The 114484-nt window shown below is 70.6% G+C and carries 107 protein-coding genes and 3 pseudogenes (1 of these 110 cut by a window edge); 64 read left to right on the top strand and 46 right to left on the bottom strand.

The window, feature by feature from the left end; genetic code table 11:
- Positions 1-146 precede the first annotated feature (146 nt).
- The 3 genes from FB453_RS35175 (at position 147) to FB453_RS30380 (ending at position 1725) form a co-directional block, all read left to right on the top strand.
- Complete coding sequence (locus FB453_RS35175; protein WP_486480526.1) at positions 147-677, top strand: hypothetical protein; 531 nt, start codon at positions 147-149, stop codon at positions 675-677.
- Between the two features lie 117 nt (positions 678-794).
- Positions 795-1115, top strand: coding sequence for a hypothetical protein (locus FB453_RS30375; protein ID WP_145795699.1), 321 nt, complete (start codon positions 795-797; stop codon positions 1113-1115).
- Between the two features lie 208 nt (positions 1116-1323).
- Positions 1324-1725, top strand: coding sequence for a hypothetical protein (locus FB453_RS30380; RefSeq protein ID WP_145795701.1), 402 nt, complete (start codon positions 1324-1326; stop codon positions 1723-1725).
- Here FB453_RS30380 and FB453_RS30385 read toward each other — a convergent pair.
- Both FB453_RS30385 and FB453_RS30390 read right to left on the bottom strand, forming a co-directional pair.
- A complete protein-coding gene (locus FB453_RS30385) occupies positions 1722-2165 on the bottom strand; it encodes a GIY-YIG nuclease family protein (protein ID WP_145795703.1) in 444 nt (147 codons plus the stop codon). The two genes, FB453_RS30380 and FB453_RS30385, sit on opposite strands and share 4 nt — an antisense overlap.
- A gap of 306 nt (positions 2166-2471) precedes the next feature.
- Positions 2472-2930: a pentapeptide repeat-containing protein gene (locus FB453_RS30390; RefSeq protein ID WP_186718641.1), complete on the bottom strand. Its 459-nt coding sequence runs from the start codon at positions 2928-2930 to the stop codon at positions 2472-2474.
- Positions 2931-3014: 84 nt separating this feature from the next.
- Between FB453_RS30390 and FB453_RS30395 the strand changes: the two genes are divergently transcribed.
- Positions 3015-3281: a hypothetical protein gene (locus tag FB453_RS30395; RefSeq protein WP_186718643.1), complete on the top strand. Its 267-nt coding sequence runs from the start codon at positions 3015-3017 to the stop codon at positions 3279-3281.
- A 480-nt stretch (positions 3282-3761) separates the two neighbouring features.
- Here the strand turns inward: FB453_RS30395 and FB453_RS30400 are convergent, their stop codons facing one another.
- A complete protein-coding gene (locus FB453_RS30400; RefSeq protein ID WP_145795711.1) occupies positions 3762-4265 on the bottom strand; it encodes a YfbM family protein in 504 nt (167 codons plus the stop codon).
- Positions 4266-4649: 384 nt separating this feature from the next.
- Positions 4650-5336 (bottom strand): GNAT family N-acetyltransferase, encoded by a 687-nt coding sequence (locus tag FB453_RS30405; RefSeq protein ID WP_145795713.1) that lies wholly within the window; start codon positions 5334-5336, stop codon positions 4650-4652.
- Between the two features lie 290 nt (positions 5337-5626).
- Here FB453_RS30405 and FB453_RS30410 point away from each other — a divergent pair, with 290 nt between their 5' ends.
- Positions 5627-6703, top strand: coding sequence for a cellulose binding domain-containing protein (locus FB453_RS30410; protein ID WP_186718645.1), 1077 nt, complete (start codon positions 5627-5629; stop codon positions 6701-6703).
- A 566-nt stretch (positions 6704-7269) separates the two neighbouring features.
- On the opposite strand, the gene FB453_RS34495 is transcribed toward FB453_RS30410, so the two are convergent.
- Together FB453_RS34495 and FB453_RS30420 are read right to left on the bottom strand one after the other, a co-directional pair.
- On the bottom strand, positions 7270-7407 hold the full coding sequence (locus FB453_RS34495) for a hypothetical protein (protein ID WP_186718647.1): 138 nt from the start codon (positions 7405-7407) through the stop codon (positions 7270-7272).
- An 88-nt stretch (positions 7408-7495) separates the two neighbouring features.
- Positions 7496-7903, bottom strand: coding sequence for a ribosomal maturation YjgA family protein (locus FB453_RS30420; RefSeq protein WP_145795715.1), 408 nt, complete (start codon positions 7901-7903; stop codon positions 7496-7498).
- 216 nt (positions 7904-8119) lie between these two features.
- Here FB453_RS30420 and FB453_RS35180 point away from each other — a divergent pair, with 216 nt between their 5' ends.
- Complete coding sequence (locus FB453_RS35180; RefSeq protein WP_145795718.1) at positions 8120-8407, top strand: DUF4259 domain-containing protein; 288 nt, start codon at positions 8120-8122, stop codon at positions 8405-8407.
- 219 nt (positions 8408-8626) lie between these two features.
- Here the strand turns inward: FB453_RS35180 and FB453_RS30430 are convergent, their stop codons facing one another.
- Entirely contained in the window at positions 8627-10234 is a 1608-nt protein-coding gene (locus FB453_RS30430; protein ID WP_145795720.1) for a sigma factor-like helix-turn-helix DNA-binding protein, read from the bottom strand.
- A gap of 234 nt (positions 10235-10468) precedes the next feature.
- Positions 10469-10879 carry a hypothetical protein gene (locus tag FB453_RS30435; protein WP_145795722.1) on the bottom strand — a complete coding sequence of 137 codons (411 nt, stop codon included), beginning with the start codon at positions 10877-10879 and terminating at the stop codon, positions 10469-10471.
- A gap of 233 nt (positions 10880-11112) precedes the next feature.
- On the opposite strand from FB453_RS30435, the gene FB453_RS30440 reads away from it, so the two are divergent.
- On the top strand, positions 11113-11640 hold the full coding sequence (locus tag FB453_RS30440) for a hypothetical protein (RefSeq protein WP_145795724.1): 528 nt from the start codon (positions 11113-11115) through the stop codon (positions 11638-11640).
- A gap of 299 nt (positions 11641-11939) precedes the next feature.
- Here the strand turns inward: FB453_RS30440 and FB453_RS30445 are convergent, their stop codons facing one another.
- Both FB453_RS30445 and FB453_RS34500 read right to left on the bottom strand, forming a co-directional pair.
- Positions 11940-12320, bottom strand: a complete 381-nt coding sequence (locus FB453_RS30445) for a DUF4288 domain-containing protein (RefSeq protein WP_222431432.1) — start codon at positions 12318-12320, stop codon at positions 11940-11942.
- Positions 12321-12535: 215 nt separating this feature from the next.
- Positions 12536-12688: a hypothetical protein gene (locus FB453_RS34500; RefSeq protein WP_186718649.1), complete on the bottom strand. Its 153-nt coding sequence runs from the start codon at positions 12686-12688 to the stop codon at positions 12536-12538.
- Between the two features lie 570 nt (positions 12689-13258).
- On the opposite strand from FB453_RS34500, the gene FB453_RS30450 reads away from it, so the two are divergent.
- Both FB453_RS30450 and FB453_RS30455 read left to right on the top strand, forming a co-directional pair.
- The gene (locus tag FB453_RS30450) at positions 13259-13867 is read left to right on the top strand and encodes a hypothetical protein (RefSeq protein ID WP_145795726.1); all 609 of its coding nucleotides are present in this window, start codon (positions 13259-13261) and stop codon (positions 13865-13867) included.
- Between the two features lie 1243 nt (positions 13868-15110).
- Positions 15111-15575, top strand: coding sequence for a hypothetical protein (locus FB453_RS30455; RefSeq protein ID WP_145795728.1), 465 nt, complete (start codon positions 15111-15113; stop codon positions 15573-15575).
- A 688-nt stretch (positions 15576-16263) separates the two neighbouring features.
- On the opposite strand, the gene FB453_RS30460 is transcribed toward FB453_RS30455, so the two are convergent.
- Positions 16264-16842, bottom strand: coding sequence for an HD domain-containing protein (locus FB453_RS30460; RefSeq protein ID WP_145795730.1), 579 nt, complete (start codon positions 16840-16842; stop codon positions 16264-16266).
- Positions 16839-17966, bottom strand: coding sequence for a helix-turn-helix domain-containing protein (locus FB453_RS30465; protein ID WP_145795732.1), 1128 nt, complete (start codon positions 17964-17966; stop codon positions 16839-16841). Before FB453_RS30465 ends, FB453_RS30460 begins: the two co-directional genes overlap by 4 nt.
- A gap of 231 nt (positions 17967-18197) precedes the next feature.
- On the opposite strand from FB453_RS30465, the gene FB453_RS34505 reads away from it, so the two are divergent.
- The 4 genes from FB453_RS34505 (at position 18198) to FB453_RS30480 (ending at position 20077) form a co-directional block, all read left to right on the top strand.
- Entirely contained in the window at positions 18198-18374 is a 177-nt protein-coding gene (locus tag FB453_RS34505; RefSeq protein ID WP_486480527.1) for a hypothetical protein, read from the top strand.
- Between the two features lie 172 nt (positions 18375-18546).
- Positions 18547-18765: a hypothetical protein gene (locus FB453_RS30475; RefSeq protein WP_088946984.1), complete on the top strand. Its 219-nt coding sequence runs from the start codon at positions 18547-18549 to the stop codon at positions 18763-18765.
- The gene (locus FB453_RS34510; RefSeq protein ID WP_186718653.1) at positions 18762-18935 is read left to right on the top strand and encodes a hypothetical protein; all 174 of its coding nucleotides are present in this window, start codon (positions 18762-18764) and stop codon (positions 18933-18935) included. Before FB453_RS30475 ends, FB453_RS34510 begins: the two co-directional genes overlap by 4 nt.
- A 248-nt stretch (positions 18936-19183) precedes the next feature.
- The gene (locus FB453_RS30480) at positions 19184-20077 is read left to right on the top strand and encodes a sigma-70 family RNA polymerase sigma factor (RefSeq protein WP_145795736.1); all 894 of its coding nucleotides are present in this window, start codon (positions 19184-19186) and stop codon (positions 20075-20077) included.
- A gap of 59 nt (positions 20078-20136) precedes the next feature.
- Here FB453_RS30480 and FB453_RS30485 read toward each other — a convergent pair whose 3' ends face one another.
- The gene (locus FB453_RS30485) at positions 20137-20496 is read right to left on the bottom strand and encodes an ankyrin repeat domain-containing protein (protein WP_145795738.1); all 360 of its coding nucleotides are present in this window, start codon (positions 20494-20496) and stop codon (positions 20137-20139) included.
- Between the two features lie 134 nt (positions 20497-20630).
- Here FB453_RS30485 and FB453_RS30490 point away from each other — a divergent pair, with 134 nt between their 5' ends.
- On the top strand, positions 20631-21572 hold the full coding sequence (locus FB453_RS30490) for an ABC transporter substrate-binding protein (protein ID WP_486480528.1): 942 nt from the start codon (positions 20631-20633) through the stop codon (positions 21570-21572).
- 84 nt (positions 21573-21656) lie between these two features.
- On the opposite strand, the gene FB453_RS30495 is transcribed toward FB453_RS30490, so the two are convergent.
- The 5 genes from FB453_RS30495 to FB453_RS35185 are packed head-to-tail and all read right to left on the bottom strand — an operon-like array spanning position 21657 to position 26790.
- Positions 21657-22337 carry an ATP-binding cassette domain-containing protein gene (locus tag FB453_RS30495; protein ID WP_186718655.1) on the bottom strand — a complete coding sequence of 227 codons (681 nt, stop codon included), beginning with the start codon at positions 22335-22337 and terminating at the stop codon, positions 21657-21659.
- Complete coding sequence (locus tag FB453_RS30500) at positions 22334-23338, bottom strand: ABC transporter ATP-binding protein (protein ID WP_145795742.1); 1005 nt, start codon at positions 23336-23338, stop codon at positions 22334-22336. Before FB453_RS30500 ends, FB453_RS30495 begins: the two co-directional genes overlap by 4 nt.
- Complete coding sequence (locus FB453_RS30505) at positions 23335-24219, bottom strand: ABC transporter permease (RefSeq protein ID WP_145795745.1); 885 nt, start codon at positions 24217-24219, stop codon at positions 23335-23337. Before FB453_RS30505 ends, FB453_RS30500 begins: the two co-directional genes overlap by 4 nt.
- The gene (locus FB453_RS30510; RefSeq protein ID WP_486480529.1) at positions 24212-25231 is read right to left on the bottom strand and encodes an ABC transporter permease; all 1020 of its coding nucleotides are present in this window, start codon (positions 25229-25231) and stop codon (positions 24212-24214) included. Before FB453_RS30510 ends, FB453_RS30505 begins: the two co-directional genes overlap by 8 nt.
- Complete coding sequence (locus tag FB453_RS35185) at positions 25201-26790, bottom strand: ABC transporter substrate-binding protein (protein ID WP_145795913.1); 1590 nt, start codon at positions 26788-26790, stop codon at positions 25201-25203. Before FB453_RS35185 ends, FB453_RS30510 begins: the two co-directional genes overlap by 31 nt.
- A gap of 188 nt (positions 26791-26978) precedes the next feature.
- On the opposite strand from FB453_RS35185, the gene lspA reads away from it, so the two are divergent.
- Positions 26979-27488 (top strand): signal peptidase II, encoded by a 510-nt coding sequence (gene lspA, locus FB453_RS30520; RefSeq protein ID WP_145795747.1) that lies wholly within the window; start codon positions 26979-26981, stop codon positions 27486-27488.
- Here the strand turns inward: lspA and FB453_RS30525 are convergent.
- The 4 genes from FB453_RS30525 to FB453_RS30540 are packed head-to-tail and all read right to left on the bottom strand — an operon-like array spanning position 27477 to position 30976.
- Positions 27477-28079, bottom strand: a complete 603-nt coding sequence (locus FB453_RS30525) for an LUD domain-containing protein (protein WP_145795749.1) — start codon at positions 28077-28079, stop codon at positions 27477-27479. The two genes, lspA and FB453_RS30525, sit on opposite strands and share 12 nt — an antisense overlap.
- A complete protein-coding gene (locus tag FB453_RS30530; RefSeq protein ID WP_145795751.1) occupies positions 28076-29521 on the bottom strand; it encodes a LutB/LldF family L-lactate oxidation iron-sulfur protein in 1446 nt (481 codons plus the stop codon). Before FB453_RS30530 ends, FB453_RS30525 begins: the two co-directional genes overlap by 4 nt.
- Positions 29518-30228, bottom strand: a complete 711-nt coding sequence (locus FB453_RS30535; RefSeq protein ID WP_112734732.1) for a (Fe-S)-binding protein — start codon at positions 30226-30228, stop codon at positions 29518-29520. The genes FB453_RS30530 and FB453_RS30535 overlap by 4 nt, the downstream gene beginning before the upstream one ends.
- 28 nt (positions 30229-30256) lie before the next feature.
- Positions 30257-30976 (bottom strand): GntR family transcriptional regulator, encoded by a 720-nt coding sequence (locus FB453_RS30540; protein ID WP_145795753.1) that lies wholly within the window; start codon positions 30974-30976, stop codon positions 30257-30259.
- Between the two features lie 124 nt (positions 30977-31100).
- Between FB453_RS30540 and FB453_RS30545 the strand changes: the two genes are divergently transcribed.
- The 13 genes from FB453_RS30545 to FB453_RS35190 all read left to right on the top strand — a co-directional run bounded on the left by FB453_RS30545 (position 31101) and on the right by FB453_RS35190 (position 44535).
- Entirely contained in the window at positions 31101-32150 is a 1050-nt protein-coding gene (locus FB453_RS30545) for a sugar ABC transporter substrate-binding protein (protein WP_181518577.1), read from the top strand.
- Complete coding sequence (locus FB453_RS30550; protein WP_145795755.1) at positions 32150-33238, top strand: mandelate racemase/muconate lactonizing enzyme family protein; 1089 nt, start codon at positions 32150-32152, stop codon at positions 33236-33238. The genes FB453_RS30545 and FB453_RS30550 overlap by 1 nt, the downstream gene beginning before the upstream one ends.
- Positions 33235-34308, top strand: coding sequence for an ABC transporter permease (locus FB453_RS30555; RefSeq protein WP_222431435.1), 1074 nt, complete (start codon positions 33235-33237; stop codon positions 34306-34308). The genes FB453_RS30550 and FB453_RS30555 overlap by 4 nt, the downstream gene beginning before the upstream one ends.
- A 5-nt stretch (positions 34309-34313) precedes the next feature.
- The gene (locus tag FB453_RS30560; RefSeq protein ID WP_186718659.1) at positions 34314-35255 is read left to right on the top strand and encodes an ABC transporter permease; all 942 of its coding nucleotides are present in this window, start codon (positions 34314-34316) and stop codon (positions 35253-35255) included.
- Positions 35252-36784 (top strand): sugar ABC transporter ATP-binding protein, encoded by a 1533-nt coding sequence (locus FB453_RS30565; RefSeq protein WP_145795759.1) that lies wholly within the window; start codon positions 35252-35254, stop codon positions 36782-36784. Before FB453_RS30560 ends, FB453_RS30565 begins: the two co-directional genes overlap by 4 nt.
- Complete coding sequence (locus FB453_RS30570) at positions 36781-37758, top strand: aldo/keto reductase (protein ID WP_145795761.1); 978 nt, start codon at positions 36781-36783, stop codon at positions 37756-37758. The genes FB453_RS30565 and FB453_RS30570 overlap by 4 nt, the downstream gene beginning before the upstream one ends.
- On the top strand, positions 37755-38597 hold the full coding sequence (locus FB453_RS30575) for an amidohydrolase family protein (protein WP_145795763.1): 843 nt from the start codon (positions 37755-37757) through the stop codon (positions 38595-38597). The genes FB453_RS30570 and FB453_RS30575 overlap by 4 nt, the downstream gene beginning before the upstream one ends.
- Positions 38594-39433: a fumarylacetoacetate hydrolase family protein gene (locus FB453_RS30580; protein ID WP_112699682.1), complete on the top strand. Its 840-nt coding sequence runs from the start codon at positions 38594-38596 to the stop codon at positions 39431-39433. Before FB453_RS30575 ends, FB453_RS30580 begins: the two co-directional genes overlap by 4 nt.
- Positions 39433-40737: an L-fuconate dehydratase gene (locus tag FB453_RS30585; RefSeq protein ID WP_145795765.1), complete on the top strand. Its 1305-nt coding sequence runs from the start codon at positions 39433-39435 to the stop codon at positions 40735-40737. The genes FB453_RS30580 and FB453_RS30585 overlap by 1 nt, the downstream gene beginning before the upstream one ends.
- A gap of 81 nt (positions 40738-40818) precedes the next feature.
- Positions 40819-41607 (top strand): SDR family oxidoreductase, encoded by a 789-nt coding sequence (locus tag FB453_RS30590; RefSeq protein WP_145795767.1) that lies wholly within the window; start codon positions 40819-40821, stop codon positions 41605-41607.
- A gap of 12 nt (positions 41608-41619) precedes the next feature.
- Complete coding sequence (locus FB453_RS30595; protein WP_145795769.1) at positions 41620-42528, top strand: hypothetical protein; 909 nt, start codon at positions 41620-41622, stop codon at positions 42526-42528.
- A gap of 260 nt (positions 42529-42788) precedes the next feature.
- Positions 42789-43790, top strand: a complete 1002-nt coding sequence (locus FB453_RS30600) for an RNA polymerase subunit sigma-70 (protein ID WP_486480531.1) — start codon at positions 42789-42791, stop codon at positions 43788-43790.
- 4 nt (positions 43791-43794) lie between these two features.
- Complete coding sequence (locus tag FB453_RS35190; RefSeq protein ID WP_145795774.1) at positions 43795-44535, top strand: DUF6069 family protein; 741 nt, start codon at positions 43795-43797, stop codon at positions 44533-44535.
- A 56-nt stretch (positions 44536-44591) separates the two neighbouring features.
- Here FB453_RS35190 and FB453_RS30610 read toward each other — a convergent pair whose 3' ends face one another.
- Entirely contained in the window at positions 44592-45362 is a 771-nt protein-coding gene (locus FB453_RS30610) for an FCD domain-containing protein (RefSeq protein WP_145795776.1), read from the bottom strand.
- A 135-nt stretch (positions 45363-45497) separates the two neighbouring features.
- Here FB453_RS30610 and FB453_RS30615 point away from each other — a divergent pair, with 135 nt between their 5' ends.
- The 11 genes from FB453_RS30615 to FB453_RS30665 all read left to right on the top strand — a co-directional run bounded on the left by FB453_RS30615 (position 45498) and on the right by FB453_RS30665 (position 57575).
- Positions 45498-46784, top strand: a complete 1287-nt coding sequence (locus FB453_RS30615; protein WP_225854968.1) for an ABC transporter substrate-binding protein — start codon at positions 45498-45500, stop codon at positions 46782-46784.
- Between the two features lie 75 nt (positions 46785-46859).
- Complete coding sequence (locus FB453_RS30620; protein ID WP_208646462.1) at positions 46860-47813, top strand: carbohydrate ABC transporter permease; 954 nt, start codon at positions 46860-46862, stop codon at positions 47811-47813.
- A complete protein-coding gene (locus FB453_RS30625; RefSeq protein WP_112588853.1) occupies positions 47810-48625 on the top strand; it encodes a carbohydrate ABC transporter permease in 816 nt (271 codons plus the stop codon). Before FB453_RS30620 ends, FB453_RS30625 begins: the two co-directional genes overlap by 4 nt.
- 7 nt (positions 48626-48632) lie before the next feature.
- Positions 48633-49781, top strand: coding sequence for a galactonate dehydratase (gene dgoD / locus FB453_RS30630; protein ID WP_145795779.1), 1149 nt, complete (start codon positions 48633-48635; stop codon positions 49779-49781).
- A gap of 31 nt (positions 49782-49812) precedes the next feature.
- Positions 49813-51042: a D-mannonate dehydratase ManD gene (manD, locus tag FB453_RS30635; RefSeq protein ID WP_145795781.1), complete on the top strand. Its 1230-nt coding sequence runs from the start codon at positions 49813-49815 to the stop codon at positions 51040-51042.
- Positions 51032-51622, top strand: coding sequence for a gluconokinase (locus FB453_RS30640; protein WP_145795783.1), 591 nt, complete (start codon positions 51032-51034; stop codon positions 51620-51622). The genes manD and FB453_RS30640 overlap by 11 nt, the downstream gene beginning before the upstream one ends.
- Before the next feature lie 56 nt (positions 51623-51678).
- Positions 51679-53385, top strand: coding sequence for an ABC transporter ATP-binding protein (locus FB453_RS30645; RefSeq protein WP_145795786.1), 1707 nt, complete (start codon positions 51679-51681; stop codon positions 53383-53385).
- Positions 53382-55208, top strand: a complete 1827-nt coding sequence (locus tag FB453_RS30650; RefSeq protein WP_145795789.1) for an ABC transporter ATP-binding protein — start codon at positions 53382-53384, stop codon at positions 55206-55208. Before FB453_RS30645 ends, FB453_RS30650 begins: the two co-directional genes overlap by 4 nt.
- A gap of 170 nt (positions 55209-55378) precedes the next feature.
- On the top strand, positions 55379-55957 hold the full coding sequence (locus tag FB453_RS30655; RefSeq protein WP_486480530.1) for a sigma-70 family RNA polymerase sigma factor: 579 nt from the start codon (positions 55379-55381) through the stop codon (positions 55955-55957).
- A gap of 16 nt (positions 55958-55973) precedes the next feature.
- Positions 55974-57032, top strand: a complete 1059-nt coding sequence (locus tag FB453_RS30660) for a beta-eliminating lyase-related protein (RefSeq protein ID WP_145795794.1) — start codon at positions 55974-55976, stop codon at positions 57030-57032.
- 81 nt (positions 57033-57113) lie between these two features.
- Positions 57114-57575 carry a hypothetical protein gene (locus FB453_RS30665; RefSeq protein WP_145795797.1) on the top strand — a complete coding sequence of 154 codons (462 nt, stop codon included), beginning with the start codon at positions 57114-57116 and terminating at the stop codon, positions 57573-57575.
- A 69-nt stretch (positions 57576-57644) separates the two neighbouring features.
- Here FB453_RS30665 and FB453_RS30670 read toward each other — a convergent pair whose 3' ends face one another.
- Positions 57645-63107 carry an ATP-binding protein gene (locus tag FB453_RS30670; RefSeq protein WP_145795799.1) on the bottom strand — a complete coding sequence of 1821 codons (5463 nt, stop codon included), beginning with the start codon at positions 63105-63107 and terminating at the stop codon, positions 57645-57647.
- Between the two features lie 358 nt (positions 63108-63465).
- Here FB453_RS30670 and FB453_RS30675 point away from each other — a divergent pair, with 358 nt between their 5' ends.
- The 3 genes from FB453_RS30675 to FB453_RS30685 all read left to right on the top strand — a co-directional run bounded on the left by FB453_RS30675 (position 63466) and on the right by FB453_RS30685 (position 65765).
- The gene (locus FB453_RS30675; RefSeq protein ID WP_145795801.1) at positions 63466-63708 is read left to right on the top strand and encodes a hypothetical protein; all 243 of its coding nucleotides are present in this window, start codon (positions 63466-63468) and stop codon (positions 63706-63708) included.
- A 31-nt stretch (positions 63709-63739) separates the two neighbouring features.
- Positions 63740-64801, top strand: coding sequence for a winged helix DNA-binding domain-containing protein (locus FB453_RS30680; RefSeq protein ID WP_145795804.1), 1062 nt, complete (start codon positions 63740-63742; stop codon positions 64799-64801).
- Positions 64802-65024: 223 nt separating this feature from the next.
- Positions 65025-65765, top strand: coding sequence for a cellulose binding domain-containing protein (locus FB453_RS30685; RefSeq protein ID WP_145795807.1), 741 nt, complete (start codon positions 65025-65027; stop codon positions 65763-65765).
- 55 nt (positions 65766-65820) lie between these two features.
- Here FB453_RS30685 and FB453_RS30690 read toward each other — a convergent pair whose 3' ends face one another.
- The 4 genes from FB453_RS30690 to FB453_RS30705 form a co-directional block, all read right to left on the bottom strand.
- The gene (locus tag FB453_RS30690) at positions 65821-66618 is read right to left on the bottom strand and encodes an SAM-dependent methyltransferase (RefSeq protein WP_145795809.1); all 798 of its coding nucleotides are present in this window, start codon (positions 66616-66618) and stop codon (positions 65821-65823) included.
- Between the two features lie 129 nt (positions 66619-66747).
- Complete coding sequence (locus FB453_RS30695) at positions 66748-67404, bottom strand: response regulator transcription factor (protein WP_145795811.1); 657 nt, start codon at positions 67402-67404, stop codon at positions 66748-66750.
- Positions 67401-68696, bottom strand: coding sequence for a histidine kinase (locus FB453_RS30700; RefSeq protein WP_145795813.1), 1296 nt, complete (start codon positions 68694-68696; stop codon positions 67401-67403). The genes FB453_RS30695 and FB453_RS30700 overlap by 4 nt, the downstream gene beginning before the upstream one ends.
- 41 nt (positions 68697-68737) lie before the next feature.
- Entirely contained in the window at positions 68738-70705 is a 1968-nt protein-coding gene (locus tag FB453_RS30705) for a serine hydrolase domain-containing protein (RefSeq protein ID WP_222431437.1), read from the bottom strand.
- Positions 70706-71024: 319 nt separating this feature from the next.
- On the opposite strand from FB453_RS30705, the gene FB453_RS30710 reads away from it, so the two are divergent.
- On the top strand, positions 71025-71720 hold the full coding sequence (locus FB453_RS30710; RefSeq protein WP_145795817.1) for a hypothetical protein: 696 nt from the start codon (positions 71025-71027) through the stop codon (positions 71718-71720).
- Here FB453_RS30710 and FB453_RS30715 read toward each other — a convergent pair.
- Positions 71717-73081 carry a serine/threonine-protein kinase gene (locus FB453_RS30715; protein ID WP_145795819.1) on the bottom strand — a complete coding sequence of 455 codons (1365 nt, stop codon included), beginning with the start codon at positions 73079-73081 and terminating at the stop codon, positions 71717-71719. The genes FB453_RS30710 and FB453_RS30715 overlap by 4 nt on opposite strands.
- 56 nt (positions 73082-73137) lie before the next feature.
- Between FB453_RS30715 and FB453_RS30720 the strand changes: the two genes are divergently transcribed.
- Together FB453_RS30720 and FB453_RS30725 are read left to right on the top strand one after the other, a co-directional pair.
- On the top strand, positions 73138-73686 hold the full coding sequence (locus FB453_RS30720) for an RNA polymerase sigma factor (RefSeq protein ID WP_145795822.1): 549 nt from the start codon (positions 73138-73140) through the stop codon (positions 73684-73686).
- A gap of 156 nt (positions 73687-73842) precedes the next feature.
- A complete protein-coding gene (locus FB453_RS30725) occupies positions 73843-75924 on the top strand; it encodes a PQQ-dependent sugar dehydrogenase (RefSeq protein ID WP_145795824.1) in 2082 nt (693 codons plus the stop codon).
- A 41-nt stretch (positions 75925-75965) separates the two neighbouring features.
- On the opposite strand, the gene helR is transcribed toward FB453_RS30725, so the two are convergent.
- The 4 genes and pseudogenes from helR to FB453_RS30745 all read right to left on the bottom strand — a co-directional run bounded on the left by helR (position 75966) and on the right by FB453_RS30745 (position 79308).
- Positions 75966-78113, bottom strand: a complete 2148-nt coding sequence (helR, locus tag FB453_RS30730; protein ID WP_222431438.1) for an RNA polymerase recycling motor ATPase HelR — start codon at positions 78111-78113, stop codon at positions 75966-75968.
- Positions 78114-78254: 141 nt separating this feature from the next.
- Positions 78255-78635, bottom strand: a complete 381-nt coding sequence (locus FB453_RS30735; RefSeq protein ID WP_181518574.1) for a YccF domain-containing protein — start codon at positions 78633-78635, stop codon at positions 78255-78257.
- A gap of 165 nt (positions 78636-78800) precedes the next feature.
- Positions 78801-78982, bottom strand: a pseudogene (locus FB453_RS30740) (STAS domain-containing protein); the annotation flags it as partial.
- Positions 78979-79308, bottom strand: coding sequence for an STAS domain-containing protein (locus tag FB453_RS30745; RefSeq protein WP_145795830.1), 330 nt, complete (start codon positions 79306-79308; stop codon positions 78979-78981). The pseudogene FB453_RS30740 and the gene FB453_RS30745, both read right to left, overlap by 4 nt.
- 126 nt (positions 79309-79434) lie before the next feature.
- Between FB453_RS30745 and FB453_RS30750 the strand changes: the two are divergent.
- From FB453_RS30750 to FB453_RS30770, 5 genes and pseudogenes are all read left to right on the top strand, one after another.
- Positions 79435-79795 (top strand): annotated as a pseudogene (locus FB453_RS30750) (response regulator); the annotation flags it as partial.
- A pseudogene (locus tag FB453_RS30755) lies at positions 79786-79992 on the top strand (GerMN domain-containing protein); the annotation flags it as partial. The pseudogenes FB453_RS30750 and FB453_RS30755, both read left to right, overlap by 10 nt.
- A gap of 169 nt (positions 79993-80161) precedes the next feature.
- On the top strand, positions 80162-80929 hold the full coding sequence (locus FB453_RS30760) for a PI-PLC domain-containing protein (RefSeq protein WP_486480532.1): 768 nt from the start codon (positions 80162-80164) through the stop codon (positions 80927-80929).
- A gap of 1 nt (position 80930) precedes the next feature.
- Entirely contained in the window at positions 80931-81479 is a 549-nt protein-coding gene (locus FB453_RS30765; RefSeq protein WP_112588897.1) for an SLATT domain-containing protein, read from the top strand.
- Positions 81480-81602: 123 nt separating this feature from the next.
- Positions 81603-82199, top strand: coding sequence for a hypothetical protein (locus tag FB453_RS30770; protein ID WP_145795832.1), 597 nt, complete (start codon positions 81603-81605; stop codon positions 82197-82199).
- Between the two features lie 50 nt (positions 82200-82249).
- Here the strand turns inward: FB453_RS30770 and FB453_RS30775 are convergent, their stop codons facing one another.
- From FB453_RS30775 to FB453_RS30805, 7 genes are all read right to left on the bottom strand, one after another.
- Entirely contained in the window at positions 82250-84166 is a 1917-nt protein-coding gene (locus FB453_RS30775; protein ID WP_145795834.1) for a glycerophosphodiester phosphodiesterase family protein, read from the bottom strand.
- A gap of 101 nt (positions 84167-84267) precedes the next feature.
- Positions 84268-85005, bottom strand: a complete 738-nt coding sequence (locus tag FB453_RS30780) for a cellulose binding domain-containing protein (RefSeq protein WP_145795836.1) — start codon at positions 85003-85005, stop codon at positions 84268-84270.
- 74 nt (positions 85006-85079) lie between these two features.
- Positions 85080-85460, bottom strand: coding sequence for a DUF742 domain-containing protein (locus tag FB453_RS30785; RefSeq protein WP_091399588.1), 381 nt, complete (start codon positions 85458-85460; stop codon positions 85080-85082).
- Complete coding sequence (locus FB453_RS30790) at positions 85438-85887, bottom strand: roadblock/LC7 domain-containing protein (protein ID WP_145795838.1); 450 nt, start codon at positions 85885-85887, stop codon at positions 85438-85440. Before FB453_RS30790 ends, FB453_RS30785 begins: the two co-directional genes overlap by 23 nt.
- Positions 85884-87836, bottom strand: a complete 1953-nt coding sequence (locus tag FB453_RS30795; protein ID WP_145795840.1) for a nitrate- and nitrite sensing domain-containing protein — start codon at positions 87834-87836, stop codon at positions 85884-85886. The genes FB453_RS30790 and FB453_RS30795 overlap by 4 nt, the downstream gene beginning before the upstream one ends.
- Entirely contained in the window at positions 87833-90394 is a 2562-nt protein-coding gene (locus FB453_RS30800; RefSeq protein WP_222431439.1) for a LuxR C-terminal-related transcriptional regulator, read from the bottom strand. The genes FB453_RS30795 and FB453_RS30800 overlap by 4 nt, the downstream gene beginning before the upstream one ends.
- Before the next feature lie 5 nt (positions 90395-90399).
- Entirely contained in the window at positions 90400-91659 is a 1260-nt protein-coding gene (locus FB453_RS30805) for an Hsp70 family protein (RefSeq protein ID WP_145795843.1), read from the bottom strand.
- A gap of 300 nt (positions 91660-91959) precedes the next feature.
- Between FB453_RS30805 and FB453_RS30810 the strand changes: the two genes are divergently transcribed.
- The 6 genes from FB453_RS30810 (at position 91960) to FB453_RS30835 (ending at position 101955) form a co-directional block, all read left to right on the top strand.
- On the top strand, positions 91960-92841 hold the full coding sequence (locus FB453_RS30810; RefSeq protein ID WP_145795845.1) for an IniB N-terminal domain-containing protein: 882 nt from the start codon (positions 91960-91962) through the stop codon (positions 92839-92841).
- 115 nt (positions 92842-92956) lie between these two features.
- Positions 92957-94813, top strand: a complete 1857-nt coding sequence (locus FB453_RS30815) for a dynamin family protein (RefSeq protein WP_145795922.1) — start codon at positions 92957-92959, stop codon at positions 94811-94813.
- The gene (locus FB453_RS30820) at positions 94810-96270 is read left to right on the top strand and encodes a P-loop NTPase family protein (RefSeq protein ID WP_145795847.1); all 1461 of its coding nucleotides are present in this window, start codon (positions 94810-94812) and stop codon (positions 96268-96270) included. Before FB453_RS30815 ends, FB453_RS30820 begins: the two co-directional genes overlap by 4 nt.
- A 228-nt stretch (positions 96271-96498) precedes the next feature.
- Entirely contained in the window at positions 96499-100434 is a 3936-nt protein-coding gene (locus tag FB453_RS30825) for a ThuA domain-containing protein (RefSeq protein WP_186718661.1), read from the top strand.
- 106 nt (positions 100435-100540) lie between these two features.
- Positions 100541-100888, top strand: a complete 348-nt coding sequence (locus tag FB453_RS30830) for a PadR family transcriptional regulator (RefSeq protein ID WP_145795850.1) — start codon at positions 100541-100543, stop codon at positions 100886-100888.
- The gene (locus FB453_RS30835) at positions 100885-101955 is read left to right on the top strand and encodes a hypothetical protein (protein WP_145795852.1); all 1071 of its coding nucleotides are present in this window, start codon (positions 100885-100887) and stop codon (positions 101953-101955) included. The genes FB453_RS30830 and FB453_RS30835 overlap by 4 nt, the downstream gene beginning before the upstream one ends.
- On the opposite strand, the gene FB453_RS30840 is transcribed toward FB453_RS30835, so the two are convergent.
- Positions 101952-102416 (bottom strand): septum formation initiator, encoded by a 465-nt coding sequence (locus FB453_RS30840; RefSeq protein WP_145795855.1) that lies wholly within the window; start codon positions 102414-102416, stop codon positions 101952-101954. The genes FB453_RS30835 and FB453_RS30840 overlap by 4 nt on opposite strands.
- A 102-nt stretch (positions 102417-102518) precedes the next feature.
- Here FB453_RS30840 and FB453_RS30845 point away from each other — a divergent pair, with 102 nt between their 5' ends.
- The 4 genes from FB453_RS30845 (at position 102519) to FB453_RS30860 (ending at position 105728) form a co-directional block, all read left to right on the top strand.
- Positions 102519-103214: a response regulator transcription factor gene (locus FB453_RS30845; RefSeq protein WP_145795857.1), complete on the top strand. Its 696-nt coding sequence runs from the start codon at positions 102519-102521 to the stop codon at positions 103212-103214.
- The gene (locus tag FB453_RS30850) at positions 103211-104506 is read left to right on the top strand and encodes a sensor histidine kinase (protein ID WP_145795859.1); all 1296 of its coding nucleotides are present in this window, start codon (positions 103211-103213) and stop codon (positions 104504-104506) included. The genes FB453_RS30845 and FB453_RS30850 overlap by 4 nt, the downstream gene beginning before the upstream one ends.
- A gap of 28 nt (positions 104507-104534) precedes the next feature.
- Entirely contained in the window at positions 104535-105089 is a 555-nt protein-coding gene (locus tag FB453_RS30855) for a DUF5872 domain-containing protein (protein WP_091399566.1), read from the top strand.
- A 105-nt stretch (positions 105090-105194) separates the two neighbouring features.
- Positions 105195-105728 (top strand): PepSY domain-containing protein, encoded by a 534-nt coding sequence (locus FB453_RS30860; protein WP_145795861.1) that lies wholly within the window; start codon positions 105195-105197, stop codon positions 105726-105728.
- A gap of 104 nt (positions 105729-105832) precedes the next feature.
- Here the strand turns inward: FB453_RS30860 and FB453_RS30865 are convergent, their stop codons facing one another.
- Positions 105833-107725 carry an ABC transporter ATP-binding protein gene (locus FB453_RS30865; RefSeq protein WP_145795863.1) on the bottom strand — a complete coding sequence of 631 codons (1893 nt, stop codon included), beginning with the start codon at positions 107723-107725 and terminating at the stop codon, positions 105833-105835.
- A gap of 72 nt (positions 107726-107797) precedes the next feature.
- Here FB453_RS30865 and FB453_RS30870 point away from each other — a divergent pair, with 72 nt between their 5' ends.
- Positions 107798-108637 carry an alpha/beta fold hydrolase gene (locus FB453_RS30870; protein WP_145795865.1) on the top strand — a complete coding sequence of 280 codons (840 nt, stop codon included), beginning with the start codon at positions 107798-107800 and terminating at the stop codon, positions 108635-108637.
- Positions 108638-108761: 124 nt separating this feature from the next.
- Here the strand turns inward: FB453_RS30870 and FB453_RS30875 are convergent, their stop codons facing one another.
- The 4 genes from FB453_RS30875 to FB453_RS30890 all read right to left on the bottom strand — a co-directional run bounded on the left by FB453_RS30875 (position 108762) and on the right by FB453_RS30890 (position 112343).
- Positions 108762-109946 carry an HNH endonuclease signature motif containing protein gene (locus tag FB453_RS30875; RefSeq protein ID WP_486480533.1) on the bottom strand — a complete coding sequence of 395 codons (1185 nt, stop codon included), beginning with the start codon at positions 109944-109946 and terminating at the stop codon, positions 108762-108764.
- A gap of 345 nt (positions 109947-110291) precedes the next feature.
- Entirely contained in the window at positions 110292-110639 is a 348-nt protein-coding gene (trxA, locus tag FB453_RS30880) for a thioredoxin (protein ID WP_091399561.1), read from the bottom strand.
- Positions 110609-111001: a MerR family transcriptional regulator gene (locus FB453_RS30885; RefSeq protein WP_112588930.1), complete on the bottom strand. Its 393-nt coding sequence runs from the start codon at positions 110999-111001 to the stop codon at positions 110609-110611. Before FB453_RS30885 ends, trxA begins: the two co-directional genes overlap by 31 nt.
- Before the next feature lie 130 nt (positions 111002-111131).
- Positions 111132-112343 (bottom strand): chitosanase, encoded by a 1212-nt coding sequence (locus FB453_RS30890; RefSeq protein WP_186718663.1) that lies wholly within the window; start codon positions 112341-112343, stop codon positions 111132-111134.
- 269 nt (positions 112344-112612) lie between these two features.
- Between FB453_RS30890 and FB453_RS30895 the strand changes: the two genes are divergently transcribed.
- The 3 genes from FB453_RS30895 to FB453_RS30905 all read left to right on the top strand — a co-directional run.
- Positions 112613-113212, top strand: a complete 600-nt coding sequence (locus FB453_RS30895) for a sigma-70 family RNA polymerase sigma factor (protein ID WP_145795868.1) — start codon at positions 112613-112615, stop codon at positions 113210-113212.
- Positions 113209-113922 carry a hypothetical protein gene (locus FB453_RS30900; protein WP_145795870.1) on the top strand — a complete coding sequence of 238 codons (714 nt, stop codon included), beginning with the start codon at positions 113209-113211 and terminating at the stop codon, positions 113920-113922. The genes FB453_RS30895 and FB453_RS30900 overlap by 4 nt, the downstream gene beginning before the upstream one ends.
- A 144-nt stretch (positions 113923-114066) precedes the next feature.
- Positions 114067-114484 carry the 5' portion of a hypothetical protein gene (locus FB453_RS30905; protein ID WP_145795872.1) on the top strand. 200 nt of this gene lie beyond the right edge of the window, so 418 of the gene's 618 nt are visible here — the first part of the coding sequence; it begins with the start codon at positions 114067-114069; its stop codon lies beyond the right edge, outside the window.

The raw sequence follows: 114484 nt of genomic DNA on the forward strand, positions 1-114484 counted from the left end.
CGCGACAGCGCATCCCACTCGACGTCAGACAACTCATAGCGACGACCCACGCCCTACATCATCCGACACCAAGATCCTTTGAAGACACTGCCTAGTGGAGCAGGCCGGTCAGGCACAGGCCGACGTCGGCGAGGACTGAGCCGCCGATGACCGACACCGGCTCGCGTGATGCCGAGATCCGGGACCTGGTCGCCAGCACAGGGATACTCGGTCGGGTGTCCGGGCGTGAGCCGTGGCGCGAGCTGCTCCTGTGGTTGACCGGAGGCCGGTGGCCGCGCCGATCCGGCTGGCCGGTCGTGCCCCGGCTGGCCACGCCGTGGAAGGACACCGTCTCGAACGAGCGGATCGGCTGGCGGATGCGCGCGGCGAACCTACGCGCCCACGACCCCGATGACGCTTCCGTACGGGACGAGTTCGTGTTCGAGGTCGACTACCAGATATGTCATCGGTGCCGGATTGGCTGGGTCGAGCAGCCGCACACCCTGCCGGCCTACCGCCGCCGCGGCCTGGCCGCCGCCGGTCTCGCGGCGCTGCGAAGAGAAAACCCCGGCTACGCCTGGCACACGCTCGGCGGGCACATCGACGGCTCGCCAACGTTCTGGGACCCCATCGGTGCCGACGTCCCGGGCGGCTACCGGCCCCACCGGGTGTGCGAGCACGTCACCGCCGGCGGCTGAACGGCCAGGACGTCAGAACGCCGCCTTCGTACGCGTCGAGCAGCGGAGGATCATGTTCATGCCGCCGTACGGAGACCCGGAAGGCCGCCGGTACGCCGTGGTGTCCAGCCGCCGGTGATGGCTCCTGGTGACATCAGCAGCATCCGCGATCGGGCCGGCGGAGCCGACCGGGCCGACCGTGGTCCGGAAAGGAAGTCGCCGGTGCTGCTGATCGGCGACGGCACACTGAGTCGCTTCTGGCCGGAACCGGTCGGGCTGCGAACAATGTCGTGGAAATCAGAAGGCCCAATTGAGTACGTTTCGTCCGTCACTCTGGACCCAGCCGGACTGGACAACTTCCTGATCGGCAGCCACAACTCGAACCTCGTCGAGTTGGTGAAGAGCCGGCTTGCCCATGCCGTTGTCGCCTACGACCGCCGGGTAGTGCGGCGTTCGTAGTCAGACCCCGATGACCGGGCCGCCGCCGGCGGGGCCGCTGTACAGCCCAGGCTGGCCACTGAGAATGTGGCACCCCAGGCCGATGGCAGCGAGTACGGCCGTGGCCGGGGCAACCCGACTCACGGTGTCGAGGATGGCCGCGAGTGCCTGCCATGCCCTCTAAGGCCACGTCCGAAGGCGTCTTGCAGATCGATGTGGAGCGTTGCGGGTGAGCTTGCTGGAGTCCGCCCAGCGCGCGGCCGGCAACTCCCTCAACCTCGGCAGCACCCCAGCACTGCTCCCACCGAGCCTCGCCCACCTAATCGACAACCTCGTCGACCGGCCCCGCCGCTTCGACGAGATAGCCACCTCGCAGGAGCGCTACCTCTTCCCCGGCCGGCTTCCCAGCCGCCCGATCAACCCCTACGCCCTCGCCGGCCTCCTGCGCGGCCACGGCATTCCCACAGCCGCCAGCCGGAATACCGCCCTGCTTGGCCTCGCCGCCGAACTACCCGCACCGGTGCTCGCAACCCTGATCGGACTCGCGCCCAGCACAGCCGACGACTGGAGTCGATGGGCCCGATCCGACTGGAGCGCCTACCTCGCCGCCCGGGACCAGGGCCAGATCTAGGTCGACGACGGGTAGCACTCCCTGGCGCACTTGGATGCGATGAACCCCGTCAGCTCGGGGTCGCCCTCGAACCATTCGCGCTGGCGGGGCAGGAGCAGACGGTTGAACCGCCGATGGAGCTCTTTCTCCCGTTGCCGACGTTCTGGCTCGCTGTCTACGGCGATGACGTGCAGCAGCTCCAGGCCGTGGGGGTTGGCGCCGTGGAAGGGTTGCATCCGCTTGTACGGATCTAGGGCCTGACCGATCTTGATGTAGGGGCCGCTGGCGATGAAGTACACGCCGGCGTAGCGGTGCGGCAGGCCGGGGTCACCGAAGTCGCCGAAGACCTCCTGGCTGGCTTCGATCATGGCTTCTTTCGGGTCGCCGCCGTAGTTGTTGATCACCCGTCGGTATCGGCCGACCAGCCGCTGCCGGTCCTGGTATTCGTCGTAGGTGGTCATCGCATCGATTCTCCCCTGGCGACGCCGGTCGTGACCAGGCCGGTCTGCGCGGTGGCCACCTCGCTGCAGAGCCGTTCGTGTTCGGCATGGACGACCAGTTCGGTACGCGGCCGGTCGGTGTCGGCGGCCGCGGTGCCAGCTTGCTCGGCGGCGAGCTGGGCGCGGACAGTGGCGAGCTCGTCACCGAGCGGGTTCGCATACCTACTCGGGCCCAGAACAGGTCTCGGCCCGCCAAGATCAGAAAATACCGCAGGGCCTGATTACCGCACCGACACCGGCTCACTGTGCGGAGTTGTCCTGACCCACTCACCTGATTGGCTTGCACTGCGGATCCGTAATTGGAAGGAAAGCCGTCTGCGGCGGCCGCGCTATTCCTTCCGGGAGCACTGTGCTGCCATCGAGGAAAGTGCACGGAAGTTGTTCAGGATTTATGTCCGCGGCGGTCAGGTCCGCGCTGTTCAGCTCCGCGCCGCCCAGGTCTGCGTTGCTCAAGTCCGCGCCGTACAAGCGCGCGGCGGTCAAGCGCGCGTTGCGCAGGTCTGCGGTGCGCAGGGTCGCGCCCCTCAGGTCCGCGTCGCTCAAGTTCGCTAGGACCAGGTTCGCGTCGCTCAAGTTCGCTTCGCGCAGGTCCGCGCCGCTCAAGTCCGCTTCGCGCAGGCCGGCGCCGCCGAGGTGGGCGGAGAGTAAGGAGGCGCGGCTAAGGTCGGCTCGAGAAAGGTCGACATGGCCTTCGCCGTCGCGGAGCGGGTCACGGCGTGCAAGCACGGTTAGGGCCGCCTGGATGTCTACAGGCCGAGGGGGGAGTTTCCATACAGGCAAGCTGTTCCGAGTACGGCGGGGTGCCGGCGCGTGGACGCGGATGAACGCGCTGAGGATGTCGACAACCGCCGGTTGGTCATTGGCGGAGTCGCGCATGATGCGTTGCAGGGAGTAGATCGCTCCCAGCCGGATGTCAATCTTTTGCGGGCCGGACTGGCCGAGCTGCTCGACGGCCTTGGTGAACCGATCGGTAATTTGCCCCTGCTCGGCCAGCTGCTGCTGGAGCAGGCCCAGCCGCTGCTGTTTGCCGTTTTAGACGCTCGTCCCGATCAAGCCACCGCCGACCACGAGCACTGACAGAAGGCTCGCTATCGCGGTCCACTTTTGCCACTTGTCAGGCTTCGTGTCCATCTGGCATACCGGAGTCAGCTTCCCCCCCCAGCTGACGCAACTCGGGACGCGGACAGCCGGCGCGGCAGTACGCGGGGCGGTGCAGCGGCCTTTAGCCGCCGGGACCGCGATTGGCGGTCAGACCCGGCGGGTGGCGACGCTGGCCCGCCTGTTCTCCACGCGGTACGGACAGCGGCGAGGCGAGCACGGAAGGTTTGCACGACTCCATTGGACCCTGCGGCTTCCACCAGTGCTCGCCTACATCAGAGCGCCCCGACCCGACCGCAAGATCGACGAATACTGCAGCTCCCGAATACCGCACGTGCACCGGCTACTCACCGCCGACGCAGCCCGGGGTGGGTCGACGGGGTGGGCGTTGGCCTGCTGGTGCTCGTCGCGGCCGGGCTGCTGCTGACGATCTCCAGGTCCTGCGTCCGAGTGACAATCTCAGACCATGGCAAGGAGTACCGCCTGGTCCTGGGCGGCGGCTGAGCGGTAGAAGCGGCAGAGGTCGGCGAAGGCCGGTGCGAGGAAGCTATCGAAGTCGTCGGCGCCGCGAACCCGCCCGCCCGGGTAGATGTCTGCGGCCGCCAGGGCGTCTGGGTCGAAGCGGGCGCGCAACGTGTCGATGTCTAGCATGTCGAGCGCGGTGGCGACAACGCGGACCGCCTCCACACCGAGGAGGCGTGCGGGCCCGTAACCGCCCTCATCGCCGATGTCGTCACCGCCGAGGACGGCCGCAGCGGCTGGGTCGTCGGACCTCCCGGCGGTTCCGGCCAAGAGGTAATACAGGGCGTGCCAGGACTTGTGCAGATCCAGTTCGGGATCGGGCATCTCTGCGTCTTCATCGTCGAGGTCGCCGAAGAGCAGCAAACTGACCGTCGTCGGATCATCCAACACGGCCCGCAGTTCCTCGGCCGACAGCCGGCGCCCGATCAGCTCCATGCCCATGAACAAGTCCTCCCGACAAGTCTGATCGCCTCCCGTCGCGGAAGCGCCTTGCTTTTGGCAGGGCACGATACCGTCGTCTGTTTCGGCGATGAGACACCAACCTGGGCAACACGTGCTTCACACGTGGGGCCAGAGCATCGCGGTGTTTCGCGGGCCGGCGCGAACTGCAATGGGGGAGCAGATGGGGAGCAACAGCATGCCCTGAACGGCCTCGAACGGCACCCAACGGCGGGGAACGGCACTCAACTGCACCCACCCCCTCCTGCGGCTCCACGTTTCCGCAGGTCAGAGTCGGTGCAGCGTCCTGTTTCCCGCGGAGTGCTCTGCGGCTCTGGACTGCGATCGACAAGGTTCCATGCCGCCTGGCAGGGGAGTGTGCGCAGGTCAGGGAGGTAAGGAGTCGTTGGTTGGCCTGGCCTTGCAACTGGGAGCAGATTGGGTGCAGGTTGGCGAAGTGGTCACCGCGTCCGAAGTGCTCACCGACGCCGGGCTTAGACGAGTTCCCTGACCTGCTGTGATGCGCTCAAGCGTGCGGTGTGACCTTCCAGTGGATACCGAAGTGGTCAGGGCTCGCTGCTTGCAGCATTGCTCGTGGCCCCCGACGGGTGTGCGTACTGTCCATCCGAGAGCTCGATAAAGACGGTGACCGTCGTCAGTAGCGACCAGGGCACCGGTGTCCGCGCCGAGTCGGAGGGCGTGCGGCGCGAGCGAGCGCATGACCACGTTGCCCAGTCCGCGGCTCCGGTGTGCAGGTGCGGTTTCGACCTGGTCGACGATCCCGAATGCGTCGGCGGTCGTGAGCCTGTCGGACGCGGCGACCTGCCCCTCAAGGTCGAGAACGATAGCGGTGACAACATCGCCGGAGGTCTGAAGCCGTGCGGTGTACGGCGATGGAGGAGTTGTGTCGGAATCGGCCCGGTAGGTCGTCGTCATGAGGTAGCCGGTGTCGGCCAGCTTCCACTGTGGCGGGAGAGCGGCGTCGGCGCCCACATCACGAGGATGCCCCGCGCTGTGGCTCGGGGCTGACTGATGGCCGTCGGTCTGGTGATCTGGCCACTCGTCGGTCCACATTGCGAGGTCGCGTACCCGGCGCTCGGTTTTCTGCCGACTTGGCCGCCCACTTCGTTGCGTTCTTTGACGCGAAGTCGTCCAGGACCTGGCGGTCAGTCGCGGTCCAGGCGGGAAGCTGCGCTATCGACTCTTCTACCTGCTCGGCGCTGTGGCCGCTACGGATCAGCCATGGGCGGGCTGTCCGTTGTCCTGCCGGCGGCAGGACTGCCGTGCGTGCCTTGACAGGAAGGCGGAGCAGCAGGACAGTCGACATATTCATAGATGTTCAGCTATCTACGGCGAGGTGTGCCATGCGGAAGTCGCTGACTGCTGTGGCCGCCATCGCTGTTGCCATGGTAGCGATGATGGCCGCGATCTCACACGCCAGTGCGGCGAACGCGGCGGCCGGGTGTCGGGTGAACTACGTCGTCACTAGCCAGTGGACCGGTGGCTTCCAGGCCGACATCGCGGTCACCAACTTGGGTGACCTAGTCAACGGGTGGACGCTGCGGTTCGCGTTCCCTGCAGTCGACCAGCGGCTCACGCAAACCTGGAGCGCCACCTGGGCCCAGGCGGGCCAGCAGGTCAGCGCGACCAATCTGGGCTGGAACGCGACCCTGGGCACCAATGGCTCCGCGAACATCGGTTTCGTTGGCGCCTGGTCGGGCAGCAACCCCATACCGGCGTCGTTCACGCTCAACGGCGTCACGTGCACCGGCGGCGTCCTGCCCAGCGTGACGCCGACCCGGACGACCACACCGCCGGTCGCCGACTACCCGGCGATCGTCACCTGGCTCAGCCCGACCGCCGGCGCGGTGTACACCACGCCGGGAACCGTCCCGCTGGCGGCGACCGCGACCGTGGGAGGCGGACACAGCATCACCTCGGTGTCGTTCCGGGTGGACGGCGTCACGGTGGCCCGGGGGGTGAGGACGACCGGTGACCGGTACGAGGCGCTGTGGACACCACCGATCGGGGAGCCCGGCACCAGCACCACCTTCGTGCTGTACGTCTCGGCCGGCACCGACCAGTCGCTACCTGGCGCTGCGCCGCCGCTGCTGGTCACGGTGGTGACGCCGGCGTCCACCGGCACCAACCACCCGCCGGCGGTGGCGTTGAGCACCCCCGGCGGGCAGACCTACTTCCTCGAGCCGACGACCGTCACGCTGGTCGCCGACGTCGCCGACACCGATCCTGGGGACCTCGTCACCCGGGTGGAGCTTTACCTCGGCGCAACCCGGCTGGCCGTGACGCCGACCAACAGCGGGCAGCGCTACCAGTTCCAGACGGCCCTGTCGGCCGGCACGTCGTCCACCTTCACCGTGCGGGTCCACGATTCCCACGGCGGCCTCGGCAACTCGAACCCGCTGACCTTCACCATCCGTTAGCGCCTCGGCCCTCCGTTAAGGGCTGACCAAGGTCCTTCCACTGGCCGTCGATACGTTTGCGAGTCGGCACGGCGCTCTGGGTCAATTCGACCAGGCCATCGGGGTTGGCGGTGACCGTCGCGGTGGGTGAACCTGCGGCGGCCTCAAACAGTTTGCTGGAGCTTTGGCGTTGCGGGTGAGCTTGCTGGAATCCGCCGTAGTTCCGTCATTCGAGACACCGAACCCACGGGCAGTGCCCTGACCAGGACCTTCAGGCTGGAGACATCTTCGGCGAACCCGAAGATGTCAGCCAGTTAGTTCTCGGTCGTCAGTCGGGCGGCGTCCGCTTATGTCGATGAGCGGCCCACCTGCCCGCCCTCTTCGACCAGGGATGTTCGCGGCGGCCGCGATGATCAAGAATATTGGCCATGAGCCACGAGCACCGCACCTTTCACAACCCTCCGTCGGCAACGCCCGCCGATGTGCGGAGGGCTCTCGACCGCAACGACATCGCCGGGGCTACGGATGCCATGGTCGGATGCGCGTTGTACGGCGACGGCGACTGGAGGGTTTCGCAGGAGCTCTACCTAACCCTGCTCGATCACCATGACCACCAGGTGCAGGCGCTTGCAGCCACTTGCCTCGGGCACCTCGCGAGGGTTTACGGTCAACTCGACGAAGATCGTGTAGTCCCCGCCCTCCGCCACGTGCGCGTCAGGCCGCACGTCAGGGGAACTGCCGGCAACGCCCTGGAAGACATCGAGGCCTTCTTGCATCCTCGGCGTGCGCGATGGCGTGGGCGCCTGTGGCGACTTATGCGGCCGTGGACCTGGCTCTAACGCGGCGGGCGCGTACCAGGTGGTGCAGTGCCACCAGGGGAGCCACGCCCGCCGGGTACCAGGCCAGGTCGACGGGGTCGAATTGCACACCCAGCGCCAGCCTCGCGGCCAGGCTCCGCGCCGACAGTTCGGCTGGCATCCCGGTCAGCTGTGCGAGTTCCACTACCCAGCAGAAGACGGTGGCGACGGTCCCGGCGGGCACCGCTGCCATCCGTGGGCACAAGAACAGCACCGCGGCCCAGAGCATCGACGCGTACAGCGCGGTGCCGGAGTACTGCCGCAGCGCCCCGTCGTCGACGGCGCGGATCAGCAGTGCGAGGCCCAGGAACAGCAGCGCGGCCACTGGCATGAGCCGCCGCACCGTACGGGACGTGATGGACATTCTCGCTACGGTAGCCACCGCCCGACCGGTTGGGCGTCGGCGGCTCGGCGATGCTGACCTTGGCCGTGCCGTTCAGCAGGCGGTGAAGGCATTCGACGCTCGCAGTGAGCAAGCCTGAACCCACCGGCTCCGCGCGATGAGCTTGTTGGACGCCCGCAGCCGCTCGGCATGATTTTGTAGCTTCAGGGCGAAGGCCGTCTTGAGGAGGCAGCGAGCATGGGAACGTTCGGGACCGGCCCGTTCTCCAGCGATGGAGCCATGGACTTCCTGGAAGAACTCGCCGGACGGCCTGCTGAGCGCCGGGGGTCAGCGCTGGCGCGCATGTTCCTGCTCGTGAAGGACAAGCCGGCCGCCATTGGCTGGTCTTGTCACGTGAGACCCGATCCAATCCGCGAGGCGGTGACCAGCGCATCCTCTGTGATGACCTCTTCGGTGGGTGCATACCTGCTTGACACTCGGCCCCAGTTCGGGCGGCCGGATGTTACGAGAAGGGTGAAGAGGTAAGACCGGTCTTTCCCGCTGAATCACCTTTTCCGATTCGGTAGCGCGCGTCAGTCACCCGCGTCTGCCGCTGATAACGTGCCCCTCGGTCGGCCGAGATGGTCGGGTTCGGGTGGTCAGGGCAAATGCGCGATCTGCCGCCGGCAGGGCGCGCTCGTGCGGCAAGCGGTGTCGGTTAGGTGCGTGTCCAGGGTCGGGCAGCGGTCACTCAGGCGGCGGCAGCTAGGAGGTTGTGGCGACGCGCACACCCGGCGGCAAGCCGGCGGCGTTCGGGTCGGAGAAGACAGTTTGCGCCTGGTCGGCTTTCCAGATGGCGATACCTAGCCGGGTCGCGAGCCGCAGCCACACCGGAGGGACCGCCTCTTCGAGGACTACGACGAGCACGCCGACGACCTCGGTCACGCCCGCCTCGACGTACCAGGGCGTTCCTGCGGTCAGGTGGTCGAGGTGGTGCTGCATTTGCTCGGCTAGCTGCCCCACTCCAAGCCTGTACTGCTCAACTGCGCCTCCGACCGACTTCACCTCGACGTTGATCAGACGTTGCTTGTGCAGGAAGAACGCATCTTGGCCAACGTCCCAGCCGCGCGTCTGATGTCCGCCGGTCCGGACAGCCTCGCGCAGTTCCCGCAACACCGCATGATGGCGCACGGTGCTCGCATGCTGCGCGTGCCGGTCCACCACTGCGGCCGGCGGAGCGGCCGAGATGACCGGCGTCGCCTCAGGCGTAAAGTCGGTGAGGAATCCCTTGCGCTCTGGCGTTTCCTCGCCGCCGATGACCACAACAACGTCCCGGGCCTTGACCTCGTCGTCTGCGGCCCACGCCTCTGCGGCGTCTGGCTCGACGGTGACCTTAGAGGTCTGGTCGTCGGCGTCGGCGATGTTGACCTCCAGAGCTTCGTCGTCCCCGTCGTCGGCGGCATCACTGCGGGCCGCGTCACCGGCGAGGACTTCATCGGCCGCATCGGGCCCGAGGTGGGCGGAAAGCCGCATTGCCAGCGATGAACGAGAGCGGCTCAGCAGCGACGCCAGCGCTTTCAACGGCACACGGTGCTCGGCGACCAGGGCGGTGAGCGCGGCGTCGAACGCACGGGAGGCAGCCAGCCGTTCGGCGTGGTTGGGTCCGCGGCCGGGTCGCATCTCGGCGGCGTCGAGAAGGTCGCGCAGTCGCGTGAGCTGCTCATCCAGGCCTTCAAATGGGTTACGGGCTGGTGCAGCCTGGTCACGCGTCCTGGGTTGCATCGATGGCGGCAGATGACCAGTGATCCGCTGCAACCGCAAGCGAATGGCACCGGGAGTCAGTCCGAGCTGTTTGGCCATCGTGGCATCCGCGACGCCCCGATCGCGGGCTTCGAGCAAGATCAGCGAGTACTCATCGGCGGCCTGCCCGACCGTCGAGTCCGGCGCAGTGTGGCCGCGACGCATGGCCGCGATCGGCTGCAGCTCCTTCAGCCGCCCCAGCTCTTCCTCGGTCAACCGGGGCCGCTCGACCTTCTCGCGTCCGGGTTTAGGTGCGACGCGGGATACCTCCGGCTCGATGCCCGCAACCGTCATTGCCGGCACCCGCGCCACACGCTGCCGGACCATCTCCCGGCTGACGTCGAGCACCTCGGCGATCGCCTGAAGCGTGTAGCCGCGTTTGTATAGCTGCGCGCACAGAAGGTTTAGCGCCTCACCAGCAGCCCGGTCGCGAGGGGCGTCGGCGACGCGTAGCTGCAGCTCAATGAGCTGGTCGGCGTCCGCGTTGGGCACCAGATTACGCAGCGTGGCAGATCCGGCGTACCTGCCGTCCGCGTGGCTCTCCGGCCCGTTCCCCATGATCGGCACCTGCACAGAATCGCATGCGACGGCAACGGACTTAAATCCCCGCAAGCCTGTGGGCAGGTCGTTCTCAGCGGTGACCTCTTCGGCGCGCCCGAAGGCGTCAGCATTGGCGTCCCCGCGCGGAGTGCTCGCCGTCGCTGTCGCCTCCGTGGCTACCGGCTCCACCGTGAGTACTCGGCGTGCAGTGCGGTACAGGTCCGGCGTTGGTCGAGGAGGGCTCCGAGATTCGGGCTTGTCAGGCCGTCAGGCATGTGCCGAGGCGTGCCAGAGGCGAAGTGCTCGGTCGCGAAGCGGCTGGGAGAGTTCGCGTGAGTCCTTCATGTCGGCCAGTACGTCGCGCAGATCCCGGGTAGGCCAGCCGGCGTCCAACCAATCGAGTGCCAGTGTCGGCCAGTAGCTTCCCCATGCGGTGAGCGCGAACCGTACGAGGGCGGGAAGCGGTGTGTTGGCGATAGGCACGGCAGACAGCTCTGCACTGACGTCGCTCGGGGTGCGCTCCAGCAGTGGCAACAGCCACACGAGCCGAGCCCTGGCCGGGTAGACCAACCCGTCGGCGGCGCCATGGATTAGCCAAGTGCCGACACCATCCCGGACGAGGAGCAGGCCGTTGTTGATCCTTAGCCTCAGATGGAGACGATCGTCGGCAGGGCCCATGCCGAACAGGCTGTCATGCCCTGATAAGGCGCGGCATCCGAGAAGGCGATGGTAATGGTCGGGGCCGTGGGGAGCAGGTTGGAAGGGCTCCGATCCCACCTGCAATCAGTGTGTCCTCTGTGTTGGCGCCTTCGAGACGGACTCGAAGGTGCCAGCCTTGGCGCACGCCGCGGAAGCGGTAGGCGGGCGGCGTCCGCACATGCCGATGAGGCGCGCGCCGTATCGTGCTGGCCATGATCGAGACTGCTGCGCCGAGGACGCGCAACCGGAGTGGCACGGCCGCACTCGTGCTTGGGTGCATCAGCCTGCTTCTGTCGCTGATCGCGTGCGGTGTGGCGGGGCTGTCTGTCGACAGCAATGACATAGACCTGCTCCCGGTACAGTCCAAGCCAGAGGTCGCCAGCGCGGCCCAGGTGGAAGCCGTCGCTCACGTGACCCTGCCGCCCGGCAGCGTGCTGCTCACCGCCGCGTACAGCAACGGCTTGGAAACCCAGCTCTCGGCGAAGGTCCGCATGCCGCGCACCGAACTCGGCGCCTTCGTCGCCGCGGCGAATTTCACAACGGCTCTCGCGCCGGGGCTTCGGGCAGTCGACGCCAAGCACAACGTCGGTGGCGGCAACCTGTGGGACCCCGAAACCGCCAAGACCATCTCCGGCCTCGACGAGGAGCAACCCACGGCAGAGGGCACACGTCGAGCGCTCCTGGTCAACCTGGACGCACCCGATGCAGTCACCGTGTACCTGTACGCCAGCCGCGGCTGAACCCCGCAGGCATCCGCTTCTGCCGCTGACAAGGCGCGGTGACCGTGGGCGTGGCTCCCCGGTCGACCGATGCGACTACGGGAGTCAGCGCTGGTGCCAACCAAGGCACCGGGCTGGCAGCTCACGATCGGTGGGCGGCCCGGTGCCAGCCCGGTTGGGGAAGCAGGCTGGGAGCAGCGGGTGTCGGCGCCGCCTGAAAACTGACCACGTGGTTCCGGCTGAATCGGGATTACCTCCTGAAGCATCGGGAGGTGCTGAGCGTGGAGGACTGGGCGGAGCGAAATGAGCAGCAAGGCTGCTCAGGGGCGGCACCCCTCGTCGGATACCGCGCAGACTTCTCCTTGTCTCTCCTGGCCGGTATCGAAGTACGCCGTCAGGTATGCCTGCGGGTTCAGCTCGCTATCCCTGATCAGTGAGAAGATCTCCGCTCCATGTCTCGGGGCGTCGAACATTCGGTACGCCTGAGCGAGTCCCGCGAAAATCGTGTCTGTCCGGTCAGCCGCGTACCCGAGCGCCTCGGCCTCTGCAAGCGTGATCGCCTGGTCGAAACTCTCCGCACGCCACAGCGTCAGCCTTTCCTCGTACGACTGACCCTTCGGATCGGACCCGACGCGGAAGACACACCGCACGGAGAACCAACCCAACTCACTCAACTGCGCCTCACCGCTCGGCCTGTCCACCCGCACATCATCCAGCAGGAGTCGTCCATCAGCGAGCCTGATATGCCTGCACAGTCGCGCTTCTACCGCCGCCCCGGGCCCACTGGGAGGCAGCCAGCGCGGGGCCGCCGAAGCCCAGTGAACAGATAGATCCACTCCGGACGCGATGCCGCGATCACCTGCACGCGATCATCGTTGATGACGACTGCGTGCGACATCGCGGCGGGGCGCGTCGGCTAACGTGCATCACCGTCCGAGACGTCGTGCCGCTTTGCCGCCGCCCGCAGCGCTGCCATGATGGCGTGCCCGGGGTAGTCGATCAGCGTGGGGTAGCGTCGACGGTGGTAACAGTCCCAGTAGCTGGCAACCCGCTGGCCGGTGAGCGCCACGAACGCCGGATTCTCGGCGGCAAATCGCCCGTAGAGGAGTCCGTCGGACTGTTTGGAACAACCACCTCCGGCGTGAGTACTCGCCGAGTGACCAGCAGAATCTCGTCCACGTATTCGCCCACCAACTGCACCAGGAACGGCGCCACCCACGGTTGGATCAAGCTGACCACCCTCTCTAGCCGCCGCTGCCTTACCCGGCCATCGTGGTGTCGGGTGTACAGGCAATCCAGCACCGCCCGCTGGGTGGCAGACAGCGCCGCCTCTGCGGCAACAGACGGCTCGTCGGAGTAGATCCGGTATGGAATCAGGACCGGCTCGCCATCGACCAGCACACGGAACGGCGACGTCGGCGGGTGCGGCGCCGACGGTAGGACTGCCAATGCCTTTTGCACGTCATCAGCGAGACGACCTGGGAAGGCAGCCCCAAGGCTGCGGACTCACCCAACTCCTAGCTCACTAACTGCACGGTGGATCGTAGCCCCGGCGGCGCCGCAGCTAGAACGAGACATCGCTTAGAGTGCGATTCTCGCTTGCGGTGGAGAGCAGCCTGAGGAGTGGCATCATTCCCTGATGATCAATTTGCCGCAGCTGGTTGCGGACTTCGCAACTGCCCTACGAGAGACCGACGCCCGACGCCCCCAGGCCGTCAGCTCCACAGGGCGGGCATACCAGCCGGGCATTGGCCCCCACACCGAGCAGCACACGTTGCGGCTCGTCGCCGAGGAACTCGTCGCCCTGGACCCCGCCTACCAGGAATACAGCCTTGATGTTCCTTACCCTGGACCCGGCCGGCAACGCTGTGACTGGTGCCTGGGATCGCCTTCGGCGTGGGATTGGGCGATCGAAGCCAAGATGCTGCGGCTGTTTGGCGACAACGGAAAGCCGAACGACAACATGCTCACCCGTGTGTTGTCGCCTTACCCCGCGCACCGGAGCGCACTCACCGACTGCGACAAACTGGCGAGTTCGGCACTTCCAGGGCGGAAAGCTGTGTTGATCTTTGGGTACGACTACGACGGGTGGGAAATGGACCTAGCCATCGTGGCATTCGAAGCGCTGGCCCGTCGAAGGGTCGACCTAGGCGATCGCCACATGGCTACCTACGACCGCCTGGTTCACCCTGTCCACCAGCGTGGGCGTGTTTTCGCCTGGGAGATCGCTGATCGTCCTATCGGCTGACATCCCAGGTACTGCCCTGAAAAGTTGGTCATACCCTGACCAGGCGCGGCGATCGTGGGCGTGTCTCCAGATGGACCGCTGCGGTTGCGGGAGCCAGCGCTGGCGCCAATCAAGGTACCGGGCCGGCAACTCACGGTCGGTCGGCGGCCCGGTGCGAGCCCGGTTTGGGGGGAGCAGGTTGGGAGCAGCGGGGTGCCTTGAACGGCCTTGAACTGCGTCCAACGGCGGTCAATGGCACCCACCCCTGCCTGCGGCTCCACGTTTCCGCAGGTCAGAGTCGGTGCGGCGTCCTGTTTCACACCGAAGAGGTCGCTGGTTCGATACCAGCATCGCCCACGCAGGACGTCCTGGACGGCTCGATACCGCTGTTCCATCACGCTCGTCTCCACCAACACTTGGCGGAGTGTCACGCAGGTCCCGAGACCAGATACGGGCCGCCGGGCCGCATCATTCATTATTGAATGATGCGACGGCTGAGGGTTGTTGGGGTGGTTGGTTGGCTCATGATCGGCGGGGGAACCTTGCTTCCGCTGTTCGCTTGCTGCATGGGAGCGACGATCCCTTACCAGGACCCTACCCCAGAGATGGCGCAGCAGTACGACAAGGAGGTTGCCGCGTCCGACCGTCTGCTCTACCTCGGGTTGGCCCTTGGTCTATTCCTCCTGATTGCTGGCACCGGAGCAGTCGTCGGAAGCGCGAGGAGCCGCCGCAGACCCGCTGACCGGGAGGAACCGGGACGATAGGCGTGCCCGATTTGTGCCTGAGGCAACGGTCAGCAGCGGCTAGCACTGGCACTTCCGCGGGTCGAGCTGGAACGCTCTGTGCTGTCTGCCGGCCGCGCAGCTACCCGGAATGTTAATCAAGGCGATTCCCAAGCTGACAGTGTCACGCGCGCTGGTAGCCTGACGCGGCTCGCGCGAGAGGTGGTCTGCCGGTGCTCCGGATGGGGTTGCGTAGGTTAGTCGCGGTAGTGGCCGTCTGCATGGTGACCGCGTGTGGTTCTCCAACGGCTCATACAGCGGACCGATCAGCGGGCGAAACGATCCCCTCCAAGGCCCAGGCGACCAGTTCGGCCACAGCCGCGAAGCCGACCCCCCCAGCAGTACCGGCGACAGGCGGATCCGGCTACTCCGCGACGCTGTCCGAACGCTTGATGTCCACGGAGTCAGTGCCGCCCGGATTCACTGTGGAGATAGCGACAGCCATGCCGTCGGATGCTGGAGATCAGCGCTCAGGTGTCAACGTGTCCTGTTCGGACAGCGTGATCCCGCTGCTGTCGGCCAGGCGGCTCACCGGGACTCCGTCAGCGATGGCCGCAGCCACCCTGAGCTATGACGCGGATCCCGATTGGCTCTGGGTGGGAACCGAAGTCCTCAGGACCTACGCCGATGACGGCGCACGACGAGCAATGACCGACCTGCGAACCTTCATCGGCCGTTGCCCCACCGTCGTCGTATCGTCCGGCCTTGGCGTCGGCGACAGGCACCGCTTTGCAGTGGCGCCAGGACCGCGGCTGGGCGATGACAGTATTCACGTCAGATGCAGCGCGACGTCCGGTTCTGACACGTTGGAATTTGACAGCGTACTCGTCCGGATCGGAACCACTCTGGTGGTTGTCCAGGAGGAGGGCAACGAACCCGGCGGCGATAAGTACCTCATCCAGCTCGCCGAAGCTGCGCTCCGCAGATACCAGACGACCGGATCCTGAGTGTCCTTACGCGCCCCCGATGCCATTGCCGTTTGCGACCTGATTCCCTAGGTAGGAGTACGGTCTCCCCGGCTAATGCCGAATTGCCCGCCTCATAGGCCCCGTCAGCGAGAAGTCGGCGAGATGCGCGACAACACGCGATAGCCGCTGGCACTGAACAGGACGACCCCCGACGCGAACGCTACTCACCGACCCTGATCGGCGTGCGTTAACTGCATCGATCCGCCTTTGCGAGGCAGGCGTCAGAGGTCCAGACCACCGTCGGTGCGCCGGGTGGTATCCGGAGATCATCGGGCACAGATCCGGCAGCAGCCGACAGCGACAACGCATGCGAAAGGTCGAGAGGCAGCGAGGAACGCGATTCAGGCCAAGGGCCTGCTGGGTCCAGTTTTTGTGGATCTGCCGCCACCTAGCGGTTTAGGGGTTCAAGCCTCAGTCTCACGAGCGCGTGCCCGATCCGTGCCAGTACAGCGGTCAACATCGGCCAGTAGGTGCCCGCCGCACCACTTGACTCGGTCGTCTGCCGCTTTACCACCAGCGGACACCGTTCGCAGGCCGTCGGAGAGGAACCCGCAGTACCCACTGCCGACCATCAATGCCAGGCGTCACAGCAGCTCAAGAGGCAAGTCGTCCGCTTTGGTCGACTACACCCCCGCCGTTGATCAATACAACGCCAAGTGTTGAACGCTTACTCCTGTGGTGGGGGAGTGAGCCAGGCCAGGGGTTGTCCGCTGAGTGCGGCGTCGGCGAGGCGGTGGGCGCTGGCGGTCTTCAGAGCTGCTCGTGAGCTGTCGATCCAGCGCTGCACGTTGTCGATGCCCTGGTGGCGGTACTCCACGGCTTGGACGAGGCATTCCAGCTTGTCAGCGTCACGAGCGACGACAGCTTCCAACGTCTCGCCAGCTTCGTACTCGGCGACGGCGCCGGTGATGATATCGATGACTGCTGGGGGACAGGTGGCGACCTGGTCGGCGGTGACGGCGGTGTTGGGTACGGCGGTGAGGTAGCGCTTGGCGATGTGTGGGATGTCGGTGATCCGGGTTTCCTGGGTGTCGTGCAGGGTGCAGAGCATTGACACTCGGGCTGGGTCGGCGCCTTCCATGGCGGCGAGCATCATTCCGATGAGCGCCGTTCGGAAGGAGTGCTCGGCGATGGACTCGGGTTGCTTGACGCCGGCGAACCACCAGCCGGTCCGGGCGGCGCGTTTGAGGACGCCAGCTTCGAAGATGAAGTTCATCGCTCCGGCGGCGTCGTGATCGTCGGTCATCTGCCCGTCCCTGTGCCGGTGAGTCCGTCCGCCCGCAGGCGGTAGACGATAGAGGTTAGTTCCTGCCGCGACTGCGCGGAGATCCGGTCACTGTCCAGGAGCGGGACACTGCGGTCGAGGAGCGCCCGAGTCGCGGCGGGGTTGTCGAGAGCGAGACCGCGTCGTGCGGCCAGCAGAGCCCAGACGTTGTGGATGTTGAGGTCGACGAAGGGATGGCCTGGATCGAGGCGATGGACCAGGTGCCGAAGAAGGATTGAGCCATGCCAGTCAGCGAGCGCTTCGGGCATGAAGGAGTCGTCGCGGTGGCGGTACGGGATCTCGCCCACCCAGTAGGCCGAGTAGTTGAGGGCCGCTCGCTCGCAGGCGTCGTCGGGATGGGCGCGAGCGATGAAGTCTCGTAACGGTTCCGGGTCGCCCTGGTTGGCAAGGGACGTGACGACGGAGCGGGCGTCCGGCCACAGCGGTGACCAGGTGCGGAAGGTGGTCGTGCGGCGTGCTCGGGCGGTGGTCTGGGTGAGCCAACCTGCTGCTGCCTTGGTGGGGTCCATGCCGGCGAGGAAGCAGGCTTGCCGGTGCAGCAGCACGTTCCGATGCCGTCCGGCTGCGGCGCGATCGGCGAGCACGTGAAGGTGAGCGAAGAACGCACGCTGCTCGTCAACGGGCAGGGTCGGCCCGGACGCGACTGGACCCCGTCGGGGATGGGCGAGGGGTAGCCCTCTGGCGAAGGTCGGTGTCTGCCCGAGGACGGCCCAGAGGATCAAGTCGGTCAGACGGTGGGTGAGTACGGACCAGCCCAGCGGCTGTTCGGCGATGTCGCAGCGGTCCACCTGTTCGTTGAGGACGGCGGCGAGGATGAGATCGGCCTCGGCGGCGTCGTCGAGTGCTGCGAGCAGGAGTGTGTTCGCGCCGAGCCGTCCGAGCCGGCGTCGGACGGCTATCGCCTGCCCGAGCGGTACCGAGGCGATTGGCCGGCGCCCGGATTCCCAGCTCTGCACGGTTACGCGATCGACGTCCAGGTCGACGGCGAGCTGCTCCTGCGTGAGCGGGATGGACTCCCGGATCAGCTTGAACAGGTAGCCGCTCACCCCGCCGCGATGTGGTGCTGATCGTCCGCGACCTGTCATCCGTCATCCCTATGTTGACCGGTGGTCGACGTTCCGCGGTGAAACCACTGCTGCGACAGCCCATCTGACCTGCTCACTCGTACTACGGGTGAGTCCAACCGCCGCCGTCGCGATCGTAGCGTCGCAGTTACCGAACGTTCCAGATCCGCTCCCGTGGTTCGGGGTCGGTCGTGGAGCGCTGCCCGGCGGAGGGAGCCAGTGATGCGGGCCAGGACACCACCGTGGCGACGAGTGACCTACGACCAGTACCTGATCGCCGTCGCGATGACCCTGGCACGGCGACACCGACCGGCTTGGTCGTGGCGGAAGTGGAGCTGGATCTGCCGCTGTGGGGCCGAGCTGCCCTGTCGCAGCCAACACCGCATCCCGATCAACCGGGGGCACTGGCCCGCCGAGGAGGAGCAGTGAGCAACGACGCCGAGCGGCCCATCCTGGTCGTACGGCTGCCCGGGAAAGACGGCCTTGGCACCGGTTGCCGGGCGTGGCCGTCGCGGCTCACGTCGTACCCATGCTCGCAGGTGGACCGGGCGACCAGCAGGCAGGCGCGGTCGATGACGGCTGCGCTGCTCGGAGGCCGCGCATGACCACGCACGGCCCGGTGCTGCCGATCTGGAGTTGCGGCGGCTGCGATGCGCCCTGGCCCTGCCGCACGCGGCAGCGCGAGCTACGTGCCGAGTTCGACGACGCTCCGATCTCCCTGGCTCTCTACCTAGGTGCGCAGCTGGTGCGGGCCTCCGAGGACCTGACCTGGGTGCCGGCGGGTGCGCTGCACAGACGCTTCCTCGGCTGGCTTCGGTGAGCATCCTGCGGCCCGGTGACGAGAAGTTCCACTACAGCGACGGCTCGCACAAATGGATCCCGCCGGACCCGGACTACGACCAGGAGGTCTGGGACGAACAGGTGCGCCAACACAAGCAAGGGCATCTGAGAAATGTGCGCCCGAAGGTACGCATCCAGCGCCTCGTCTGACGCCAGCAGTAAGCATCCGTGCCAGCCGAACCGGCCCGAGAAGCGCGCCAGCAGGATGTCTGACCTCGCACCAAGCCCGATCCGACCGGCTTGCCGAGAGTTCACACCGAAGAGTCGCTGGTTCGGTAGCAGCATCGCTCACTCTCAGTTTGCGCAAGTCAGAAGCTGCTTCCCGGGTTCGGCGGTGTCACGTTCGCTGTGCCTGAGGGTTCATTTCTGTGAGCCTTGGCGATGGGATGGTGTGACCGATGGACGAGAATGAGTGGTTGGCCACGCGCTTCGAGCAGCACCGACCCCGGCTGCGGGCGGTGGCTTATCGAATGCTCGGTTCGTTGGCTGACGCGGACGACGCTGTTCAGGATGCCTGGCTACGGCTGAGCCGGTCCGACGCGGATCAGATCGACAACCTCGGCGGATGGTTGACCACTGTCGTCGCCCGGGAGTGCCTGCACATGTTGCGCTCTCGCCGACGCCGCCGGGAGGATCCGTTCGCCACGCACCTGCCCGACCTGGTTGTCATCCCGGACGGGGACCTCGACCCTGAGCAGGAGGCGTTGCTGGCCGACTCGGTGAGCTTGGCCCTGCTCGTCGTGCTCGACCAGCTCACTCCTGCTGAGCGGTTGGCGTTCGTGCTGCACGACATGTTCGACCTGCCCTTCGAGGAGATCGCCGGCATCTCGGGCCGCACCCCGGCCGCCGCGCGACAACTCGCCAGCCGGGCACGGCGCCGGGTGCACGGTGCCGAGATCCCTTCACCCGATCCGGATCTAGCGCGCCAGCGGCAGGTCGTCTGTGCCTTCTACGCGGCTGCGTGGACCGGTGACTTCGATGCTCTCGTGCAGGTCCTCGACCCCGACGTCGTCCTGCGCACCGACTTCGGCACCGCCAGGCCGGCGACCGTCGTTCGCGGCGCGGCGGCCGTGGCCAAGCAGGCCCGCGCCCCACGCGGTGGCCAACTGCGCCCCGCCCTGGTCAACGGCGCGATCGGAACGTTGATCAGCCGCGACGGGCAGCCGTTTTCTGTCATGGCCTTCACTGTCGCGGGCGACAAGATCGTCAGGATCGACGTTGTCCGCGACCCCGACCGCGTCCACCGCCTCGCGTCCGCCCTCCTGAACCAGGCGGAGCGAACAATGGGGTGAATGCCGAGCCCCACTCCACGAGCTGTGGGTCTGATGCCGCGTGACCGGACGGCGCAGCATCAGGCCAGGGACTCGAGATATTTCTGGGTTTCCCGCTTCTTGAAGTACTGCGCCCAGCCCGCCGGCTGCGCGTTGAACCCAGGTTCGCGGGCGGTGTGGTCGGCACCGTGCTCGACCAGCAGGCGCGCGATCGACAGCTCACCCGCTGCCGCCGCATGGTGCAAGGCGGTGGCGCCGGCGGCGGTGACACCGTTGACGCCGAAGCCAAGATCGATGAGCAGCCGGACCGTTGACCAGTTGCGGGCCTCGGCCATCCGCGTAACCAGGTCTGCATGCCGATCGCACAGCCCAGGGTCGGCGGACAGCATCGACCGCATCGTCGCTTCGTCGGCGGCCTCGGCGGCTTCTTCAAACTGCATTGTTTCCTCCTCGCGTGTGTGCACTCGTGCTTATGAGCCCAGCCGACGAGCCGATGTGACAGGGCGAGGTACTCGAACGAATCGTCATGGACTCGACTGGCCTGACGAAGACCGCCTGGCCTGTGGGGTCATCCATGAGTGGACGTGGCTCGGTCACGCCTGGTAGGCAGGCGGACGTGCGAATCGTCTCCCTGCTGCCTGCGGCCACGGATATCGTGGCCATGCTTGGCCTGACAGGGCAACTGGTCGGCCGTACCCACGAGTGTGACTGGCCGCCGAAGGCTCTGGCCGACATCCCGGCGGTGACCGCGACGTCCCTGCCTGAGACCCTGACGAGCCGGGAGATCTCGGCGGCGATCGCGGGTGACGCGCACCGAGGATCGTCGTTGTACCAGCTCGACGTCGCCACGTTGGAGGGGTTGAAGCCGGATCTGATCCTGACCCAGGATCTGTGCGACGTGTGTGCGGTCTCCTACGAGCGGGTCAACGACGCGGTTGGTCTGATTGATCTCGACACCACTGTGATGTCCCTGGAGGCGAGGACCATCGACGGGATCCTGGACACTGTCGATGCCGTGGCCGCGCTGACCGGCGCCGAGGGCAGGGCGGCGGAGATCCGAGCCGACGCCGAGCGTCGCCTCGCCGCGTTGCCGGGGCCGGTGCCCGGCGCGCCGACGGTGCTGTTCGTCGAGTGGCTCGACCCGTTGATGCCTGGCGGGCACTGGGTGCCGGAGCAAATCGCCTACGCGGGCGGGCGGTCGCTGCTGCTCGGGCCGGGCGCGCACAGCACTCCGCACCGGTGGTCGGTGGTGGCGGACCTGGCTCCCGAGGTGGTGGTGTTCGGGCCGTGCGGGTTCACGCCCGAGCGAACCTTCGACGAGCTGTCCGTGGCGACCGCGCAACCCGGTTGGGCGGACCTGCCCGCGGTGCGTGCCGGGCAGGTGTGGGTGGTCGATGGGCCTGCCTACTTCAACCGCCCCGGCCCGAGGGTCGTCGACGGCGCGGAGATCCTCGCCGCCATCCTCGCCGGCCGTCCCGACTCCCGCGCTCGGCGGGTGGCCCTCGACGTCGGCTGACGTTGCCGCGCCCGAGTGGCGGAGGCGGACCTCCGATGCCGATCGCCCGTTGCCCCCGGCATTCGCAACGCGCCGCACTGAGGGTCAGGCGCGTACCCCCGCTGTGCCGGCCAGGTCAACGATCCGGTCGGTCCAGCGGTCCAGCAGGGTCTGGTCGTGGGTGACGACCAGGACACCGGCCCGCTGGGTCCGCTGGTAGTCGCGGATGACGGCGGCGACGTGCGCCTGGGTCGAGGCGTCGAGCATCGCGGTGGCCTCGTCGCAGAGCAGATAGTCGGGGTGGTGTACGAGGGCCCGGGCGAGGCAGGCGCGTTGCAGTTGCCCGTCGGACACCGCGTGGGGGCGCCGGCTGCGCAGATCCGCTGTGAGGCCGACGAGGTCGGCGAGTTCGGCCACCCGTTCCCGGACCGCCGACTCGGGGGTCCGGGTGGCGCGCAGCGGTTCGGCGATCAGGTCGGTGAGGCTCAGTCGAGGGTCGGCGGCGGCGCGCGGGCTCTGGAAGAGGGCGGCCACGCGGGTCCGTAGGGCGACCGGCACGGCGTACCGGACGGCGTCGACAGCGGTGCCGTCGATCCTGACCCGGCCCCGATCGGGGCGGTGCAGCAGGGCCAGGACCCGGACCAGTGTCGACTTTCCGCAGCCGGACGGCCCGCGTAGTCCGACCGTCTCTCCCCGGCCGATCCGCAGTGTGACGCCGGCGAGGACGACCTGGTGGCCGTACCCGACGCTCACCTCGTCGGCGAGCAGGTGCTGCGCGCTGGTCACGTGGTGGCTCCGGTGGGGATCGGGTGGTGGCAGGCCACAGTGCCGCCACCGGTGACCGGTGTCGGCTGTGGTCGGTCCGCGCAGGTGTCGGTGCGACGTGGGCAGCGGGGCGCGAACGCGCACCCGGGGGGCAGCGCGGTGAGCATCGGCGGGTCGCCCGGCACCGGCCGGAAGGCCCGGTCCGGCAGGGCGTCGAGCAGCGCCGAGGCGTACGGGTGGGCCGGCGCGGTGAAGAGCTGGTCGGCGTCGCGGTGTTCCACGATGCGACTGGCGTACATCACGGCGACGGTGTCGGCGACCCGGCGTGCGGCGGCCAGGTCATGCGTGATGAGCACGACGGCCGCGCCGTTGTCGCACCGGCGGCGCAGGAGGTCGAGGGTGTGGTCCACCAGCGGCCGGTCCAGCCCGGTGGTGGGCTCGTCGGCGATGAGCAGCGACGGGTCGGGCGCCAGTGCGAGCGCGGTGGCCAGACGCTGTGCCATGCCACCGGACAGCTCGTGCGGGTAGCGGTCCAGGTCCGCCGGGTCGAGCCCGACATCGACAGCGAGCTGGTCGGCGTCGGCGCGGTCGCGGCCGTGCGCCCGCAGAGTCTCGGCGAGCAGTCGCCGTCCGGTGCGGACCGGGTTCAGGGCGGTGGCCGGGCTCTGCGGGACCAACCCGACCCGGCGCCCGCGTACCCGCCGGGCCAGCTGGCGTTGACCGCAGGTGACCAGGTCGACCGGGTCGGCGCCGGGGTGGCGCAGCACGGCGTGCCCGGTGGTCGTGGCGTTGCCCGGCAGGAGGCCGAGCAGGGCGTGGGCCAGGACGGACTTGCCGCAGCCGGACTCGCCCACGATGGCCAGCAGCTCGCCGGTCCGTACGGTGAGGCTGAGATCGCTGACCGCGCGCACACGGGCGTCGCGGAGCCGGAACTCGACGCCGAGGCCGTCGACGGCGAGCAGCGGCTGACTCGCGGCGGCGCGGGGCGGTGCCTCGACCGGAACGGATTCGGTGGTGGTCACAGGTGCAGCTCCGCTCGGATCCGGGGATCGAGGCGGTCGCGCCAGCGGGCGGCGAGGACCGCGATGGCGAGGGTGACGACGACGATGACCGCGCCCGGCGCCAGGCTGGCCCACCAGGCGCCGGTCAACAGCGGCCCCTGGCCGTCGTTGATCATGTTGCCCAGCGAGGCGAGGTGCGGCGGCAGGCCGAGGCCGAGGAACGACAGGGCGGTCTCGTGCCACACCGCGTGCGGGATCATCAGGGTGGTCGCCAGGGCCAGCCGGGGCAGGACGTGCGGCAGCAGGTGCCGGGTGAGGACCCGGACCCGGCCGGCTCCGCCGCTGATGGCGGCGTCGATGAACGGTCGGGTCCGAAGGCTCAACAACTCGGATCGGACGATGCGCGCGGTGGAGAGCCAGTGGGTGAGCCCGACGGAGGCGATCACGGCACCGAGGCTGGGACGCAGCATGGCGACGATGAAGATGCCCAGCAGCAGGTGCGGCATCGCGGCGATGGTGTCCACGACCCGCATCAGGATGCGGTCCACCCGGCCGCCGAGCGTGCCGGCGATCCCGCCCACCACGCCCCCGAGGACGGTGGCGACGAGCGCGGCGACCGCGCCGACGAGCAGCGAGACCCGCAGCCCGTAGACGGCGCGGTGCGCCACGTCGCGGCCCAGGTCGTCGGTGCCGGCGAGGTGGGTCCAGGACGGCGCCATCCGGGTCTGGTCGAGCGCGACAGCGCTCTGGTCCAGCGGCCAGACCAGCGGAGCGAACAGCGAGCCGGCGATGGCCACGAGCAGGATCAGGCCGGCCACGACGGCACCGGCCCGGCCGGGCCGCAGCCGCAGCCGCGACTGGGCCACCCGGAGCAGCGGCGTTCGGGCAGCGAGGTCAGCCATCGAGTCGTACCCTCGGGTCGGCGGCGGCGTAGGCGAGGTCGGTAGCGAGGTTCGCGGCCAGCACCACAGCTGTGGTGACCAGCGTGATCGCCGCCAGCAGCGGGAAGTCGCTGCCCATCGCGGCGGCGACGGTGACGGCGCCGAGGCCCGGCAGCGAGAAGACCGTCTCGACCAGCACCGCCCCGCCGACCAGCTCGGGCAGGTGGGTGCCGACCAGGGTGAGGAACGGCAGCAGCGCGGTCCGCAGCGCGTGCCCGAACAGCACCGTCCGACCGGGCAACCCGCGTGCCCGCGCCGCGAGCACGTGGTCGTCGCGCATGCTCTCCGCCACCGCGTCCCGGACGAACAGCACGAACCACGGTGCCTGGGACACGGCCAACACCCCGACCGGCAGGATCAGGTGGTGCGCCACATCGGACCAGGACGTGCCGGTCGCTGTGACGTCGGTGAGCCCGCCCGCCGGCAACCAGCCCAGGGCCAGCGCGAACACGGCGATCGCGGCCAGGCCCAGCCAGAAGACCGGCATCGACTGCACCGCGTACGCGGCCGCCCGCAACGCGCGGTCGAACAACTCACCCCGCCCGTACGCCGCCAGCGCGCCCAGCAGGAGGCTCGCGACCAGGACCAGGGCGAGGGCCACACCGATCAGGAGCAGCGTCCAGCCGGCCCGGGCGGCGAGCACCGAGGCGACCGGCTCGTGGCGGCTGGTCGACCAGCCCAGGTCGCCCTGGACCAGGTTGCTGATCCAGCGTAGGTACTGCACCGGCAGGGGGTCGTCGACGCCCCAGTTGGCGCGTAGCTGGGCCAGGTTCTCCTCGCTGGCGGTGAAGGCCGCCGCGCCCGCGTACTGCTTCGCGGGGTCGACCGGCGAGGCGGCACCGAGGGCGAACATTCCGACGCTGGTCGCGGCGAGCACCGGCACGGCGACGAGGAGCCGACGCCGGACCACCGCACCGGCCCCGGCCAGTCGACGGGAGCGGGTCACGACCGCGTCCAGGTGTCGATGTTCCACCAGAGGCTGTTCGCCACCCCGTGCTCGTGCGCCTCGACCCGCGGCGCCACGCCCTGAACCGAGGACTTCAGCACGTAGGTGTGCCGCAGGTAGGTGAGGAACAGCCACGGTACGTCGGCGGCCAACTGCCTCTGGAACTGCGCGTACGCGGCCTTGCGAAGGGCGGGGTCGATCTGGTCGCGGCCCTCCTGCAGGGCCCGGTCGGTCACCTCGGAGCGGTACGAACCGGGGTTGAAGTAGCCCTGGCCCGCGAACGTCGAGCCGAACAGCTTGTACGAGACAAAGTCCGGGTCGTACGGCGTGCCGTAGCCCATCAGCAGGGCGTCGGACGTCATCCGCGGGTCGATGGCGTCCCAGGTGAGCCCCGCCGGAGTGACAGCGATGCCGACCTTCTTCGCGTCGGCGGTGACGGCGAGTGCCAGGTCCTTGCGCAGCGTGTCGCCCGCCGGGTACATCAGCGTGAACCGGGCCGGTCGGCCGTCCTTGACGCGTACCCCGCCGGGGCCGGGGGTCCAGCCGGCCGCGTCGAGCAGCGCTCCGGCCGCCGTCGGGTCGGCGGTCGGCTTGCCGATGACCGACGGGTCGGCGAACTCGGAGGTCGGCGGGATCGGCCCGAACGCCGGTTCGCCGGCGCCGCCGAGGAGCCCGGTCACCATCGCGGCCCGGTCGACGGCCAGGTTGAGCGCCCGACGGATCGCCAGGTCGGCGAGGACCGCGTTGCCCGTCGGCAGCATCACGCCGCGGTAGTCGGCGGTCGCCACCCGCTGCACCCGGTACGTGTCGTCGGCGTCGAAACCGGAGGCCAGCTTCGGCGGCAACTCGGCGGCGTCGAACTCGCCGGCACGCATCCGCTGGGCGCGGACGTTGTCGTCGGCGACGAACGCGACCACCACCCGGTTGTTCTTCGGCCGGCCACCGAAGTAGCGCTCGTTGGCGGTGAGCACCAGGCGGTCGCCCGGCGTCCAGGAGTCAACCCGGTACGGCCCGGTCCCGATCGGCTTGCGGTTGAACCCGGCGGTGTTGATGTCCTGCCCGCTGAGCAGCTTCGCCGGCACGATGCCGAGGGTGAGCCGCTGCGGGAACGGCGCGTACGGGTAGCGCAGCCGGAACACGACGGTGGCCGCGTCGGGCGCGGTCACCGACTCCACCATGTCCAAATCGGAGCGGAGCGTCGAGTCGACAGTCGGATTCAGCACGGCCTGGTACGTGAAGACGACGTCCTGGGCGGTCAGCGCGCTGCCGTCGTGGAACTGCACGCCGTCGCGGAGCTTCGCGGTCACTGTGCGTCCATCGGGGGACAGCTCCGGCAACGCCGTGGCCAGACCCGCGACGAGGCGGTTGTCGGCGTCCCGGCTGACGAGGCCGTCGAAGATCAGCGAGGCGCCGTCGACGCCGTAGTTGAGCACCGGATTCAACGCGTCCGGCTCGTCGGACGTGGCGACGACCAGCGTCGCGCCGCCGGATGAGCCGTCGCGGGTGGCCGGGGCCGAGCAGCCGGCGAGGACGAGCATCCCCGCCGCCGCGGTCGACGCCGCGAGGCGTCGGAAGGTCGGACGCATCCGGGTCACAGAGGGCTCCTGTGGTGTGGGGAGGAATCGCTTGTCGGGTGGGCGCGGCGCCGCGCCCGTTGATCATCACGGTGGCACAGTTGCAAACCTTTGGCAATTACCAAAGGCGCGCAACACGTGATTGATGAGGAGCCATCCGTCGGTGGTGACGGTCACCGGTGAGCGGCTAGGGTTCCTGGATGTTCCGCGCTGTCGTGTTGATCGCTGCTGTGGTGCTCGCCGCGGATCAGCTCACCAAGTACTGGGCCGAGTCCGCGCTTTCCGGCGGCCAGAACATCACCGTTCTCGGTGACCTGCTGCAACTGCGACTCGTGTACAACCCGGGCGCCGCCTTCTCGATCGGCTCCGCGTACACCTGGATTTTCGCCGTGTTCGCGGCGGCGGCGGTGGTCGCGGTGACGGTCGTGGCGTGGCGGGTCACGTCGCGCGCCTGGGCCGTGGCGTTGGGCCTGGTGCTCGGCGGCGCGGTGACGCACCTGCTGGACCGACTCTTCCGGGAGCCGGGGTTCGCCCGCGGGCACGTGGTGGACTTCATCGACTACGCCGGGTTCTTCGTCGGCAACGTCGCCGACATCGCCCTGGTGGTCGGCGTGGGCATCATCATGCTGCTCAACGTGCGTGGCATTCCGCTGCGCGCGACGGCGGGCGAGACCCGCAGTGACGAGCAGGTGTCGTCGTCAGGCTCCTGAGCCGAGCAGGACGACCTCCAGCCGGCGCGGGCCGTGCACTCCCTCAACCCGGTTGAGCTCGATGTCGCTGGTCGCGGACGGGCCGGAGATCCAGGTCAGCGGGGCGCGCGGGTCCAGTCGGGTGAGCGCCTCCGGCAGCAGACCGACAACCTGGTCGGTGCGGACGACGCAGATGTGCCGGTCGGGCACCAGGGTGAGCGCGCGCCGCCCCTGCGCCGGGCCGGCGTCCAGGATGATGGTTCCCGTGTCAGCGACCACGACGGCGCAGCCGGTCAGGACCGCGTCCAGGTCGTCGAGCGCGGCCGCCGACAGCGGGGGCGCGTCGCGGTGCAGCTCTCCGGCGTAGCCGGCCAGCCAGTCGGCGGGGACGTCGATGGGGACGGCGAGCCGGTCGACCTCGCTGAGCAGCCGGGGGAGGGCGTCGATGCCCCGGTGGACGACCGCCCGGTAGTCCTCCAGGCGGTCGACCAGGGTCCCGATCAGGTCGGTGCGGTCGTCGACCCGTCGGTACCGGCGGGGCACCTCCACCGGCGGCGGGCTGTCGGCCAGCGCCGTCCGGAGCCGCGCCAGGATCTCGTCACGTGCGCTCACTGCTTACCCCACCATTCCCGGAAGGTCTGCGACGCGGGCAGCGGCAGGTCGCGCGACCGGGTCCACGCTGAGGCGGGCCAGGGCAGTCGCCGCAGCGTCCGAGCGCCGGTGCGCCGCTCACGGTACGCCCCGAGCGGGCCCGCGCTGGCCCGGGCCAGGCGCAGGGCGGCGGCCCACCGTCGGGGGCTGCGCATCACCCAGGACAGGACGCGCATGGTGGCCCGTTCGGCGGGCGGATGCGGTGCCTGCTGGCGGAGGTGGACAAGGATCTCCGGAATGTTGATCTTCACGGGGCACACGTCGTAGCAGGCGCCGCAGAGGGTCGACGCGTACGGCAGCGAGGCGTTGTCGGCCACGCCGGTCAGCTGCGGCGACAGGATCGCCCCGATCGGCCCCGGATACACCGAGCCGTACGCGTGCCCGCCGGCCCGCTCGTACACCGGGCAGACGTTGAGGCACGCGGAACAGCGGATGCAGGACAGTGCCGGCCGCCCGACCGGGTCGGCGAGCACCGCGGACCGACCATTGTCGACGAGCACGATGTGCACGTCCTGCGGGCCGTCGCCCAGGGTGACACCGGTCCACATCGAGGTGTACGGGTTCATCCGCTCGCCGGTCGAGGATCGCGGCAGCAGTTGCAGGAAGACCTCCAGGTCGGTGAAGGTCGGCAGCAGCTTCTCGACGCCGACGACGCTGATCAGCGTCTCGGGGAGGGTGAGGCACATGCGGCCGTTGCCCTCGGACTCCACCACCACGAGCGTGCCGGTGTCGGCGACGGCGAAGTTCGCGCCGGAAACGGCGACCCGGGCCGAGAGGAAACGTCGCCGCAGGTGCGCGCGGGCCGCCTCGGCCAGCGCGGCCGGTTCGTCGCTCAGGTCGGCCGGCGCGTCGGCCATGCGACGCTGGAAGATCTCCCGGATCTGGGCCCGGTTGTAGTGGATCGCCGGCACCAGGATGTGCGAGGGGGTGTCGTCGCCCAGCTGCACGATCAGTTCCGCCAGGTCGGTCTCGTACGCCGCGATCCCGGCGGCCTCCAGCGCCTCGTTGAGCTCGATCTCCTGGGTCGCCATCGACTTGACCTTCACGACCTCGTCGGCCCCGGCGGCCCGGGTCAACGCGACCACGATCCGGCACGCCTCGGCCGCGTCGCGGGCCCAGTGCACTGTGGCGCCGGCAGCGGTGGCGGACGCCTCGAACTGCTCCAGCAGCTCCGGCAACCGACGTTGGACGTCCGCCTTGATCGCCGAGCCGGCGTCGCGCAGGGCCTCCCAGTCGGGTACCTCGTCGACGACCCGGGCTCGCTTGGCCCGGATGGTGCGGGTGGCCCGGTGCAGGTTGGCCCGGAGTTGCGTGTCGGCGACGGCCGGCTTGGCGGCGGTGGGAAACGGCAGCGGCGTGCGGATCCGCCCGCCCCCGGTGGCGGGTGCGACCGGTGGGTTCATGAGGTGGCTCCCGTCTCGGCGAGAATCTCGGCGTAGTGCACGGCCCGTACGCCCGACCGGTGGCGGTCGAGGCCGCCGCCGATGTGCGCCAGGCAGGAGTTGTCGGCCGCGGCGAGCACCCGTGCGCCGGTGTCGCGGACCCGGGCGCACTTGTCGGTGAGCATCGCGGTGGAGACGTCCGGGTTCTTCAGGGCGAACGTGCCGCCGAAACCACAGCACTCCTCGGCGTCGCCCAGCTCGACCAGCTTGATTCCGCGCACCTGGCGCAGCAGGGTCAGCGGCCGGTCACCGAGGCGCAGCAGGCGCAGGCCGTGGCAGGTCGGGTGGTAGGTGACCGTCTCCCGGAACTCGGCGCCGACGTCGGTGACGCCGAGAACGTCGACGAGCAACTCGGACAGCTCGTACGTGCGGGCGGCCACCGAGGTGGCGGGCGGGTGCAGGCTCGGGTACTGGTCGCGGATCATCGCGGTGCACGACCCGGACGGCGCGACGATGGCGTCGTAGGAGTCGAAGACGTCGACGTAGTTGCGCACCATCGGCATGGCCTCGGCCCGGTAACCCGTGTTGGCGTGCATCTGCCCGCAACAGGTCTGCTCGGCGGGGAACTCGACGGTGTGGCCGAGTCGCCGCAGGATGCGGGTGACCGCGATGCCGGTGGCCGGGAACGCGAGGTCGTTGACGCAGGTGATGAAGAGGGCGATCCGCATGGCGGCTCCTCGGAGGTGTGGGGGTGGGTCACGCCGAGTCGCGCGGTGTTCTGGGGCTGGAGAGCTGGTCGAAGGCGGGCAGGTGACGCTCCCGGGCGGCGCTGAGGTGGGCGCGCATCGCCTCGGTGGCGGCTGCCGCGTCCCCGGCGACGATGGCGGCGGCGATGCGCTGGTGCTCGGTGTTGGTGTCCGGCGCGCCGGCGACCGGGAAGTACAGCCGGTGCAGGTGCAGGTGTGAGTGCAGCCGCGTGATGGTGTCCCGCAGCAGAGGGCTGCCGGAGACCTCGGCGATCAGGTCGTGGAACTTCGCGTCCAGCGCGGTGAAGGCGGCGTGTCGGCGATAGCCGTCGCCGGCCTCCACGTCGATGCTCGCCGCCGCCTCGGTGCTGATCCGTTGGCGGGCTTCGGCGGAGGCGTGCGTGGCGGCCCGTCCGGCGGTGGCGCCCTCCAGCAGTTGGCGGACGTCGAACAGGTCGTCGAACTCGGCGCGGCTCAGCAGCGGCGTGGTGGTGTAGCCGGAGAGCGGGCGTTTACGGACCAGGCCGTCGGCCTCCAGCCGGGCGAGGGCCTCGCGGACCGGGGTGGGGGAGACGTCCAGCTCCCGGGCCAGCGCGTCGATGTTGACCCGTTCGCCGGGGGGAAGGATGTGGTCCATGACCAGCGTCTTTATCGACTCGTAGACGTCCTCGGTGAGGGTGAGTCGACGGGCGGGACGGAGTCGACCCTCGCGAGGTTCCTGCTGGGCCATCTCGTCTCCTCAGCAACCCCTTGACTGTGCCGGTGTGAGCGAGTACACACTAGCAAAGCAACATCCTATAGGAAATAGGTTCCCTCGCCACCGTCTCGCCACCACCACCCCCGAGGAGACGAACATGTCGCGCAGAATGCTGTCCCGAATCGGCTCCGGCCTGACCGTCGTGGCCCTCGCCACGACCACTGTGGCCTGCACGAAGAAGAGCGACACCACCGACGCCGAAGCCGGTGGCCGGGAACCGGCGCAGGTCAAGGTCGCGCTCGTACCCGGCGGCTCGCATCCGTACTTCCAGCCCTGGAAGGACGCCGGGGCCAAGGCCAAGACGGAGCTGGCTCTCGGCGACGTCACCTTCAACGAGACCGCGGGCTGGGACCAGACCAAGCAGAACGACGTGCTCAAGTCCCTGGCAGCGCAGGGCTACAACGCCTTCGGCGTCTTCGGCGTCTCGCCGGACAACATCAACTCCACCTTCGAGGACCTCAAGCGGCAGGGCTTCCCCGTCGGCTCGCTTGCCTCCTGCCCGGCCGGGGCCAACAAGGCCGACTTCTGTCTCTCCACCGACGTGGAGGTCGCCGCCTACAAGGGCGCCAAGGCTGCCATCGACGCGATGGGCGGTCAGGGCAACCTGGTGCACCTGACCGGAAACAAGGTCGACTCCAACACCCAGCGCCGGATCGCGGGCGTGGAGAAGGCGGTCGCCGAAACCGGCGGCAAGGTGACACTGCTCCAGAGCGTCACCGACATCGACAAGGATCTGCAGAGCGCGCAGAGGGCCGTGGCCGACCTGCTCGCCGCGAAGGGCCGCCAGATCCAGGCGATCGTGAACACCGCCTACAACCCGGCGGTCGCCTCGGCCGAGGGGGTCCGCCAGTCGAAGCTGCCCATCAAGGTCATCGCCATCGACGACGACCCGACGGTCCTCGACGGGCTGCGCGGCGGCTCGGTGGCCGCCACCGTCCTGCAGAACCCGGTCGGTCAGGCCCAGGTCGGCTCGTACGCCCTGATGAAGCTCAGCGGCGGCTGCACCATGGCCGAGCCCGGAGTGACAATCGACTCGGGCTCGTTCGTGGTGACCACTGACAACCTGGACGGCTACGAGGCCGACCGCACCGCCACCACCGAGGCACTGCGCAAGAAGTTCGACGGCGACCTGCTCAAGTGCAGCTGATGTCGACAATCACCGGGGCCGAGGCGTACCTCGTCGACATTCCCGTCGAGACCGTCCGCACCGACGCGGTACAGGCGTTCCTCAAACAGGAGACGCTCTTCGTCGAAGTGCGCACGGCCGACGGCGGGCACGGCACGGGGTACGCGTACACGATCGGGACCGGCGGCACGGCGGTGCTCGCGCTGCTGCGCGACTACCTGCTGCCGCACCTGGTCGGCCGGGATGCCGCCCGGGTGGAGGCGGTCTGGCGGGACCTGCACGCCGCCACCCGCGCCACAGCGGTCGGGGCCATCACCTCGTTGGCGCTCGCCGCGATCGACACCGCGCTGTGGGACCTGCGCGCCCGCGCCGCCGACCTGCCGCTGTGGGTGCTCGCCGGCGGCGCGAAGGACCGCATCCCGTTGTACGACACCGAGGGTGGCTGGCTGCACCTCACCGAGGACGAGCTGGTCGCCGGCGCGAAGGCGTCCCAGGCGGCCGGCTGGCCCGGCGTCAAGCTGAAGGTCGGCAAGCCCAACCCGGCCGAGGACGCCGCTCGCATAGGCGCGGTCCGGGCGGCCCTCGGCGACCACTTCGACGTGATGGTCGACGCCAACCAGTCGCTGACCGCCGCCGAGGCGATCCGTCGGGCCCGGCTGCTCGAACCGCACCAGCTCGCCTGGTTCGAGGAGCCGTTGCCCGCCGACGACGTAGCCGGGCACGAGCTGCTGGCCCGCGCGACGAGCATCCCGGTCGCGGTCGGAGAGTCGATGTACTCGATCGGCCAGTTCGCCGAGTACCTACGCCGGCAGGCGGCCGGCGTCGTCCAGGTCGACGTCGCGCGCATCGGTGGCATCACCCCGTGGCTCAAGGTGGCGCACCTGGCCGAGGCGTGCAACGTGGTGGTCTGCCCGCACTTCCTGATGGAACTGCACGTGAGCCTCTGCGCGGCCGTGCCGAACAGCCGCTACGTCGAGCACATCCCGCAACTGCGCGCGATCACCCGGACCGAGATCGCGATCGTCGACGGCCACGCGCTCGCCCCCGGCGAGCCGGGCCTCGGCATCGACTGGGACCGCGACGCGATCGAGGACAGGAGGGTGGCGTGAAGACGGAAACAGCGCCGGAGGCGCCGGCGGTGCCTCCGGCCGCGGAGCCCAGGCCGCCGGCCAGGGCCCTGCCGGTCTGGGCGAACCCCCGGCTCGGCCTGCTCATCGTCATCGCCGTGCTGGTCGTCCTCTTCTCGTCGCTCACCCCCGCGTTCCTCGACCCCCGCCTCACCCTGGCACCGCTGCAGGCCGACATCAGCGTGTACGTCGTGGTCGGTCTCGCCCAGCTCGCCGTGCTCTCGCTCGGGCACATGAACATGGCAGTGGGCCGGATGGCCGCGCTGTCCACCTTCGCGATGGGCCTGGCCTACGACCGGCTCGGCGTCCCACTGCTGGTCGGACTGCTCGTGGGTCTCGCCGTCGGGGCGGGCATCGGCGCGCTCGCCGGCCTGCTCATCGCCAAGACCGGCGTGAACTCCTTCGTGGTCACCCTCGCGCTCGACTTCGGGCTGCTGGGCCTGGTCACGATCCTCTACACCTGGGCGACCGGCGGGGTGTCGTTCGCGGTGCAGCCGAGTGGGCTCTCCGCCCTGCGCTTCGACACCTTCGCCGACTACTGCATGGGCGAGGTCTGCGGGCCCCGCATCCCGCTGGTCCTGCCGATCGCGGTCGCCGCGGCGCTCGGTGTGGGGCTGCTGTTCCGGCACGCCCGGCTGGGCCGGGAGATCCTGATGACCGGCTCCAACACGGTCGCCGCCGAGCTGTCCGGCATCCCCACGCACCGCCGGGTCGTCGCCGCGCACGCGTTGAGCGGGCTGCTCGCCGCACTGGCCGGGTTCCTGCTCGCCGCCAACAACGGCGCCTTCTCCGCCAACATCGGGGAGTCGTTCCTGCTGCCGTCGTTCCTGGCCCCGGTGCTCGGTGGGACGCTGCTCGCCGGTGGTGCGGTCAGCGTCCTCGGCACCGCGCTCGGCGCGACCCTCACCCAGGTCATCTACAAGGGCCTCAACCTGCTCCAGTTCTCCCTGGAGGAGCTGAAGCTCTACATCGGACTCGTGTTGCTCGCGGCGTTGTCGCTGGACCGGCTACGGGCCGTGCTCGCCGAGCGAAGGGCGGTGTCATCATCATGAGGAGCGTGATCCGCACCAACGAGTTCACCCTCGCGGTGATCGCGGCGCTCGGGTTCGCGGCACTCGCTGTCGCCACCGACTTCAACCTGCTCACCGCCGGCACCCTGGACGCCTTTCTGCGCTTCCTCGCCCTGCCGATCGTCATCGGCCTGGCCCAGATGGTGGTGCTCGCCGTCGGTCAGATGAACCTCTCGGTGGGTGTGCTCACCGGGTTCTGCGCGGTGGCATCGGGCTGGCTGATGGTCGACGCGGGGCTGCCCGCCCCGGTCGCGGTGCTCGCCGCGCTTGTCCTCGGCGCTGTCGTCGGGCTGGTCAACGGCCTGTTGGTGATCTTCACCCGGATCAACGGGTTCATCGTCACCCTCGCCACCATGACGATCCTCGAAGGGCTGCGGTACGGGGTGAACGGCACCGGCACCTACCAGGGCTACTCGCCCGGCCTGCGCGAGTTCGGGCAGGCGTCAGTGGCCGGCGTACCAGTGGTCTTCCTGCTGGCGGTCGCGATCGCTGTCGCGGTCGCCCTCTTCTTCCGGCGCACAGTGCCCGGACGGCACCTGCTCGCCTCCGGCGGCAACCCGTTCGCCGCCCGGCTGTCGGGCATCTCCAACGACCGGGCGCTGGTGCTGGCCCACACCCTGTCGGGGCTGCTGGCCGGCTTCGCCGCGGTGATCGTGGTGGCCGCCTTCGGCTCGGTGAACGCCTCGATCGGCGACGACCTGTTGCTGCCCAGCTTCGCCGCGCCGATCATCGGCGGGGTGGCCCTGGCCGGCGGCATGATCAGCGTGACCGGCACGGTGCTCGCCGCCTTCCTGGTGCGGCTGGTCGACGTGAGCCAGTCGCAGTTCGACATCAACCGACGGTGGGTGGATCTCATCATCGGCGCTGTCGTCCTCGGCGCCGTGCTGCTCGGTCAGTTCCGCGACAAGCTCTCCGGAGGTCCACGATGAGCGTCGTGCTGTCCGCCGAGAAACTGGTCAAGACGTTCCCCGGGGTACGCGCCCTGGACGAGGCGACGCTGTCCCTGACCGCCGGCAGCGTGCACGCGCTGCTCGGCGAGAACGGCGCCGGCAAGAGCACCCTGATCAAGATCCTGACCGGGGTGTACCGACCGGACGGTGGGCAGTTGCGGCTGCCCGGGCCCGACGGCGAGCTGCGCGCGGTGCAGCTGGGCAACCCGCAGGACGCCCAGCGGGCCGGCATCGGTGTCGTGCACCAGGAGCGGAACCTGATCCCGGCGTTCAGCGTCGCCGAGAACATCTGCCTGCAACACCTGCCCCGCCGCGCCGGCCTGCTCGACCGGGCGGCGCTGCGTACCGAGGCCCGCCGTTGCCTCGACCTGCTCGACCTCGACCTGGACCCCGACCTGCCGGTGTCGCGGCTGTCGGTGGCCCAGCTGCAACTGGTGGAGATCGCCAAGGCGTTGTCGGCGGATTCGACAGTGCTGCTGCTCGACGAACCGACCGCGTCGCTGACCAACGACGAGGCCGACCGGCTCTACGGCATCGTTCGTCGCCTGTCCGAGCGGGGCCACGCCACAGTGCTGGTCAGCCACAAACTGGAGGAGGTCTTCGCGGTCGCCGACACGGTGACAGTGCTGCGCGACGGGCGCAGCGTCGCCGAGGCGGAACCCCTCGCCGACCACAGCCGCGAGGAGATCGTCGACCTGATGGTCGGCCGGGCGTACCAGCAGGTGCACCTCGCCCCCCGGACCGTCGCGGCGGATGTCGAACCGGCGCTGGCCCTCGATGCCGTCGCCACCACCGCCGGCCACCACGACGTCAGCCTCGCCGTCCGCCCCGGTGAGATCGTCGGCCTGTACGGGCTGGTCGGCGCCGGCCGCAGCGAGCTGGCCAAGGCGCTGCTCGGCCTCGACCAGATCACCGCCGGGGAGGTGCGGGTACACGGCCGTCCGGCCCGGATCCGGGACGTGGGCGATGCCCTGCACCGGTACCGGATCGGCTACGTCACCGAGAACCGCAAGGAGGAGGGCCTCTTCCTGGACCAGGCCGTGGCCCGCAACACGGCCGTGACGGTGTGGCGCAAGCTGGCCCGGCTCGGGCTGGTCCGGGACCGGGCGGAGCGGTCCCTGGTCGACGAGTACGCCGATCGGCTGGGCATCCGACTCGCCTCGCCCGACCAGCACGCCGGTCAGCTCTCCGGCGGCAACCAGCAGAAGGTCAGCCTGGCCAAGTGGCTGGCGGCCGACTGCGACGTGCTCATCATCGACGAGCCCACCGTCGGCATCGACGTACGCACCAAGGCCGCCTTCCACGAGTTGATCGCTGGCCTGGCCGCGCGGGGAATGGCCATCCTTCTGATCTCGTCGGACCTGCCGGAGATGGTCACCCTCGCCGACCGGATCGCCGTGATGCGGGAGTTCGCCATTGTTGGTGAACTGGACAACGACCACGACTACGACCGGATGAGTCAGTCGGTGATCCGGTTCATCCACGACGGGCAGGGGGTCGTCGCGTGAAGGCCACCGAACCAGTGACACTTGGGCGTACCGACGTGGTGGTGACCCGGCTCGGGCTGGGCCTCGCCCCGATCGGCGGAATGTTCGACGCCGTCGGTGACGAGGTCGCCCACGCCACGGTGGAGGCGGCCTGGGATCTGGGGCTCCGCTATTTCGACACCGCCCCGCTCTACGGCTGCGGCCTCTCCGAGCGGCGCGCCGGGGCGGTCCTCGCCGGCAAGCCGCGCGACGCGTTCACAGTCTCCACAAAGGTGGGTCGGCTGCTCGTCCCCGACGGTGGTGACCGGCAGGAGTTCTGGGCCGAGACGACCAACCTCACGCCGCGGTTCGACTTCTCCGTCGCCGGGGTACGTCGTTCCCACGCGGAGAGCCTGGCCCGGTTGGGGCTGAACCGGATCGACATCGCGCACATCCACGACCCGGACGACCACCTCGCCGAGGCGGTCGCCGGGGCGTACCCGACGTTGGCGCAGTTGCGGGAGGCCGGCGAGATCGGCGCGGTCAGCGCCGGGATGAACCAGGCCCCGGCGCTGGTCGAGCTGGCCCACGCGGGCGACTTCGACTGCTTCATGCTCGCCGGCCGGTACACGCTGCTCGACCAGTCCGGCCTCGACGAGCTGCTGCCGCTGGCTCATGCGAAGGGGATCGCGATCATCGCCGCCGGGGTCTACAACTCGGGCCTGCTGGCCGACCCGACACCGGGCGCCCACTACGACTACGCCCCGGCCGAGCAGCGGCTGCTCGACCGGGCCACAGCGATCCGGTCCGTGTGCGAGCGGCACGGCGTACCGCTGCGGGCCGCGGCGATCCAGTTTCCGCTCGGGCACCCGGCCGTCGCCAGCGTGGTGGTCGGCGCCCGGGACCCGGAGCAGATCGCCGACAACGTGGCGATGTTCGAGTGGGACGTGCCCGGCGCCCTCTGGGCCGATCTCAAGGCCGAAGGTCTGCTGCCGAGCGAGGTGCCGACGCCGTGATCATTGACGCGCACCACCACCTGTGGACCGCCGACTACCAGTGGCTCGCCGCACCCGGCCTGGAGGCGATCCGGCGCGACTACACCATCGCCGACCTCGTACCCCAGCTGGACGAGGCCGGGGTGACGGCGACCGTGCTGGTCGAGGCGGGCCGCTGCGACGCCGAGGAGAGCGCCGAGTTTCTGGCCCACGCCGCCACCACGCCCCGGATCGCCGGCGTGGTGGGCTGGGCGTCGCTCACCGACCCGGCGATCGCCGCCACCCTCGCCGGCTACCGCGAGCTGCCCGGCGCGACGAAGCTGGTCGGGCTCCGCGACCAGGTGCAGGGCGTCGCCGACCCCGGGCACCTGGCCCGCCCCGACGTCCGCGCCGCCCTCGCGGCGATCGGGGCCGCCGGCCTCACCTTCGACCTGGTCGTCCACGTCGGACAGTTGACCAGCTGCGCCGAGGCGGCGCGGGCCACGCCGGGCACCACCTTCGTCCTCGACCACCTGGGCAAGCCGAGGATCGCCACCGCCGGCCTTGCCGAGTGGCGCACAGCGGTACGCGACCTGGCCGGCTGCGACAACGTCGTCGCGAAGCTCTCCGGCCTGCTCACCGAGGCCGGCCCCGGGTGGCGGGTGGCCGACATCCGGCCGTACGTCGACACCGCGCTGGAGCTGTTCGGCCCGCACCGGCTGATGGCCGGCTCGGACTGGCCCGTCTGTGACCTCGTCGCCTCGTACGCCGAGGCGTGGACGGCGATCGACGCCAGCCTGGGGGAGCTGTCGGCCACCGAGCGGGCAGACGTCCTGGCCGGCACCGCAATTCGTACCTATGCACTGGAGGTTGGTTCGTGAGATTCATGCGCGTCGGGCCCGTGGGACGGGAACGCCCCGTGCTGTACGTCGATGGGCGGCACTTCGATCTCTCGTCGCTCACCGCCGACATTGACGGCGAGTTCCTCGCCGGCGACGGCGTCCGCCGGGTCCGCGAGGCCACCGACCTGCCCGAGATCGACGTCACCGGTCAGCGGGTCGGCGCACCGATCGCCCGGCCCGGCGTGGTGCTCTGCGTGGGGCAGAACTACGCCGCGCACGCTGCCGAGTCGGGCGCCACGCCACCGACCGACCCGATCATCTTCTACAAGGCGCCCAACACCGTCGTCGGCCCGTACGACGAGGTCCTGATCCCGCGCGGATCGACGAAGACCGACTGGGAGGTGGAGCTGGCGGTGGTGATCGGCCGGACGGCCCGCTACCTCGCCTCACCGGCCGACGCCCTCGGGCACATCGCCGGGTACGTGCTGTCCAACGACGTCTCCGAGCGGGACTTCCAACTCGCGGTCTCCGGCGGCCAGTGGTCGAAGGGCAAGTCCTGCGAGACGTTCCAACCGCTCGGCCCGTGGCTGGTCACCGCCGACGAGATCGGCGACCCGCAGGCGCTGCGGCTGCGTTCCTGGGTCAACGGCGAGCCCCGCCAGGACTCCAGCACCAAAGACATGATCTTCGACGTGGCGTACCTGATCTGGCACCTGTCCCAGTACACCGTCCTGGACCCGGGCGACGTCGTCAACACCGGCACTCCGCAGGGGGTGGCGCTCTCCGGTCGGTTCCCGTACCTGGCTGTCGGCGACGTGATGGAGGTCGAGATCGACGGCCTCGGCCGGCAGCGCAACACGCTCCGGGACGCCTGATGGCGGTGATCACCTCGGTCGACACGTACGACGTCCGGTTCCCGACCTCGCGGGATCTCGACGGCTCCGACGCGATGAACCCCGACCCCGACTACTCGGCCGCGTACCTGGTGCTGAGCACCGACGACGGCCCGGACGGGCACGGATTCACCTTCACCATCGGGCGGGGCAACGACGTCTGCCGGGCCGCCATCGACGCGCTGGTGCCGTACGTGGTCGGCCTCGACCCGGACACCGTGGACCTCGGCGTGTTCGCCCGCTCGCTCACCCAGGACTCCCAGCTGCGCTGGCTCGGCCCGGAGAAGGGCGTGATGCACCTGGCCGCCGCAGCGGTCATCAACGCGATGTGGGACCTGGTCGCCAAGAGAGCGGGCAAGCCGGTCTGGCGCTACCTGGCCGACCTCAGCCCCGAGCAGATCGTCGACCTGGTCGACTGGCGCTACCTCACCGACGCCCTCACCCCCGACGAGGCGCTGGAGATCCTGCGCGCCGCCGAGCCGGGCCGGGCCGACCGGATCGCCCGACTGACCGAGCGGGGCTACCCCGCGTACACCACGTCACCCGGCTGGCTCGGCTACTCCGACGACAAGGTGGTCCGGCTGGCGCGGCAGGCCGTGGCCGACGGGTTCACGCAGATCAAGCTGAAGGTGGGCGCGGACGCCGCCGACGACGTGCGCCGCCTGAAGATCGCCCGCGAGGCGGTCGGCCCGCAGATCCGGATAGCGCTCGACGCCAACCAACGCTGGGACGTCGCCGAGGCGGTCGAGCGGATGCGGGAGCTGGCGCCGTACGACCCGTGGTGGATCGAGGAGCCGACCAGCCCCGACGACGTGCTCGCCCACGCGGCGATCCGTTCCGCCCTGGCCACCAGCGCACCCGACGGCGGGCCGATCCGGGTCGCCACCGGCGAGCACGTCGCGAACCGGGTCGTGTTCAAACAGCTGCTCCAGGCCGACGCCGTCGACGTCGTGCAGATCGACGCCTGCCGGGTGGGCGGCGTGAACGAGAACGTCGCCATCCTGCTGCTGGCCATGAAGTACGGGGTGCCGGTGTGCCCGCACGCCGGGGGAGTGGGCCTGTGCGAGCTGGTGCAGCACCTGTCGATGTTCGACTTCGTGGCGGTGTCCGGTTCGATGCGCGACCGGGTTGTCGAGTACGTCGACCACCTGCACGAGCACTTCCTCGATCCGGTGGTGATCAAGGACGGGCACTACGTGGCACCCAGCGCCCCCGGGTTCTCCGCCGCGATGCGTCCGGAGAGCCTCGCCACGTACGCGTACCCCGACGGGCCGGCATGGGTCTGACGAACCTCGACATGCACTACCGCACGGCCTCATCGACGGCGGTGCGTCACCTCAGCGGACCACTCGGAAGGGGAGAGCAGTATGCGGTGTGACGGTCTCGTGGCGGTGGTGACCGGAGGTGGATCGGGAATCGGCCTCGCCTGCGTGCGGGCGTTCGCCGCCGCCGGCGCCCGGGTGGGTGTCCTGGACCTGGAACTGGCCGGGTTGCCGGAGGACCCCGGCGTACTCGGCGTCCGGGCGGACGTGGCCGACCGGTCCTCCCTCAGCGCGGCCGTCGCCTCGGTCGCGGCGGCGTTCGGCGGCATCGACATCCTGGTGAACAACGCCGGCATCTCGGCCGTGGGCACCGTGGAGGAGGACGACGACGAGCAGTGGAGCCGGGTACTCAACGTCAACGTCTCCGGGGTGGCCCGAACCAGCGCCGTCGCCCTGCCGTACCTGCGCCGGTCGTCGTCCGCGGCGATCGTCAACATCTCCTCGATCGCAGCGACCGTCGGCCTGCCCCGACGCGCCCTGTACTCGGCGTCGAAGGGTGCCGTGCACGCCCTCACCCTCGCCATGGCCGCCGACCTGGTGACGGAGGGCGTCCGGGTCAACTGTGTCGCCCCGGGCACCGTCGACACGCCCTGGGTGGCCCGCCTGCTCGCTGGCGCGGCCGACCCGACGGCCGAGAAGCGGCAGCTGGCGTCCCGGCAGCCGACCGGTCGCCTGGTGACCGCCGACGAGGTGGCCGCCGCCGTCGTCTACCTCGCCTCGCCCGCGACCGGGTCGGTGACCGGTTCGTCGCTGCCGGTGGACGGCGGCATGTCCGGCCTGCGCCTGCCCGCCCCGGTCCCGCCCGCGGCCGGTACTGCCGAACCGGGCGCGTGACATGATTGCGGAATGGGGAAACAGCAGGACGTCGGCGAGGCCGACCGTCACAGCGGGTCCGGCACCACCGCCCACCGTCCGATCGGTGGCAGCGCTGACGCTCGGCTCGCGCTCGCTCAGGACCCCACAACGCCACAAATGACCCTTATCGACCTGGCGTCTGATCCGTCGGTCCTGGTCCGCAAGGCGGTCGCCTCACGGGCCGACGCACCCGCGCAGGCTCTGCGACCGCTCACCCGCGACCATGATCGTCAGGTCCGGGAGGCCGTGGCGAGGAACCCCTCCACCTCGATCGCCAACCTCATGCGCCTGGTCAAGGACGCCGACCGGTGGGTCCGCTGGGCGGTCGCCGGCAACCCGGCCTGTGACGAGTCGATCCGCCAGGTCATGTCGCAGACCTCGGACAAGGAGCTTCGCGGTCTCCTCGCGGAGAGTCGTGAGCTGGAGCCGGAGCTGGCCGCCAAGCTGATCGACGACGTGTCACCCGAGGTACGGGAACGACTCGCCACGCACACCCACGACCCCGACGTGATCAACGCCCTGCTGGCCGATCGCACCGCACGCGTACGCAAGGGGGTTGCCCGCAACCCGCGGACCACCGCCGAGCAGCGCAGCGCGCTCGCCGCGGACCCGGTGGTCGACGTCCGTGCCGCGCTGGTGCGGGCCGTCGAGCTGGACGAGGCGGACCTGGCCCGCCTGGTCGACGACCGCGCGGTGCAGGTCCGACTGGCGATGGCGACGTCCGAGTTCGTTCCGCCGCACATCCGGCAGGCGCTCGCTCGCGATGCCGACGAGATGGTGGCCAGCGCGGCACGGGACTACCGCCCCGGCGCCGGCAACGCCTCCGCCGTGCGGGCACCCCGCATCGCGCACCGGCCCTCCGCCCAGGCGGGCCGATCGGGTGGCGGCACCGCCCAGTAGGACCACGCTCGCGCGTCACCGCTCCGTCGAGCGGCGGATGCGCCAGCGAACGTTATGACTCACAGCTATAAATATGCCTGTGAGTCATAACGCTGTTCGGGGTGTCCGCTCCCACGACGACGACCGTGCGGGTTCGTGAGGCCAGCTGCGTCTGAGCATGATCCCAGCACCGCTCACCATCTCGATCAAAGCCGAGTGATGAGTTGTCGCGTCCGCGCCCGTCATACCTACGACAGGACATGACGAGGCGGAAGGATGACGTGATGAGTGCGGACACGCGGCTGGAGGAGCTGGGCGTGAGCGGTCTGGGCGAGGTCGACGAGCCGGCGTTCTCGGGGCTGGCGCAGCGGCACCGGCGGGAACTGCACGTGCACTGCTACCGGATGCTCGGGTCGTTCGAGGACGCCGAGGACGCCGTGCAGGAGACGTTCCTGCGTGCCTGGCGGCGACGGGAGACGTTCGAGGGGCGGTCGACGTTCCGGGCCTGGCTGTACCGGATCGCCACCAACGCCTGCCTGGACCTGCTCGCCAAGCGCCGCCCGGAGCCGGCGACCGGCGGCGAGGTGCTGTGGTTGCAGCCCTACCCGGACCGGCTGCTCGACGAGCTGCCCGCTGGCGACGCGGACGAGCCGGAGACCGTCGCCGTCGCGCGGGAGACGATCGAGCTGGCGTACCTGGTGGCGGTCCAGCATCTCGCGCCGCGTCCGCGGGCCGTGCTGATCCTGCGGGACGTGCTCGGCTGGCCGGCGAAGGACGTCGCGGAGCTGCTCGGGGACTCGGTCAACTCGGTCAACAGTGCCCTGCAGCGGGCTCGGGCCGGCATGCGGGAGCACCTGCCCGCCGAGCGGCAGGACTGGACCGGCGGCGAGGAGGACGCCGGCACGCGCGAGCTGGTGCGCCGCTTCACCGACGCCAGTGTGGCCACGAACGTCGACGTGCTCGCTGGCCTGCTGCGGGACGACGTCCGCTGCTCGATGCCGCCCACGCCGGGCCTGTACGTCGGCCGCGACGCGGTGGTGAACAGCTGGGTCGAGGATGGCTTCGAGGGCATGACGGGCCTGCGCGCGGTCCCCACCTCGGTGAACCGCCAGCCCGCTGTCGCCTTCTACCACTGGCGCAAGCAGGAGGGCGCGTACCTGCCGCTGACGATCGACGTCCTGCGCGTCACCGGCGGCAAAATCACCGAGGTATTCACCTTCCACGACGACCAGTTCCCGCGGCTCGGGCTGCCGGAGCGCCTGCCAGCGGACGGCACGGAGTAGTCCGGTGTGGACGCTCACGCTGCGCGGTGGCGCGCGTGCCGCGGTGGTCACGGCGCAGTGGTACGACGCATTCGGGGTGGTGACCCGTGGGCGGGTGCAACTGGAGCTGCGCGACGGCGAGCCCGGGCCGGTCCTCGGACGCGATGCCGGGTTCTGGCTGCGCGGCACCGGCGTCCGCGCGCTGCGCAACCCCGGCCGTCGCACGGCGAGAGTGCGTGTCTTCACGCCCGGTGCCGCCACACGCCAGTCAACACATCCGGTACGACAGCCACCAGTTGAGGGAGACGACATGAACAGCATGAAGGACACCGAGATCGTCGCCGGCCCGGCATCGGGCCGACCCAACTACACCCACCGATTCCGTGGGCTCGCCGGCACCGGCCTGATTGCCACGCTCGCGGCGATGGTGAGCACCACCCTCGCCGCCGTGTTGGCCCGGGCCGCTGGCGTCGATTTCGAGATCCCCGATGGTGGCGAGACGATTCCGATGTCCGGGATCGCCGTGGTGACCGGCTTCTTCTCGGTCGTGGGCGTCGTCATCGCCGTGGCTCTGCTCCGGTGGAGCGCTCGACCCGCCGACCGGTTCACCTGGACGGCAGTGACGCTGACCGCGCTCTCGCTGGTCCCGGCCCTCATCTCGGGGGCGAACGCGGCCACCATCACCGCTCTCCTCGGGCTGCACCTCGTCGCTGCGGCGGTGATGATCCCCGTCCTGGCACGCAGCCTCCGTGCCCGGACCGACTGACGGATGACGACAGGAGGGCCGGCCCGACGGGCCGGCCCTCCTGGGGACTACGGGACCTACTCGGCTTTGCTCCGGTCGGGTAGAGCGGTCTGCTCCCACAGCGACTTCATCTCGTCGAAGGCCTGCTCCATCAGCTGCACCATGGCGCGCCGGGCACGCTCCCCGTCGCGCCGCTGGATCGCCTGAGCGACGTCTGCGTGCATCTGGAGGGCCTGCTCGTGCGGGTGGTGCGGCATGAGGTGGTGCTTGTGCCGGCCGGTGAGCACCTCCGCGACCAGTTCCTGGAGCCGGACGAACATCTCGTTGCCGGAGGCGAGCAGGACGCGCCGGTGAAACTCGATGTCGAGGTGCAGGAAGCGCTCCTCGTCACCGGCCTCGCCGGCCGCCCACATCTTCGCCGCCAGCCCTACGAGGTCGCTCGCCTCGTCGCGGCCGATCCGGCTGGCGGCCAGGTAGGCCGCGTGCGGCTCAACGGCGGTGCGCAGCTCGGTGATCGAGCGGAGCTGGGCCATCCGGCCGGCCGAGGCGAGACGCCAACGGATCACCTGCGGGTCGAAGACGTTCCACGCGCTCGCCGGCCGGATCATCACACCTACCCGTCGGCGCGCCTCGATGAATCCGATCGAGGCCAGCACCCGCAGCACCTCGCGGACGACCGAACGGGAGACGGCGTACCGGTCGACCAGCTCGTCGATGTTGAGGACCGATCCGGGTGCCAACTCGCCGCCGCAGATGGCGGTGCCGAGGTGTTCGAGGACGCGCGCGTGCAGCCCGGACTCGGCGGGGAGGGCCGGTGCGGCTGCAACCTCTGGTGAGGACGGTTCCACTCAAAGATCATATCATTTGCATCAACCTCTTGAGGTAATCAGCTTTTTCGGCCTAGCATCCCGATGTTAAGCGGATGTAACACCGAGGTAGCGGCTCTTTCGAGGGCGGCGACCACGACAGAAGGAGAGACAAGCGTGCGACGTCGATCGATAATCGGCACTTCTCTGGCTGTGGTCACCGCCATGAGCCTGGCCGCGTGCGGCGGCGATGACGGCGGCGAGGGCTCGAAGACCGTTCGCGTGACACTTGTCAACCACGTGTGGACCGAGAACATCAAGAAGGCCCTCCCGGAGTTCGAGAAGCAGTCCGGCCTCACGGTCGAAGTCACCCAACTCGGCGAGGACCAGCTCTCCGACCAGTACAACGTCAAACTGAACGCCGGCTCCACCGACCTCGACGTGATGATGTACCGGCCCCTGCAGGAGGGGAAGCTGTTCGGCAAGAACAAGTACCTCGCCGACCTGAGCGAGAAGGTCAAGTCCGACAGCGCCTTCGAGTTCGGTGACTTCCAGGCTGGGCCGGTGCAGGCGACGACCTATGAGGACAAGGTCGTCGGTCTGCCGATCATCACCGAGCAGGAGGTCCTCTACTACCGCAAGGACCTGCTGACGAAGTCCGGCTTCACCGCGCCGCCCAAGACCCTCGACGAGCTCAAGGCACAGGCCGCGAAGATCGAGGCCGACAACCCGGGCGTCGCCGGCTTCGTCGCACGTACCGGCAAGGCCGCCGCCGTCACGCAGTTCTCCAGCTTCCTCTTCAGCTTCGGCGGCGACTTCGTGGACGCCAGTGGGAAGGCCACTGTCAGCACCGAGCAGGCCAAGCAGGCGTACGCCTACTACGGCGGGCTGCTCAGGGACCACGGCCCGGAGAACATCAGCACCGACATGAGCTGGTCGGAGGCGATGGCGATCTTCACGCAGGGCAAGGCCGCCTTCTACACCGAGGCCAACTCGCTCTACAAGAACGCCACCGACCCGACCAAGTCCAAGGTCGTCGACTCCGTCGGCTTCGCCGCCTTCCCGGCCGGCCCGGCCGGATCGAAGCCGTACAACATCCCCTCCTGGGCGCTCGGCATGAACGACAGCTCGGAGAACAAGGACAACGCCTGGAAGTTCATCCAGTGGGCGGCCGGCAAGGAGCAGGCGCTGGCGCAGCAGACGGCCGGCGTACCCGGTGCCCGTACCTCGGTCTGGGCCAACCCGGCGAGCACCGCGACCCTGCCGAAGGACCTTGCCGAGGCCAACACGGTCAGCACCGCCAACGGCGTCGGGCACGACCGTCCGTTGGTGGTCAAGGTGGCTGAGGCGCGGGAGATCGTCGGCCAGCCGATCGTCGACGCGATCACCGGCAAGGACGCCGCCAGCTCGGCGGACGCGGCGAACGCGGCGTTCCAGAAGTTCCTCGACGACGAGGCGAAGTAACCCACGCGCCGGGCGGCGGGGCCGACCGGCTCCGCCGCCTCGCCGGGACCTGACCCCTCCAACCCGGAGTTCTCAATGTCAGCCGTTCTCACCCCCCGTACCGATTCGCCCGAGGCCCCCGCGGCGTCAGTGGACACGACGTCGGCCTGGTCGCGTTGGGCCAACGAACACCGCAAGTGGCTCTTCGCGGCACCCGCCATGGCGTTCGTCGCCGTGCTGATCATCTTTCCGGTGGCGTGGACCGGGTACCTGAGCCTGACCGACGCCGAGGGTTCGGTACGCGCCGAGTCCGAGTTCATCGGCTTCCAGAACTACCTCGACGTGCTCACCGACACCGACCGGTTCTGGCCGGCGGTCTGGCGCACGGTCCTCTTCACCGGCGTCGTGTTGTTCTTCGAGGTCATTCTCGGCATGGCGATCGCCCTGCTGCTGTGGCGGCCCTTCCGCGGTGAGAAGTGGGTCCGCGTCGCGATCCTCCTGCCGCTGGTGGCCACCCCGGTGGCGGTCGGCATGATGTGGCGCCTGATCTTCGATCCCAACATCGGGATGGCGAACCAGCTGCTCGGCTGGATCGGCATCGGACCCCAGCCCTGGCTGGCCGGGCAGCACTCGGCCCTGCCGACGACGATGTTCATCGACATCTGGCAGTGGACGCCGATGGTCGTGCTGATCCTGCTCGCCGGGCTCACCTCGCTGTCCGACGAGCCCCAGGAGGCGGCCCGGATCGACGGCGCCAGCAGTTGGCAGCGGTTCCGGCACGTCACCCTCCCGCTGCTGATGCCCACAGTGATCGTCGCCATCCTGCTGCGTGGCATCGACGCGTTGAAGACGTTCGACATCCTCTACGCCACCAAGGGGCGCGGCGGCGGGTCGTTCCACGAGGTCGAGACCCTCAACGTGTACGCGTACGGCCTCAGCTTCGACTACAACGACTACGGCGTCTCCTCGACCGTCCTCATCATCTTCTTCCTGATCATCATCGGGGTGATGTGGGCCCTCACCTATCGCAAGAAGGGGCTGGGCCGATGAAGCCGAGCAAGCCGTACCGGGTGTTCCGCAACTCGGCTCTCGTCGTCGTGGTGTTCGCGCTGATGGCGCCGCTGCTCTGGATGATCGCCGCGTCGTTCAAGACCAACGTGGACATCTACGACACCGCAAAGGCGTTCGTCTTCTCGCCCAGCCTGAAGAACTACGAGACCGTCCTCCAGCAGGCCAACTATCTCGAGTTCATCGGCAACAGCCTCTGGGTGGCGTTCGCGGCCACCACGCTCTCGCTCCTGCTGGGGGTGCCCGCCGCCTACTCGATGAGCCGCTTCAACATGAAGAAGTCGGCGCTCGTCGTGCTCATGGCCCGGGTGATCCCCGGCGTCTCGCTGCTGGTGCCCTGGTACTACGTCTTCTCGAACCTGAAGCTGGTCGGCGGGTTCAGCGTGCTGATCCTGAGCCACATGTTCGTGTCGCTCCCGCTGATCGTCTACATCATGATGGGCTACTTCGACGGCCTGCCGACCGAGTTGGAAGAGGCCGCGCTGGTCGACGGGCTGACCCACATCGGCGCGTTCCGGCGGATCACCCTGCCGCTGTCGGTGCCCGGCGTCGCGACCGCCGGCATCCTCTCGTTCATCTTCTCCTGGAACAACTTCATGTTCGCCCTGGTGCTCTCCGGCTCCGACACCAAGACGCTGCCAGTGGCGATCTTCGACTTCGTCGGCTACGCCAGCATCGACTGGGGCGGCCTGATGGCCGCCGCGACAGTGGTCACCCTGCCGATCATGCTGATCGCCCTGTTCGTGCAGAAGTACGTCGTCTCCGGCCTCACCGCCGGTGCCACGAAGGGCTGACCGGGACATGACGACGATCGCGAAGGTGGAGACGTTCCTGGTCGCGCCCCGCTGGCTGTTCGTCCGGATCGAGACGGAGTCCGGCATCGTCGGCTGGGGCGAGGCGACCTGCGAGGGCCGGTCCGAGACCGTGCGCACGGCCGTCCACCAACTCAGCGAGCTGCTCACGGGACGGGACGCCCTGCGCATCGAGGACCACTGGCAGGTGCTGACCAAGGGGTCCTTCTACCGGGGTGGCCCGATCCTGGCCAGCGCGGTGTCCGGTCTGGACCAGGCGCTCTGGGACATCGCCGGTAAGCACTACGGCGCTCCCGTGCACCAGCTCCTCGGTGGGCCGGTCCGGGACCGGATCCGGGTCTACGGCTGGATCGGTGGTGACGAGCCCGCCGAGATCCGCGATCAGATCAGCGCCCGGATCGAGGCGGGCCTGACCGCGGTGAAGATGAACGCGTCCGGGCGGATGGGCCCGCTCGCCTCGGTCGCCGACCTCGACGCGGTGGTGCAGCGGGTAGCAGTCGCCCGCGAGGTCCTCGGCGACGACCGCGACGTCGCTGTCGACTTCCACGGTCGGTTCACCCTCGCCAACGTCCGGCGGGTCGCCCCGCTGCTGGAGCCGTACCGGCCGTTCTTCCTGGAAGAACCGGTGGTGCCGGAGAACTCGCACCTGATCGGAGAGGTCGTCCGCTGCACCACCACCCCCGTCTCGACGGGGGAGCGGCTCTACAGCCGGCAGGAGTTCCTGCCCGTGTTGCAGGCCGGCATCGCCGTGGCCCAGCCGGACCTCGCGCACGCCGGCGGCATCACCGAGGTTCGCAAGATCGCCACGTTGGCCGAGGTGTACGACGTGCAGCTCGCCCCGCACTGCCCGCTCGGGCCGATCGCCCTCGCCGCCTGCCTGCAGGTCGGCTTCGCCACCCCCAACTTCCTGATCCAGGAGCAGAGCATCGGCATCCACTACAACCAGGGCGCCGAGGTGCTCGACTACTGCCTCGACCAGACCCCGCTGACCTTCGTCGACGGGTACGTGCAGCGGTTCACCGCGCCCGGTCTCGGCATCGAGATCGACGAACACGCCGTGCGGACCGCTGACAAGCGCGGGCACGCCTGGCGTAGCCCGACCTGGCGGCACCCCGACGGCTCCTACGCGGAGTGGTGAGACCCCGACCGGCGAGAACGAAAGGCACCCCGTGAAGATCGTCGCAGCAGACATCATCGTGACCAGCCCCGACCGGAACTTCGTCACCCTCAAGATCACCACTGATGAGGGCATCACCGGTCTGGGCGACGCCACGCTCAACGGCCGCGAGCTCTCCGTCGCCTCGTACCTGCGCGACCACGTCGCCCCGCTGCTGATGGGACGGGACCCGCACCGGATCGAGGACACCTGGCAGTTCCTGTACCGGTCGGCGTACTGGCGGCGTGGCCCGGTCACCATGGCGGCCATCGCCGCTGTGGACGTCGCGCTGTGGGACATCAAGGCGAAGGCCGCCGGCATGCCGCTGTACCAACTGCTGGGCGGCGCGTCGCGCACCGGCATCATGGCGTACGGGCACGCGTCCGGGCGGGACATCCCCGAGCTGTTCGACTCGATCCGCCGCCACCTCGACGAGGGCTTCCGGTCGATCCGGGTGCAGACCGCGGTGCCGGGGATCAACGCCGTCTACGGCGTGGCCGCGCAGCCCAGCGCCACCGGCCAGCGTTACGACTACGAGCCCGCGCAACGCACCCCGCTGCCCGCCGAGGAGGACTGGGACACCCGCGCGTACCTGCGCCACCTGCCGTCGGTCTTCGAGGCGGTGCGCGGTGAGTTCGGCCCGGAGTTGCCGCTGCTGCACGACGGTCACCACCGGATGACCCCCATCCAGGCCGCCAAGCTCGGCAAGGCCCTCGAACCGTACGACCTGTTCTGGTTGGAGGACTGCACCCCGGCCGAGAACCAGGAGGCGCTGCGACTGGTCCGCCAGCACACCACCACCCCGCTGGCCATCGGTGAGGTCTTCAACACGGTCTGGGACTACCAGACCCTGATCCGGGAGCAGCTGATCGACTACGTGCGGTCCGCTGTCACCCACACCGGCGGCATCACCGCCATGCGCAAGCTGCTCGACTTCGCCGCCCAGTACCAGATCAAGTCCGGCATCCACGGCCCCACCGACATCTCCCCGGTGGGCATGGCCGCGGCGCTGCACCTGGACCTGGCCATCCACAACTTCGGAATCCAGGAGTACATGAAGCACACCCCGTTGGCCAACGAGGTGTTCCGGCAGTCGTTCACCTTCACCGACGGCTACCTGCACCCGGGCGACCAACCGGGGCTCGGGGTGGAGCTCGACGAGGAGGCGGCGGCCCGGTTCCCGTACGAGCCGGCGTACCTGCCGTTCAACCGGCTGAAGGACGGCACGGTTCATGACTGGTGAGCGGCGCGGTGCCCGGCCCACCCGGCATGTCGTGGTGATGGGTGTCTCCGGGGCCGGCAAGACCACTGTGGCGCGTGGGATCGGCGCGGCGACGGGGCTGACGTTCGCCGAGGCGGACGAGTTCCACTCCCCGCAGAACGTGGCGCGGATGCGCTCGGGCGTACCGCTGGACGACACCACCCGGTGGCCGTGGCTGCGGGACATCGCCGGGTGGATCGCCGATCGCGGCGCGGAGGGCCGTTCGACGGTGCTGGCCTGCTCGGCGTTGAAGCGGTCGTACCGGGACGTGCTCCGTCAGGGCCCGCTCCCTGTGGACTTCGTGCACCTGGACGGGCCGGCGGAGGTCATCCGAGCCCGGTTGGCCCGGCGCGAGGGGCACTACATGCCGGCCAGTCTGCTGGAGTCGCAGCTCGCCACGCTGGAGCCGGCCGAGTCGGACGAGTCGGTGCTCGTACTCGATGTCTCGCTGCCCCCGGAGGCCCTGGTCGCGGCGGCCGTCAAGGGTCTCGGTCTGCCGGCTTCGGTGCCGGTGGGGGAGCACCGGGACCGCACGTCCGATCCCACTTCGGGGGCATGTTAGGTTAGCCTGCCCTAATCACAAGTGGAGTCCACCGCCGTGCCCTCATCGATCCGAGCATGACAGTCGCCGAGACCACCGGTGGCGTGGTGCTCCGTCGCGCGCTGCGTCGACAGCGGGCCCGGGTGGCCGGCGGCATCGCGCTGCTCTGCACCCACCAGGCCACCGAAGCCCTCGTCCCGGTGGTCATCGGCGTGGTCATCGACAGTGCGGTGGCCACCGGGGACGTCCGCGCCCTGCTGCTCTCGCTGGCCGGCCTGGCCGCCCTGTTCACAGTGCTCGCCTTCGCCTACCGGGCCGGCGCACGACTGGCGTTCGCCGCCGTCGAACACGAGGCGCACGCCACCCGGGTCGAGATCGTCCGCAGCGCCCTCGACCCGCGCGGACGCCGGTCGGGCATGCGCGACGGCGAACTGCTGTCCGTGACGGCCTCCGACGCCGAGCTGTCCGCGCTCGTCGTGCGGGTCGCGGGACTCACCGCCGCGGCGCTCACCGCCATCGTGGTCGCGGCCGTCGCGCTGCTCGTCGTCGACATTCCTCTCGGCCTCGGGGTGCTCATCGGCGTACCCCTGCTGGTCGTCGCCCTCCAGCGGATGGCGCCGCTGCTCACCCGGCGCAGCACGTCGCAGCAGGAGGCGCTCGCCGCCACGACGGCCCTCGCCGTCGACCTCGTCAGCGGCCTGCGCGTGCTGCGCGGCATCGGCGCACAGGACCACGCCGCCCGCCGGTACGCGGGAGCCAGCCGTCACGCGCTCGACGTCACCCTGCGCGCCGCAACCACCAAGGGTCTGCACCTCGGGCTCACCACCACTGTCAACGGCCTCTTCCTCGCGACGGTCGCCGGATTCGCCGGTTGGCTCGCACTACAGGGCCGGCTCACCATCGGCGAGCTCGTCGCCGTGGTCGGGCTGGCCCAGTTCATCGCCGAGCCGGTGCAGACGCTCGGGTACTGCGTCCAGTTGTTCGCCATGGCCCGAGCCTCCGCGGGGCGGGTCGCCCGGGTCCTCGGCGCCGCGCCGGTCGTCCAGCCGGGCGACGCCGGGCCGCCCGCCCCGAGCCCGTCCCGGCTCGCCCTCGACGGGGTCTCGTACGGGGGCCTCGACCACGTCAGCCTGCGCGTCCGCGCCGGTGAGATCCTGGGCGTGCTCGCCTACGACCCGAGCGAGGCCGAGGCGCTGGTCGCTCTGCTGGCCGGCCGGGTGCCCCGCGCGGACCACCGGGGGACGGTCCGCGTCGACGGCGTGCCCGCCGTCGAGCTGCACATCGACGCCGCGCGCGCCGTGGTCCTGGTCGAGCAGCATGACGTGGCGCTGTTCGAGGGGACGCTGCGCGCCAACCTCAGCGCCGGCGCCTCCGTCGACGACGAGGTGCTGCGTGCCGCCGTGCGGGCCGCCGCAGCCGAGGACGTGCTCGCCGCCCACCCGCACGGATTCGACCGCCTGCTCACCGAACGCGGGGCGAACCTCTCCGGTGGGCAGCGGCAGCGGATCGGGCTGGCCAGGGCGCTCGTCGCCGACCCGCCGGTGCTGGTGCTGCACAACCCCACCACGGCGGTCGACGCGGTGACCGAGGGGTTGCTCGCCACGAGGCTGGCCGGGGCGCGCGGGGCGGGAAACCGCGGCACGGTGCTGATCACCACCAGCCCGGCGCTGCTGCGGATCACCGACCGGGTCGCGGTGATCGACCGGGGACGGGTCGTCGCCGAGGGTCCGCACGAGCGGTTGCTCGCCAGCGACGCCCGCTACCGGGAGGAAACCCTGCGATGACGTCCGAGCCGATGACCCGGCACCTGCTGCCGACGGCCACCGGCCGGCAGACCTGGGCCGCCCTCCGTACCGAGCTGGCCCTCCTGCCGGGGCTCAGCGCCGTCGCCGGCACGTTGCTGGTCGCCGCTGCCGCGACCGGGCTGGTCGCCCCCTGGGTGCTCGGTCGCCTCGTCGACGACGTCATCGCCGGGACCGACACGCCTCGGGTGATCGCCTGGGCCGGCGTGATCGCGGGTGCGGCCGTGCTCGCGGGACTCCTCACCGCGGTCGGAGCGGCGGTCGCCGCGCGTCTCGGCGAGACAGTGCTGGCCCGACTCCGGGAGCGGGTCCTCGACCGCGCCCTGCACCTGCCGTCGGCCACCCTGGAGCGGGCCGGGACCGGGGACCTGGTGGCCCGTGCCGGCGACGACGTGGCAGTGGTGACGAATGTGATCGCCACCAGCGGCCCCGCCTTCCTCGGCGCGCTGCTGTCCGTCGTGCTGACCGCGGCGGGGCTCTTCGCCCTCGACTGGCGCCTCGGCATCGCCGGGTTGGTCGCGGCCCCGGCGTACGCGGTGGCGCTTCGCTGGTACCTCAAGCGGTCGGTGCCGTACTACGCCCGCGAGCGGGTGGCGACGGGCGAGCGCGCGCAGGCGACGGCCGAGGCGCTGCGGGGCGCCGCCACCGTGCGCGCCTACCGCATGGAGGGCGCCCACGTCGCGCGGATCGCGGATCGCTCCGGCGTCGCCCGCGACCTGTCGCTGGAGATCTTCGGTCTCTACACCCGCTTCGGCCTGCGCATCAACCGCTCCGAGTTCGTCGGGCTCGCCGCCGTGCTGCTCGCCGGCTTCCTGCTGGTCCGCGATGACCTGGCCACCGTCGGCGCCGCCACCACTGCCGCCCTCTACTTCCACCGCCTCTTCAACCCGATCGGCCTGCTGCTGTTCGAGTCGGACTCGGTGTTGCAGGCCGGGGCCAGCCTGGCCCGACTCGTCGGGGTCACCACCCTGCCGGACACCGCGACCCCCGCCGGCACCGAGCCCACCCGCCCCGATCGGGGCGTACCGGCGGCACTGGAGGTGACAGTCGGGCACCACCGCTACGACGACGGGCCGGTGGTGCTGCGGGACGTCGCCCTGCGTCTCGCCCCCGGGGAGCGCGTCGCCCTGGTCGGCGCGAGCGGCGCGGGCAAGAGCACCCTCGCCGGCATCATCGCCGGCATCATCGCGCCCACCGACGGCGCGGTGACCCTGCGCGGCGTGCCGCTGACACAGCTCGACGAGCACCGCCTCCGTCGCGAGATCGCTCTGATCAGCCAGGAGGTGCACGTCTTCGCCGGGCCGCTCGCCGACGACCTGCGCCTCGCCGACCCGGACGCCACCGACGCCGAGGTCGCCGCCGCCCTCGACCTCGTCGGCGCCACCGAGTGGGTGCGGACCCTGCCGGACGGCCTCGCCACCGCGGTGGGGGAGGGTGGGCGGCAGCTCACCTCGGCCCAGGCCCAGCAGCTCGCGCTGGCCCGCCTCGTCCTCGCCGATCCGGCCGTCGCGGTCCTCGACGAGGCCACCGCCGAGGCGGGCAGCGCCGGTGCGCGCGACCTCGACCGCGCCGCCGTGGCGGCCACCGAGGGCCGTACCACGCTGATCGTCGCCCACCGACTCAGCCAGGCGGCCACCGCGGACCGCATCGTCGTCCTCGACCAGGGGCGCGTCGCCGAGCACGGCACGCACGCCGAGCTGCTCAGGGCCGGGGGCGGGTACAGCCAGCTGTGGCGCTCGTGGAGCATGCCCGACCCCGTGGTCCCGAGAGAACGCGAGAGCGCGGACCAGCCCGTCTGGAGCTGAGCGGCCCCGGTTCCCGTCACCTCGGACATCCGCGAGATCAGTCGAACGGGGGAATCTCGGGAACTTTTCTTGGCCGGCCGGCGACCACCAGAGTGCGCGGCCGACCGGCGGCGTTCCGACGACGGCATCTCGACATGAAGGAGCGCCCGTGGCACACAGGACGGTGGTCTGTGCGGAACGGCGTCGCTGACGACGACCAGGTGACCCGGTGGGCGCGGGAGGCGGGCAGGGGTGACCGGCAGGCAGCCACGGCGTTCGTCCGGGCACTACAGGACCAGGTCCGGCGGTTCCTGTCGCACCTGGCCGGGCCGGGAGAGGCCGACGACCTGACCCAGGAGACGTTCCTACGGGCAATTCGCAACCTGCCCGGCTTCGCCGGCCGCTCGTCGGCCCGTACCTGGGTGTTCACCATCGCCCGGCGCGTTGCCGTGGACCACGTCCGGACGGCGGTGGCCCGGCCGAGGATGGCGTCGGTGCCGGACTGGCAGGCGGCGGCCGAGGCCGCCGGTGCGATCACCGCCGGTGCCGACGAGGGCGTGACCCTGCACCAGTTGATCGCCGGGCTGACCCCGGAGCGCCGCGAGGCGTTCGTCGCCACCCAGGTCCTCGGCCTGTCCTACGCCGACGCGGCGGACGTCTGCCAGTGCCCCGTCGGCACGATCCGTTCCCGGGTCGCCCGGGCGCGCGAGGATCTCGTCGCCGCCTGGCAGGCCGACACCGACCCGAGCCGCGGGCGGCGAACCGGCTGAGGTGGATACTGTCGCCATGAGTGTGCGGCGTTCCCTGTTTCTGCACTCGGAGTTGCGCCGTCGGCCGTACGACCTGCTGCGGTCGATGCTGGCCCAGGTCGACCCGGCCACGCCGCCGAACGGACCGGACGGGCCGGTGGCCGCCCTCGAACGGCGCGTGGCATCCCTGCTCGGCACGGACGAAGCCCTGTTCTTCCCAACCGGGACGATGGCGCAGCAGGTGGCAGTGCGCATCCACGCCGACCGGCGCGGCCGGCGGGCCTTCGCCGCCCATCCGCAGTGTCACCTGGAGGTCTGGGAGCAGCAGGGGTACGCCGTGGTGCACGGGCTGCGCTTCCAGCCTGTCGGCGACCGCCACCGGTTGATGACAGTGGCCGATCTGGCGGCCGTCGCCGAACCGCTCGCGGCGGTGGTCTGGGAGCTGCCGCAACGGGACATCGGAGGGCTGCTGCCGGAGTGGGACGACCTCGTCGCGCAGACCGGAGCGATGCGTGAGCGCGGTGCGGCCATCCATCTCGACGGTGCGCGCCTGTGGGAGGCACAGACGTACTACGCGCGGCCGTTCGCCGAGATCGCCGCGCTGTTCGACAGCGGGTACGTCTCGTTCTACAAGGGACTGCAAGGCGTCGGCGGCGCCGCGCTCGCCGGAGACACCGCCCTGGTGGCCGAGGCCCGGGTGTGGCGCCGGCGGCTCGGCGGCGACGTCTACGACGCGTGGCCGCTGGCGCTCACCGCGCTGCACGGCCTGGACACCCTGCTGCCCCGGCTGCCGGCACACCGGGAGCACGCCGTGGCGATCGCGGCGGCCATCAACGCCGACGGGGTGGCCCGCGCCTTCCCGGACCCACCGCAGACGCCCCTGTTCCACGTCCACCTTCCCGTCGGCCCGGACGCCGCGACGCGGGCCGCTGACGCCCTGCTCGCCGCCGACGGTGTGGAGCTGTTCGGCCGCGTACGCTCCGCGCCAGCTCCGGACCGGTGCTCGTTCGAAGTCAGCGTCGGTGAGAACGCCATGGAACTCGCCCCCGACGAGGTCGTCTCGCTCATCCACGAGCTGCTCCGACACGCCACCTGACCCGAGGACTGCGAGCGGCGGCACCCCACGGCTCGGTCAACGGGATGGACGGCGCGTACCCGGCTTCCTAAGATCACGCCGGTGAACACCGAACCGCTCAACGTCGCCGGCGTAGCTGGCCCGATCGTCATCGCCACCAAGGCATTCTTTGGCCACCCTGCCGTCACCGTTGGCGGAGTGCCGGCCCCCAGGACGGGTAGACGCTACGCGTTGCCGACTGTGGACGGTGGTGTCGTCCAGGCCACGGTCCGCAACGTTCTCGCCGACCCTTACCCGACAGTGGAGGTCAACGGTGTCAAGCACCGAACCGGGCCCTCCATGCCGATCTTCCTGCGCATCCTGGTTATGCTGCCGATCCTGCTGTTCACCGTCGGCGGCATCCTGGGCGCGCTGGTCGGGGCGTTGGGCGTCTGGGGGAACCTGACAGTTGCCCACACCCGGATGACGACCGCCGTCAAGGCGCTCGCCATGCTCGGCGTCGGTATCGGCACGGTCATTGTCTGGCTCGCCGTCGCCGTCGCGCTGAACGCAGCGCTCAGCTAGACCGCCATACGGTCAGCACCACCGGTCGACGACCGGTGGTGCTGACGTGGTGCGGGCGTTCCGGCCGCTCTACCCCAGGCGGGCCTCGATGGTTTCGATGATGCGCGGACGCAGCTCGGCGGCGCGGATGACCGCGTCCACCGAGCCGACCTCGACGGCCCGGTGGATGTTGTGCACCCTGTCGAACTCCGCGGCCACCTCGCTGAGTTTCTCCGCGCGCACCGACGAGCGCAGCTCGTCGAGTTCCGCGGTCAGCGCGGCGCGTTCGGTGCCGGCCGAGGCGGCGGTGCGGGCCTCCAGGTCCCGCACGCGCGCGTCGGCCGCCGTACGGGCGTTGACGTCGGCGGAGAACACCACGGCGGCGGCGGGTGCGCCACCGAGCACCGAGGCGAACGAGCCCTCCAGCGCCAGCACCGTCATGTTCGGGTTCAGCGCCTTCGAGAACACCACGAACGCACCGCCGTGGTAGCGCGAGATCACGCAGAAGACGATGGGCCCCTGGAAGTTCACGATCGCCCGGCCAATCTCGGCGCCGTACTCCAGTTGCAGCTTGCGCATGGACTCCGGCGAGCCGTCGAAGCCGGACAGGTTCGCCAGCACGACGAGCGGCCGGTTGCCGCTGGCCGCGTTGATCGCCCGCGCGGCCTTCTTCGACGAGCGGGGGAACAGCGACCCCGCCGTGTAGGTGTCCGGGCCGTCGGTGGGCGGGAAGCCGTGCCGGGGCACCGACCGGGACTCGATGCCGAGCAGGCAGACCGGGATGCCACCGAGGTGGACGTCCTGCACGACGGCGGTGTCCGCGTCCGCCATGCCGGCCCAGCGCTCCAGCACCGGGTGGTCCTGGTCGGAGAGGGCCCGCATCACCGTACGGATGTCGAACGGCTTCTTGCGGTCCGGGTTGGACTCGACGGAGAAGATCTCCCCGACGGTGGCGAAGGCGCTGCCCGCCACGTCGTGCGGGAACCCGGAGATGTCGCGGTCGGCCGGGTCGGTGGTGACCGCCCGCCGGGGCGCGTCCTCGCCGGGCGCGACGTACGTGTGGTCGTAGTGCGCCATCACCACGTCCCGTGCGGCCGTCAGGTTCGGCGCCCAGTACTGCGCCTGCCCGTTCGGCCCCATCACCCGGTCGTAGCCGCCGATGCCGAAGTTGTCCTCGGCCGACACACCACCGGAGAAGTCGAGCGACTGCTTGCCGGTGAGCACCATCGCCGAGTCGGGCGTCATCACCAGGATGCCCTTGGTGTGCATGAGCATCGTCGCCTCGGCGTTCCAGTACGGCTGCGCGCCGACGTTGATGCCCGCGACCACGATGTTGATCTCACCGCCGGCCTGGGTGAACTCGACGATCCGCTTGAGCGCGGCGGCCACCCAGTCCATGTTCTCCGTACCGGAGGTCATCGAGATCCGGGCCCCGGCGGACAGCGCCCACCACTCCAGCGGCACCTGCATCCGCTCGGCCAGGTCCAGTGCGGCGATCACGCGCCGGCACTCCGGCTCGGACAGGGCGCCCAGCGACTTCGTCGGGTCGCCGAGCAGCACCACCCGGGTGACACCCTGGGGGTAGCGCTCGGTCGGCGTGGTGACCACCCCGGCGACGATGGCGGCGCTGTTGCGCCCCTTCGGCCGGTCCACCGGCACCAGGGCGTGGTCGTCGTCGAGGTCGTGCTCGACGAAGTCGCCGAGCCGACCGGTCAGCTCGTACGGGTACACGGTGTTGCGGCTGCTGGCCCGCAGCACCTTGAGCCGGTACTCGTCGAGCGGCTCGATCGGCTCGACCGGCGGCTCCCCGACGGCCAGTTCGGCGCCGCCAGCGGCGTCGAACGAGATCCGTACGGCGATCTTGGTCAGCTCACCGGTCCGGCGGTCGCGCTGGCGCGCGATGAACAGGATCTCCTCCAGGCCGGCGCCCGCGGTCGTCGGGCGGACCCGCCCGGCGATCATCTCCATCTCCTCGCGGGTCAGCTCGCTCGGCGGCCACACGTAGACCACGATGCGGTTGGTGTTGAAGCGCGTCTTCGAGGGCCGCCGCGACTGGGCGCGGCGGATCGAGTCGAGGCAGGCGGCGATGGCGTCCTCGGTCGTGGGCAGCGCGACCAGGCGGCCGTCCTGCTCGCGAAGCTCGGTCAGGTCACGCACCTGCGCGAACGCGACGAGGCGCTCGTCGGCGCGGTTCTCCCGGGCCACGCACTGGAAGAGGTAGACCTCCTCGTCCGACGACGGCAGCCGGGTCAGGTCGAACTTGTGCAGCCGCTCCAGCTGCATCCGCTGCGCGATGTACGGGTGCAGCCCACGGATCAGCCGGTCCTCGGTCAGCTGGGCGCCCGACGGGCGGAAGGTGAAGTGGTGGTGCATCACCGCCCCGCCGCGACCCGCCACGGTGGTGGTGACCCGACGGACCTGGGGTGGCAGCGGGTGCGCCGCGATGACCTCGGCCAGCGCGGCCGCCATCGCGTCGAAGTCCTCCGGCTGGTTCTCCCAGCCGAGGTAGATGTCGGCGTCCACGGCGTCCTCGCCGGTGGCCAGCTCGGCCAGCCCGCGCAGGGCGCTGCCCAGCGCGTCGAAGCTGACCGCTGCGGAGACCACGCTGGAGTCGGCGCGCTCGGCCACCACGAACGTGCAGCCCGCGACCTCGCGGGTGAGCACACTGGTGAGCGACCGGTTGCCGTAGTACCGCCGGGTCAGCACCTCCAACATGACCGCGTTGTCGAGGTGGTCGCGGACGAGCCGCTGGCCGAGCAGCCGGACCAGCGGCTCGGTGCTGCGCACCATCTCGGCGATACGCTCGGCGCGGTCCGGCGCGTCCGGGTGCGCGTCGAGGTGCCGCAGGTGCCCACGGACCTCGGCGTAGACACGGGCGCGGTTGCGGCGCAGCAGCGGCTGGGCGAACCAGGCGAACACCACGCCGCGGGCGAGGTCCGCGACCACAGGGAAGCGGACCTGCGTCGCGGCGATCAGCCGCTCCAGCGCGAGGCCGGCCGGTTCGCGCAGCGTCTCGTCTGGCGGGGTCTCCCGCAGCCACGCGCGCAGCAGCGCCGTGATGACCTGCGCGTCCGCGGAGGCGCGCTGCTGGGCGAGGAAGATCCGGAAGACGGCGGCTTCGAGGGCGGGGGTGCGGTCCAGGTCGGTGACACCGTACCGGCCGAGCGCCTTGCCGAGCCTGGTCTGGAAGGCGTCCGGCAGCCCGGCCCGCTCGACGTCGAGGCTCTGCAGATAGGTGTGGAAGTACTCCCGGGCGCTGTGCACGTGCGCGGCGCCGCCGTCCTCGCCCGTCGGCCGGTTGCGGCTCAACTCGGCGAGATCGGCGAACACCTCGATGAGGTCGAGTTCGGCGGCCAGGGGTCGCTGACCGGCTTCGGTGGCCGCCCGCCGCGCGGTGAGGTAATCGTCGAGCACCCGGCGGTCGTCGTGCGGGTCGACGTCGAAGCCGAGCAGCAGACCCCGCAGGTCCTCCTGGCCGCGCCTGCTGCGCTCGTACGCCGGGATGTCCGCGGCGGCGGTGGGCAGGTCCAGTTCGACGGTCTCGGTGCCCGGGTCGTCAACGGTCTCCTCGGCGTCGTCCGCGAGTGGCTCCAGGCGCAGCAGCGGCGCACCGGCCTCCACCTGGCTGCCCACCGACACGGCGCACTCCTTGAGCCGCGCCTTGAACGGCGCCCGCAGCACCGTCTCCATCTTCATCGCTTCCAGCACCAGCACCGGCGCGCCCGCCTCGACCTCAGCGCCGACCTCCAGTGGCGTGGCGACGACCAGCGCGGGCATCGGGGAGCGCAGGACGCCACCCTCGTCCCGGCTGACCCGGTGCGTCACGCCGTCCACCTCGACCAGGTGGGTCGGCCCGTACGTGCCGGTGAGCAGGCGGTAGCGGATGCCGTTGACGACGATCTGACCGGTGTGCCGGTCGAAGCGGTCGAGTTCGACGTCGGCGGTGCGCACGACGGGGCCGGTCTCGATGCCGACCCGGAACCGGTGCGCGCCGACCCGTGCCACCCGGGTGCGGTAAGCGACGCCGCGCAGTTTGAGGTCCAACGGTCGGCCGCTGGCGTGCTGCACCTGCGGGCGCCCGCCGGCCGCCGTCGACAGCAGCCGCTGCCGCTCGACGCGCTCCTCCTCCTCGTACGCCTCGATGGCGGCGGCGGCCAGGGCGACAGCGGAGTGGCGGTGCGTGACGAGGCGTCCCTCGCCGCGGACGCGGTCGATCCAGCCGGTGTCCGCGCTGGCGTCGATCACCTCGGGCTGGTCGAGCAGGTCGAGCACGAAGCTCTTGTTCGTCGCCCCACCTTCAATGATCACCGTGGTGTTCGCCATCGCCCGGCGCAGCCTGCCGAGCGCCTCGTCGCGGTCACGGCCGTACGCGATGATCTTCGCGATCATCGAGTCGAAGTCGGCCGGGATGGTGTCACCCTCGCTGACGCCGGTGTCCACCCGGATGCCGGGGCCGCTGGGCAGGTCCAGTCGGGCGATGCGGCCGGGGGACGGGGCGAAGTCGCGGTCGGGGTCCTCGGCGTTGAGCCGCGCCTCGATGGCGTGCCCGCGCTCGGCCGGCGGCGCACCTTCGAGTCGCCCGCCGGAGGCGACGTGCAGCTGCGCCTTGACCAGGTCGAACCCGGTGGTCAGCTCGGTGATCGGGTGCTCGACCTGGAGGCGGGTGTTGACCTCGAGGAACGCGAACAACCGGTCCCCGGGGTGGTAGAGGAACTCGACGGTCGCCGCGCCTCGGTAACCGACAGCCACGGCCAGCCGCTCGGCCGACATCTTCAGCTCGGTGACCTGCGTCGGGTCGAGCACCGGCGACGCCGACTCCTCGATGACCTTCTGGTTGCGTCGTTGCACGGAGCAGTCGCGGACGCCGAGCGCCCACGCGGTGCCCTGCCCGTCGGCGATCACCTGGACCTCGACGTGCCGAGCCCCGGTGACCAGGCGCTCCAGGAACACGATGCCGCTGCCGAACGCCCGTGCCGCCTCCTGGCTGGTGCGCTCGTACGCGTCGACCAGCTCGGCCTCGTTCCTGATCACGCGGATGCCGCGCCCGCCGCCGCCGGCGGTCGCCTTCAGCATCAGCGGGTAGCCGACCTCGGCCGCCGAGGCCTGGGCGGCGGCGAGGGTCTCGACGGCACCGCGGCTCCACGGCGCGACCGGCACGCCGACCTTCTCGGCGATCAGCTTCGAGCCGATCTTGTCGCCGAGTTGGCGCATGGCGTCCGCGCTCGGCCCGACGAACGTGACGCCGATCTTCTCGCACAGCTCAGCGAACGCTGGATCCTCGGCGACGAAGCCCCAGCCGACCCACGCGGCGTCGGCCCCGGTCTCGGTCAGGGCCCGCTCCAGCACCGCCAGGTTGAGGTACGGGCGGGCGGAGGCCGGGCCGAGATCGTAGGCGATGTCCGCTTCGCGGACGAACGTGGCGTTGCGGTCGACATCGGTGTAGAGAGCCACGGTCTCGAGCTGGATGCCGGTCTCCGCGGCCAGCTCGCGGACCGCGTGGATGAGCCGCATGGCGGCTTCACCACGGTTGACGATGGCGACACGGTTGAACACCCGAAGAACCCCTTAGCTAGACCTCGACCTGCGTGCCGGGAGACGACGGCTCCCAGCAGTGATCACCTTTCCGCGTGGCGGCGGCCAGCGCTATGGCGCAACCACCGAACCCACCGTCCCTCAGTTGTAGGAAGTGCACAAAACTTTTTGGCACCCCCGGGGACCGAGCCCACCTCCGTCGGCTCGTCCCGGCCGCTCCGGCAGTTGATCAAGACGGTGCGGGCGGTTCACGTCCGCAGCCTCCCGTGTTCACCCCCGGGTGATCGGCTGACCAGGAAGATCATCGCCGGTCCGGTCAACCGCCGCCCGGCTCGACCATCCCGGCCCAGGCCAGGAACGCACCAGGAAAGGAGCGGCAATGAGGGCACCGCACCTCGTACGCCCACGTCTGGCGCTGCTGCTCGCGGCGGGACTCACCGCGCTCGTCACGCCGGCCGGCGTCGCCCACGCCGCGACCGCCACGGTACCCGCGACGGGCACCCCGATCACCATCACCTCGACCGCGCAGCTCGCCCCCGGCGTCACGTACGGCTCGAGCCCATCCGACGGTACGGAGCGTCTGGTCGCCAACGGCATCGGGATCTTCGTGGGCAGGCACTGATCGGTGCCCCCGCGCGAATTCGCCCCGCCCGGTGCCACCGGACGGGGCGAATTCGCGTACCCGGGACGCCGGGCAACCAGACGCCGTCGCCCACCTCGGTGGCCTCCAGGCCCAGGAGCCGCAGGAGCCGTTCATCGCGCTGTGGTCGCGGCTGCGCGCGTTCGACCCGACGGTGCTCTCGACCCTGCTGACCGAGCGGCACGTGGTGCGTACCCACCTCATGCGCCGCACCGTCCACCTGCTCGTCGCCGACGACGCTGTGGCCTGGCGACCCCGTCACGACGCCATGCTGCGCCAACGCGTGCTCGGGGTCTACCGCGACGAGCTCGACAGGGTGGACCTCGACGACCTCGCCGCTGCCGCGCGGGCGGTGGTGGCCGACGGTGAGCCCCGCTCGATGCCCGACATCGGGCGGGCGCTCGTCGAGCGCTGGCCGTCGCCGGGCCCGCGGGCGCTGGGCGAGATGGCAGTCGCGCTGCTTGCGATGACACAGCTGCCGCCGCGCGGCCTGTGGCGGGAGAAGGGGGGCGCGCGCTACGTCCTGCTCTCCGCGTGGCTCGGCCGGGAGATCGCCCCGCCGACCGCTGCGGGCACCGATCCGGTCGGCCAACTGCTCGTACGCCGCTACCTGGCCGCGTTCGGCCCGGCGGCCACGGCCGACCTGCGGGCCTGGTGCGGCCTCGCCGGGCTGCCCGCCGCGGTGACCGCCATGCGGGACGAGTTGGTGACCTTCCGCGACGAGCGCGGCCGGAAGCTGATCGACCTCCCCGACGCGCCGCGCCCCGACCCCGAAACACCCGCCCCGGTGCGGTTCCTGCCGGCGTTCGACAACGCGATCCTCGGCTACGACGACCGCAGCCGGATCATCGACGACGCGCACCGTCTCCTCTCGGTGGCCGGCGAGCGCGTGGTGCTCGTCGACGGCCGGGTCGCGGCGACCTGGAGCGTCGAGTCGGGCACGGTGACCGTCAACCCACTACGCGGCTTCTCCCGAGCGGACCAGGCCGCCGTGACCGAGCAGGGGCAGACCCTGGCGTCCTTCCTTTCCGACAACGAGAGCGACCGGGTGCGGGTCGGTTCGTCCCCCCGCTGACGGGCCGACGGGATCGGGATCGTCTTGTATCGATGCTCACCGACTGTCATGCTGTGGTTCGGTCGTGCTCGGGGAGCCAGCGCGCACCAGATCTTCTCCGGTCCACGGGGCGCGCGAGGTGACCATGTCACCCGTGCCGGGCAGCCTCGTCGGCGACCGGAAACCCGAGCGCGGCACCGGTCACCACCTCGGTCATCGGTGCCCGCTGACCACGGAGGTTCCGATGCTTCGCATGTTCCTCGCTGTCACGACAATGGCCCTGGCCGCCTGGACCGGAACGACCACCGCCGCCGAAGCGACACCCACGCCGGCGCCATCGTCCACACCGACGCCGTCAGCGACACCGACGCCGACCTGCCCACCGGCGATACCGATCAGCGCCAGCGTGACCGGGGCCAGCACCACGAGCCTGACCATCTCGTACTCCATCTTCTTCCGCCCACCCTGCGGCTACGACCCGCCGATGACCGTCAGCCTCTTCACCAGCCGTGAGGACGCCCAACAGTGGCGGGGTGCGGTCGCCGAGGGTGTCTCCGGGCCGGAGCGCAACGGCTCGGTGACCATTGATCGGCTCACGCCCGACACGGAGTACTGGTACCGGTTCACCGACGCCGAGGGCCGACGGGACCCGTACGTGATCGCCTCGGCCCGGACCGCGCCGCTGACCTCGTGCCGCGCGACGGCCACGATCGACGCCCGCTGGGGCAGCGGCTTCGTCGCGACAGTCACGGTCCGCAACACCGGGACTCTTCCGCTGGACCAGTGGCGCGTCTCCTGGCGGTGGTCCGGTGACGAGCAGGTCCACACGGCCTGGGGTGGGGTGACCGAGACGGCCGGCTCCGAGGTCACCGTTCGCAACGCCTCCTACAACGGGACGCTGGCGCTGGACGGGGCCACCACGTTCGGTCTACTCGTGACGACCAGCGCGGTGCCGGACGGCCTGACCCTGACGTGCGCGCGGTGAACGACGTCCGCCCCGCTCCGGCACGATGGCGGGAGCGGGGCGGACGTCGTGTCGGTCAGGGCTTGCGGGCCACCGCGCCGTAGGCGTCGATCCCGACGGCGTCGGGATCCTCCGGTCGCCACAGCGGGATCGGCACCAGACCCGGCTCCACCATCATCAGCCCGTCGAAGCAACTCGCGAGGTCCTCCGGGCTGCGCAGAATGTACGGAACTCCGCCGCTCTGCGCCAGCCGCTCGGCACCCGAGACCACCGCCGGGCTGGTGTTGGTGCCGTCCCAGAGCACCAGGTGTGAGCCGGACGGCACCGCGTCCATCGTGCGCCCGACGATCGAGCGCACCACGTCCAGGTCGGGCTCGTAGCCCATCACGCCCATGTACATCACGGCGATGGGCTGGTCGAAGTCGAGCGTCTGCGCCGCCTCGGCGAGGATCTTCTCCGGGTCGTGGTAGTCGGCCGGGACGTAGGTGGTGACACCCTCCGACGTGGTGCTGGCCAGCAGTGCCCGCGCGTGCACCAGCACCATCGGGTCGTTGTCCACGTAGACGATCCGCGAGTCGGGCGCCACGCCCTGGGCGACCGCGTGCGTGTTCTGCATGGTGGGCAGGCCGGTGCCGATGTCCAGGAACTGCCGGATGCCCGCCTCGGCCGCGAGGTGACGCACGGCCCGCACCAGAAACACGCGCGACTGCTGCGCCATCAGGACGATCTCCGGGTAGACCTCGGCGACAGCGTCGCCGGCCGCCCGGTCGGACTGGAAGTTGTCCTTGCCGCCCATCCAGTAGTTCCAGATCCGTGCCGCGTGCGGCACGTCGGGCTGAAGCTTCGCGGCGAGTTCGGGGTCCGGGCCGGCCATGCCTGGCTCCTATCGAGGGGTCGTCAGCTGGAGGTCATCACAGCGGTACGCCCGGGATCGTACTCCGGCAATGTCCACTCTCGACCGGGGGTGGACCCACCGCCGCCAGGCAGGGGACCAGGGTCGCTGTCACCGGTGGACCACCCCGTTCTGGTACGCCCACACGACGGTCTGTAGCCGATCCCGTGCGCCGATCTTCGCCATGGCGCGCCCGAGGTGCGACTTGACAGTGCTGGTCTCGATGAAGAGCTGCTCGGCGATCTCGACGTTCGACAGGCCCTGCGCGAGCAGCTCCACGATCTCGGTCTCCCGCGCGGTCAGCTGGTGCGCTGCCGCCGCGTCGGAGCGGGGAGCGGGCGTACGCCTGGCGAACTCCGAGATCACCCGCCGGGTGACGGCCTGGTCGACGAGCCCGTACCCGCTCGCGAGGCGGCGGATCGCCTCGATCAGCTCCTCGGGCTCACAGTCCTTGAGGATGAACCCGCTGGCACCGGACTCCAACGCGCCGAAGACGTACTCGTCGAGGTCGAAGGTCGTCACGACCAGCACCGCCGGTGGCGTCCCGGTCGCCGCGGCGACGATCTGCCGGGTCGCGGTGAGCCCGTCGCCGTGCGGCATCCGGACGTCCATGCAGATGACGTCCGGTTGCAGCCGGCGGGCCAGCTCGACGGCGGCGGACCCGTTCGACGCCTCCGCCACGACCTCGATCTCGCCGGCCTGCTCGAGGATGACGCGGAAGCCGGCGCGGACGACCGCCTGGTCGTCGACGAGCATCACTCTGATCATGCTGGTGCCTCTTCCCTCGGCCGCGATGCGGCGGGACCGTTCGTCGGGAGTGTCGCGGCGACCGACCAGCCACCGGCCGCCGTCGGGCCGGCGGTGAACGTCGCCCCGATCAGCTGGGCGCGCTCGCGCATACCCACCAGGCCAACGCCACCGGTCCGTGCCGCCGGTACGCGTCGCGGCGCGGCGGGTTCGTTCACCACCTCGAGCGACACCGAGCGGGGCTCGAAGCGGAGCACCACCCGCGCCGCAGCGCCCGGGGCGTGCTGGCGGGCGTTGCTGAGCGACTCCTGCGCTATCCGGTAGAGCGCGACGTCGGCGATCGGCGGCACCTCGCGCTGCTCGCCCTCCCGGATGAACTCCACCGGGCCGGCGAGGTTGCCTGCGGTGCGGACGAGATCGTCGAGCATGCCCAGCCCCGGAACCGGGGCGGCACCGTCGCCGCCCTCGTGCCCGGGCCTGCCGCGCAGCACACCGACGACAAGCCGCAGGTTGTCCAGGGTCTCCTTGCCCTGGCTGCGGATCCAGGCCACGCCGGCCTTCGCGGCCGCCGGGTCCCGGTCGATCAGCCGCTCGACCGCCGCCGCCTGAACGACCATGCCGGAGAGGTGGTGCGCCGCCACGTCGTGCAACTCCCGGGCCATCCGGGAGCGCTCCGCGCCGATCGCCGCCTGGACCTTCGTGCGCTGCTCCCGGATCGCCTCATCCGCCCGCACCCGGACCAACTCGACGTAGCGCCGGTAGGTGGCCACGTAGCCGCCGACGAAGGTCGCGCCGGCGTAGGTCAGGGCGCTCGCCGAGACGTACGCAATGGCAGTCAGCAGATCCGGGGTGACCACGACGGCCGCCCCGATCGACTCCACCAGCACGACCGCGCTGACGGCCAGCAGTGCACGCCGAACCGGCAGCAACGACCCGACGGTGTACGCCACGACGAACGGTGCGAGGCCCCGGATGGTCGCCTCGGGCAGGGAGAAGCCGACGATGGGCAGTTGGAGGCCGACGACGAGTGCGAGGCAGAGCAGTGGCCGGACCCGACGCAGGCACAGCAGCATCGCCTGCGCGCAGCAGATGGCGACGAGCAGCCAGGCCCGCGCCGGGTCGAACGACACCCCGTCCTCCGGTGCCACGAGCCAGAACAGCGCGCTGAGCAGTACGAACGTCAGGACGGTCAGCACCGCGGCCAGCAGGCAGTCCCGTGGGAACACCCCGGTCACCCCGAACCGGGTGAGCCGTCCGTCGAGCCACTTCGTCAGTCGCGGTGTGCCGGGTTCCGTGTCGGCGTGGTCCCTCATGGGGTGCGCATCCTTGCTCCGGATCGTCCCGGGTCGGCGGGTCAGTAGGAGATGCTAGGCGCGAGCAGGTGGAACTCCACGGCGAACCAGCCCGCGCCGGCGAGAGCGAACAGGATCAGGCCGCTGGCGGTGATCCGCCGCCAGCCGAGGTGGCGTCGCACGTCGTCGACCAGCCGGACCGCGGCGGGCAGTACTCCGAGCAGACCGACCAGTTGCAGCACCTGAATGGTGCGCAGGACGGGCCCGGGAACGTCCTGCAGGCTCATGATGCTGCCGATGCTCAGCACCCAGCCGGCGAACGCGAGCAGCGTGCCGGCGACGGCGAGGCGGCTCAGGATCCGCGCGGTGCGCCCCGCCCGCTCTCGGGGAGCACGGCCCAGCCGACGGCGGACGGTCGCGCCGACCGGCCACGACAGGACGGCGAGCAGCAGCACGACGGTGGACAGGGCCAGCACCGGAACGGCCACCATGGATGCGCGGGCCGGTTCGACGGGCAGCAACGCGAACGCGGAGTCGAAACTGATCGCCTCGACCCGGTCGTCGGTCGCCCGCATGGCGATCGTGCGCTGCCCGCCGACCTCGCGCCAGACCCAGGGCGCCACCTCCTCGTAGAGAGCGGGGGAGTCCGACAGCGGGCCCGGCTCCACCAGCAACCGGTCACCGTCGGCGACGCTGACAGTGGTCCGACCGACCAGACCGATCGCCGTCAGGAAGTTGCTGCCAATCGCTCGCGAGGACTCGTACGTGCCCGCGGCCAGCGCGGCGTGCTTGGCGGTGGTCGCCGGGTCCACGCCAGCCGTCGGCTGGTCGTCGCGGGCGGGGAAGTAGCGGTCGGCGAAGCCGTTCACGATCGACTCGCGAAGCTCGTGGCTGTCGAGGGCGCCGGAGCCGTTGCTGTTGAGCGACAGGAAGATGCCGGCCCGGTCGTCGGGGTAGATCTGCAGGTGGGAGTGGAAGTACTTGGTGTCGCCGCCGTGGCCGAGGATCCGGTGGCCGTTGCGGTCCTCGGCGAAGAATCCGAGGGTCATCCGGGGCCCGTCGGCCAGCGTGCCCAACGACGTCGCGTCCAGTGCCGGCCGCTGCATCAGCGCGCGGGTCGGTTGGTCCAGCAGGGGCGCGAAGCCCACCGGCTCGCCGAGCTGGGCGAGCATGAATCGTGCCATGTCCGTCGCCGGGGCGCTCAGCGCACCGGGCGGGGGCGTACCGACGATCTCGAACGGCGCGGCGGGCCCGGCGGAGGTGTCGTACCCGTTGGACATCCGGTCGCGCAGCGCCGCCGGGAGGGGCTGCTCGAAGGTCGACGACGGCATGCCCGCGCGGTCCAGGACATTGCGTTGGACGTACTCCTCGAACCGCGTCCCGCTGACGCGTTCGACGATGTAGCCGGCGAGCGCGTTGCTGTAGTTGGAGTACGCGGGGACGGTGCCGGGCTGGTAGATCTGCTCCGGTGGGTCGGTCATCAGGGCCCTGCGCAGGTTGAGGTCGCCGCCGTCGGTGCCGATGAGGCCGGCGATCCGCTCCTCGAAGCCGGCGGTGTGCGTGAGCAGGTGCCGCAGGGTGACGGCCCGCTCGTAGCGCAGCGGCAGTTCAAAGTCGAGGTACGTCTTGACGTCGGTGTCGAGGTCGAGCTTCCCGTCCTGCACGAGTTGCAGCACCGCGGTGGCGGTGACGAGCTTCGACACCGATCCCATCCGGAACAGATGCCGGTCCGGGTCGACAGGTACGGCGGCGTTCCCGCCGGCGCCGGTGTCGGCGTACCCGTACCCCCGGGTTGTGACGATCTTGCCGTCGTCCACGACGGCGACAGTGGCTCCCGCGATGTCGGTACGGTCGAGCGCGGCCGGGAGCAGGCCGTCGAGCCAGGCGTTGACGTCGGCGCCGGTCAGGGCCGAACCCACCCCGCTCGCTGCGGCGGGTGCCGCCGGAGCATCGATGGGCGGTGCGGGATTGTGCTGGGGCGCGCCGCAGCCGGCGGCGCCCACGGCGATGACGACAGCGGTCGCCAGCACCGCGCCGAGTCGGACGAGAGGCCGGGCGGTTCGGGGTGAACCGGGTGCGTGAAGCGGAAGAGAGCGCATCGTCTGCCAGTGCCTTTCCTGGCGAACGGGTGTCCGGAGCAGGTCCGTACGGCGTCACCCGATGCCTTGGGACAAGCCTGTTCGAGTGATCGCCCCGAGCCATCTGGCGTGAGACGGCAATGCGCTTACGACTTGAGGAGGAGGGGCGGGTGCACCGATGGTGGGCAGAGGTGCCGCCCCGGTCGCGTGAACCACCGCCCGTACCGGTGCATCAAACCCTGTGACAGACCCTGCGGAGGAAGGACCAGCCATGCGCGGCAACCTGCTCGTCGGTGCGATGCTCACCCTTACGTTCGTCGCCGGTTGCACGTCACCGGTGAAACGGGTCGGCGGCGACGCCGGGCCCGCCGGCTCTCCGTCCGCCAGCGCGAGCCCGTCGGCGTCGAGCGCTCCGGCGCCCGGCAGCGCCGCTCCGACCACCCGCAGCGCCACCCCGGGTGCTCCGGCCACCCGCACCTCCGGCCCGGCCGCTCCGGCGAGCGAGATCAGGCGGACCAACTGGCCCAACGCGGTCATCCGCGGTTTGAAGTTCTGCGGTGAGTCCGACGACTCCGTGGTGTTCCGCAACGGGTCCAACGGCCTCGACATCCCGTGCCGGATCCTGCCGAACGGCGCACGGCCGGTGTATGCCGAATTCATCGGCGAGGAGCCGGCGAATGCGCCGTCGACGGAGGACGCGCTCGTCCTCGTCGAACTGGGCAACCCCGACGCGGCACGGCGGCAGGCCCTCGTGCCGATCCAGCTCTCGTACGACGGCAGGGAGCGGTACGCACGGCCGATCATCCTGGGTGACAATTCCAGCCCGTCCGGCGACCGGGTCATGACGTTCGTCTCATACCGAGTCGTGGGCGAAACCGTGCAGGCCACCGTCCGCAAGCTCGACGGTGGTACCGAGACGCGTCGGTGGCGCATGGTCGACTTCGCCGGCAACTGGGAACGGTACTAGCGTTGCGCGACCATCGAAGCGTTCACCCGCAGCGTGCCGAGGATCTCGTCGGTGCGGTCGACGCCGTCGGTCTGCTTGACCTGGACGTACACGCCGAAGGTGCCGGCCGCCGCGACCAGGGTGACCTCGCTGAACGATGTCTGCGCGCCACCGCATCGCGCCCAGTGCCGGACTGTCCCACTGAACGCGGCGACGGTGACCGCCCGGCCGGCGGCGGGTGTGCACCCCCGGTGATCGGGCAGCGTCGGCTGCTCCGCTCCGCGCAGCCCGGGGCTCACTCCCACGAAGACCCCCGGTGTCGTGCTGTCGACATCGGACCACTCGGTGAGGTCGGCTCCGACGAGCAGGCCGGGGCGGCGCCCGTCGGCGAGGCCGATCACCGTCGGGTCCCAGCCGCCGTCGCGCAGTTGCCGTGCCCAGCCGCCGGGGACGGCCACCGAGACAGCGCCGGTCGTGTCACCCACCCGGGCCCAGCCGTGCGGCGCGGTGGTGGCGGTGGCGGATCCGGCCATGACCAGCGTCGCGGTCACGGTGCCGACGGCGGCGAGGAACCGGCGGATGCGCCGCGGCGGCGGGCGGGCCGCCAGTTGCCGGCTGGCGAGCAGACCCTCCAACGCGCCGGCGTACGCGGCCGCGGTGGGCCAGCGGCGCTCCGGATCGCGATGCATCGCCCGGCGGACGGCGCGCTCGACGGCGGCGGGTGCGTAGGGTGCCGCCGCCACCGGCTGCCCCGGCGGCGAGCCGGTCAACATGTGGTGCGTCAGCGCGCCGATCGCGTACACGTCGGCGCGCACGTCGATCCCTCCGCCGGGGACGCCCTGCTCGGGCGCCATGTAGGCGGGCGTGCCGGCGACCACTGTAAAGCCGGACGCGTGCGCGAGCGTCTTGGCCAGCCCCAGATCGGCGACCAACACCCGGTCACCGGCCGGGGTGGAGTCGAACAGCACGTTGGAGGGTTTGAGGTCGCGGTGCAGCACGCCGTTGTCGTGCAGGACCGCCACCGCCCTGGCGATGTCGGCGGCGATCCGCAGCGCCGAGCGCACCGGCATCGGCCCGCCGCTCAGCCGGTCGGCGAGCGTGCCGCCAGCGGCGTACGTCATCACCAGGTACGGCCGACCGTCGGGCAGCTCACCGATGTCCAACACCCGGACCAGATGATCGGAGTCGACCTGCCGCATGAACCGGGCCTCCTGGCGGAAGCGCCCCCGGATGTCGGCCCGCTGCGACCAGTTGTCGGCGAGCACCTTCACGGCCACCGGCGAGTGCAGCTCGTCGTCGTACGCCAGCCACACGGTGGCGAACGCACCGGCGCCGACGGGGCGTGCGATGCGGTACCGGCCAACCTGCGGCGGGATGGACACGATCGTATTATCCGGCCACCGGGACTCCGGTGACGCCCACGAGCGGGGGAGCGCGGGTGGCGAAGGAATCTGACACCGAGGAGCTGGCGAGGCGGGCGGCGGCCGGCGACAGCGCCGCACTCGACGCGCTGCTGGCCGCGATCGGTCCACGGGTGCTGGAGCAGTGCGGGCGGTTCCTGCCCTGTCGGCAGGACGCGGAGGAGGCGGCGCAGGACGCGTTGTTGCAGGTGGCCCGGCACATCCAACGGTTCGAGGGGCGGTCGCTCTTCTCCACCTGGTTGCACACGGTGGTCGCCAACTGCGCCCGCCAGACGTACCGGTCACTGCGGCGACGAGCGGCCGAGCGGCCCAGCGCGCTGCTGCCCGTCGAGGTGGCCGACCCCCGTACGACGAGCGTCATCGCCGGATCGCGTCTCGACCTGTTGGACGCGCTGGACCGGTTGGAGTCGTACCGGCCGGAGCTGGCGACGGCCCTCGTGCTGCGCGACCTGTGTCAGCTCGACTATCAGGAGATCGCCGGGCAGCTGGGCATCCCGATCGGCACGCTGAAGTCCCGGATCCATCACGCCCGTCGGTACGTCCGGGAGACGTTGTGGGGTAGTTGAGCGATCCGTACGCCGATCCGTGGGTTTGCCTCCGATCGACGGACATCGTTTGACATGTACGCCGAGCACATCTTTGCTGGTCGATGTGCGTGTTCGGTGTGGTCGGGCGGTTCGTCGTCTGGTCCGGCCGGTCGATGCCCTGAACCTGGAGGACGGATGCGAGTCACCGCGCGGAGAAGCCCACTACGCCCACGACGGCGGCTGTTGCCGGTGGCGATGGCGGCGGTGACGTTGCTGAGCCTGGCCGTCGGTGTGCCGGCGGCCGCCGCGGCACCAGCCACGATCGTCGGTGTGGCCAGCGGTCGTTGCCTGGACGTGGTCGGCAACGTCCGGACCGCCGGTGCGGGCATCAACATCTACGACTGCAATGGCCAGGCCAACCAGGCGTGGACCCTCACCTCAACTGGTGAGCTGCGGGTCTACGACGACACGATGTGCCTGGACGTGGTCGGCCAGGACACCACCGCCCCGGCCGCGGTGCAGATCAACGGCTGCACCGGCGGCGCCAACCAACGTTGGCGGATCACCACCTCCGGGACCATCGTCGGGGTCCAGTCCGGCCTGTGCCTGGACGTGTCCGGCGCGGGCACCGCCAACAGCACGACCGTCGGTCTCTGGACCTGCAACGGGCAGTCCAACCAGCGGTGGACGACGTCTCTGGGCAGCGCCGACAGCCAGCCGCCGACGGCGCCCGGCAGCCCACGGGTCAGCGGCCTGACCTGCAACTCGGTGACGTTCGCGTGGAACGCCTCGACGGACAACGTCGCGGTGGCCTTCTACGACATCTACCACGACGGCCAACTGATGACGTCGGTGAGCGGCACGACGCTCTCCACCAACCTGACCGTGGTGCCCGGGGCGACCTGGGGCCTGTACGTCAACGCCCGCGACGCCGCCGGCAACGTGTCGCAGGCCAGCACCACCGTGTCGATCACTCCGCCGCCCTGTCAGGCCGACAGCCAGCCACCGACGGCGCCGCAACAGCTCGCCGGCACCGCGTCGGGCACCACTGTGACGCTGCGCTGGACCGCGTCGACCGACAACATCGGGGTACGCGCGTACGACGTCTACCGGGCCGGCGCGAAGGTGGGCACTGTCACCGGCGCGCCGCCGGCGACCACGTTCACTGACAGCGGTCTGGCGGCGAACACCTCCTACCAGTACTACGTGGTGGCTCGGGACGCGCAGGACAACGCCTCGTCGCGCAGCGGCACCGCGACGGTGACCACCGGTGCGGCGTGCGCCAACCCGGTGTGCGGGGTGCGGCAGGTCACCACCGACACCGACATCCCGTGGGGTCTGGTGACGTTGCCGGACGGCAGCGTGCTCTACAACCGCCGCGACGCACACGACATCATCCAGCTCAACCCGACCACCGGGGCCAAGACCAACCTGGGCACGGTGCCGAACGTGCAGAGCACCGACGGTGAGGGTGGCCTGTTGGGGCTCGCCATCTCGGCCAGCTACTCCAGCGACCGCTGGCTGTACATCATGCACACCTCGCCGAGCGACAACCGCATCGTCCGGGTCAGGCTGGAGAACGGGCGACTCAACACCGCCAGCGAGCAGGTTCTGCTCAGCGGCATCCGGCGTAACAAGTACCACGACGGTGGTCGCCTGCGGTTCGGCCCGGACGGCAAGCTGTACGCCAGCACCGGCGACGCCCAGAACGGCAACTACGCCCAGGACCGGTCGAGCCTCGAAGGCAAGATCCTGCGACTCAACCCGGACGGCACCGTCCCCTCGGACAACCCGTTCGGCAACTACGTGTGGAGCTACGGCCACCGCAACCCGCAGGGGCTGGCGTTCGACTCGCAGGGCCGGCTGTGGGAGCAGGAGTTCGGCAACTCGGTCATGGACGAGACCAACCTGATCACCAAGGGTGGAAACTACGGCTGGCCGGCGTGCGAGGGCACCAGTGGCGCCTGCGGTACGGCCGGGTTCATCGCGCCGGCGCGCACCTATCCGACCGCCGAAGGGTCCTGCTCCGGCATCACGATCGTGCGCGACGCGCTCTACGTGGCCTGCGCCCGAGGCGCTCGGATGTACCGCGCGGTGATCAGCGGCAGCAGCCTGACGAACGTGCAGACGTACTTCAGCGGCACCTACGGTCGGTTGCGGACGGTGGAGCCGGCTCCCGACGGCGGGCTGTGGCTGACCACCACCAACGTCGGTGACAAGGACAGCACGCCGAACAACAGCAACGAGAGGATCCTGCACGTCACGCTCGGCAACTAGACCCTGATCGCTGATGCCGAACCCGGTCGGGCGGCACGTCCTCAGCCGCTGGTCAGGAGCACGAGTTGCTGGGTGGCCCGGGTCATCGCGACGTAGCGGTCGACCGCCCCCGAGATGCCGGTGCCGAACGTTTCCGGGTCGACGAGGAGGACCAGGTCGAACTCCAGCCCCTTGGCCTGTTCCGGGCTCAGTGACCGGACCCGGGCCGTGGGCGGGAACGTCGGGTCGCCGATGACGCAGGCGATCCCCTCGGCGTGCGCGGTGAGCCAGGTGTCGAGGATCGACCCCAGGTCGGCGACCGATCCGTGGACGACGGGAAGTCCGTTGTCACGGATGGAGGTCGGCACGTTGGCGTCGGGGAGCACGGCCCGGATGACCGGTTCGGCCTCCACCATGACCTCCGCTGGCGTCCGGTAGTTGATGCTCAACGAAGCCAGAGTGACATGGTCGAGCCCGACCCGCTTGAGGCGTTCCTGCCACGACTCGGTGAACCCGTGCCGGGCCTGAGCGCGGTCTCCCACGATGGTGAAGCTGCGTGACGGGCAGCGCGCCAGCAGCATCTGCCACTGGGCGTCGGTCAGCTCCTGCGCCTCGTCCACGACGATGTGCGCGAACGGGCCGGCCAGCAGGTCCGGGTCGGCGTCCGGCAGCCCGGAGTCGTCGACCAGGACGTCGCGCAGGTCGGGTTGGCGCAGCATCGCCAGCAGGCCCTCGCCGTCGTCGTAGGTGTCGGCCGCGAGCAGCTCGTCGACGACCCGGGCCATGTGCTCGCGTTCGACAGCGGCGGCCGGGTCGCGGCGACGGGTGCGCCCCGCCCTCTCCGCGTCGCCGAGCCGCTGCCGCGCCGCGTCGAGCAGCGGCAGATCGGACACGGTCCAGGCCCGGGGCTCGTCGCGTTGCAGCTTGCGGACCTCCTCGGGGCTGAGCCAGGGCGCGCACCTGCGCAGGTACGCGGGCACCGACCACAGGTCACCCACGAGATCGGCCGCGTCGAGCAACGGCCAGGCGCGGTTCACCGTCGCCCGCAGCTCCCGGTTACGCAGCAGAGAGTCGCGGAGCACGTCGTCCGGCTCCTCGCCGTCGTACCGGTCGATGAGGATGGTCAGCAACTCCTCCCAGATCTCCTCGCGCGCCTCGTTGTGCGGGGTGCCCGGACCCGGCGCCTGGAACGCGTCGGCCCAGTCGTCGGCGCTCAGGCGGACGTCGGAGTCGCCCACCGGGACCGTCATCGGGGCGACCGGTGGGTCCTCGTAGAACCGGACGGCCGCGTCGATCGCCCGGACCAGCTCGGCCGACGACTTCAGCCGGGCGGCCTCCGGGTCGGTGTCGACGGCTGCGGTGGCCCCCTCGGGGACGAGGTCGCGCAGGGTGCAGGTCTGCACGTCCTCCTCTCCGAGGCTGGGCAGGACGTCGGCGACGTAGGCCAGGTAGGGCTGGTGCGGCCCCACGAAGAGCACCCCACCCCGGCGCTGCCCGAGACGCGGGTCGGAGTAGAGCAGGTACGCGGTGCGGTGCAGGGCGACGACGGTCTTACCGGTGCCCGGACCGCCGTCGACCACGAGGGCGCCGGCCGACCCCGCCCGGATGATGGCGTCCTGGTCGGCCTGGATCGTGCTGAGCACGTCGCGCATCCGGGCCGACCGGGCGCTGCCCAGACTGGCGATGAAGGCGGACTGGTCGTCCAGCGCGACGGCGTGCCCCACGAACCCGTCCGGGGTGAACACCTCGTCCCAGTAGTCGCTGATCCGGCCGCGGGTCCAGCGGTAGCGGCGGCGGCTCGCCAGGCCCATCGGGTTGGCGTGGGTTGCGCCGAAGAACGGCTCGGCCGCGGGTGAGCGCCAGTCGAGCAGCAGCCGCCGACCCGTGCTGTCGGTGAGACCGCGTCGTCCGACGTACACCGGGTCGGGGTTGTCCGCCTCGACCACGTGGCCCAGGCACAGGTCCAGTCCGTAGCGGCTCAGCGAGCGCAGGCGGGCGGTCAGCCGGCGGACCTCCTCGTCCCGGTCGACGGCCTGCCGGCCCTTGCCGCCGGGCGCCCGGCGCGCGGTGTCCAGACGGTCGGACAGTTCGGCGCTCAGCTGCGCGAGGCCCTGCGCCATGGCCGCGAAGTGCCGCTCGTCGTGGGCGATGAGCGCCGGGTCGGCCTTGGGCGCGAGATGATTGGGAAGGTCGAACACGGAGGTGGGCAAGGAATCCAATTCATGACTTCCATTTCGGCAGAATTTGGCCTCGGCCGACGATTCTGCGTCATAAACGGGGTCTTGCCGCAAGCCCCCCAGTGCGGTATAAGTTAGAAGTGGCGGGAGACCGGGTGTCTCCCGTTTTCCGTGTCAGGGCACGTCGACGACGTCGCGGCCGAGGGGCCAGAACGCGGCCGGCACGAGCTTGAAGTTGGCGATGCCGAACGGGATCCCGATGATCGTGACGCAGAGGGCGATGCCCGCGAGGATGTGGGAGAGCGCCAGCCACCATCCGGCCAGCACCACCCAGAGGATGTTCGCCAGGCCGGAGCCGACGCCCGCGCCCGGCTTGGGCACCAGGGTGCGGCCGAAGGGCCACAGCGAGTAGACCGCGAGGCGCAGCGACGCGACGCCGAACGGGATGGTGATGACCAGGACGAAGCAGATCAGCGCGGCGATGCCGTAGCCGACCGCCAGCACGAGGCCACCGCCGAAGACGAGCCACAGCACATTCAGTACGAAACGAATCACTACTCCAGCATGAAACATGCTCGCCACCCGGTCGGCTCCCCCCGTTCCTCAGCGGGGAACGGCCACCGCGTGGCCCTCGGGGAGGGGCCTCCCGTCGAGGTGGTCGATGCCGAGGATGCCGCCGGGGCCGTGGTCGTCGCGCGACGCGTGGCCACCGGTCGAGGCGGGCAGGAGGCTGCAGTGCGGGCAGCGGTGCGGCCCGGTGGCGAAGGGGGAACCGCTCCAACCGTGCTCGGCCGGGTCCACACGACCTCGGCGTCGGGGAGCACGCAGGCGGTTCCGCGGATGGTCTCGCCGCAGGTGTCGCAGATCAGGGTCATCAGGTACTCGTCCGGGACGACGGTCATGCTGCTGGTCCTTCCTCGCTCACAATCGGGAGCACCTGATCCAGGCGGGTGATGTGCAGGATGCGCCGAGCCCGGGGGCTCGGATGGCGCACGGTGAGGGCCGCGTCGGCGCGAGTCAGCCGCCGGTGCACGTCGAGCAGCAGGCCGATGGCGGCGGCGTCGAGGTGCTGGCAGTCGGACAGGTCGAGCACGACCTGTGCGGGGCGCAGCGCCAGCAGTCGGTCGAACACCGCGCCGACCTCCGGTAGACAGGCCAAATCGAGTTCGGTGACGCGAACCTCTACCAGTGGCAGCGTGTACCTCGCGGGCAGCACCGGCGTCGCCATTGCCGTACCCCCTCTCCGTCACCCCTTGCTCCCTCCCCACCCTGCTGGGCGGGGTTGGCGGTCACTGCAAGGCTCTGTGACAGTTGTGTGGCAAAACCGCCGGCTGGCGGGCACGGTGACGACCTCGGCGCGGCCACGGCCGAGGAGGGCCTGGCGCCCAACGCCACCACCCGTCCGACTAGTGCTCGTCGACCTGATGCTGCCCGGCCTCGACGGCTTCGAGTGCATCCGGCAGCTGCGCCGTGACGACGACGTCCCGATCGTGGTGGTCAGCGCCCGCGACGGCACCGATGACATCGTCGCCGCTCTCGAAGCCGGCGCCGACGACTACGTGGTCAAACCCCTGGCCATCCGGGAGCTGGCCGCCCGCCTGCGGGCTCTGCGCCGCCGTGCCCGGCCGGTGGTCACGACCTCGGCGCCGGAGCCCGTGCCGGCGGTCGCCTTTGGGGAGTTGGAGATCAGTCCGGAGGCGGGGGAGGGACGCAGGCCCTCGTCACGGTGGACGAGCCCGCAGAGGTGGGCGGTCGCAGCGACGAGGTCCTCGCCTTCGGGCAGATCGTCTGCACTCTCACCAGCCGCGAGGACGCCTCCACAGTGGCCTTCCTGCGCGAGGGCAGGGCTCTCGGCGTGCCCCGGGCCGACGGCTCCCTGTCCAGCAGGCCGCTCACCCGCGACGGTTACGCCCCCTCAGCAGCGACCGCTGAGCGCGCGTACCACCGGGAGCACGAGGACCGCGACATCAACGACGCCGCCCGCCGCCGCCGCGGGACCGGCCGCTGTAAGGTACGCGAAAACCCTTCCACGGCCTGCTCCGGAGTGCGGTAACCCGGTCCCGGAAGCTCAGGAGGATCGCGTGTCGTCCGACGACCGTTGGCTGCTCGACATCCCGATCGCGCACCGCGGGCTGACCGGCGACAATCGACCCGCCAACTCGCTGGCGGCGTTCGAGGCGGCCGCCGAGGCTGGCTACGCCTGCGAACTGGACGTGCAGCTCACCCGCTCGGGCGAGCTGGTCGTCGTCCACGACTACGACTTGACCGCGCTCACCGGTGCGGCCATCGCCACCGCGGAGTTGACACCGGCCGATCGGCAGCGGCTCCGGTTGCAGGGCACCGACCAGCGGGTGCCCACGCTGTCGCAGGTGCTGGACCTGGTCGCCGCCCGGGTGCCCCTGCTGATCGAGCTGAAACGGCCGACGCTCGCCCTCAACTTCGATCTCGTCGACGAGGTGCTGCGACAGACCGCTGACTACCCGGGGCGGTACGCGGTCGAATCCTTCGACCCGTTGCTCGTGGCGGCGCTGCGGGTCGCGGTGCGAAAGCTGCCGCCGGAACGCCGGGTGCCGGTGGGGCGCATCTGCGGCCTGCTGCGCACCGCCGGGCCGCTGACCCGGATGGTGGGTCGCAGTATGGTCAGCAACCTGGTCACTCGGCCTGATTTTCTGGCCTACGAGGTGGACGCATTTCCGTCCAATCTGACGGCGTGGTGGCGTCGCCGCGGTGTTCCGGTGATTTCCTGGCCAGTCGCTTCACCGGAGCGGGAGATGTTCGCCCGTCAATACTCCGACAACATCGTTTTCTCGGGCTATAGACCGTCGCATGGCCAGCATCTAGCATCGTGACGTGTCTGTTGACCAAGGACAGAGCGGGTTGCTCGCCGAGTCGCAGAACGGCGCTCCCGGCGATCCGTTGCAGGTCTACCGCGCGTTGGCCGAAGAAAGCATCAACAAGCTCAGGGACCATTACGACTGGCGGGCGAAATGGCACCGACGGCTGTTTCGTTTCACCGGCATCCTGGTCATCGTCGTCAGTGCCTCTCTGCCACTGCTCGCCGGCTTCAGCTATCCGGGTAAGAACCTGGTAATCGCGGTCTCGGGCGTGGTCATCGCCACGGCCACCGCGCTACGCACTTTTTATCAGTGGGATCAGATGTGGGCACTGCTGCGGCGTACCCATTTCGCCCTCATCGAGGCGAGCAACCAGTGGAGACTCGCGTTCGGTCGCGCCGAGGCGACCGCTGATCCGGCCGAGCGGGAGCAGCGCGCGTACGCGGCGACAGAGGTGCTGTTGGCGAAGATCGAGGGCATCCGCAGTGCCGAGACGGAGAAGTTCTTCAGCTCGTTGGCGTTTCCGGAGGAATCCGCGCTGACCGGCAAGCCATTTCGTCCCTGACCGCCGGCGTGGCGGTCGGGCGGGTCTCGGGGTTGCTCGGTGGAAGACCTGAGACGAAAGCCAGGGCGACCCGAGGGAACCTCCCGGAGGTCGGCCGGGGCCGGCGGCCACATGCTGGCTGGCATGAAACGCGCTGCGCTCTACGTGATCGCCGGACCGGTCGGCATCGTGGCCTACGGCCTGATCCGGCTGTGGGCAAGGTCCGACGGGGTGTATGGCCCCGGGCTCGACTGGCAGGCCGCCCACCTGGTTGCTCTCGCCGGCATGGTGTGCTTCGTCCCGGGTGTGCTCGCGCTGTCCCGTCTGCTGCCCCGCAGTCCGTGGCGCACCGGGGTGGTGGCCGGCACGTTGGTCGGCCTCGCCGCGACGATGGTGCAGTTCGGTGCGGACATAGTCGAGGGGCTGCTGGCCGAGGACCGGGCGGAGATGTCGAGGCTCGGCGCGGAATTCAAGGACATCCCCGGCGTGGAGGTGGCCTTCTACGACGTCGTACCCCAGTTCTTCTTCCTCGGCCTGCTCGTCCTCGCGGGTATGCTCGCCGCCCGACGGCGGCTGCCGTGGTGGAGTGTGCCGCTGCTCCTCGCCGGCATCGTCCTGCCGGCGGTCACCCTCGATCTGCTTCCGATCGGCGGCCTGTGCATGGCGCTGGCGTTGGCCCCGGCGTTGCCGCTGGTGCGACGGCAGGGCGAGCGTGCCGAGTCGCCCGTGGTCATCCACTGAGGACGCAGGGTGGCGCTGGCCCCTCAGGACCAGCGCCACCCTTCGAACCGCTACTTCAGCGCGAGGGTCCGGGCGTCGCCGGCGATGACGCTGGCGAACTCCGCCGGCACCAGCTTGCCGGCCTGCCGGTCGGCGTAGGTGGCCAGCTCGGCGTACTGGGCGTGGGCCAGCTTGGTGGTCATCGCGGTGACGGCGGCCGGGTCCGCGCCCGAGGTGAGGATCAGGTAGCCGAGGCCGGCCTGGCTCACCGTCACGGTGAAGGTGCTGGTCGCGGTGGCGGTGCCCTCGGGCCCGGTCGCCTCGGTGGTGATGGTGTGCCGGCCGGCGGTCAGCCTGGCCAGGTCGAGCTTGCGCCCGGCGGCCGACCTCTTACCGTCCAGCGTCACGGTGACCGTGTCCGCGTTGGTCGCGGCGACCGCGATCACCGGGGACTGCGCCCGGTCCAGCCGAGCCCCGTTGACCGGCGAGGTGATCTGCACGGTCGGGTCGGCGGAGGCCCGCTGGACGAACGCCGAGTTCCAGCCGACCAGCTCCGCCGCGCGGTTGGTGATGATCGCGTCGGTGCCGATCCGCTCCAGCCGCTGCCACAGTCCGGCGGAGTCCATCGTCCAGGCCATCACGGCGACCCCGGCGGCGTGCAGCGGGGCGACGACCTCCGGCTTGGCCAACAGCGCGTTGCCGTCCGGGTTGTACGCGGTCAGGTGCAGCTCCTTCGCGATCGCCACGGGGTCGGCGTCCAGGGTGCTGCGGAGCAGGCCGAGCGGTAGCTCGGGGGCGAGCTCGTAGGTGTACTTCAGGGCGTCGACCTCGAAACTCTGGATGAAGACCCGGCCCATCATCTGCTCGTCCCGGATCACCTGGATGATCGTGGCGACCTCGTCGCGGGTGTGCCTGCCCTTGATCTCCACGAGCAGGTTGCCACCCCGGGTCCGCAGATCGGCGAGCTGCTCCGCGAGGGTGGGCACCCGCTCGCCGACGTACTGCGGGCCGAACCAGGAGCCGGCGTCGAGGGCCTTGATCTGCGCGGCGGTCAGGTCCCGGATGTTGCCGGTGCCGTCGGTGGTCCGGTCGACGGTGCCGTCGTGCAAAATGAACGGGATGCCGTCCTTGCTCGGCTGGACGTCGTTCTCGATCCAGTCGGCGCCGCCCTTGCGGGCGATCTCCTGGGCGACGAGGGTGTTCTCCGGTGCGGCGGCGGACGCGCCCCGGTGGGCGATCACTGTGAACGGGCTGCCCTCGGGGCGGAGGTAGCCGTTCGGGGCCAGCTCGGTGACGGTGACGTCGTCGTACGACACGGTCGCGCCGTTGACGAAGAGCCCCTGGACGCCGTCAGCGGAACGCTGGAGGCTGCTGGTCCGCATCGCCTCCCGCCCGTCGTAGATCCAGCGGGGCTGGTTGCCGTGCACCTCGACGGCGACGCGCACGTCCCGGCCGGTGCCGGCGGCGGACGGGGCGGAGGCGGTGTTCGTCACGACCCAGGCGTTGGCAGTGGTCCGCTGGGCGAATTCGAGCCCGTTGGCGGCGGTGGTGCCGCTGCGCATGGTGGCGATCCACCAGGGGGTTGCGCCGCTGGCGGGGACGTCGATGCCGAGCGAGGCCCAGCGGGTGGCGGCCGAGACCGCCTCGAAGCGCATGGTCGCCTCGAGGCGGAAGTCGTTCAGGTGCCGGCCGAAGGTGATCTTGTTGTTCTCGCTGGAGCTGGCGGAGGTTCCGTACAGTCGGCCGTTCTCGACCCTCCAGGTGCCGTCGACCGCGTGCCAACCGGCGGGCAGCGACCCGGCCGAGAAGTTCTCCGAGACGACGACGCTGCCCGGCTCGGCGGTGGCGGGCGACGAGGTCGCGACGGCGACCGCGACGGCAGCGCCGGTGACGGCGAGAGCGGCGACGGAGGCGGCGGCCCGGGTACCCAGGGCGCCGAGGCGTGACCCGGCGCGGCGAGGCGGCGGTGATGCGGGTAGGACAGTCATGGCCGCGACGGTACGAAGCGCGCCCGAACTGATGATCAATCAAGCATGGCTGCCGCCGGAACGCCGGGTGTACCGCGCTCGATCGGGGCGTCCCGGATTGGTCAGTTCGGCAGGCCGGAGCAGGGGACCCCGTCGATCGTGCACGCCTTGGGGGCGGATCCGGTCAACGATCCGTTGACCCGGAACGTCACCCGGACCGAGGCGCTGCCGGGCACCTGAGGAGTGTTCGGGTCCGGCACGAACGTCCACACCGCACCGTCCCGGCTGGCCTGCGCCCCCTCGACCCCGCTGATCCCCAGCGACTCCCGGGGCAGGGTGACGACCAGCGTCCACCCCGGGGCCGGGATAGAGCCCGGATTACTGATCGTCACTGTCGCGCCGTAGCTGAGCAGGGCGTTGTCCGTGATGGCGAAGTCCGCGCCCAGGGCCGCCGGGGTGGGTTCGGTGGTCGCGCCGGTCGGCGTGGGCCTGGTCGAAGACGTGACGGCCGGTGGGGTCGAGGAGGCCGTGGCGGGCGGGGGAGCGGGCACCGCGGGGCTGGTGACCGCCGGTCGCGCCTGCGCGTGGGGGGTACCGGACGGCGACGCGCCCACCTGCTCGACCGACGGCGGCGGGTCGAGGGTCACCGGCGTCAGCTTCTCCGGCGTACGCAGCACCCCGACGACGGACACGACCGTCGCGATCAGCACCCCGAGCGCCGCGACGACGGCCACCCAGGTGGCCCGCGAGACGTCCTCCCGACCGGTGAGCACCCGCCGTGCGGCCGTGACGATGGCCACGACCCGATCCAGCAGGATGATCGCCACGGTACGGCGTGGCTGGGGTGGTGTTGCCGGCACTGCCAGTCTCTCCTTCAGTTCGTCGCCAGGTGCGCGCCCACGATCCGCCCGGGTCGCGGGTGTCAGCTGCCCGGTCACAACCCGCGAAGCCCGACGAGTATCGCCTCGAGCAGATCCTCGGTCGGCAGCTCCGACAGCATCGGCGGTTCGTGCGTCTCGATCAGCCCGGCCGCGAGCAGGTCACCGAGCAGCACCCGGACCGTCCCCAGCGGAAGATCCAACTCGGCGCCCACCTCGGCCACCGACACTGGATGGTGACACAGCTCGACGATCCGCGCCTGTTCGGGGAAGAGCGGTGTGGGAGGCGTGACCCCCCTCCGGGCGACGACCAGCGAGATCAGGTCGAACTGGCCGCGTGCGGGCGCGGTGCGCCCTCCGGTCATCGTGTAGGGCCGGGCGACGGGGCCCGCGTCGTCGTCGTACCACGCCTCGTCAGTGGTGCCGCTGGTGTGCACCAGTGTCCCCGATCGTCACCGAGGAGGCCGGGCCCAGGGTGATCGGCAGGTGCTGCTCGGCCTGCCCCACGAAGAGCGCCACCTCGTACGCCATGTCACCGACCTCGACGTCGTCACCGGCGATCCGCACGGTGAGGATGGTCCCGTTCGGGATGGTGGCGATGAACAGGAACGCTCGCGACATCTGCACCACTACCTGGCGCAGCCGACCCGCGTCACAGGTCCGGGTGGCGGCCAGCCCCAACGCGATCAGTCCAGCGACCACGCCGGAAATCTGCTCGGCCAGCTTCGCCCCCACCCGCCGCGAGCCGCCGAGCGGCAGCCCGTCCGGTGAGAGCACCACGGCGAACTCCGCACCGTGCACCCGGTCGACCAGGTCGTTCAGGGCGTCGGTCAGGCCGTCCTCGGTGACCACTGCAGACGTCATTGTTGTCTCCTTGCTGTTCTGGCGACCGGCAACTCAACCGTGTCGAGGCTGGTCCTGCCGTGTTCCGGGCCGGTCGGCCCGTTGTGGCGGACCCGCGTCGGCAGCGCGCCGTCGCCGTTGGGGTCGGTCAGGTCGGCGCCGGTGCGGGCCGGTGGGTACGGGCTGTCGGGTGGTGCGTCTGTCGGTGCGCGGCCGGTGTCGGTGACCGTGATCAGCCGGGAGGGTAGGAGCACGATGGCGGCCGTCCCGCCGCGCCGGCTGGGGTGTAGCGAGACGTGGGCGCCCCAGCGGCCGGCCAGTACAGCGACGGCGTACCAGCCGGCGAGGCCCGCGGGCGGGCCGTCCGGTGGGGGATTGCCGAGCAGGTGGTTCGCCTCGGCCAGCGCGGCGGCGTCCAGGCCGGGCCCGTCGTCGACGACGAGGACGGCACACCCCTGCGGTCGCTGTTCGCCGCTGACCCGGACGGTGGTGTCCGCCCCGGAGAAGGCCAGGGCGTTCTCAATCAGCTCCGCCAGCAGGTGGATGACGTCCGTGACGGCCGGCCCCGCGAGCGACCACGGCCAGTGCGGCGCGATCAGGACCCGGTGGTAGTCCGGCACCTCGGCGACCGCGCCGCGCGCCACGTCGAGCAGTGGCACCGGGCGTCGCCAGCGGCGGGCGGGTGTCGCGCCGGCCAGGGTGATCAGTTTCTCCACGTTGCGGCGGACCCGGGTGGTGAGGTGGTCGAGTTGGAACAGTTCGCCGGTTTCCTCGGTGGACCGTTCCCGACGTTGCATCCCGTCCAGCAGGCTGAGCTGGTCGCGCAGCAGGACCTGGTTTCGTCGGGTCAGCCCCAGGAACAGCTCCCGCTCGGCGTCACCCACCGGCGTCGCCGGTTCCTGGGCTGGGGCCGGCGTGTCCGGCACCGGAGCCGGAAGGTCGGCGTCGGTAGTGGTCAGCTCGTCGGTCAGGCGTCGGACGGTGCCCGCCCAGCTCAGCAGGAGCACGAGCACGACGATGAGGCCGAGCCCCACGACGGCTCCGGTACGCGCGATGAGCGCTGCGGCACCGGGGGTGGCCCGCTCGACGCTGCTGCGGGCGGTGTCCGTCACCAGTGTCTGCAACGCGCCGAGGGCGGCGTCCGCAGCGGCCCGCCAGCCCTGGATGGTGAGACCGGTCAGGGCGTTGGCGGTGCCCGACTGGAGCAGCAGCCGGTCCTCCAGGGCAAGCAGAGCCGCGAACTCGGGGCCGGCCGCGAGGCGCTGATGCTCGTCCTGGCCGTCTTGCGGAAGCCCGGCTGCGGCGTCGGTGCGCGCGTACCGCTGGATGCTGACCAGTGCGGTCAGCCGGCGCCGCTCGTCGGCGCCGGGCCGTGCGCCGGTCAGGGCCGCGCTGACCACTGTGTCTTCCCGGGCGAGCAACTCCCGGGCACGGGCCAGCGCGATCACCGCGCGGGTGTCGGCGGCCAACCCGCTCTCGTACGCGCCCCACTCCGGGCCGTACACCCGGAAGGCGACGTCGATGACCTCGTCGTACCCGTCGACTGCCGGGCCCTGGTCGAGCCGGCCGGTGTCCACCTGGGCTCGGGTCGTGCCCAGGCCGTCGAGCCGCCGGACCAGCTCGCCGGCCCGGTCGCGGACCGTGCCGGCGCTGAGCAACCGGAGGTCGCGGCCTTTGGTGAACTCGCGGATCTCGGCGGCGGCCCGGTCGGTACCTTCGCGGGCCCCGACCAGCGCCGGGGTCGTCTGCCCCGCCCCGGCGATCGTCTCGGCGGTGATCCGGCGTTCCGTCTGCAGGCTCAGAATCAGGCGGTCGATGGGCTGGCCCAGCGTGTCCGCCAGCGCCCGGACGCGCAGCAGGTCGACCGCGTCCTGGCTGGACACGTAGGCCGCGTACGACCAGAGCGTGATCAGCACGGCGGCCAGCACGGCCAGCCTGGTCCGGATCAGCCGAACGTCGTTGCGGGTCATCGGGTCGCCCGCTGCGGCCACGGTTGCCCGGCGGTGTCGCTGGCCCGGTCGGCGACGAGGGTGCGCAGCAGCGCCAGCAGTTCGGTGCGGTTGGCGCAGTTGAGCCGGTTGCGCATCCGCGCCACGTGGTGTTCGACGGTCTTGGCCGAGATGAAGAGCCGATCGCCGATCTCCCGGTAGGTCAGTCCGGCCAGCACCAGCTCGGCGACCTCGTACTCGCGGTCGCTGAGACCGTGCTGGGTGGGGCCGGCGACCCGTGCCGTGCTCGCACCGGTCGTCGGTGTCTGCCCGCTCTGCCCACCGGAAGGCCGCCCCTGCAACGCTCGGGCGCACTCCAGCAGGGTGGTCATCGCCCGTCGGTCCGCGGTGCGGATGGCGGCCTGCCCGGCGAGGCGGGCGCCGTCCCAGCACAACCCGGTGTCGTGCAGTCCTCGGGCGGCGGCCTCCACCCGGGTCGGGTCGACGACCCCTCGGAGCACCTCCACCCAGCTCTCCGCGGCGGCGGCGACCACGGCCGCGTACCGGCTGTGGCCAGCGGCGGCGAGCAACGCCGCGACGTGTTCGTCGGCGATCGTCGGCTCGCCGGTCAGGATGGCGGCGTGCAGCGCGCTCCAGTGCAGCGGCACACTCCACAGTGGTGGGTTGCCGAGGCGGTCGAGCAGCGCACGCGCCTGATGCAGGTACGGCTCCAGCCGGGCCAGGTCACCCAGCCGCGCGCCCGCGATGGCCAGCTCACCCAACGGCAGCACTGTGAACAGGTCGACGGGGTGCCGCACCATGGCCTCCAGCGCCTGCCCCCAACCCCGCTTGAGCGCCCCGAGGTCACTGTTGCGCCGGCCGATGCCCATCCGGATCGCGGCGGCGAAGAGCTGGTCGCGTGACTCCAGTGGCCGCCCGTCGAGCGTCACAGTGGCGAGGTGCTCGCCGGCGGTGTGGATCTCGCCACGGACCATCAGGATCCAGGCCTGCAACAGCCGGTGGCGGCGGGCCATCAGCGGGCCGCCGACTCCGGCGGCCAGGGCGCGGTGCAGCACCCGCTCGGCGATCTCCAGCTCACCGCAGTGCACCGCGGTCAACGCGGCGAGGGCCGCCGGGCTGTCCGGCAGCAACGCCGCCCGGCCGTCCGGTTCCAGCAGCGCGGCGGCCTGCACGAGCGCGGAGAGCGCGGCGGTCGGCGGGCCGGTCACGCTCTCCCGTACACCGTTGGCCATCAGTCGGGCGGCGCTCGCGTGCAGGGTCGGGGGTTCGCCCGCCGGGTCGCCCGCCGGTGCCTCGGTGGTGGCGGCCGGGTCGCCGGTGGCCAGCCCGCCGACGATGGCGAACGCCGCCGCCGAGGCGGTGCCCGACCACCGGAACAGCTCGACGCTGCGACCGACGTGACCACGGTGGGCCAGGGCGGTGGCGGCGACCACGGCCGCCTCGGAGCGCTCCGGGGGAGCGGCAGTGGCCAGGAGTCGGTCCGCCAGCCGAAGCGCGTCGTCGAGGTCACCGGCGAGCGCGGCGGCGAGCGCCTGCCGCGCGTTGGGTGGCCGCCCGGCCGCCGTGGCCGCCGCGAACAGCTCGGCGGCGAACGCCGGCTCGTCGGCCAGCGCCTCGTCCGCCGCGGCGGCCAGGGTCGCGGCCGGGCAGTCGCCGAGCGCGCCGACCGCGAGCAGGGAGCGGACCAGCGGCAGTACCGCGCCACCCCGAGCGAGTTGCAACTCGGTGAGCCGCCGCCAGACCGCTGTCCGTTCGGTGGTGGGGCTGAGTGTCGCGACGGCCCGCCTGACGATCGGTGCGAGCCGGCCGTCCGCGCCGAGCAGCCCGGCAGCCCTGGCCGTGGCGATCAGTTCGTCCACTCCGGCCGGGTCCCGGCCCAGCAGCGCGCCGAGCATGCTCACCGGTAGCGCCCCGCCGGCCGCGACAGCGAGGAGCAGTCGTCGTACCGCGGTGGGCTGGACGTCCAGGTCCGGCCCGAATTCGAGGATGACGGACCGTGGTGGGTCGACCATGCCGGTCCGGGTCTCCGCGCCGGCCAGGCCGCGGGCCAGCCGTTCCACGTCCCGGGGTACGCCGGCGGTCTGCGTGTGGACGAAGTCGACCAGGTCGGCGGGGCGGCCCAGCTCGGGTGTGGCGGCGAGATGGGCGGCGGTCTGCTCCCGGGTGAACGGCGTGAGCAGCACGGCCTGCCCGTCGCGTCGCAGGGCGTCGACCAGCTCACTGAACGCCGCTGACCGGGGCCACGGGCGGTGGGCCACCACCAACCGGTGTCGCCGGCCGGCGACCAGACGCAGCAGCGCTTCGGTCCGCGCGTCGTCGAGCAGGTGCGCGTCGTCGACCAGCACCACCGTGTCGGGGTCGACCGGCTCATCCGGCTCCGGGGCGGCCGTGCGGACGGCGATGCCGGCGCGCTGGTGAATGCGCTCCAACTCGGCGAGAAGCGCGGTCTTTCCGTGACCGGCCGGGCCGGCGACGCCGACGGCGAGCGGGCCGGTCGGGTCCTGCGCGACAGTGTCCAGTAGCGCCTGCAACCCCTTGTCCAGGGTCAACCCTGGTGCGGCGAGGTCATTCATGATCATCGAGGTTATCCTTCGCGTCCACGACCGCGGGCCAGCGCCAGGCGGGACGGCTTCGGCAGTTCCAGTGGGAGGACCCGGACCGGGGGCCGCGGTGGCGGTTCGCCCGGAACGGTGTGATGGGCTCGGCGTGGTGCCGGGAGGGTGGCCCGCCCTGCACCGCTGACCGGGGCCGGAACGCGGGCCGGCGGCGGCTGGCGGGGGCGTGGTGACACCACCTGACAGGCGGCCATCGCCGCTCCGGTGGCGGCGGTCAACTGTGCGTCCGGCTCCACCTCGACGGGCACCGGGAGGGCCGCGCCGATCAGCTCGGTCACGAGCGGGACCCGGGTGGAGCCGCCGGCCAACAGGACGCCGTCGAGCTGCGAAGGAGTCAGGTCGGCACTGCGCACGGCCCGGAGCAGGAGGTCGACTGTGGCCTGCACCGTCGGGCGGATCATGGCCTCGAACTGTGCCCGGGTCACCGGCACCCGCGCCGGGCCGCTCGGCAGGGTCAGCACCACGTCGGCAGTGAGGTCGACGGTCAGCACCCGCTTGACCCGGTCACACTCCGCGCGCAGCCCGCGCAGCGCGGCCTGGGCCCCGCGACGCCCGGTCGCGGCCAACTCCCGGGCCAGCACGGTACGAGCATGCTCGGCGAGCGCCTCGTCGAAGTCGGCGCCGCCGATCGAGTCGAGTCCCTGCGGGGTGCCGAACGTCTCGTACGTGCCGCGCGGGGTGCGGCGCACCAGAGCCGCCTCGAAACTGTTGCCCCCCAGGGCGTAGACGACGGCCGTGCTGCCCGCGAACCCGCGAGCGGCATGGCTCTCGGCGACGGTGACCGTGCGGGGCAGCAACGTCACGTGCCGTAGGCCGAGGTCCGACAGGGCCCGGTGCAGCACCTCCCGCCGGTAGGGGCGCCACCCCGCCGGGTGGCTGAGCACGATCGCCTCGGCCGCCTCAGCCTCCAGGGCGTGGACCCGCTCCACCACCCACGCCGCCAGCTCGGCGGTCAGCGTCTGCGGCGCGCACGGCTCGCCGCCGAGCAGCACCGGCACGTCGTCGCCGATCCGGTGGACGAAGTCCCGGGTGGTGCGGCTGCCGTCGTCGGTCACCGGCTCGCCGACGCGCAGCGAACCGTCCTCTTCCAGGCACAACACCGACGGCATGAGGGGTGAGCCGGCGCTCAGCGGGACGGCCTCGGGACGGGTCCAGGTCGCGCCGCGTCGTCGTGCGACGGCGGCGGCCGTGTTGCTGCTTCCGATGTCTATCCCCAGGACGTACGGCATCGTCTCTGTCTCTCCCCGTGAGTCGGCCGGTCGGTGGCGATGGCGTCGGCTGCCCGACGACCCACCCCCGGCGAACCCCGCGGGCTCCTACGTTCGTACCAGAGATCAGTCCCTGGTCGGGACCCTAATCTCGCCGGGACGGTTTCCCCCTGTCCCCCTAACGTACGAGGTGGCGGTGCCCCTAGTTCAACCGGCCCGGATGCGGGCTCAGCCCCGATGCCCGAGGGCGGGCCCCCGCAATAGCGTCGTCACTGTCGACGTACGACACCCGCCAATGCCACATCCGAGGAGAACCGGCACATGGACTCGCAGCAGACGCTCCACGACTTCGTGCTCGACCTACTGACGAACCCGGACGCGCGGTCGGCCTTCGACCTCGACCCCGAGGGCGCGTTGCGGGGCGCCGGGCTCACCGACATCACCGCCGCGGACGTGCAGGACGTCGTGCCGCTGGTCGTCGACTACGCGCCGGGGGCGGGCCTCGCGCCGTTGGCCTCGCCGGTCGGGCAGCTCGGGCTGGACCCGCTGCTCACCGACACCACCGACGTGGTGGGTCAGTTGCAGAGCGTGGCGCAGCAGATCAGCGTCACCAGCTCGCCAAGCGGCGTGGACGTCAAGGCCGGTGTGCTCGGCGCCATCGCTGTCGACCCGTCGACCGCCGCCGCCGGGGTCACCGTGCTGCCGGGCATCGGTCTGGGTGTCGGCCCGTCCGGCCTCGACACCGACCTGGCCGGCGTTTCCGACGTGGCGCACACCCTCGACGCCGATGTGGTGCAGCCGGTGGACGCGATCGCGGACCCGGTGCTCGGTGACGTGACCGGTACCGTCGGCGACCCGAGCGGTCTGCTCGGCGTCACTGACTCGAACCTGATCGGCGGCGACCTGACCGGTGGTGTCCTCTCCGGCACCCACGGTCAGCTTGGCGGGGTCGTCAGCTCGCTGGGTGTCGACGACACCCTCAACGGGCTGGGCCTCGGGCACGGCGACGGTGTCGTCGGCGGGGTCCCGCCGCTCGACGTGCCGTCGACTGTGGGCGGCGTGACGCACCAGGTGGACAGCCTCCTCCCCGGTGTCACCGACACGGTCGGTGACGTGACCGGTGGGGTCACCGATGGTGTGCTCGGCGACTCGCACGCCTCGTCCGATCACGGGCTGCTGGGTATCACCGGCGGTCTGCTCTGACCCGGATCTCCGGTCGGAGCGGAGGGTCGGATCGTCTCGGGCGATCCGGCCCTTCCCGGTTCCACATCCGGTCCCTCTTGATAATTGAGCCGAAATCCGCACACTTGGTGCGGTGATGGCCGGGATCTGGTTGGACGTGCTGGACGAGATCGCTCGCACGTGCACTGCACACGGTCGCGGTGACCTACTTCAGACGGTGCGGCAGAAGCGCGCGCAACTGCTGGACCCGACGCTGCGTGTCCTGGTCATCGGTGAGCCGAACCAGGGCAAGAGTCAGCTGATCAACGCGATCATCAACGCTCCGGCCTGCCCGGTCGGCGACGGCCGGACGACAGTCCTGCCGACCGTGGTGCGGCACGCCGAGGCCCCCACCGCGGCGGTGGCGCAGTTGCCCCCACCAGCGCCGGGGCACCCCACCGGCACCGCCGACGCGGTGGCCGTCGAGCGGACCCCGGTGGCGCTCAACCAGGTCGCGGCGGGCGTGGCCGGCCTGGTCGGACGTCGGCCGGGCGGCGGCCCGGCGTACGTCGAGATCGGACTGCCCCGTGCCCTGCTCGGTGCCGGGCTGGTGCTGGTGGACACTCCCGGCACCGACGAGGTCACCGGCATCGGCGCCGCCGCTCCGGTCGCCGCGCCGGCCCGCGCGGACACCGTGCTGCTGGTCTCCGATTCCACTCGGGAGTTGTCGGTCGCCGAGCTGAACATGCTGCTGCACATCATGCGTTCGCATCCGAACGTGGTGGTGGTGCAGAGCAAGACCGATCTGGTGGCGGACTGGCGTACGGTCGCCGAGCGCAACCGGCAGCACCTGGCCGAGGCGGGCGTTCCGGCGACGCTGATCCCGGTCTCGGCGGCGCTGCGACTGCGCGCCGCCGCGGCCGACGACCGTGTGCTCAACGCCGAGTCGGGTTTCCCCGCGCTGATCGCCCGTCTGCAACGCGACCTGGCCGGCAAGGGCGACCACCTGGCCCGGGCGGCGGTGCAGACGGTGGCCCGGACGGTGGTGGAGCAGTTGGCTGCGCCGCTGCGCGCCGAGTTGGCGACCCAGGAGGCCGAGGAGCAGTCCGGGCCGATCTCCCGGTTGCACGCGGCGCAGCGCGAGGTCGACGAGCTGCGCCGGTGCTCCACCCGGTGGCAGAACACGTTGACCGACGAGATCACCGACCTGCTCGCCGACCTCGAGTACGACCTGCGTGACCGGACCCGACAGATCCTGCGCGCGGTGGACGAGGCGTTCGACACCGCCGACCCTCTGGTCGCCTGGGACACCTTCCAGGACTGGCTGGAGCGGAGCCTGGTGGAGGCGGCGGAGGCGAACCACGAGTGGCTGATCCAGCGCTGTGACTGGATCGCCCGGCGGGTGGCCGCCAACTTCGACCGGTACGGATACGACGTGCTGCCGCCCTGGTCGATGACGATGCCGGACGACATCGGCGAGCGACTGCCCGAGCTGCAACGGCCGACGATCGACCGGTTCACCACCGGCCAGAAGCTGTTCACCGGCATGAAGGGCTCGTACGGCGGCATGCTGATGTTCGGTCTGGCGACCACGCTGGCAGGCATGCCGATGATCAATCCGGTCTCGGTCGGCATCGGGGCGCTCTTCGGCGGCAAGAGCATCCGTGACGAGAGCAAGCAGTTGCTCCGTCGTCGGCAGGCGACGGTCAAGACGGCCATCCAGCGGCATGTCGACGACTTCTTCGTCCGGATCATCCGAGACTGTCGCGACGCCGCCCGGCAGGTGCAGCGGATGCTGCGGGACCACTTCACGGGGCTGACCGAGGAACTCCAGGAGGCCATCGTGCAGTCGTTCCGCAGCGCGAAGCAGGAGGCCGACACCGACGCCTCCCTGCGCGAGCAGCGGCAGCGCGAGATCCGTTTGAAGATGACCAGGTTGGCGGCGGTGTACGAGCAGGCTCAGCAGTTGACCGGTGCCCGTTCCGCTCCGCTGCTGCTGGAGCCGCAGGCATGACGGTGGGAGTGCGCCTGGACGAGGCGGCGTGGGGGTTGCTGCACCAGGCCATCGAGCTGTACCAGGACAATCCCCGGGCCGTCGCTGAGCTTCGGCAACAGGTGGCCCGGTTGGAGCAGCCGCTGCGGATCGCCATCGTCGGCCCGTGGCGATCGGGTAAGTCGACGGTGCTCAACGCGTTGATGGGCGAGGAGGTCGCGCCGGTCGAACGGGCGGACGGGGCCTTCACCTGGTACGAGGACGGTGCCGCGCCGCGTGCCACCGCCTACCCGGTCGGGCAGCCACCGCAGGAGTTGGCAGTGGTGAAGTCGGCGACCGGGCTGCGGGTGGATCTGGGCTGGGGTGCGGGGGAGGTGCGGGACATCGTGGTGCGGTGGCCGACGCGGGCGCTGCGCCAGATCACGCTGATCGACACCCCGGCGGTCACCGGCGGCGTCGAGCAGGGCCGGGCGCCGGTGTTGGAGCGGGTGCTGCGCGACTCGGACGCGGTGCTGTACCTGACCCGCGACGGTCGCGACAGTGACCTGCGGGTACTGGAGTCCGCACGGGACAGTGCCGTCGGACAGTCTGCTCCGGTCAACGTGATCATGGTGTTGTCCCGCGCGGACGAGACCGGCGGCGGCCGGATCGACGGTCTGCTCACGGCCCGCCAGCTCGCTCGTCGGCATTACCGCGACCCGAGGGTGAACGCGCTCAGTGTCAACGTCGTGGCGTGCAGCGGCATGATCGGCCTGGCCGGCCGGATGCTCGGTGAATCGGATTTCGCCGCGCTCGCGGCCCTGGCTCAGGTGCCCCGGGCCGAACTGGACGCGCACCTCATCTCCGCCGACCGTTTCCTCCGTGGTGAGCTGCCAGTACGGCTGGACACCGAGGTGCGCGCCGCGCTGCTGGGCCGGTTCGGGGTCTTCGGTGTCCGGCTGGCGGCCACGCTGGTGCGCAGCGGGTTCGACAGCCGGGTGAAGCTCTCCGCGGAGTTGATTCGGCGGAGCGGTCTCACCGAGCTGCGCGAGTCGGTGACGCGTTGTTTCATCGATCGCCGCGACGCCCTGAAGGCGCGGTCCGCGCTGGCCGCGGTGGAGGCGCTGCTGCGGGCCGAGCCCGCCCGGGGGTCCACCGAGCTGGTCGGTGCGGTGGAGCAGATCCTCGCCGGTGCGCACGAGTTCCGGGAGCTGCGCCTGCTGGTGGCGCTGCGGAATACCCGGCTGGGGTTCGACGCGGAGTTGGCCGCCGAGGCGCAACGGCTGGTCGGCGGCGACGGGGTGGGCCTCGCGGCTCGGCTCGGTGTCGAGCATGAGGCCGACGTGCGGCAGCTCTGGGAGGTCGCCTCCGAGGCACAGTGGCGGTGGCGGGACCGGGCGGAGGATCCTCTGCTTCCGCTGGCGCAGCGGCGCGGCGCTCAGGTCGTGGTCCGCAGTTGCGAGGGGATGATCGCCGAGCTGGCCGCAGGCGGGCGCTGAGCGCCGACGACCGCCGCTGGCACAACGGTGGTTGGTGGCCCGAAAACCGTTATTCGATCTTACTCCGCACGGTCGCCGCTGACCTGCGGAGATAACGCTCTCACGGATGGTGGGAGAGTGCTTGACGCGCCCGTGATCCGAACGCAACGATGCATTCACATGTCTCGTCCCACCACCGCCAGGCGTGATCGGCGCACGCCGTCCCTCGCACCGCGAAAGGACCCCACTGTGCGCAGATCCCTGAGATCGTGGCTCGGCCTCGCGCTGAGCACGATCCTCGTGGCGGGCGGCATCGTCGCCTCGCCACCCACGGCCAGCGCCGCACCGTTCACCGTGCTGATCTTCAGCAAGACCGCCGGGTTCCGGCACGGATCCATCACCCCCGGCATCGCCGCGATCCAGCAACTCGGTGCCGCCAACGGCTTCACCGTCGAGGCCACCGAGGACGCCGCCCAGTTCACCGACGCCAACCTGGACCGGTTCGCCGCGGTGATCTGGCTCTCCACCACCGGCGACGTGCTCAACGCCGCCCAGCAGGCCGCGTTCGAGCGCTACATCACCGGCGGCGGCGGGTACGTGGGCGTGCACTCCGCCTCCGACACCGAGTACGACTGGCCCTGGTACGGGGGACTGGTCGGGGCGTACTTCGCCTCGCACCCGGCCGAGCAGAACGTCACAGTGAAGGTCGCCGACCAGGTGCACCCGTCCACCGCGGCACTGCCGCAGCGGTGGAACCGGTTCGACGAGTTGTACAACTACCGCACCAACCCCCGCGGCAACGCGCACGTGCTGGCCACCCTGGACGAGAGCACCTACACGGGCGGAAGCATGGGCGCCGACCACCCGATCTCCTGGTGCCAGAACTACTCCGGCGGCCGAGCCTGGTACACGGGCCTGGGGCACACCGACGCGTCGTACGCCGAGGCGAACTTCCGTCAGCACCTGCTCGGCGGCATCCGGACGGCCGCCGGCGCGGTCGACGCAGACTGTGGCCCCACCGTCACCAGCAGCTTCCAGCAGGTGGAGCTGGCCAAGGGCGCGGCCGAGACCGGTGAGCCGATGAGCCTCACCGTCCTGCCGGACCGGGGCGTGCTGCACACCTCGCGCAACGGCGTGATCCGGCACACCGACGCCGCCGGCAACACCAAGATCGCCGCAACCCTGCCGGTCTACACCGGCGACGAGGAGGGTTTGCAGGGGATCAAGGCCGACCCGAACTTCGCCACCAACCGCTGGGTGTACGCGTACTTCGCGCCACCACTGAGCACCCCCGGTGGCGGTGCGCCGGCCACCGGCACCCCGGCCGACTTCGCCGTCTGGGAGGGCGTCAACCGGCTGGCCCGGTTCACCGTCAACGCGGACAACACCATCAACCTGGCCAGCGAGACGTTGATCCTGAACGTGCCGACCAGCCGGGGCATGTGCTGCCACGTCGGCGGTGACATGGACTTCGACGCGGCCGGCAACCTCTACCTGTCCACCGGTGACGACACCAACCCGTTCGACTCGGCCGGCTTCACCCCGATCGACGAGCGGGCCGGGCGTAACCCGGCCTTCGACGCCCAGCGCACCTCGGCGAACAGCAACGACCTGCGCGGCAAGGTCCTCCGGATCAAGCCGAGCGCGGCCGGCGGCTACACCATCCCGGCCGGCAACATGTTCGCCCCGGGCACCGCGCGGACCCGCCCGGAGGTCTACGCGATGGGCTTCCGCAACCCGTTCCGGATGAGCGTGGACAAGGCCACCGGCATCGTCTACCTCGGCGACTACGGCCCCGACGCGGGCACCGCCGACCCGAACCGGGGGCCGGCGGGCAACGTCGAGTTCGCCCGCATCGACCGGCCCGGCTTCTACGGCTGGCCGTACTGCACCGCCCGCAACGACGCCTACAACGACTACACCTTCCCGTCCGGGCCGTCCGGAGCGAAGTTCAACTGCGCCGGTGGACCGGTGAACAACTCGCCAAACAACACCGGTATCACCCAGCTGCCGCCGGCCGTCTCGGCCTGGTTGCCGTACGGCGGCTCCGGCTCGCCGCCGGAGTTCACCGGCGGTGGCCTGTCGCCGATGGGCGGGCCGGTCTACCGGTACGACCCGAACAACACCTCGCCCGTGGCGTTCCCCGAGTACTACGACGGGACGTACTTCGCCGGTGAGTTCGGTCGCCGCTGGATCAAGAACATCAAGCTCGACGCGTCCGGCCAACCACTGAAGATCAACCCGTTCCCGTGGACCGGCACCCAGGTCATGGACATGGAGTTCGGCCCGGACGGCGCGCTCTACGTGCTTGACTACGGCACCGGCTGGTTCAACGGCGACGCCAACTCGGCGCTCTACCGCATCGAGTACGCCCGCGAGGGCAGAGCACCCATCGCCAAGGTGTCCGCCACGCCGACCAGCGGCAACGCGCCGCTGACAGTGGCCTTCTCCTCGGCCGGCACCCTCGACCCGGACGGTGACCCGTTCACCTACGCCTGGGACTTCGACAACAACGGCACCACCGACTCGACAGCGGCGAACCCGAGCTTCACGTACACCACCAACGGGACCCGTAGCCCGACGCTGACGGTCCGGGACACCACCGGCAAGACGGCCACCGCGAGCGTGGTCGTCACGGTCGGTAACAGCGCCCCGGTGGTCACCGTCAACACCCCGTTGAACGGGCAGACCTTCAATTTCGGGGACGCGGTGCCGTTCTCCGTCACCGTCACCGACGCCCAGGACGGCGCGATCAACTGCGCCCGGGTCAAGGTGAACTACGTCCTCGGCCACGACTCGCACGGCCACCAGCTCGGCAGTGTGCAGGGCTGCACCGGGGTCATCCAGACCTCGGCCGACGGCGAGCACGACTCGGCGGCGAACATCTTCGGCATCATCGACGCCGAGTACACCGACCTGGGTGGGGGCGGCCAGCCGGCGCTGACCACGCACACTCAGGCGGTGCTGCAACCTCGGGTACGCCAGGCCGAGCACTTCGGTGACTCGTCCGGCATCCAGATCGTCGCCGGGGCAGCCGGGCACGGCGGCGCGGCGGTCGGCTACATCGACAACAACGACTGGATCTCGTTCCGTCCCTACAACCTGACCGGCGTCCAGTCGTTCAGCGCCCGGGTCGGTGCACCGGCCGGCGGTGGCGGCACGTTGGAGTTGCGGGTCGACTCGCCCACCGGGCCGCTGGTCGGTTCGGCCACCGTCGTTCCCACCGGCGGGTACGCCAACTTCGCCACTGTCACCGGTGGGGTCACCGCCCCGACCGGCACCCGAACCCTCTTCCTGGTCTTCAAGGGCGTCGGCCCGTACTTCGACATCGACGAGTTCACCCTCTCCACCAGCCCAGGCGGTCCCGGACCTGACCCGGACCCGGATCCCGAGCCGGGTGCCAACCTGGCCCGGGGCAAGCCGGCGCGCGCGTCCAGCTTCGAGGGCGCGTTCACCGCGGCCAACGCGTTCGACGGCGTTGCCGGTACCCGCTGGGGTAGCGCCTTCGGTGACCCACAGTGGATCGACGTGGACCTCGGCGCCACGTACGCCATCAACCGGGTCAAGCTGACCTGGGAGGCGGCGTACGGCAGCGGATACCAGATCCAGACCTCGCCGGACGGAGTCAACTTCACCACGATCCGTACGGTGACCGGTGGTGATGGCGGGGTGGACGACCTGAGCGGGCTCAGCGGGTCCGGCCGGTACGTCCGGCTGCTCGGCACGACCCGGGGGACCGCCTGGGGCTACTCGCTGTTCGAGTTCGAGGTGTACGGCGGCACCGGAAGCCCGACCGGCGGCAACCTGCTGCTGAACAAGCCCACGTCGACGTCCAGCAACGAGGGGGCCGACGTGTCCGGCGCCCAGGCAGTGGACGGCAGCCTCACCACCCGCTGGTCGAGCACGTTCTCCGACCCGCAGTGGATCCGGGTCGACCTCGGCAGTCCCACCGCGATCGGCCGGGTCAAGCTGAGCTGGGAGGCGGCGTACAGCAGCGCGTACCAGATCCAGACCTCGAACGACGGCACCACCTGGACCACAGTGAAGACGGTGACCGGGGCCGACGGCGGCGTGGACGAGCACGCCGCTCTCGGCGCCAACGGCCGTTACCTGCGGATCTACGGCACTGCCCGGGGCACCGGATATGGCCACTCGCTCTGGGAGTTGGAGGCGTACGCCAGCTGAACCACCACCGATGACGTGGCCGGCACGTCGATCCGTGCCGGCCACGTTCGTCGCTGCAGGCTCGCCGTCACTTGCATATACCTTCTATCGGTATATGCTCGCTGGCATGGCTGAAGCTCCACTGCGGGAACCGACGTTCCTGGTGCTCACAGCGCTGGCGGAGACGCCCATGCACGGGTACGCCGTCATCGAGGACGTGCTGCGCATCTCCGACGGCAGGGTGCGCCTACGCGCCGGCACTCTCTACGCCGTCCTCGACCGGCTCCGCGCCGACGGCCTCATCGAGGTCGAGCGCGAAGAGGTGGTGCAGTCTCGACTGCGCCGCTACTACCGCCTCACGGCCCTGGGCGCGCGGCGGCTCACCGAAGAGGCGTCCCGCCTGCGACACAACGCGGATGCCGCTCGCCTGCGGCTGCGCCGCAGCGGCCTACTGACCGACGGGGGAGCGGCGTGAGCAGCAACGATCTGGAGCGCCGCTACCGACGGCTGCTGGCCGTCTATCCGTGGGAACACCGCCGGGTGTACGAGGACGAGATGCTGGCCGTGCTCCTCGCCGGCGTGCGGCCGGGCCAGCGGCGACCCGGCGCCGCGGACGTGCGGAACGTGGTCGGCGCCGGGTTGCGGGCGCGGTTGCGGGTGGGCGCGCGGGGGTTCACCGAGCCGAGCTGGACGGATGCGGCGACGGTGACCGGCCTACTGGTCGGAGTCGTCCTGCTGGCCCTCGCCGGGAAAGCGCTGCTCGACCAGCTCGTCCTAGCGCCGAGCCTGCCCCCCGGGTTTTCGCCGAGCGGCCCGGATCTCGTCGACTGGCTGCGCGTCGCCGGCTGGGCGGGCGTCTGCGCCGCGGTGCTGGTCGGGTGGCGTTGGGTCGCCGCCGGTCTGGCCTGGGCCGGCGTGCTCGGTTGGGGTGCGCTCGTCGCCCCGCAGACGAATGACAACCCGACGTACGTGGTGGACATGCTGCCGCAGCTCGCCCTCGCCGTGGTGGCTGCCGCCGCGCTCACCGTGCCGGTGCCGCGCCGCCGGGCGATCGCGGTGCTGGGCGTACGCCGACTGCTGGCGCTGGTGCTAGCACCGGCCGCGATGGTCGCGCTGTTGGTGACGAACCGGGTCACCAGCCCAGCGTTCTCCTTCGTCGGTGGGGTGTCGTACCAGGTCTTCTACGACATCGAGGCGAGCAGTGAGCTGGTGCTCTGGCTCTACGTTGCGGGCCTGGCGGCCGCCGCGTTGGCCATGGTGATCGCGGTGGTCACGCTCACTGCGGAGGTACGCCGACGGATCGTCGTCATGCTGCTGCCCGTGGCAGCCCTCGTCCTGGTGATCGACAGCGCCCTCGCCGGTTGGGTCACCTCGACCATGCACATGGGACACACCATCCCCCTGGTGCCGGCGCAGTGGGCGATGCTGGTGCTGGTCGCGCCGGTGACCTTCCTGGCCGGGGCGTTGCTCGTCCGACGTCGAGAGGAAACCCTGCGCATGGTCGCCCTCGGCCGAAACGCGGACCGCGAGCAAAGCACCTAGTCGTCGGCGACGGCCACCGGCTCCGAGCCGATGCAGCGCACCTTCAACTCGTACTCCCGGGTCGGCCCCTGGAACGTGACCTCGACGTCGTCGTCCGGGCCCCGGTCCACGTCTCTGACCCGGTAGCCCTGCGCGGGCGCCCAGGAGACGAGGCGTACCCCGCCAGCGCCGCACTCGGCCACGGCCGTGCCGCCGTCGGTGGCGAACCCCCGACGGGCCCCGGAGCTGGCGTTCGGCGCGGGGCTGGTCGTGCCCGGCCCGGCCGGCGCGGCGCCCGTGGTGCCGGTCGGCGCCGGCTCCGGTGAGGCGAGCGCCCGCTCGATCTCGGCCTCGCTGCGCACCCCGCCCGGGGTGCCGGTGAGGCTCTCGCCCACCAACCGGATCGCGCCCAGCCCGATCACTGTGGCGATGGCGGCGGTGGCCACCCAACCGGTGGCGACGAGGATCGAACGACGGCCCATCCCCTGACTATCCCCGATCCGTCCTTGTCGTTCGCACATCCGAACGCTAAGGCATGGTTAACGTGCGCCACGCCGCCAGCCGCAGCGGTTAGCCTGCCAGCTGTGGCCCGCCTGCTGCTCATCGAGGACGACCTGACGATCCGTACCCCGCTGATCCGGGCCCTGCGCGAACGCGGCCACGCGGTGGCGGCGGCCTCGACCGCGATGGCCGGGCTCCGCGACGCGCTGGAGGACCGACCCGACCTCGTCGTGCTCGACCTGGGCCTGCCCGACCTGGACGGACGCGAGCTGCTGCGGATGCTGCGCGCGGTCAGCTCGGTGCCCGTCATCGTGGCCACGGCGCGTGACGACGAGACCGAGATCGTCCGGGTGCTCGACGCGGGCGCCGACGACTACGTGGTCAAACCGTTCACCGCGGCGCAGCTCGACGCCCGCGTCCGGGCGGTGCTGCGGCGCGGCCCTTCCGGCGCCGACGGGCAGGTCCCGGCGCTCGTCGTCGGCGGGCTCCGCGTCGACCCCCGGGCCCGGCAGGTGACACTGGACGGGGTCGCGGTCGAGCTGACGCCCCGCGAGTTCGACCTGCTGCACCACCTCGCCGGCCGACCGGGCCAGGTGGTCTCCAAACGTGAGCTGCTCACGGAGGTGTGGCAGATCCCGTACGGCGGTGCCGACAAGACCGTCGACGTGCACCTGTCGTGGTTGCGCCGCAAGTTGGGGGAGAACGCCCAACAGCCCCGCTACCTGCACACCGTGCGTGGTGTCGGGGTGCGTCTCGAAGCCCCGGCGGCGCAGCAGTGAGGGCACGTCTCGCACTGCTGGTCGCCGCGGTCAGCGTCCTCACCCTCATCGCGTTCCTGGTGCCGTTGGCGCTGCTGGTCCGCACCGTCGCCGAGGACCGGGCCACCGTTCGGGCCACCGCCGACGCACAGAGCCTGGTGCCGGTGGTCGGCACCGCCGACGCGGCGACCATCCGGCTCACCGTCGAGCAACTCGCCGCGGAGTCCGGTCGACCGGTGAGCGTCTTCCTGCCCGACGGCACGGTGCTCGGCGCCCAGACGCCTCGTACGCCCGCGGTGGCCCTCGCCGCGCGCGGACAGAGCCTCACCGGCGAGTCGGCGGCCGGCCGGGAGGTGGTCATCGCCGTGCAGGGTCGGGCGGACGGCACCGGAGTGATCCGGATCGCGGTGCCGCAGCACGAGCTGACTGCCGGGGTCACCCGGGCCTGGCTGGTGCTGGCGCTGCTCGGGGTGATCCTCGTGCTGATCGGGCTGCTGGTCGCCGACCGGCTGGCGCGCACCCTGGTCCGGCCGATCAGCGACCTCTCGGCCGTCTCACACCGGCTGGCCAACGCCGAGCTGGACGCCCGGGTCACGCCGGCCGGCCCGCCCGAGCTGCGCGAGGTGGCCGGCGCGCTCAACCATCTCGCCACCCGGATCCAGGTGCTCCTGGTGCAGGAGCGCGAACAGGTCGCCGACCTGTCCCACCAGCTGCGTACGCCGCTGACCGCGTTGCGGCTGGAGGCGGAGTCGTTGCGTGACCCGGACGACGCCGTCCGGATCACCGCTGCCGCCGACGGGCTCGAGCGCGCGGTCACCGGGCTGATCCGGCAGGCCCGGTGGCGGCACGCACCGGCGCAACCGGCCTCCTCGGACGCGGCGGCGATCGTGGCCGACCGGGTCGCGTTCTGGTCGGTGCTGGCCGAGGACACCGGCCGGGCCGTCAGCCTCGACCTGACGCCCGGCCCTCTTCCCGTCGGTGTGGCCGCCGACAACCTGACGGCGGCCGTGGACGCTCTGCTCGGCAACGTCTTCGCGCACACCCCCGACGGGACGCCGTTCGCCGTCCGGCTCGCCCGTGAGGCGGGCGAGGCGGGCGAGGTGGTCCTCACGGTCGCCGACGAGGGCCCGGGCATGCCCGCCGGGGCGATCCGGCGGGGCGCCAGCGCGGCCGGGTCCACCGGCCTCGGCCTGGACATCGCCCGGCGCGCCGCGCAGGCCGCCGGCGGTCGACTGGAGGTGCGGGCCGGCCCGCAGGGCGGTGCGCAGGTGCTGCTCCGGCTCGGGCCTCCGACGTCGCCGCGAGACGCATAGCCGCTGCGGTGCCGGGTAGCTGCCAGTCATGGCGCGGTATACGAAACCCGAGCTCAGAGAGCAGATCAAGGAAGAGGTCAAGGCTTCCGACAAGGGCGGCCGGCCGGGGCAGTGGTCGGCTCGCAAGTCGCAGCTGGTCACTCAGGAGTACAAGAAGCGCGGCGGCGGATTCCTGGGCGAAAAGGACGAGCGGCAGAAGTCCCTCCAACGCTGGGGCAACGAGAAATGGCAGACGAAGGAGGGCGACACCCGTGCGCGCAAGGGCGCCACGACGAGTCGCTACCTGCCCAAGAAGGCCTGGGAGGAGATGTCGGAGAACCAGAAGCGCGCGACCGACACGAAGAAGCGCGAAGCGTCCCGATCCGGCAAGCAGTACGTCGCCAACACCGGGCCGGCCAAACGGGCGCGTCGGGACGCCACCACGGCAGGGCGGATGACGGAGATGTCGGTCGCGGAGGCGGCCAAGCTGGTCCGTGGCCTCGACACGCGACAGCTCAAGACCGCGCTGCGTAACGAGCGCGCCAGCAAGGACCGCAAGACGCTCGTCCAGCGGCTGGAAGCGGAACTCAACCGGCGCGGTTGACCCGCCCCTGACCGCCTTAACCCGCCCTTAGCGTCCGGACAGCGCGGTGCTATCCACATCTGGCCGATCCTCGAAGTCGACAACCGAGGAAAGGTGGACACCACGATGAAGCGCACCAATCTGCTTCTGGCGTCGGTCGGCGGGTCGGCGGTGCTGGCGGTGGCCGGGGTCGCGCTCGGCGTCAACGCCGCGAACGACTCGCGGACTGGCGGCACGGCACTCGCTGCGGCAACCGTCGCGCCGACGGCCACCGACGCGCCGGTGGTCACGGGTTCGCCGTCGGCCGGCACCCCATCGGGTACGCCGTCGAGCGGAACGCCGTCCGGTACGCCGTCGACCGGCAGCGCGCCCGCGAGCAGCGCGGTCGACGAGAAGCGCGCCGGTGAGATCGCGCTCGCCAAGGCCGGTGGCGGTCAGATCGTCGAGGTCGAAGCCGAGCAGGAGAACGGCCGACCGGTGTGGAGCGTCGAGATCGTCGCCGGCGACACCGAGCACGAGGTGGACGTCGACCGGGACAACGGCTCGGTGGTCAAGGCCGAGCAGGAGCCGGTCGACGACGATGACAACGACGCCGACGACGACGCTGACGACGCCGACGACAAGGACGACGACAACGACGACAACGACGACGACGACTGACCGCGGTCGCCGCTCACCCCGGGTGCTTCCATGGGGGTGAGCGGCGGCGCGCTGTGACGCGGTGGTCGAACTGTCCCTCGTGGGCGGACCGATCACCGCGTGCCTCATATGGCGACGCGTTGCTCCTGGACCGTCGGCTGGTCCTGGGCGAACTGGGTGCGGTACAACTCGTGGTAGCGGCCACCGGCTGCGAGCAGATCACTGTGTCGCCCGCGTTCGACGATGCGTCCCGCCTCCACGACGAGGATCTGGTCGGCCGCCCGGATGGTGGAGAGCCGGTGCGCGATAACCACGCTCGTCCGGCCGGTCAGCGCCTCGGCGAGGGCATCCTGAACCGCCGCCTCCGAGGTGGAGTCGAGATGCGCGGTGGCTTCGTCGAGGATGACCACGCGCGGACGAGCCAGCAGCAGTCGCGCGATGGTGAGCCGTTGCCGTTCCCCGCCGGACAGGCGGTATCCACGCTCGCCGACGACGGTGTCCAGCCCATCGGGAAGTGAGCGGATCAGGTCGTCGAGGCGGGCCCGGCGGAGCACCTCCCACATCTCGTCCTCGGTCGCGTCCGGCTGGGCGAACGCCAGGTTGGCGCGGATGCTCTCGTGGAAGAGGTGCCCGTCCTGGGTCACCACGCCCAACGCCGTCCGGATCGACTCGGCCGACAGCTCACGTACGTCGACGTCGGCCAGCTTCACCGCGCCGTCCTCGACGTCGTACAGGCGAGGCACGAGCTGCGCGATCGTCGACTTGCCCGCTCCAGAGGAGCCGACGAGCGCCACCATCTGCCCCGCCTCGGCGCGGAACGACACCCCGTGCAGCACCTCCTCACCGCCGCGGGTATCGAGCTTTGCCACGTCCTCGAGGGACGCGAGCGACACCTTGTCCGCTGAGGGGTAGCCGAACCGGACCCCGTCGAACTCGACCGCGACAGGCCCTTCCGGAAGGGGCCGGGCGTCGGACCTGTCCAGGATCAGTGGCTTGAGGTCGAGGACCTCGAACACCCGCTCGAAGCTCACCAGCGCGCTCATCACCTCGACCCGGGCACTGGCCAGCGAGGTCAACGGCGCGTAGAGCCGCGACAGGAGCAGTGCGAGGGCGACCACCGTCCCGGCGTCGAGGCTGCCTCGTAGGGCGTAGAGACCACCCAGCCCGTAGACCAGGGCCAGTGCCAGCGAGCCGACGACGGTGAGCGCGGTGATGAAGACCCACTGGAGCATCGCGGCGCGGATGCCGATGTCCCGGACCCGACGTGCCCGCGCCGCGAACTCGGCGGACTCCTCGGCCGGCCGCCCGTACAGCTTGACCAGCGTGGCACCGGGTGCGGAGAAACGCTCCGTCATCCGGGTGCTCATGGCCGCGTTGTGCTCGGCCGCTTCACGCTGCAACTGAGCGAGCCTCGAACCCATCCGGCGAGCCGGGAGAACGAAAATGGGCAGCAGGACGAGCGCCAGCAGCGTGATCTGCCAGGAGAAGGTGAGCATCACGGCCAACGTCAGCATCAGCGTGACGGCATTGCCGACCACACTCGACAGGGTGTCGCTGAAGGCCCGCTGCGCGCCGATCACGTCGTTGTTCAGGCGGCTGACCAGCGCACCCGTGCGGGTCCGCGTGAAGAACGCCACCGGCATGCGCTGAACGTGGTCGAAGACAGTCGTCCGCAGTTGGACGATCAGCCCCTCACCGATGCTGGCGGAGAGAAATCGCGTCACCAGACCCAGCCCGGCCTCGGCGAGGGCAATCGCGGCGATCAGCACGGCCATCCGGATCACCACGCCGCTGTCGGCGCCGTCGACGATCGCGTCGACCACCCGACCGGCGAGAACGGGCGCCGCCACCGTGAGGACCGCCGTCACCACACTCAACAACAGGAACCTGACGATCAGGGCCCGGTGCGGCCGCGCGAACTGCGCGATCCGCTTCAAGGTGGCGCGGGACAGCGGTCGTTTTTCCTGCGCGTTCATCGCGTGGTGCAAAGACGTCCACGCCGTGAATTCCATGCTCATGCGTAACCTCCGATACCGGAGGCTAGGACCTCACCCGAGCTTGAGGTCAAGTCGCCACGCGATACTGGCGATATGGACCCCGGCGTGCGCGGCGACGACGACTGCCGCCTGTGGGCGGAACAGGCCGGCGCCGGGCCGCCTCTGGTGCTCTGTCACGGGGGTCCGGGTCTGTGGGACTATCTCGCCCCGGTAGCCCGGCTGCTCGAAAAACATGCCCGCACCATCCGATGGGATCAGCGCGGCTGTGGACGCTCGCAGCGGCGCGGACCGTATGGCATCGCCCGCTTCGTGGCCGATCTCGACTCGGTACGTGACCAGTTGGCCGGTCCGCGGACGGCCCTGTTGGGCCATTCATGGGGTGCACACCTGGCGTTGCGGTACGCCATCGAACACCCCGAACAGGTCAGCCATCTGATCTACGTGTCCGGGACCGGTATTGATCCCGATCGCGGCTGGCATCCGCACTACAAGCGGAATTTGAGGCTGCGGCTCGGGCCTCACCTGGACCGATGGGAGGCCCTCAGCGCGCGCGACCGCACGCCCGCAGAGGAACGTGAATGGGCGGTGCTGCAATGGTCGGCCGACTTCGCCGACCACAGTGCGGCACTGCGCCACGCCGATCGCATGGCCACGCCGTGGCTGGGCATCAACTACGACTGCAGCCAGGCTCTCAACGCCGAGGTCAAGCGCGAGCTTCGCAACTCCGGAACGGTCGTGCAGTGCCAATCGCTCGACCTGCCCGTGCTGATCATCGACGGCACCGAGGACATCCGGCCCCGCTGGGCCGTCGACTCGCTGCACCGCGCGTTGGCCAACAGCCAGCGGGTGAGCCTCGCCGGGTCCGGCCACCTTCCGTGGGTCGAGAATCCGCACGACTTCCGTCGGTCGGTAGCCGCCTTCCTGAGCCGATAGGGTCGCCAGATCTCCAGCCGGTTTACCGCGACCTCCCGGATTCGCGATAGCGCCGCTGCGCAGCGGGGTTGTCTCCGATGGGTGGCTCACCGACCCGAAAGGGTGCTATTTCTGCTGGCTTTTCCTATGTTCGTCGGTGGTAGTGGTTGCGGCGGGGGAGTTGTTCGGGGTCGAGCCAGGCGGGTGGAATGAACTTCGGGTGTCCGTCGTCGCCGAGCCGGACGACCCAGTCGGTCTGGTGGACGTGCCGATGGTGGTGGCCACAGAGCAGGACGGCATTGCCGAGGCTGGTGGTGCCGCCGTCGGCCCAGTGGTGGATGTGGTGGGCGTGGCACCAGCGGGGTGGGCGGTCGCAGCCGGGGAACGCGCAGCCGCGGTCGCGGAGCACGAGGGCGCGGCGCAGCGGCCCGGTGATGAGGCGGCGTTGTCGGCCGACGTCGAGGACCTGGCCGGCGCCGCCGAGGACGGCGGGCAGGATGGTGGCGTCGCAGGCGAGTCGGCGCACCGTGTCGGGTGTGAGCTGTAGGCCGACGTCGAGAGTGCCGGCACCGAGTTGCTGGGTCTGCTCGTCGTAGTTGGTGGTGACGACGATCTGGGCGGGGTCGCCGCCGCTGTCGGGTAGCTCGCCGGTGCGGAGGGCGAGTCGGCACACGTCGGCGAGGGCGTCGTGGCGGCGTTGCCCGGGGGAGCGGGTGTCGTCTGGTCCAGACGGGGCGCTCAGTGGGTCGATGGCGGCGCGGAGGAGGCCGGCGGTTTCGGTGTCGAGGGTGCCGGTGAGTCGCAGTCGGCCTTCGGTCTGCTCGGAGAGGGTGAGGTGGCGGTCGCGGGTGGCGCGGCGTGCTTCGGCGTCGAGGGCGGCTTGGGCGGCGGCGTCGGCGATGTCGGGGGCGACGTGGTCGAGGATGCGGGTGCCGAGTTTGCGCAGGTGGGTGGGGTCGAATTGGCTGGCCCAGTCGGTGAGCAGGCTGACGGCCTTGTCTGCGGCCTGCGTGCCAGCGGTGGCCTGGACGGTGGTAGCGGTGTCGGAGATGACCCGGGCCTGGTCGAGGGTGATGTGCCCGTCGGCCAGCGCTTGTCGGATGCCGGGGTTGCCGGTGTCCAGGGCGGTGGCAAGGTCGATCAGGCGGCGGGCGGCGGGAACGGTCAGCCGTAGTCGTTCGCGTAACCAGACCGCGGTGCAGGAGGCCCCCTGCGCGCGGGGCGTGCCGCGGCCGTCGATCTCGCGGATCAGGGTGAGAGTGACGGCGGCGAGGCGGTGCTGGAGGCGGTGCGCGGCGTCGAGCGCGGCGACCAGGTCATGTTCCGGCAGGGCCTAGGCGGCGGCCTCGACGCAGGCAGCGATCGCGTCGTCTGCCTGCGCCAGCTCGTCGACCATGGCCCGACACTAGAACAGGTGTACGACACTTTCAGTCACCATGATCGATGTGCCGGCTGGTCACCGGAGACTCGTCGGTGCTGGACTCCTCCCAGGCGGCGGTTGGGGACTGCCGTACGGGTCGAGCAGGGGGTCAGTTCACCCGCAAATCACGACGCCGATGTCGGCGCCATCGGCAATCGTCTCCACCACCCGCCCGGCGGGGACCCGTGCCGCCACCGTGAGGCCCACCGTCGCCACGCTCAACAGCAGGAGGCGGCAGTCGACCGGCGGTGACGGTCACAGGCCGGCGTGCATGGTCAGGCTCTGCCGCAGGTGGAGTTTCGGCCTGGACCCGACGACCGAGCCGACGACCTCGCCCTCACGGAACACCAGCAGCGTCGGCAGGGACATGACTGCGTAGCGCCGCGTGGTCTGCGGGTTGTCGTCGGAGTTGAGCTTGGCGATGGCCATCCGGTCGCCGAACTCCCCTGCCAGCTCGACGAGGCTCTTCTCGATCATTTTGCACGGCGGGCACCACTCCGCCCAGAAGTCGACGACCACGGGCCGGTCGCTGGCCAGCACCAGCTCGGCGAACGTGTCGTCGGTGACGGTGATCAGGGAGCTGACGCTCGTCTCCTGGGGCATGTTTCCTCCCGGTGCGCGATTGCGTGGGTGAGCTGGGTGTGCAACTGCTGACGGACCGCTCCGAGCCGATCGAGGTAGTCGTCGACCTCGGCGAGCTTGCGTCGCAGCACCAGCACGGAATCCGGACAGACGTTGCCGGACTCGTTGCCCGCTCGCAGGCAGGCGACGAACGGACGGACGTCGTCGAGGCCGAAGCCGACGTCGAGCAGCGCCCGGATCTCCTGGACGACCCGCAGCTCCGCCTCGTCGTAGACGCGGTAGCCGTTCGCCGAGCGCTGCGGGTGTACCAACCCGTGGGCCTCGTAGTAGCGCAGCGTTCGAGTGCTCGTGCCTGCTCGTTCCGCCAGCTCGCCGATCAGCATCAGACCTCCTCGACCAGCCTGTCGCGACCAGGCTAAACCTTGTCGTCAGCGTCAAGGCAAGGCTGCTCCCGGTCCCGAGCACGGCTCAGGGCGCCGCGTGGCGGCGCCCTGAGCGTCTGCGGGCTCCGAACTAGCCGATGCGGAACTGGTCGCCGTAAACGGCGAACACCAGTGGCGTGTTCAGGTTGAAGTTGCCGTTGTTGAGGAACACCCGCTGGGCGGTGTCGACGCGGGAGGTGTCCGAGTGGGCCACCTCCTTCTTCATCTCGACCACCCGCTCGTCGAGGAACGCGTTGAGCCAGGTCCGCTCGTCGCCGCCCTGGGCTGGCGGCTTGGCCCGGTTCAGGGCGCGGTTGCGGATCTGGCGCATGCCCTCGTACCCGTGCATGACCGCCGCGTCGTAGTAGGCGAACTGGCCGAGCGCCCGGACCTGGTCGTTCTTGCCGTCGCGTACCGATGGGTTGAAGTAGACCCGGTCGCGTTCGGCCTCCTGGGCGGCCTGGAACACCGAGTCGGTGGCTGCGGTCCGCCAGTCGCGTGGGAAGTTGGGGTCGAGGCCGGCGTGCGAAGAGGTGCCGTTGACGTTGCGCAGCGCCGGCAGGTAGCCGGCGAGCACGTTGCCCGGCTTGGTGCGGGTGTACGCCTCGACCAGTTCGAGCATGTCGCCGGTGCCGGAGCAGAAGCCGATGATGCCGGCGGTGTAGCCGCGCCCGTCGCCGATGTCCTCGATGTAGGAGAACTGCGCGCGCCAGTCGAGCGAGGAGTTCTCCGCGGCCGAGACGAGTTGCATGGCGACGTTCTTCTTCGCCGGGTCGTCGAGGTTGGTCCCGCTCGGGGTGGTGGGGGTGGGCGTGGGGGTGCTGCCGCCGCCCGGCAGGGTCCACCGCTGGTTCGTGGTGCCACCGCAGGTCCAGATCTGCAGCCGGGCGCCGTTCGCGGTGCTCCGGTCGGTGACGTCGAGGCACTTGCCTGAGCCGGAGTTGACGAGCGCGCCGTTGCTGGCGGTCCACTTCTGCGCGCCGGTGTTGTTGCAGTCGTACAGCTGCACCTTGGCGCCGTTGGCGGTCGACGCGGCGGTGACGTCGAGGCACTTGCCGAGTGCCCGGATCGAGTTGTCGGTGTTGCCGACGGTCCACGTCTGGGCCGCGCTGCCGTTGCAGTCGTAGAGCTGGACGGGCGTGCCGTTGGCCGAGCTGGCGCCGGCCACGTCGATGCACTTACCACCGAGGCCGGTGATCGGGCCGGCGGTCGCGGCGCTCGCCGAGGGCAGGCCGTAGCCGACGGCGGCGACGCCGACCAGCAGGGTGCCCACGACGTAGGCGGCTGTTCTCTTGTGAACCATGGGTGTTCCTCGGGGAAGGGGCGGCGTGCCGCCAGCCGGTCGGTGGCCCGGCGCGGCGGTTCGGCCCCGGCGGGCACCGCGAGCATCAGGAAACTGTATTAACAGATACCAGTACGTCGATTCCTCGTCAATCGACGACAGCGAGGCGTGACGGCGTCTGTTCATCACGTCGTTGGCGGGACGTACCCGCCGGTGGCTATCGTCGGGCCGTAACTGATCAAGGGGCCGGTCCGTCGGAACCAGCACCGTCCGACGGACAGAAGATGGTCATGGAGTCGAGTCTGCGCGCCCGGGTGCGCGCCGGGGACCCCGGCGCGTTCGCCGAGCTGTTCGACACGTACGCGCGCTCGGTGTACAACCACGCGTTCCGGCTGACCGCCGACTGGGCCACGGCGGAGGACGTCATGGCCGCCACGTACCTGCAGGCCTGGCGTTCCCGGGAGCGGGTCACCGAGGAGGGCGGGTCGCTGCGTCCCTGGCTGCTCGGCGTCGCCACCAACGAGGCCCGCAACCACGCCCGCAGCAACCGTCGCTACCGCAGGGTGGCCGCCGCGCTGCTCGCCTCCGACTTCACAGTGCCCGACCACGCCGACGAGGTCGCCGGCCGACTCGACGACAGCCGACGCATCGCTGCCGCCATTGACGCGTTGGCCCGGCTGCGCCGACCCGAGCGCGAGGTGCTGACCCTGTGCTTGTGGGAGGGCCTCGACTACGAGTCCGCGGCGGAGGCGCTCGGTGTTCCGGTCGGCACGGTGCGCTCCCGTCTGTCGCGAGCCCGCGCCCGGCTCCGTACCCTCGTCGACGCCCCGCCGCGCGCCGCACGGCCGTCGGTCGTGGAAGCCTCGCTCGTGCGGGAGGGCGGCCAGTGAGCGCGCCGGACCCGGTCGAGTGGGCGAAGATCGCCCCCCACCCCGGTGACCACGACCTGCCGGCGGGTCGGCATGAGCTGCACCGCGGCCGACTGCTGGCGGCGATCGCGCAGGAGCCGCGTACCCGAAGAAGGGCTTTCGTGTCGTTGCGGCCCGCGCTCGCGGCGGCTGCGTTGGTAGTGGTCGTGGCGGGGATCGGCGGAGGGTTCGCGACCCGGTTCGGCAACGCGCCCCCGGCCGCGCTCCCGTCACCCGAGGCGTCCCGTCCGGCCGCTCGGCCGGCGCCGCCGGGCACGGCCGCCAAGAATCGTGGGTACGGCACGGTGCGCCAACTCACCGACACGGCCGACCTGGTGGTCCGCGGCGAGATGACGTCGGTGACGGATGGGCGGGCGGTCTACCGGGTGGCGGAGGTGCTCTACCGCGCTCCGGGCGCCTCGGTGCCCACCGAGATCATGGTGGCCGCGGAGCCAGCCGGGGCGGCCGCCCGCCCGACTGTCCTCTACCTGGGCCTCGTCGACCCGGGTGCGGGCGTCTACCACCCGCTCGGCGGCGAGTTCGGGATCTTCGACCTCGCCGGGGAGACGGCCACCAGCCGGTCACCGGCGATGTCGGTGACCGGTCTGCGTACCGAGGACGCCACCGCGGCGGGTCGCGCGTTCGTCACCACGTTGGCCGAGCTTCGTCAGCTCGCGCGCGAGCGGCGCTGAACCCGGAGAAGCTGAGCCCGGAAGAGCTGAGGCCCGGGAAAAAGAATGGAACTCGGCGCTCGGGACGTACAGATAGAAGGCGTAAGCAGTGCCGCGTTCCGAGCGAGACGGCCCGGGACGGCACCGAGACGCGAGGAGCGTTCCATGGCAGTCGACAGTCGTCGTACCCGGGCTATGTGGGCCACGGCCGCCGTGCTGTCCGCCGCGGCGTTGTCCGCCTGCGGCAGCGGCAGCGCGGACCCGGCGGCCGCGCCCGCCCCGAGCAGCGCCGCCCCGAGCAGCGCGGCCACGCCGACTGACGTCGCGCCACCACCGATCAAGGGCAAGCTGCGCGGGTACGCCACAGTGCGGCAGCTCAGCGACGCTGCGGATTTGGTCGTACGCGGTGAGGTCGAGTCGGCCGGATTCCGGGTCGACGAGGTGCTGCGCGCGACGACCGGATCGACAGTGCGGGCCGGGGCGCGGATCACGCTCGCCCCGCTGCCCGCCGGTGTGCCGGACATGGCGCACATGTCGAAGCTCGAGGCCGGCCAGGTCGTGGTGCTCTACCTCGCCCAGGACC

The organism is Micromonospora sp. CNZ322 (assembly GCF_007827755.1).

Excerpts from the sequence above, each read along its gene's own strand:
- FB453_RS35175 (WP_486480526.1), top strand. The coding sequence starts at position 147 with ATGACCGACACCGGCTCGCGTGATGCCGAGATCCGGGACCTGGTCGCC.
- FB453_RS30375 (WP_145795699.1), top strand. The coding sequence starts at position 795 with ATGGCTCCTGGTGACATCAGCAGCATCCGCGATCGGGCCGGCGGAGCC.
- FB453_RS30385 (WP_145795703.1), bottom strand. The coding sequence starts at position 2,165 with ATGACCACCTACGACGAATACCAGGACCGGCAGCGGCTGGTCGGCCGA.
- FB453_RS30400 (WP_145795711.1), bottom strand. The coding sequence starts at position 4,265 with ATGGGCATGGAGCTGATCGGGCGCCGGCTGTCGGCCGAGGAACTGCGG.
- FB453_RS30405 (WP_145795713.1), bottom strand. The coding sequence starts at position 5,336 with ATGTGGACCGACGAGTGGCCAGATCACCAGACCGACGGCCATCAGTCA.
- FB453_RS30410 (WP_186718645.1), top strand. The coding sequence starts at position 5,627 with ATGCGGAAGTCGCTGACTGCTGTGGCCGCCATCGCTGTTGCCATGGTA.
- FB453_RS30420 (WP_145795715.1), bottom strand. The coding sequence starts at position 7,903 with ATGTCCATCACGTCCCGTACGGTGCGGCGGCTCATGCCAGTGGCCGCG.
- FB453_RS35180 (WP_145795718.1), top strand. The coding sequence starts at position 8,120 with ATGGGAACGTTCGGGACCGGCCCGTTCTCCAGCGATGGAGCCATGGAC.
- FB453_RS30435 (WP_145795722.1), bottom strand. The coding sequence starts at position 10,879 with ATGGGCCCTGCCGACGATCGTCTCCATCTGAGGCTAAGGATCAACAAC.
- FB453_RS30440 (WP_145795724.1), top strand. The coding sequence starts at position 11,113 with ATGATCGAGACTGCTGCGCCGAGGACGCGCAACCGGAGTGGCACGGCC.
- FB453_RS30450 (WP_145795726.1), top strand. The coding sequence starts at position 13,259 with ATGATCAATTTGCCGCAGCTGGTTGCGGACTTCGCAACTGCCCTACGA.
- FB453_RS30460 (WP_145795730.1), bottom strand. The coding sequence starts at position 16,842 with ATGACCGACGATCACGACGCCGCCGGAGCGATGAACTTCATCTTCGAA.
- FB453_RS30465 (WP_145795732.1), bottom strand. The coding sequence starts at position 17,966 with ATGACAGGTCGCGGACGATCAGCACCACATCGCGGCGGGGTGAGCGGC.
- FB453_RS30475 (WP_088946984.1), top strand. The coding sequence starts at position 18,547 with ATGACCACGCACGGCCCGGTGCTGCCGATCTGGAGTTGCGGCGGCTGC.
- FB453_RS30480 (WP_145795736.1), top strand. The coding sequence starts at position 19,184 with ATGGACGAGAATGAGTGGTTGGCCACGCGCTTCGAGCAGCACCGACCC.
- FB453_RS30485 (WP_145795738.1), bottom strand. The coding sequence starts at position 20,496 with ATGCAGTTTGAAGAAGCCGCCGAGGCCGCCGACGAAGCGACGATGCGG.
- FB453_RS30490 (WP_486480528.1), top strand. The coding sequence starts at position 20,631 with ATGAGTGGACGTGGCTCGGTCACGCCTGGTAGGCAGGCGGACGTGCGA.
- FB453_RS30505 (WP_145795745.1), bottom strand. The coding sequence starts at position 24,219 with ATGGCTGACCTCGCTGCCCGAACGCCGCTGCTCCGGGTGGCCCAGTCG.
- FB453_RS35185 (WP_145795913.1), bottom strand. The coding sequence starts at position 26,790 with ATGCGTCCGACCTTCCGACGCCTCGCGGCGTCGACCGCGGCGGCGGGG.
- lspA (WP_145795747.1), top strand. The coding sequence starts at position 26,979 with ATGTTCCGCGCTGTCGTGTTGATCGCTGCTGTGGTGCTCGCCGCGGAT.
- FB453_RS30530 (WP_145795751.1), bottom strand. The coding sequence starts at position 29,521 with ATGAACCCACCGGTCGCACCCGCCACCGGGGGCGGGCGGATCCGCACG.
- FB453_RS30535 (WP_112734732.1), bottom strand. The coding sequence starts at position 30,228 with ATGCGGATCGCCCTCTTCATCACCTGCGTCAACGACCTCGCGTTCCCG.
- FB453_RS30540 (WP_145795753.1), bottom strand. The coding sequence starts at position 30,976 with ATGGCCCAGCAGGAACCTCGCGAGGGTCGACTCCGTCCCGCCCGTCGA.
- FB453_RS30545 (WP_181518577.1), top strand. The coding sequence starts at position 31,101 with ATGTCGCGCAGAATGCTGTCCCGAATCGGCTCCGGCCTGACCGTCGTG.
- FB453_RS30550 (WP_145795755.1), top strand. The coding sequence starts at position 32,150 with ATGTCGACAATCACCGGGGCCGAGGCGTACCTCGTCGACATTCCCGTC.
- FB453_RS30565 (WP_145795759.1), top strand. The coding sequence starts at position 35,252 with ATGAGCGTCGTGCTGTCCGCCGAGAAACTGGTCAAGACGTTCCCCGGG.
- FB453_RS30585 (WP_145795765.1), top strand. The coding sequence starts at position 39,433 with ATGGCGGTGATCACCTCGGTCGACACGTACGACGTCCGGTTCCCGACC.
- FB453_RS30590 (WP_145795767.1), top strand. The coding sequence starts at position 40,819 with ATGCGGTGTGACGGTCTCGTGGCGGTGGTGACCGGAGGTGGATCGGGA.
- FB453_RS30595 (WP_145795769.1), top strand. The coding sequence starts at position 41,620 with ATGGGGAAACAGCAGGACGTCGGCGAGGCCGACCGTCACAGCGGGTCC.
- FB453_RS30620 (WP_208646462.1), top strand. The coding sequence starts at position 46,860 with ATGTCAGCCGTTCTCACCCCCCGTACCGATTCGCCCGAGGCCCCCGCG.
- FB453_RS30625 (WP_112588853.1), top strand. The coding sequence starts at position 47,810 with ATGAAGCCGAGCAAGCCGTACCGGGTGTTCCGCAACTCGGCTCTCGTC.
- dgoD (WP_145795779.1), top strand. The coding sequence starts at position 48,633 with ATGACGACGATCGCGAAGGTGGAGACGTTCCTGGTCGCGCCCCGCTGG.
- FB453_RS30640 (WP_145795783.1), top strand. The coding sequence starts at position 51,032 with ATGACTGGTGAGCGGCGCGGTGCCCGGCCCACCCGGCATGTCGTGGTG.
- FB453_RS30645 (WP_145795786.1), top strand. The coding sequence starts at position 51,679 with ATGACAGTCGCCGAGACCACCGGTGGCGTGGTGCTCCGTCGCGCGCTG.
- FB453_RS30650 (WP_145795789.1), top strand. The coding sequence starts at position 53,382 with ATGACGTCCGAGCCGATGACCCGGCACCTGCTGCCGACGGCCACCGGC.
- FB453_RS30660 (WP_145795794.1), top strand. The coding sequence starts at position 55,974 with ATGAGTGTGCGGCGTTCCCTGTTTCTGCACTCGGAGTTGCGCCGTCGG.
- FB453_RS30675 (WP_145795801.1), top strand. The coding sequence starts at position 63,466 with ATGAGGGCACCGCACCTCGTACGCCCACGTCTGGCGCTGCTGCTCGCG.
- FB453_RS30685 (WP_145795807.1), top strand. The coding sequence starts at position 65,025 with ATGCTTCGCATGTTCCTCGCTGTCACGACAATGGCCCTGGCCGCCTGG.
- FB453_RS30690 (WP_145795809.1), bottom strand. The coding sequence starts at position 66,618 with ATGGCCGGCCCGGACCCCGAACTCGCCGCGAAGCTTCAGCCCGACGTG.
- FB453_RS30695 (WP_145795811.1), bottom strand. The coding sequence starts at position 67,404 with ATGATCAGAGTGATGCTCGTCGACGACCAGGCGGTCGTCCGCGCCGGC.
- FB453_RS30700 (WP_145795813.1), bottom strand. The coding sequence starts at position 68,696 with ATGAGGGACCACGCCGACACGGAACCCGGCACACCGCGACTGACGAAG.
- FB453_RS30710 (WP_145795817.1), top strand. The coding sequence starts at position 71,025 with ATGCGCGGCAACCTGCTCGTCGGTGCGATGCTCACCCTTACGTTCGTC.
- FB453_RS30725 (WP_145795824.1), top strand. The coding sequence starts at position 73,843 with ATGCGAGTCACCGCGCGGAGAAGCCCACTACGCCCACGACGGCGGCTG.
- FB453_RS30745 (WP_145795830.1), bottom strand. The coding sequence starts at position 79,308 with ATGGCGACGCCGGTGCTGCCCGCGAGGTACACGCTGCCACTGGTAGAG.
- FB453_RS30770 (WP_145795832.1), top strand. The coding sequence starts at position 81,603 with ATGAAACGCGCTGCGCTCTACGTGATCGCCGGACCGGTCGGCATCGTG.
- FB453_RS30775 (WP_145795834.1), bottom strand. The coding sequence starts at position 84,166 with ATGACTGTCCTACCCGCATCACCGCCGCCTCGCCGCGCCGGGTCACGC.
- FB453_RS30790 (WP_145795838.1), bottom strand. The coding sequence starts at position 85,887 with ATGACGTCTGCAGTGGTCACCGAGGACGGCCTGACCGACGCCCTGAAC.
- FB453_RS30795 (WP_145795840.1), bottom strand. The coding sequence starts at position 87,836 with ATGACCCGCAACGACGTTCGGCTGATCCGGACCAGGCTGGCCGTGCTG.
- FB453_RS30800 (WP_222431439.1), bottom strand. The coding sequence starts at position 90,394 with ATGATCATGAATGACCTCGCCGCACCAGGGTTGACCCTGGACAAGGGG.
- FB453_RS30805 (WP_145795843.1), bottom strand. The coding sequence starts at position 91,659 with ATGCCGTACGTCCTGGGGATAGACATCGGAAGCAGCAACACGGCCGCC.
- FB453_RS30810 (WP_145795845.1), top strand. The coding sequence starts at position 91,960 with ATGGACTCGCAGCAGACGCTCCACGACTTCGTGCTCGACCTACTGACG.
- FB453_RS30815 (WP_145795922.1), top strand. The coding sequence starts at position 92,957 with ATGGCCGGGATCTGGTTGGACGTGCTGGACGAGATCGCTCGCACGTGC.
- FB453_RS30820 (WP_145795847.1), top strand. The coding sequence starts at position 94,810 with ATGACGGTGGGAGTGCGCCTGGACGAGGCGGCGTGGGGGTTGCTGCAC.
- FB453_RS30830 (WP_145795850.1), top strand. The coding sequence starts at position 100,541 with ATGGCTGAAGCTCCACTGCGGGAACCGACGTTCCTGGTGCTCACAGCG.
- FB453_RS30840 (WP_145795855.1), bottom strand. The coding sequence starts at position 102,416 with ATGGGCCGTCGTTCGATCCTCGTCGCCACCGGTTGGGTGGCCACCGCC.
- FB453_RS30855 (WP_091399566.1), top strand. The coding sequence starts at position 104,535 with ATGGCGCGGTATACGAAACCCGAGCTCAGAGAGCAGATCAAGGAAGAG.
- FB453_RS30860 (WP_145795861.1), top strand. The coding sequence starts at position 105,195 with ATGAAGCGCACCAATCTGCTTCTGGCGTCGGTCGGCGGGTCGGCGGTG.
- FB453_RS30865 (WP_145795863.1), bottom strand. The coding sequence starts at position 107,725 with ATGAGCATGGAATTCACGGCGTGGACGTCTTTGCACCACGCGATGAAC.
- FB453_RS30870 (WP_145795865.1), top strand. The coding sequence starts at position 107,798 with ATGGACCCCGGCGTGCGCGGCGACGACGACTGCCGCCTGTGGGCGGAA.
- trxA (WP_091399561.1), bottom strand. The coding sequence starts at position 110,639 with ATGCCCCAGGAGACGAGCGTCAGCTCCCTGATCACCGTCACCGACGAC.
- FB453_RS30885 (WP_112588930.1), bottom strand. The coding sequence starts at position 111,001 with ATGCTGATCGGCGAGCTGGCGGAACGAGCAGGCACGAGCACTCGAACG.
- FB453_RS30890 (WP_186718663.1), bottom strand. The coding sequence starts at position 112,343 with ATGGTTCACAAGAGAACAGCCGCCTACGTCGTGGGCACCCTGCTGGTC.
- FB453_RS30895 (WP_145795868.1), top strand. The coding sequence starts at position 112,613 with ATGGAGTCGAGTCTGCGCGCCCGGGTGCGCGCCGGGGACCCCGGCGCG.